We start from the raw sequence: 110,097 nt of genomic DNA, 5'->3' as shown, positions 1-110,097 counted from the left end.
TCTTCATGACGTCGATGTGCTTCAGACCGTTGATCGGGTCACCACCGATACCGACCGCGGAAGACTGGCCGAGGCCCAGCTCGGTCAATTGACCGACGGCTTCGTAGGTCAGCGTACCGGAACGGGAAACGACGCCGATACGACCCTTGCGGTGGATGTGACCCGGCATGATGCCGATCTTCACTTCGTCCGGGGTGATCAGGCCGGGGCAGTTCGGGCCGAGCAGCAGGGTCTTCTTGCCGCCCTTGGCTTCCTTTTCCTTCATCTTGTTGCGCACCATCAGCATGTCGCGGACGGGAATGCCTTCGGTGATGCAGATGGCCAGATCGAGGTCGGCTTCGACAGCTTCCCAGATCGCGGCAGCGGCACCGGCGGGCGGCACATAGATGACGGACACGGTGGCGCCGGTTTCAGCGGCGGCTTCCTTGACCGAAGCGTAGATGGGGATGTTGAAGATCGACTCGCCGGCCTTCTTCGGGTTCACGCCGGCAACGAAACATTCCTTGCCGTTTGCATACTCCTGGCACTTTTCCGTATGGAACTGACCGGTCTTGCCGGTGATGCCCTGGGTGATGATCTTGGTGTTCTTGTTGATCAGGATAGACATTCGGTGGCTCCTTACTTGACCGCGGCAACGATCTGGGTGGCGGCCTCGGCCATGGAATCGGCAGAGATGATGGGCAGGCCGGAATCCTTGAGGATCTTCTTGCCCAGGTCTTCGTTGGTGCCCTTCATGCGGACGACCAGCGGCACCGACAGATTGACTTCCTTGGCCGCAGCGACCACGCCGGTGGCGATGGTGTCGCACTTCATGATGCCGCCGAAGATGTTGACCAGGATGCCCTTGACCTTGGTGTTCTTGAGCATGATCTTGAAGGCTTCGGTGACCTTCTCGGTGGTGGCGCCGCCGCCGACGTCGAGGAAGTTGGCCGGCTCGGCGCCGAACAGCTTGATCGTGTCCATGGTGGCCATGGCCAGACCGGCACCGTTCACCAGGCAGCCGATGTTGCCGTCGAGCGAGATGTAGGCCAGGTCGAACTTGGAAGCTTCGATTTCGTCGGCGTCTTCTTCGTCCAGGTCACGCATGGCGACGATCTCTTCCTGACGGTAGAGGGCGTTGGAGTCGAAGTTGAACTTGGCGTCGAGCGCCTTGACCGTGCCGTCGGCTTCGTGGATCAGCGGGTTGATTTCGGCCAGCGAAGCGTCGGTTTCCATGTAGCAGGTGTACAGCTTCTTCAGCGTATCGACACACTGCGGGATCGAGGCTTCGTTCATGCCCATGCCCTTGGCCAGGGTCAGCGCCTGCTCATCGGTCAGACCGACCAGCGGGTTGACGAAGACCTTGACGATCTTTTCCGGGGTCTTGTGGGCGACTTCCTCGATGTCCATGCCGCCTTCGTAGGAGGCCATCATGGCCACCGATTGCGTGGCGCGGTCGGTCAGCGCGGCGACATAGTATTCGTGCTGGATGTCGGCACCTTCTTCGATCAGCAGGTGACGGACCTTCTGGCCTTCCGGGCCGGTCTGGTGCGTGATCAGCTGCATGCCGAGGATCTGGCTGGCGTATTCGCGCACTTTTTCCAGAGACGTCGCGACCTTGACGCCGCCGCCCTTGCCACGGCCACCAGCGTGAATCTGCGCCTTGACGACCCAGACCTTGCCGCCCAGGGTTTCGGCTGCCTTGACCGCGTCATCGACGGTCGTGCAGTGAATCCCGCGCGGAACCGTAACGCCGAATTTCTTCAGGATTTGCTTGCCCTGATATTCGTGAATTTTCATGCGCTTTCCTTGCGTTGAGTTGAGTTGCGAGCTGTGAACGGAGCCAAACTTCCCCCTGACCCCGCCCGGTTATACTTCTTCGAGCCGAAAATCTTACCACAGCCGCAACAAATTATTGCAGGCCAAAATTCATAATTACGGCGTACTTTCAAGGTCTTTCATGACCTTGCGCAGCAGTGGCAGCAAGGCTGCCGCGGCCGCCACCAGGGCGATCACCGAGGCCAGCCAGAAACCGCCGACGCCGAGCGGCGGCGACCAGCGGTAGCAGAGCCAGGCGCCACCGGCCAGGGCAATCCCCCAGAAGCAGACGGTCTGCACCAGCATCGGCACGAAAGTCACCCGATAGGCACGCAGGACATGCCCGGCGATCGTCTGCAGGGCATCGAAGAACTGGTAGACGGCGATGTAGCCGATCAGCGCCAGGGCGACGCCGCGCACCGCCGGATCGTCGGTATAAGCCGCGACCAGCGGCTCGGCGGCCAGCCAGAGCAGCAAACCGACCACCAGCGAGCTGACGGCGGCCAGCCCCATGCCGGCCCGGACCAGGCGGCTGGCCGCCGGCCAGTCGCGGGCACCGAGCGCCTGGCCGACCGCCGCCATCGTCGCGAAGGCGAGCGACAACGGCAACATGTAGGCCAGCGCCGAGAGATTGGCGACGATCCGGTGGCCGGCGACGACGGTCGCCCCCAGGCCGGCGACGAACAGCGCGACGAGCGTGAAGGCGGTGATTTCGACGAGGTTGGAAAAACCCATCGGCAGGCCGAGGCGCAGCAGTTCGCGCCAGGTCGCCGGATGCGGCCGCGCCCAGTTGGCAAACGGCCGGTAGCGCCGGCCGAGCGGCCCGCGGTGCAGCCACAGGGCGGCGCCGAGACAGGCCAGCCAGCCGATGACGATGTTCGACAAGGCACAACCGGCAACGCCCAGCGGCGCGCCCGCCCAGCCGGCCAGCGCCAGCCCCCAGGCGAGCAGCGCGTGCACCGCCAGCGCCGCCAGGCCGATGCCCATCAGCACGCGCGGCTGGCCGAGCGCATTGCAGAAGGCGTAGAAGGTGCGGTAGAACAACGCCGCCGGCAGACTCCAGGCAAGCAGCCCGAGATATTCGCGCACCTTGGCGTCGACCACCGCATCCATGCCGAAAGGCGCGAGCACGAAACCCGGGTGCAGCAGGAAGACGACCCCGGGCAGCGACAGCGTCAGCGCCAGCCAGAAGCCCTGCTGGAGCACCCCGGCCACCTCGTCGTCGCGGCGGGCGCCGTGCAGGTGGGCGACCACCGGCGCTACTGCCTGGACGACGCCGACCAGCGCGAAGACCAGCGCCACGTGAATGCCGCCGCCGATGGCCACGGCAGCCAGGTCTTGCGGACTGACGTGACCGAGCACGGCGGTATCGACGACCATCATGCCGATCGAGGCAAGCTGGGCAACCAGAATGGGAAAGGCGTGGGCGAGCAGCCCACGCAGCACGGTCAACACCGGAATTTGCCGAAAAATCAGACGATCCGGGCGCGCAGCTCGGGCAATCCGGCGACCTCGCCGAGCAGGCGGTCGCCGCGCTGCAGCGGGCCGACGCCGGCCGGCGTGCCGGTGTAGATCAGGTCGCCGGCCTGCAGGCGCACCAGCGTCGACAGATTGGCGATGATCTCGGCGACCTTCCAGCCCATCTGGGCGAGATCGCCATCCTGGCGCAACTGGTCGTTGACGCGCAGGCGGATGGCGCCCGTCGTCGGATGCCCGACTGCCGTCGCCGGCGCCAGCGGACCGCAAACCGCCGACTGGTCGAAGCCCTTGCCCATGTCCCAGGGATGTCCCTTTTCCTTGGCTTTTGCCTGCAGGTCGCGACGCGTCAGGTCGAGGCCGACGGCGTAGCCGAAAATCAGCCCCAGCGCCGCGTCGACCGTGACATTGGCACCACCGGCAGCGAGTCCGACGACCAGTTCGACTTCATGATGCAGGTTGGTGGTCTGCGGCGGATAGGCGACTGCCAGCTCGCCGGCACCGCCGACCAGCGCATCGCCGGGCTTGGTGAAGAAGAACGGCGGCTCGAGCCCGTCGGCCTGCGCCGTCGCGCCCATTTCGCGGGCGTGCTCGGCATAGTTGCGACCGACGCAGAAGATGCGGCGGACCGGAAAGCGGTGATCGGTACCGATCACCGGCAGGGAAGGCTGGGGCGGAGGGGGGAAGACGCAGGACATTCGATGACGATGGAATTTTTCGGGGAATATGCAATACTGCGCGCATCGCACCTCGCCATGTTAGCCCATTCGCCCGATGAAGCCCAGCCTGCCGCTCCTGCTCTGCCTGCTCCTGTCGCCGCTGCCTGCTCGCGCCGCAGGTCTCGGCGAGTTGAGCATGCTCTCGCGCATCGGCGAACCGCTGCGCGCCGAGATCACCCTCCTCGCCAGCGGCGATGAAAAGCTCGCCGCCCCCTGCTTCAGCCTGGAACGCATCGGCAACGCCGAACTGCCGGTGATCACCAAGGCCCGCATCCAGTTGCTGCGCCAGGGCAAGCGCCACTACCTCAGCCTGACCACAACGACGCCGCTGCACGAACCGCTGGCGACGCTGCGCCTGCGCGCCGGCTGCGGCGCCGAACTGGTCCGCGATTACGCCCTGATGCCGCTGCCACCGGACAGCCGCATCGAACACGCCGCGCTGGCGCCGAGCGACAGCCAGCCCTCGCGCGAGCCGCGCCCGACGACGCGACGCGAGTCGGTGCAGCCACAAAAACCGGCCAGCCAGCTCGCCCGCAGCCCGGCAAAAGCGCCGCCGGCCCGCGGCGACCGCCTGCTCCTGAGCACCTCGCTGAGCTTCGCCGAGCCGCTGCCACCGGCGCTCAGCGACGAAACCGAAGCCCGCCTGCTGCGCATGGAAACCAGCCTGGCCCGGCTCAACGAGAGCCTGCAGAAACTCGACGGGGCACTGGCCTTGCGGCAGGAGGCACAAACGCTGCGCCAGGAACTGCAGATTGCCCAGGCGATCCAGGAAGCGCCGGCGGCCGGACCGCTAGCCACGCGCGAAACGGCGATCTGGCGGCAATGGCTGGAACTGATCTTCGGCACGCTGCTCGGCGGCGTGCTCAGCGCCGTCGGCCTGCAGTGGCTGAGCCAGCGGGTCAGACCGGGTTATCGAGATCGATGAACTGGCAGTCGAGGCCATGGCGCGCCGCCAGGTGCGCGGCCAGCGCCCTGACGCCGTAGCGCTCGGTCGCATGGTGGCCAGCAGCCACGTAGGCGACGCCGCTCTCCTCGGCCAGATGCACGGTCTGCTCCGAGATCTCCCCGGAAACATAAAGATCGACGCCGAGCCCGATCGCCTGCTCGAAGTAGCCCTGGGCGCCGCCGCTGCACCAGGCGAGGCGCCGCACCGGCCGGGCCGGATCGCCGATCGCCAGCGGCGGCCGGGCCAGCGTCCGGGACAGCCCGGCGACCACTTCGCCGAACGTCGACGGCCCCGGCAGACGACCGTACCAGCCGATCTCCTGCTCGCCGAAACGGCCTTCCGGCAACCAGCCGCACAGCGCCGCCAGTTGGGCGTTGTTGCCCAGTTCGGGATGGGCGTCGAGCGGCAGATGGTAGGCGAGCAGGCTGATCCCGTTGCCGAGCAGGGTCGCCAGGCGCTTGCGGCGCATGCCGGTGACGCGGCCGTCCTCGCCTTTCCAGAAATAGCCGTGGTGCACGAGAATCGCGTCGGCCTGACGGTCGACCGCCAGATCGAGCAATTTCTGGCTGGCGGTGACGCCGGCGACGATCCGGCCGACCTCGCCGCGTCCTTCCACTTGCAGACCGTTTGGGCAATAATCCCGGAACTTGCCGGTCTGCAGCAGATCGTCGAGATACAGCGTCAATTCTTCCAGTTTCATCGTCACGGACACTCATGCACAGGTTGTGGCTGATTTTTGCACAAACGGTCACCGTTGCGTTGGCCGTCGTCTTCACGGTTTCCACGCTGAAGCCGGAATGGCTGCCGCGCGGCCAGCGCATCATCGCGCTGCAGGAGGCGCCGAGCGCCAGCGACGGCGAAGTCCGGCCACAAAGCTCCTACCGTGACGCGGCGCGCGCGGCCTTGCCGGCGGTGGTGCACATCTACACGACGCAGGAGGTCAAGCAGCAACGCCATCCGCTGTTCGACGACCCGATCTTCCGCCATTTCTTCGGCGAGCGCCCCGAAGGCCAGAACCGCCGCAACTCCGGGCTCGGCTCCGGGGTCATCGTCAGCGACAACGGCTACATCCTGACCAACTACCACGTCATCGAGGCCGCCGACGACATCCAGGTCTCGCTCAACGACGGCAAGACCTACAAGGCGCGCACCGTCGGCACCGACCCCGAATCCGACCTGGCGGTGCTGCGCATCGAGGCCGCCGGCCTGCCGGCGATCACCTTCGGCCAGATGGACAACCTGCGCGTCGGCGACGTCGTGCTCGCCATCGGCAACCCCTTCGGCGTCGGCCAGACGGTGACCATGGGCATCGTCTCGGCACTGGGCCGCTCGCACCTGGGCATCAACACCTTCGAGAACTTCATCCAGACCGACGCCGCGATCAACCCCGGCAATTCCGGCGGGGCGCTGGTCGATGCGGCCGGCAACCTGGTCGGGATCAACACCGCGATCTACTCGCGCACCGGGGGCAACCACGGCATCGGCTTCGCGATCCCGGTTTCGAGCGCCCGCAGCATCATGGAACAGATCATCGAATCGGGTTCGGTGACGCGCGGCTGGATCGGTGTCGAGGCCCAGGAAATCACCCCGGAACTGGCCGAGTCCTTCAGCCTGCCCGATACCGATGGCGCGCTGATCGCCGGCGTCGTGCGCGGCAGCCCGGCCGACAAGGCCGGCGTCCGTCCCGGCGACGTCCTCCTCGCGGTCAACGGCAAGGGCGTCACCGACCCGCAGGTGATGCTCGACCTGATCGCCGACCTCAAGCCCGAGGACAAAGCGGCCTTCCGCCTGCGCCGCGACCGCAGCATCCTCGAACTGCAGGTCCGCATCGGCAAGCGGCCGCCGCTGCGCGCCGAGGAGTAAGCCGCCATGTGCCAGCTGCTCGGCATGAACTGCAACGTGCCGACCGACATCTGTTTTTCGTTTTCCGGCTTCCAGGCCCGCGGCGGCGCCACCGACGTCCATTCCGACGGCTGGGGCATCGCCTTCTTCGAGGATCGCGGCTGCCGCGTCTTCCTCGACCCGCAGCCCTCGGCCAGCTCGCCGGTGGCGGAACTGGTCAGCCGCTATCCGATCCGCTCGATGAACGTCATCGCGCATATCCGCAAGGCGACCCAGGGCTCGGTCCGGCTCGAGAACACGCACCCGTTCATGCGCGAGCTGTGGGGCCGCTACTGGATCTTCGCCCACAACGGCAACCTGATCGACTTCGCCCCGGCGCTCGACGGCAGCTTCGTGCCGGTCGGCAACACCGACAGCGAACGCGCTTTCTGCTGGCTGCTGCAATCATTGCGCCAGCGCTTCGGCGACCGCCGGCCGGACGATGCCGAGCTGTTCGACGTCCTGCACGCACTGACCCTGTCGATTGCCGAGCACGGCGAATTCAATTTCCTGCTCTCGAACGGCGACTGCCTGTTCGCCCACGCCTCGACGCGGCTGAGCTACATCGTCCGCCAGGCGCCTTTCGCCGAGGCGCACCTGAAGGACCAGGACCTGACCGTCGATTTCCGCGAGGTGACGACCGAGAACGATCGCGTCGCCGTGATCGCGACGCTGCCGCTGACCGACAACGAGACCTGGACGACGATGCCGGCCGGCAGCCTGTGGCGCTTCGCCGACGGGGCCGCGCTCGCGCAGCGGCCGACTCGGCCGGGACCGGCGCGTCAGCCGGCCTGAGCCGGCCTCAGTTGCCGTCGAGCTTGCGGAATTCGGCCTCGGCGCGGTCCAGTTCGGCGTCCATCTCGGCGCCGGTTTTTGCCGTCTGGGCGGCGTCGACCGTGGCAGCGTCGACCTCGGCCCGCGTCGGGCTGCGCGTGACCAGGCTGGCAGCCAGGATGCCGAGCTCGTAGAGCAGGCACATCGGGATCGCCAGCGCCAGCTGCGAGACGACATCCGGCGGCGTGACCACGGCGGCGACGACGAAGGCGCCGACGATGAAATAGGAACGCCACTCGCGCAGCTTGGCGACCTGGACGACACCGAGCTTGACCATGACGACGAGCGCCACCGGCACCTCGAAGGACAGGCCGAAGGCCATGAACATCGTCATCACGAAGGACAGGTAAGCCTCGATGTCCGGCGCCGGGGTGATGCTCTTCGGCGCAAAACTGGCGATGAAATGAAAGACCTGGCCGAAGACGAAGAAGTAGCAGAAGGCCATCCCGAGCAGGAACAGCACCGTGCTCGAAATGATCAGCGGCACGCCCAGGCGGCGTTCATGCGCATACAGCCCGGGCGCGACGAACGCCCAGGCCTGGAAAAGCACATAAGGCAGGGCGAGCACGAAGGCGACCATGGCGGTCACCTTGAGCGGCACCATGAACGGCGTGATGACGCCGATCGCGACCATTTTCGTCCCTTCGGGCAAGGCGGCCGTCAACGGCGCCGCCAGGATGTCGTAGATCGCGCCGGGACCGGGATAGATGGCCAGCGCGCCGAAGACGACGGCAATCGCGATCAGGCTGCGCAAGACGCGATCGCGCAGCTCGACCAGATGGGAGATGAAGGAGTCTTCCTGCAGGGATTCGCTCATGCGTTGCTGACCGGCTTGTCGGGATGGGACGGCGCGGCGGTGTCGACGGCCGGCGGCGGGGCGGCGGCATCCTGCTCGAGCTGGCGGGCAGTCGCCTCGAGATCGGCGACGGCGGCCTGGACCGGCGTGGACACGCCGCTACGCACCGCGTCGTATTCCTTGCGCACCGAATCCTCGAGCGAACGGGCCGAGTCGCTGACCTGCGACTGCAGCTTGCGCAACTCGTCGAGCTGCATCTCGCGGTTGATGTCCGACTTGACGTCGTTCACATAGCGCTGGGCGCGCCCGAGCAGGTGGCCGAGCGTCCGCGCCACCTTGGGCAGGCGCTCGGGACCGATGACCAGCAGCGCGACGACGCCGATCACCATCAATTCGGAAAAGCCGATGTCGAACATGAAAATTACCGGGAACGGGCGGGCGGAAAACCCGCCCGGAAGGTCAGGACTTGGTCTTTTCCTTGACCTCGACGTCGATCGTCTCGCCGCTCACCTGCTGCGTCGGCTGGGCAGCGTCGGCCGGCTTGTCGGCGTTGGCTTCCTTCATGCCGTCCTTGAAGCCCTTGACCGCGCCGCCGAGGTCCTGGCCGACGTTGCGCAGCTTCTTGGTGCCGAAAACGAGCATGACGATGACCAGAACGATCAGCCAGTGCCAGATGGAAAAACTACCCATGATGATGTCTCCTAGATTCGCTTGAGCATCGGGCCGACCGGTTGCGGTCCGCCCACGATGTGCATGTGCAGATGGGGCACTTCCTGCTGCCCGATCTCGCCGGTGTTGATGATGACACGGAAGCCGCCGGGACTGCCTTCGGCGACCGCGATTTCGTTGGCCTTGACCAGCATCCGGCCGAGCACCCCGGCGTCGTCTGCCGCCGCCGTGGCCAGCGAGGTAATGTGCTTCTTCGGGATGACGAGAATATGAACCGGCCGCTGCGGATGAATGTCGCGGAAGGCGAGCACCAGCTCGTCCTCGTAGACCTTCTGCGCCGGAATCTGCCCGGCGACGATCTTGCAGAACAGGCAGTCGCTCACTTGCCGGCGCTCCGCGAGGCCTTCTCGTCGATGCCGGAAATGCCTTCGCGACGGCGCATTTCCTGGGACACGTCCTCGATCGACAGGCCGTAGAAGGCGAGCAGGACGAGGATGTGATAGACGACATCGGTCGATTCGCGGACGATGTTGAGGCGCTTGCCGTCCTTGCCGGCCATGATCAGCTCGGCGCATTCCTCGCCGATCTTCTTGAGGATCGAGTCCGGGCCTTCCGAGAACAGCTTGGCCGTGTAGGATTTCTCCGGATCGGCGTGGCGGCGCGAGGCCAGGGTATCGGACAGGCGGTGCAGGATGTCGTGCGTGCTCATTGGTAGATGTCCTTCGGGTCTTTCAGAACCGGATCGACGGGAACCCAGCGTTCCCCTTGCAACTCGTTGAAAAAACAGCTTTCGCGGCCGGTGTGGCAGGCAATGCCGCCGACCTGCTCGACCTCGAGCAGGAGCACGTCGCCGTCGCAGTCGGTGCGGATCGAGCGGATCCGCTGCCAGTGCCCGGACTCCTCGCCCTTGCGCCACAGGCGCCGGCGCGAACGCGACCAGTATACCGCGTTGCCGCAGCGCACCGTTTCCAGCAGCGATTCGCGGTTCATCCAGGCGAACATGACGATGCGCCCGGCTTCATCCTGGGCGATCGCCGGAATCATCCCGTCGGCGTCCCACTTGAGGGCGTCGAGCCAGGGCAGCGCGTTGTCGAGATCGGCCATTTTTCGCTTTTCCGGGCAGTCGACCGTCAGAGACGGACTTCGATGCCGCGTGCCGCCATGTATTCCTTGGCCTGGCGCACGGTGTATTCACCGAAGTGGAAGATGGAGGCGGCGAGCACCGCGTCGGCACGGCCTTCGCTGACCCCGTCGGCGAGATGCTGCAGGTTGCCGACGCCGCCCGAGGCGATCACCGGAATCTTCACCGCATCCGAGACGGCGCGGGTCAGCGCCAGGTCGAAACCGTTCTTGGTGCCGTCACGGTCCATGCTGGTCAGCAGGATCTCGCCGGCGCCGAGCATTTCCACCTTTTTCGCCCATTCAACCGCCGACATCCCGGTATCGTTGCGACCGCCGTGGGTGAACACATGCCACTGCCCCGGCGCGGTCTGCTTGGCGTCGATGGCGACGACGATGCACTGCGAGCCGACCTTGCTCGAGGCATCGAAGACCAGGTCCGGGTTCTGCACCGCGGCGGTATTCATCGACACCTTGTCGGCGCCAGCGTTGAGCAGGCGACGCACGTCTTCCACCTTGCGCACGCCACCGCCGACGGTCAGCGGGATGAAGACCTGCTCGGCGCAGGCTTCGACGATGTGCAGGATGATGTCGCGCTGGTCGCTGGAAGCGGTGATGTCGAGGAAGGTGACTTCGTCGGCGCCCTGCTCGTTGTAGCGGCGGGCGATCTCGATCGGGTCGCCGGCGTCGCGCAGGCCGACGAAGTTGGTGCCCTTGACGACGCGGCCAGCGGTGACGTCGAGGCAGGGAATGATGCGCTTGGCGAGCATCAGGCGCCCAGCTCGTCGGCGAGTTGCTGCGCCGCCTTGAAGTCGAGCGAACCGTCATAGACGGCGCGACCGGCGATGGTGCCGACGACGCCCTCGCCTTCGACCGCGCACAGATTGCGGATGTCGTCGAGGTTGGACAGGCCGCCCGAGGCGATCACCGGAATCGTCAGCGCCTGCGCCAGGCGCACGGTGGCTTCGATGTTGATGCCGGAGAGCATGCCGTCGCGGCCGATGTCGGTGTAGATGATCGACTCGACGCCGTAGTCCTCGTACTTCTTGCCGAGATCGACGACGTCGTGGCCGGTCAGCTTCGACCAGCCGTCGGTCGCCACCTTGCCGTCCTTGGCGTCGAGGCCGACGATGATGTGACCGGGGAAGGCGGTGCAGGCGTCGTGCAGGAAGCCGGGATTCTTGACCGCCGCGGTGCCGATGATCACGTAGGAAAGGCCGCCGTCGAGGCAGGCCTCGATGGTGTCGAGGTCGCGGATGCCGCCGCCGAGCTGGACCGGGATTTCACTGCCGACTTCGGCCAGGATCGCCTTGATCGCCGCGGCGTTCTTCGGCTTGCCGGCGAAGGCGCCGTTGAGGTCCACCAGATGCAGCCGGCGGGCGCCCTGATCAAGCCAGTGCCGCGCCTGTTCGGCAGGGCTCTCGGAGAAGACGGTGGCCTGTTCCATCAGGCCCTGTTTGAGGCGGACGCATTGTCCGTCCTTCAGGTCGATTGCGGGGATGATCAGCATGGGAATTCAACGGAGAGGGAAAATTCGGCCGGCGCGAATCACGGGCGCCATTCGACGAAATTCTTCAGGAGCTGCAGGCCGTCGCGGGCGCTTTTCTCGGGGTGGAACTGGACCGCGAAGATATTATCCCGCGCCACCGCACAGGTAAAGGGCAGGCCGTAGTCGGTGGTGCCGGCGGTCAGCGCCGGATCGATATCCTGCACGCAGTAGCTGTGCACGAAGTAGAAGCGGGCGCCATCGGCGATCCCCGCCCACAGCGCGTGCGGCCGCTGGCGGACCTCGTTCCAGCCCATGTGCGGCACCTTCAGGCGCAGGCCGTCGGCACCGACCATGCGGGCTTCCGGGAAACGCCGGACGACGCCGGGGAAAACGCCGAGGCCGGCGACATCGCCTTCTTCGCTGCGCTCGAACAACATCTGTTCGCCAACGCAGATACCGAGGAAGGGCTTCTCGCGGGCGGCCTGCAACACCGCCTCGCGCAGGCCGCGGGCATCGAGCTCGCGCATGCAGTCGGGCATCGCCCCCTGGCCGGGGAAGACGACACGCTCGGCGGCGGCAACCACTGCCGGATCGGCGGTGACGACGACGGTGGCGCCTGCGGCAACATGCTCGACCGCCTTGGCGGCCGAGCGCAGATTGCCCATGCCGTAGTCGATGACGGCGATCGTCCGGCCAGCCATCACAGCGTGCCCTTGGTCGACGGCATGCAGCCGGCCATCCGCGCATCCGGCGTCACCGCCATGCGCAGCGCCCGGCCGAAGGCCTTGAACACGGTCTCGGCCTGGTGGTGCGCGTTCTTGCCGCGCAGGTTGTCGATGTGCAGCGTCATGCCGGCGTGATTGACCAGACCGTGGAAGAATTCGGAGACCAGATCGACGTCGAACTGACCGATCGCGGCGCGCACGAAATCGACATTGAACTCGAGTCCGGGACGGCCGGACAGGTCGATGACGACGCGCGACAGCGCCTCGTCGAGCGGCACGTAGCTGTGGCCGTAGCGGGTCAGTCCCTTCTTGTCGCCCCAGGCCTTCGCCAGCGCCTGACCGAGCGTGATGCCGATGTCCTCGACGGTGTGATGCGCGTCGATGTGCAGGTCGCCCTTGGCGTCGATGTCGAGGTCGATCAGGCCGTGCCGGGCAATCTGGTCGAGCATGTGATCGAGGAAGGGAACGCCGGTGGCGAACTTGCCCTGGCCGCTGCCATCGAGGTTGAGCTTGACGGTGATCTGGGTTTCCAGGGTATTGCGAGTGACTTCGGCTTGCCGCATGGACTTGGCTAAAAATCGTTGGAACGGAGGGGCATGATACCATTTCGCCTCATTTTTACGCCTTCCGTGAATAGCCGATGAGCCGCTTCTGGAGCCAGGTCGCCCGCGACCTCACCCCCTACGTCCCGGGCGAACAGCCCAAGATCGCCAACCTGATCAAGCTCAATACCAACGAGCATCCCTGCCCGCCGTCGCCGCGGGTGGTCGAGGCGATCCGCGCCGAACTCGGCGACGACGGCGCCCGCCTGCGCCTCTACCCGGACCCCAACGCCGACCTGCTCAAGCAGGCGATCGCCGCGCGCCACGGCGTGACGACGCGCGAGGTCTTCGTCGGCAACGGTTCCGACGAGGTACTGGCGCACGCTTTCCAGGCGCTGCTCAAGCACGACGCACCGCTCCTCTTCCCGGACATCACCTACAGCTTCTACCCGGTGTACTGCGGACTCTACGGCGTCGACCACGTCGCCGTGCCGCTCGCCGCCGACTTCTCGATCAATCCGGCCGACTACTGCGGGGTCGCCAACGGCGGCATCCTGATCGCCAACCCGAACGCCCCGACCGGCCGCCTGCTGCCGCTCGCCGCGATCGAACGCATCGTCGCCGCCAACCCCGATTCGGTGGTGCTCGTCGACGAGGCCTACGTCGATTTCGGCGGCACCAGCGCGATCCCGCTGACCCAGCGCCACGACAACCTGCTGGTCGTGCACACGCTGTCCAAGTCGCGCTCGCTGGCCGGGCTGCGGGTCGGCTTCGCGGTCGGCCATCCGGACCTGATCGAGGCGCTGGAGCGGGTCAAGAACAGTTTCAACTCCTACCCGCTCGACCGCCTGGCGATCGTCGGGGCCGTCGCCGCGATCGAGGACGAAGCCTATTTCCAGCAGTGCTGCGCCGCGGTCGTCGCCACCCGCGAGGCGCTCAGCGCCGACCTGGGCGGCCTGGGTTTCGAGGTCCTGCCGTCCGCCGCCAACTTCATCTTCGCCCGCCACCCCGGGCACGACGCCGGCGAACTAGCCAGGGCGCTGCGCGAACGCAACATCATCGTCCGCCACTTCAAGCTGCCGCGCATCGACCAGTTCCTGCGCATCACCATCGGCAGCGACGCCGAATGCCGCGCCCTGAGCGAGGCGCTGCGGACGATCCTGGCCTGAATTGACGGTCGACCGCGAAAAACGGTCAAAAATCAGACCAGACCGAGGGCGCCGAGCAACGCTCCGGCGCCGATCAGCCACAGCGGATGCAGCTTCGTCTTCAGGCAGACGACAACGACCGTGGCGACCAGCGCCAGGCCGGACCAGCCCAGCCCGGCCGCCTGCGCGATCAGCGTCGCCCCGGAAAAGATCAGGCCGACCGCCAGCGGTGCCACGCCAAGGCTGACAGCCTGCTGCCAGCGACGGCCGGCAAAGCTCTCCCAGCGGTCGATCAGCAGGTAGATGAGGACGCTCATCGGCAGGCACATCGCCAGCGTCGTCGCCAGCGCCCCGGCCAGCCCGGCAACCTTCCAGCCGATCAGCGTCACCACCAGCACGTTCGGGCCGGGCGCCGCCTGCGCGATGGCGTAGAGATGGGTGAAGGTGGTGTCGTCCAGCCAGCCGTGCTCGACGACGACAACCCGGTGCATTTCCGGGAGCAGCGCGGTGGCACCGCCGAAGGCCACGAACGACAGCACGGCGAACTCGACGAACAGCGCAAGCACGATCATCGCCGCGGCCCCAGACGCCACCAGGCAAGCCCGCCGGAGAGGACGAGGCCGCCGAGCATGATCCACAGCATCGGCCAGCGCAGGCCGGCAATCCCGAGCACGACCAGCGCCGAGAACGGCAGGAACAGCGCCTTGTCGCGCAGTGCCGCGCCCATCCGCCAGGCCATTGCGAAGAGCAGGCCGGCACCGGCAGCGGCGACGCCACGCAGCATCGACTGGGCCAGCGGCAGTTCACCATAGCGGTCGTAAAGCAGCGCCAGCAGCAGGACGATGACCAGCGGCCCGGCAAGCAGCCCGAGCGGCGCGACGATGGCCCCGGCCAGCCCGGCCTGGCGCTTGCCGACGACCACCGCCAGGTTGACCACGTTCGGCCCGGGCAGGAACTGGCAGAGGCCGAGCTGGGCGTTGAATTCCTCGGCGCTCAGCCAGCGCCGCTGCTCGACCAGCATGCGCCGGGCGAAAGGCAGCACGCCGCCGAAGCCGGACAGGCCGACCGACGAGAAGGCGAAAAAAAGCGCCCGGAGATCCGGGCGCTGGGGATTTTGCGGGTAATCCACGGTCGACCGCAGAATTTGCCGAAAAATCAGTCGGCCAGCCGGAACTCGGCCGACTTGGCATGCGCCGGCAGGCCCTCGCCGTGCGCCAGCGTGGACGCGATGCGGCCCAGCGTCTGCGCGCCGGCCGGCGATACCTTGATCAGGCTGGTCCGCTTCTGGAAGTCGTAAACCCCGAGCGGCGACGAGAAACGCGCCGAGCCGGAGGTCGGCAGCACGTGGTTCGGCCCGGCACAGTAATCGCCGAGCGATTCCGAGGTGTAGTGGCCGATGAAGATGGCGCCGGCGTGGTGGATCTTTTCCACCCATGGGTCCGGGTTGTCGAGCGCCAGTTCGAGGTGTTCCGGCGCGACGCGGTTGGCGATGGCAATCGCCTCGTCCATGTCGCGCACCAGGATGAAAGCGCCGCGGTTGCTCAGCGAGGTACGGATCACTTCCTGACGCGGCATCGTCGGCAGCAGCTTCTCGATGCTCGCCTGGACGCGCTCGATGAAGGCGGCGTCGGTACAGATCAGGATCGATTGCGCCAGTTCGTCGTGCTCGGCCTGAGAGAACAGGTCCATCGCCACCCAGTCGGGGTTGCCGGTACCGTCCGAGACGACCAGGATTTCCGACGGGCCGGCGACCATGTCGATGCCGACGATGCCGAACACCCGGCGCTTGGCCGTCGCCACGTAGGCATTGCCCGGGCCGACGATCTTGTCCACCTGCGGTACGCTCTCGGTGCCATAGGCCAGCGCGCCGACCGCCTGCGCGCCGCCGATGGTGAACACGCGGTCGACGCCGGCCAGGCAGGCGGCCGCCAGCACCAGCTGGTTGTGCTCGCCACCCGGAGTCGGCACGACCATGATCAGTTCCTTGACACCGGCCACCTTGGCCGGGATCGCGTTCATCAACACCGACGACGGATACGCCGCCTTGCCGCCCGGCACGTAGAGGCCGACGCGGTCGAGCGGGGTGATCATCTGGCCGAGCAGGGTGCCGTCGGCCTCGGTGTAGGACCAGCCGTCGAGCCGCTGCATCTCGTGGTAGGCGCGCACGCGGCCGGCTGCCGCTTCGAGCGCGGCGCGGCGCTCGGCGGGCAGTCCGGCGAGCGCCTTTTCCAGTTCGTCGCGCGACAGTTCGAGATCGGCCATCGAGGCAGCGGAAAGGCGGTCGAAGCGGTTGCTGTAGTCGACCACGGCGGCATCGCCGCGCGTCTTGACGTCGGCCAGGATGGCGGCGACGGTGCGTTCGATGTTGTCGTCGGCGGCTGCCTCGAAGGCGAGCAGCGTCTTCAATTTTGCCGAAAAATCGGTGTCGACCGTGGACAAACGCTGGATGGCTATCGTCATTTACTTCTCCACCGCCTGCGCGAAGGCGTCGATGATCGGCTGCAGGATGTCGCGCTTGACCTTGAGCGCCGCCTGGTTGACCACCAGGCGCGAGGAAATGTCGAGGATGTGCTCGACGGCGACCAGCTTGTTGGCCTTGAGCGTGCCGCCGGTCGACACCAGATCGACGATGGCATCGGCCAGACCGGCCAGCGGCGCCAGTTCCATCGAGCCGTAGAGCTTGATCAGGTCGACGTGCACGCCCTTGGCGGCGAAGTGCTCGCGCGCCGTCTTGATGTATTTCGAGGCGACCTTGAGCCGGGCGCCCTGGCGCACCGCATTGGCGTAGTCGAAACCTTCGGGCACGGCGACCATCATCCGGCACTTGGCGATGTTCAGGTCGAGCGGCGCATAGAGGCCGTCGCCGCCGTGCTCGATCAGCACGTCCTTGCCGGCGACACCGATGTCGGCCGCGCCGTACTGGACGTAGGTCGGCACATCGGTGGCGCGAACGATGACGACGCGCACGTTCGGCTGGTTGGTCTCGATGATCAGCTTCCGGGAGGTCTCCGGATTCTCGGCCGGGACGATACCCGCCGCCGCCAGCAGCGGCAGGGTTTCGTCGAAGATGCGGCCCTTCGAGAGGGCGATGGTGATGGTCGTCACGGGGATTCAGCCTGAAGACAAAGAGCGCATTTTACCGCAAGCGCCCGCCGCCCCGGCCGCGACGCGCGCAATCGGGGCGATAAAGCGCGCCTACAGGTAACCGAGGTGACGCGGCAGCCACAGTGCCAGTTCCGGCACGAAGGTGACGAGCAGCACCGTCGATCCCATCGCCAGCACCATCCACAGCACCCAGCGTAGCGTGCTGTCCATGCCGATGCCGGCCATCCGGCAGGTGACCATCAGGTTGACGCCCATCGGCGGCGTGAACTGACCGAGCGCCAGGTTCATCGTGATGATCACGCCGAACCACACCAGATCCCACTGGAAGTGCATGGCGATCGGCACCAGCAGCGGCAGGAAGATGAAGTAGATCGAGATGGCGTCGAGGAACATGCCGGCGACCAGCAGCAGCCCCTGGATCATCAGCAGCATGCCGGTTTCGCTCAGCCCGGTGCCGAGCACCGTCTGCGCCAGCCGGTCGAAGGTGCTCAGCGTCGAACTGGCCCAGGCGAAGACACTGGCCAGGGCGATGATGATCATGATCACCGAGGAAATCTCGGCGGCTTCGACGAAGACTTTCCAGATGTCGTTCCAGCCGAGCTGGCGATTGATCACGGTGCCGACGAAGATGCCGTAGAAGACGGCGACGACGGCCGCTTCGGTCGGCGTGAACAGGCCGCTGCGCATGCCGCCGAGGATGATCACCGGCGCCGCCAGCCCCCACGCCGCTTCGCGCAGGCTCTGCCAGAACGGCGGCCGCGCCGCGCTGACGTCAGCCTCGAAGCCGTTGCGCACCGACAACCACCAGGCCATCAGGATCAGCGCGACGCCGACCAGGATGCCGGGAATGATGCCGGCCGCGAACAGCGCCGGCACCGACGCCGCCGGCACCAGCAGGCTGTAGATGATCAACGCGATCGACGGCGGGATCAGGATGCCGGTCGAACCGGCGGAGGCGATCACCGAAGCGGTGAAGGCGCGCGGGTAGCCGGCCTTGAGCATCGACGGCAGCATCACCGCCCCGACCGCCGCCGAATCGGCCGGCCCGGAACCGGATATGCCGCCCATGATCATCGCCACCAGGACGGCGACGATGGCCAGACTGCCGCGGCGCTGGCCGACGATGGCCGAAACGAAGCGGACGATGCCGGCGGCGACGCCGGCGCGCTCGAAGATCAGCCCGGCGATGACGAAGACCGGGATGGCCATCAGCGGATACTTGGCGACACCGGTATAGACGTTGGTCGGCAGCGACAGCATGCCGAAGTCGGCAACCGCAACGACGGCGACGCCGGCCAGGCCCATGGCGACGGCGATCGGCACGCCGGCCAGCATCAGCGTCAGGAACAGCCCGAAGAGCAGCCAGTCCATCATTTCTCACCCCGCAGCAGCAGGACCAGGACGCGCAGCGCGATCAGCAGCGAGAGCAGCGGCAGCCAGATCGTGTACCACCATTGCGGCACGCCGAGCGACGGCGAGGTGACTTCGAAGGTGTAGTCATCCCAGGCCATCCGCGCACCGTACCAGGCGAGCAGGCCGAACATCAGCAGGCTGCAGGCCATCGAAAAACGGTAGGCGGCCGCCTTCAGCCGCGGTCCGCGGGCGACCAGATAGTCGATGGCGATGTGATGGCCGGTCTTGAAGGCGTGCGAGGCACCGACCAGGGTCATGATCACCAGCAAGGCGACCGAAACCTCTTCGGTGAAGGCAAACGAATAATCGGTGAAGTACCGGACGACGACGTTGGCCATCGTCAGGCCGCAGAGCAGCGCCATCGAGGCGCCCATCAGGAAACGCTCGAGACGCGCGAGCGTCAGCTTGCCGCCGTCGGCGGCCGGATCGAAGTCAGACATGGAGGCTTTACAAACGAAAAGCCACGCCGACGCGGGCCGGCGTGGCGCAAGGGAGGAAAATCAGCGCTTGGCGATCGCGGCTTCGGCCTTCTTCACCAGATCGGCGCCTATCGTCTTCGCCCACTTGTCGTACACCGGGCGCGTCGCCTTGACGAAAGCTTCGCGCTGCTCGGGCGTCAGATGGGTGACGGTGACGCCGGAGGCCTCGATCTGCTTGAGTACCGCGTTGTCGCTGCCGGCGATGCCCTTGCGTGCCTTGTCGACGTTCTCGCGTCCGGCCTGCAGCGCCGCCTGGCGAACCGCCTCGCGGTCGGCCGGCGTCCAGCTGTTCCAGACCTGGCGGTTGACCACGAAGATCAGCGGATCGGCGACGTAGTGCCAAAGCGTCAGGTGCTTCTGGCCGACGTTGGTCAGCTTGGCGGCAACGAACACCGAGAGCGGGTTTTCCTGGCCGTCGACAGCGCCGGAAGCCAGCGCCGGCTGGGCATCGGCCCAACTCATCTGGGTCGGGTTGGCGCCGAGCGCGGTGAAGGTCTCGTTGTACAGCGGCGACCCGACGACGCGGAACTTCATGCCCTTCATGTCGGCTGGCGAAGTGATCGCCCGCTTCGAGTTCGACATCTCGCGGAAGCCGTTCTCACCCCAGGCCAGCGGCACGACGTCGCCGCGCTTGTCGAGGATGGTGAACAGGTCCTTGCCGACCTCGCCCTGGGTCAGCGCGTCCATCGCCTTGTAGTCAGGCATCAGGAAGGGCAGCGAGAAGAGGTTGAGTTCCTTGATCTGCGGCGACCAGTTGATCGTCGAGCCGATCGACATGTCGATGACGCCCTGGCGGATCGCGGTGAACTCGCGGGTCTGTTCGCCGCCGACCAGCGAATTGCCGGAATACAGCTTGATGTTGATGCGGCCCTGGGTTTTTTCGCGGACCAGTTCGATCCAGCGCTCGCCGGCCTGGCCCCAGGCAAAGGCCGGGCCGAGGGTCGTGGACAGACGGTATTCGGCACGGTAGGTCTGGGCCTGGGCGACACCGGCAGCAAGCAGGGCGGCGGTCATCGCGGCAGCGACAAAGGTTCTGCGCAGCATGAATCTCTCTCCTCTGGTTTTTTGGGTTGGGGCACCAATTATGGGCGCAGCCCATGCCAGGCGCAACCGCCCGTAGACGCAAAAAAGCCCGGCGAACCGGGCTTTCTCATACAGGCGCAAGCGCTGGCTTATTCGGCCGGGCGGATGTTGGCAGCCTGCTTGCCCTTCGGGCCATTGACGACGTCGAAGGTCACCTTCTGGTTTTCGGCCAGGGTCTTGAAACCGTTGCCTTGAATCGCGGAGAAGTGAGCGAAGAGGTCTTCACCACCTTCGGACGGGGAGATGAAACCAAAACCCTTGGAGTCGTTGAACCACTTGACGGTACCAGTTGCCATTTATAGCTTCCTTGGAAAAGATTGAAAAAAACCGAGAATCAAGACCGAGGAGCTGACAAACCGAAATCGGTGCAGGAACAACACACTGCCTGGAAATCCCGTGGCCGCAGTATGCGACAGACGACGAATAAAGCAAAGCATTTTTCCGGCTTTTTTACGGTCGACCGTAAAAAAGCCCGGAATTCATGCCTGAAACAACATCAGCGGACCCGCTCGACGCTGGCGCCGAGCGCCGCCAGTTTCTGCTCGATCCGCTCGTAGCCGCGATCGAGATGGTAGATGCGGTCGATCAGCGTCTCGCCCTGTGCAACCAGGCCGGCAATGATCAGCGAGGCCGAGGCGCGCAGGTCGGTAGCCATCACCGTCGCCCCCTGCAACTGACCGACGCCGCGAACGATCGCGTTGTTGCCCTCGATCTGGATGCTGGCCCCGAGGCGCATCAGCTCATTGACGTGCATGAAGCGGTTCTCGAAGATCGTCTCGCGGATCGTCGCAACGCCATCGGCAACGCAGTTCATGGCCATGAACTGCGCCTGCATGTCGGTCGGAAAAGCCGGGTACGGCGCCGTGCGCAGGCTGACCGACTTGAGTCTGGCCGGCGCCGTCAGACGGATCGCATCGCGCTCGACGACGACGTCGCAACCGGCATCCATCAGCTTGTCCACGACCGAATCGAGGTAGGCAGCGGAAGTCTTCGTCAGGCGGACATCGCCACCGGTCACGGCGGCTGCGCAGAGATAGGTGCCGGTTTCGATGCGGTCCGGCATGATCGCATGGCGGGCACCGTGCAACCTGTCCACACCCTGGATGCGGATGATGTCGGTGCCGGCACCGGAAATCCGGGCGCCCATGGCAATCAGGCAGTTGGCCAGATCGACGACCTCCGGTTCACGGGCGGCATTTTCGATGATCGTCTCGCCATCAGCCAGACAGGCCGCCATCATCAGGTTCTCGGTACCGGTGACGGTCACCATGTCGGTGCAGATGCGCGCGCCCTTGAGGCGGGTTGCGCGAGCATGGACATAGCCCTGCTCGACGGTGACTTCGGCGCCCATCGCCTGCAACCCCTTGATATGCTGGTCCACCGGACGGGCGCCGATGGCGCAACCGCCGGGCAGCGACACCCGGGCCTCGCCACAGCGGGCAACCAGCGGGCCGAGCACGAGGATGGATGCACGCATCGTCTTGACCATCTCGTAGGAAGCGACCGGGTTGTTCAGCCCGCTTCCATCGAGGGTCAGGCCATCCTCGCCGGCGCGGCGGACACCGATCCCCATGTCGCCAAGCAGGCGGAGCATCGTCGAGATGTCGTTGAGTTGCGGCACATTCACCAACTCGAGCGGGTCCGCGGAGAGCAGCGAGGCGCAGAGGATCGGCAGCGCCGCATTCTTGGCTCCGGACATGGCGACTTCGCCCTTGAGGACGCTACCGCCCCGGATCAACAGTTTATCCACGCTGGGCGCTCCATTCTTCGGGGGTCAGGGTCTTGAACGAGAGGGCGTGCAACTCGCCGGTCGCCAGCTTGTCCTTGAGCGTTGCGTAGACGCGCTGCTGGCGCTGGACGCGATTCTTGCCAGCGAATTCGGCGCTGACCACGACAGCCTCGAAATGCTGGCCGTCGCCATCGAGCTCGAGGTAATCGCAGGCCATGCCAGCGAGGATGAGTTGCTTTATCTGTTCGGGGTGCATGCTTTCAGTTTCTCAATTTCCAGCCCCGCTTGAGCAGCAGCAGGGTCAACACGCTGACTGCGGCGAGGCTGGCGGCGACGACCGCCAGGCTGAGCGCCGGCGCCACGTCGGAAACGCCGAAAAAGCCGTAACGGAAGCCGTCGATCATGTAAAAGACGGGATTGTAATGGGACAAGCGCTGCCAGAATGCAGGCAGTGTGTAAATCGAATAGAAGACACCGGAGAGCATCGTCAGCGGCATGATCAGAAAGTTCTGGAAGGCCGCCAACTGGTCGAATTTCTCGACCCAGATCCCGGCGACAACGCCCAGCGCACCGAACAGGGCCCCGCTGAGCACGGCAAAGGCGAGTATCCAGCCCGGCGCCACGACCTGCAGATCAACGAACCAGACAGTCACCAACAGCACGCCGACACCGACCATCAGGCCGCGCAGCAACGCCGCCAGCACATAGGCAGCAAAAAAGGCGCTGTACGGCAGCGGCGGCAACAGCACGAACACGATCGAGCCCGTGATTTTTGCCTGGATCAGGCTCGACGACGAATTGGCGAAAGCGTTCTGCAGGACCTGCATCATCACCAGCCCGGGAATCAGGAAGCTGGTGTAGCCGACTCCGTGCACCTGGACATGATCCTCGAGCACATGACCGAAAATGAGCAGGTAAAGCATCGCCGTCAGCACCGGGGCGGCAACCGTCTGGAAGGCAACCTTCCAGAATCGCAGCACTTCCTTGTAGAACAGCGTCCAGAAACCGATCATCGCCGCATCGTCCGCATGAACACTTCTTCCAGCGATGCACCGGGATGCGCCGCCATCAGGTTGGCCGTGCTATCGAGCGCCACCACTTGCCCCTGCTTCATCAACGCGATCCGGTGACAAAGCGCCTCGGCCTCTTCCAGGTAGTGCGTCGTCAGGATGATCGTATGCCCCTCGCCATTGAGACGGCGAATGAACTGCCACAAGCCTTGCCGCAATTCGACATCGACCCCGGCCGTCGGTTCGTCGAGGACGATCACCGGCGGCTTGTGCACCAGCGCCTGGGCAACCAGCACCCGACGCTTCATGCCCCCGGACAGGCCACGCATGTTGGCCTCGGCCTTCCCTGCAAGGTCGAGATGATGGAGGATTTCATCGATCCAGTCATCGTTGCGGCGAATACCGAAATAACCGGACTGGATGCGCAGCGTTTCACGAACACTGAAAAAGGGATCGAAGACCAGTTCCTGAGGAACCACACCGAGCAGGCGCCGGGCTTCGCGGAAATCGGCCTGGACATCATGCCCGAGCACCGCAACACGCCCGGCATCCGGGCGGGACAATCCTGCCAGACAGGAAATCAGCGTCGTCTTGCCTGCCCCATTCGGCCCCAGCAGACCGAAAAACTCCCCCTGGGCGATGTCGAGGGATACCCCGGCCAGCGCTTTCAGCGAGCCGAATGTCTTGACGACATCGACAATGGATACGGCAGGCGTCATCGGGCCAATCAGGCCTGCGGCAGCAGTTCGGCTGTGCCGTAGAGCTCGGCAAGTGAGAGGACGCCGGCGGGAATCCCGGCAAAACGGACTTGGGCACCGACTGTCGGCGCATGGCGGAGCCAGCCAAGCATCACGGCCACGGCAGACGAGTCGGCCTCATCGACCGCACTCAGGTCAAACACCTGCTCGCCGGCGACCATCAGGGCACAACCGCTCTCGAACAAGGCACGGGCGTTGTCGGTCACCATCGCAGAGTGCACGCTAAGCCGGCCAGCCGCCCTTTCGATCATTTGCGTGCGGTCTTGGCGGCAGCTGCCGCCTCGAGGGACTTGTTCTTCGTTGCTAGGCTGGCGATCAAGCCGTCGATGCCGCCGTCGCGGACCTCGCGGGCGAACTGCTCACGGTAATTGGTGACCAGGCTGATACCGGCAACGACCACATCGTAGACTTTCCACTTGCCATCGGCGAGCTCAAGCCAGTAATCGATCTGGACCGGCTGCGCCCCGGGCTGCACAACCTCGGAACGGACCAGCACCTCGCTCTCGCCATCCTTCATCCTGAACGGCTTGAAGACGATGCGCTGGTTGCTGTAACCAGTCAGGGCATTCGAATAGGTGCGCACCAGCAACATCTTGAATTCTTCGGCGAGACGGCTCTTCTGGGCCGGCGTCGCCGAACGCCAGTCGCGACCGACCGCAAGCGAGGTCATGCGCTGGAAATTGAAGTGCGGTAACACCTTGGCATCGACCAAGGCAACGATCTTCTGCATGTCACCATTGCGAATATCCTTGTCAGCGCGGACGATCTCGAGCACTTCGTCGGAAACCCTCTTGACCAGGGCATCTGGCGCCTCCGAGGCAAAGGCGGCGCAGGAAAGCAGGCAGAAGGAAACAAAAGCGAACAGTCTTTTCATCGGAACTTGATCCGTTAGTCGTCGAGACGCGGCGGCCGACCGTCGTGAATCAGATTGCGGCGACGCTGCAGGTAGGCGTCGCGGATATAAGCATACTTGTCGAGCGCAGCTTCCTCGACCACCTTGTCGGCCGGCAGCAGGCCGGCTCGGATATCGACGAAACGCAGCACAGCGGTACCGATGCGAACCGACTCCGGACGCACGAAGGTGACCGGGTCGGCCATCGTATCAACCGCCCACCCAGCCGTATCGCGGGCTGTACGGGGACCGATCACCGGGAAGAAGAAATAGGGACCATCGCCTACGCCCCAGACCGCCATGGTCTGGCCGAAATCCTCGTTATAGCGCTCGAGCCCCATTTCGCTGGCGACATCGAACAGGCCAAAAATACCGACGGTGGAATTGATCAGCAGGCGGGCGACACCGGTGCCAGCCTCGGCAGGCTTCCCCTGCATCGCATTGTTGGCGCCGACCCAGACCTCACCGACATTGCCGAAGAAATTGCCGAAACTGGCCTTGACCGGCAGCGGCACGGCAGCATCGTAAGCCTGGGCAACCGGACGCGCGGCATATTTATCGAGCGTCTCGTTCGCCGAGAACATTGCCCGGTTGAAGCCTTCGTAGGGATCACGCGGGTTTTCCCCGGCCGTCGCCTGACCGGCCAGCGCAACCGCACCGCCGACCACCAGCAGGCGAACGAGTCGCCGAATCGAGAATCCTGCCGTCACTGTCATTTGCTATCCTGTCCTTCAGCCGCCTTGTTGAAGAGGAATTGGCTAATCAGCTTTTCCAAGACCACGGCCGATTGGGTCATCTTCACGGTATCTCCCGGCTGCAGCATCTTTTCATCGCCGCCGACATCAAACCCGATGTACTGCTCGCCCAGCAAACCTGCCGTATAAATCGAAGCGAAAGTGTCGCGCGGGAACTTGTAGCGCCCATCGACGTTCATCGTCACCACCGCCTGGTAGCTCTCCGGATCGAACCGGATATCAGATATCCGACCTACCAGCACGCCGGCACTCTTCACCGGACCACGCACCTTCAGGCCGCCGATGTTATCAAACTTGGCTTGCAGGACATAGGTTTCGGACAGGTGCGCTGCGGAAAGATTGCCCACCTTGAGCGCCAAAAACAACACTGCGGCCAGACCCAGTGCAACAAAAAAGCCGACCCACAGGTCGAGAACGGTACGGTTCATGAGTTACCTCGGAACATGAACGAAGTGAGAATGAAATCCAGGGCAAGTATTGTCATTGCCGAGGTCACCACGGTGCGCGTGATGGCTCGCGACACGCCCTCTGCCGTCGGCACCGAATCGTAGCCCTCGAAAACAGCGATGAGCGAGACTGCGAACCCGAAGACGACGCTCTTGATGATCCCATTGAGGATGTCATAGCGAAAATCCACGCTCGACTGCATCTGTGACCAGAAAGCACCGTCGTCCACGCCAATGAAGACGACGCCGATCAGCCAGCCACCAAAGACCCCCATCGCCGAGAACATCGCAGCCAGCAAGGGCATCGAGATGACGCCGCCCCAGAAACGCGGCGCCACGACGCGGGCAATCGGATTGACCGCCATCATATCCATCGCCTTCAACTGCTCGGTTGTCTTCATCAGGCCGATTTCTGCAGTGATCGACGAACCGGCGCGCGAAGCGAAGAGCAGACCGGCGACGACAGGACCGAGTTCACGAACCAGCGACAGCGCGACGAGAATACCCAGCGCCTCCGTTGAACCATAACGCGCGAGCGTTTCATAGCCCTGAAGACCAAGCACCAAGCCGACAAACAAGCCCGAAACCAGAATGATCAGCAGCGACAGCACCCCGCTGAAATAGATTTCGCGCAAAGTCAGCGGCAAACGACGGAATGCGGTCCCGGAGTGGGCCAGAATGGCAAAGAAGAATCGGGTGGCAAATCCGAGGCGCCAGATCTTGTCCACCACTCCATGCCCCAGACTGCGCACCAACTCAAGCGGTCCCGGCATGACGACCTCCCCGCAGAAAATCCTCGCTCACCGGCGGTGCCGGATAATCAAAATGCACGGGACCATCGGGCTCTGCATGCACGAACTGATGAACGAAAGGATCACGGGACGCACGAATCTCGTCCGGGGTTCCCTCCGCCACAACCCGGCCACCATTCAGGAAATAAATGTAATCGACGATCAGCAGCGACTCCTGGATATCATGGGTAACCATGATCGAGGTTGCCCCGAGCGCGTCGTTGAGCGTCCGGATGAGGCGCCCGATGACCCCCAGTGCAATCGGGTCCAGGCCGGTAAACGGCTCGTCGTACATGATCAGCATCGGATCCAGGGCAATCGCCCGGGCCAGTGCGACGCGACGAGCCATGCCACCGGACAGCGAGGCCGGCATCAGTGCATGCGCACCACGCAAGCCGACGGCCTCCAGCTTCATCAGCACCAGGTCACGAATCATCTCTTCGGGAATGTCCGTGTGTTCGCGCAAAGGGAAGGCCACGTTTTCGAACACGCTGAGATCCGTAAACAAGGCACCGAACTGGAACAGCATGCCCATGCGTCGACGCAAGCGATAGAGATCGGCTTCGGACATCGCGCTGACAACGCTTTCACCCAAGCGGACGTGGCCACCAGTTGGCCTTAGCTGCCCGCCGATGCAACGGAGCAGTGTGGTTTTGCCACATCCGGAGCCGCCCATGATCGCGACGACCTTGCCACGGGGAATCCTCATGTTGATTCCCTGCAGCACCGGCCGCCCGTCGTAGTTGAAGTGTAGGTCTTGAATATCGACCAGGATGTCGTCCGACAACGCCTGCTTCCCAGAAAAAGACAGCCGCATTCTAACAGAAGCGTCCGCACTCCTCTCCGGAACAGAGTCACATCGCAAGCAAAAAGAAAAGATGACAAATAGGTTAAATGCTAATAGCATCACAATGTCGCGCACCATGGATACGAGATGCCTCGATATATGCTGCTCCTGCTGACACTGACATTCGCCCTCCTGGCCTGCGGCACCCCCACCCCGCGCCCACCAGCGCGCGGCCATCTGCAAGGCAGCGGAGCGGCCATCATCCCGCCCATCGTCACCGAACTGGCGAGCGCGGACACAGGTACGACAACGCCAGGAAAAAGCGAAGCACGGTACAGCGTCAACGTAGACCGCATCCCAGTACGCGACTTGTTATTCGCTCTGGCCCGTGATGCTGCACTTGAAATCGACATTGCACCGGGAGTGAGCGGCACCGTCACCCTGAACGCCAAACAGCAAACCCTTCCCGCCCTGCTCGAGAGAATCTCCAGGCAGGCCCCGCTACGTTTCGAATTTGCCAACGGCTACCTGCAGATATTGCCCGACACGCCCTATCTCAGGCATTACGCGGTTGACTACCCGAACCTCGGACGAACCGTCAGCGCCTCGGTTGCCAACAACATGCAGATCGGCGCCGCCGGCACCGGCAACGCCGCATCTGGCAGCCTGTCGAGCACCCGCATCGACAACACCAGCCAGCACAGGTTCTGGGAAAGCCTGGAGAAAAACCTGAAGACACTTCTGGCAGGAAGCACCTTGGCTGACGACGCCAAAAAGGACGAGCACTCGACCGAAAACCCCGGAAAAAATCTGATCGTCAATGCCGAAGCCGGACTGGTCTCGGCTTTTGCCAGCGACCGCGAGCACCGGCGTATCCGTGCGTTCCTCGACCGCCTCAGCAATGCCGTACGCAGGCAGGTTCTAATCGAAGCGACAATCATCGAGGTCGCCTTGAGCGAAGGCCATGAACAGGGCATCGACTGGAGTTCGATGATCGGCGGCGGCCTTTTCGAACTTGCCGGCAATCCGCTGAAGAACAGCGTGAATCTGCGCTACAACCGCGGCGACAATCCGCGGGCGCTGATCAACCTGCTGCAGCGCTTCGGCACCAGCAAGGTACTTTCCAGCCCTCGACTCTCGGTCCTCAACAACCAGTCGGCGATTCTCAAGGTTGTCGAGAACTACGTCTATTTCAGCGTCAAAGCCGACACGACAACCACCGCCAACGTTGGCACGACCGTCACTTACACGACAACACCGCAAACGGTTTCCGTCGGACTGGTGCTTGGCGTCACGCCGCAAATCGCCGCAGATGACTCAGTCGTCCTCAACATCCGGCCAACCATCACCAGCATCGGCAGGGAAGTGCCTGACCCCAACCCCGATCTGCGACGTAACGGCATCGAGAACCTCGTGCCAATGATCCGCACCCGCGAAATCGAATCGGTGATGCGCGTTGCCAATGGCCAGATTGCGGTTCTCGGCGGCCTGATGGAAGACCGCATCGACTACCAGACCGCCCGTGTGCCATTGCTCGGCGAATTGCCGATCGCTGGCGAAGCCTTCAACAACCGCAACAACCGGGCCCAGAAAACCGAACTCGTCATCTTCCTGCGCCCTCTGGTCATCAAGGAGGCCAGCCTGCAGGGGGATTACGCCGGATTTGCAGAGCATCTGCCGGATGCCGGCTTTTTCGTGCCACCCAGACATGCGCTGCCGTTCCCCTCGCTGCAAACCGAGCCCTGACATGACACGGCAAACACTGACCCGCCTCCTGCTGGCCATCCTCTCAGCGCCGACAACGGCAGTCGCCGCCGAGCCGACCCAAGCCTTCGTCGACCTGGCAATCAAGCAATCGATGTCCAGCGAGGACCGGGAAAGCCAACTGCGCCAACTGGCTGACGAGCACCCCGGCGACGCTCGCCCGCATTTCGAACTGGGCAACCTGCTGGCCCAGCAGCGACGCTGGCCGGAAGCACGCGCCGCTTACACCAGGGCGCTGGCAGCGGGCGGCCAGCGCCACCCGGAGATCCACTACAACCTTGGCGTTGCCTTCGACCATCTTGAACAACGCCCGACAGCGCTGCTGAGCTACCAGGCCGCCCTGCAGGCAGCAACAAACGTCAGCCGCCATCTGCTGCCTCTTGCCGAGTTGCGCAGACGGATCGCCGAACTGGAGCATGCCGGACCATGACGCGCCAACTACTCGGCCGCTCCCTGATCGACGCCGGCATGATCAACGAAGATCAACTACGGATCGCACTCGTCGAACAACAGAAACGCCGGCAACCCCTCGGCATCCTGCTTCACACGCTGGGCTTCGCCGGCGAAAAAGGGATCAGCGACGTCCTTGCCGACCAACTTGGCTACACGCGCTTCGACCCGCTGCGCCACCCGGTGGACGCGGCTGCCGTTCGCCTGATCCCTGCCCAGATCGCAAGGCGTCACCGTTTGCTCCCGGTATCACTCGATCCGCAGGGCCGCCGCTGGCAACTGGCCATGGCTGCCCCCGGAGACGGCCAGGCCCTCGACAACGTGCGGGCACACACGCCGGCAGGGCTGAAAACCGAAATCCTGCTGGCCAGCCAGGCCGAAATCGAACAAGCCATCGACCTCCACTACGGTTACGAACTGGCGATCGACGGGATCATCGACGAATTCGAGGGCAAGAGCCCAAGCGCCCCCCACGGTGGCGATTCGCCGGCGGTCCGGCTGGTCGATGCGCTACTCGCCGACGCCGTCCGACGCCAGGCCTCCGACATCCACTTCGAACCGGAAAACGCCGGCCTGCGCATTCGCTACCGCGTCGACGGCATCCTCGAAACCGTCCGCATCCTGCACAAATCGACCTGGCCTGGACTGGCCGGCCGGATCAAGATCCTCGCCGGCATGAACATCGCCGAAACCCGCTCGCCTCAAGATGGCCACCTGAGCCAGCAAGTCGCTGGCCGGCACATCGATTTCCGGGCCGCCAGCCAGCCGACCATTCACGGCGAAAACATCGTCCTGCGGATACTCGATCGCCAGAAGGGCATCGTTCCTCTCGCGAGCCTGGGCCTCGAGCCAGCCCAGCAGACACTGCTCGAGCGCATGAGCGATCGTCCGGAAGGACTGCTCCTGGTCACCGGACCAACCGGCAGCGGCAAGACCACGACCTTGTACTCGCTGCTCAACCGGCTCAATCACGACGGCGTGCACATCATGACGCTGGAAGACCCGGTCGAATACCCGCTGCCCCTGCTCAGGCAGACTTCGCTCTCGGAAAGCGTCAAGCTTGATTTCGCCAGCGGCGTCCGCTCGATGTTGAGGCAGGATCCGGACATCATCCTGATCGGCGAAATCCGCGACGCCGAAACTGCCGCAATGGCGCTCAGGGCGGCGCTGACCGGGCACCGGGTCTTCGCCACGCTGCACGCGGGCAGTGCGTTGGCAGCGATTTCCCGCCTGCGCGAACTGGGCATCGAAACGCAAAGACTGCATGGCAACCTGACCGGGATCGTCGCCCAGCGCCTGGTCCGCCGCCTTTGCCGCGACTGCCGGAGCAGCCGACCGGCCACCGCGGCCGAATCGACGCTGCTCGGCGACGAGCGGGTCGCCGTCGCGGTCGGCTGTCCGCACTGCCGGGGCCATGGCTACCGCGGCCGGCTCGCCTTGCTCGAGACGCTGAGCATCGACCCCGAACTCGATCTCCTGCTTGCCGGCGGCGCCACACCACCCACCTTGCACGCCGCAGCCGTCGCCCGGGGATTCAACAGTCTGCGCGACAACGCGCTGCAGCGGGTACGCAACGGCGACACCACGCTCGACGAAGCGGCGCGCGCCGTCGACATCGGAAACTGGCACTGATGCTGTACCGATTCAAAGCCATCAACGCAGACCTGGAGGTTGTTTCCGGGCAATCCGAAGCGACCGGTCTCGACGACCTCGAGCGCAGCCTGCAGCGCAGCGGTCTAGAGTTGCTCCGGGCCAGCCCCCGGAAGCAGCGCATGCAACCACCGTCGCGCCGCGAGCTGATCGATTTCTGCTTTCATGTCGAACAACTGCTGACTGCCGGCATTCCCCTGATCGAAGCCATCGAGGATCTCGCCGAGAATGGCGAAGGACGCCACTGGCGGGCGCGCTGCCGGCGCATCGCCACGGCGCTGGCCGCCGGGCAGCCCCTATCGGACGCGCTGCAGACCGAAGCTGCCGGCATCGACCCGGTCTTCACCGGCGTCATCCGCGCCGGTGAACTCAGCGGACAACTACCGGAGACCCTGAAACGACTGGGCACGACGCTGCGCCAGGAGGAAACCCTCGCCGCCGGCACGCGCAAACTGCTGCTCTATCCGGCGGTTGCCGGGACCCTGGTGCTCGGCACGGCCGCCTTCCTGATGTTCTTCCTCGTCCCGCAGATCCGTACCTTTCTGGGCGAAACCGGCCTGCCATTGCCACCCCACACCCGCCTGTTGTTCGCCACCGCCGACCTGCTTGCCGGATACTGGCCCTGGCTGCTCGCACTCCCGGCCCTGTTGTTGCCGGCGCTGCACCTGGCCATTCGCCACAGCCCGGACCTGGCCCGCCTGCGCGACAGCTGGCTGCTCAAGCTGCCGCTGACCGGCGGCATCTATCGCAAGCTGCTGGTCACCCGCCAGGCCGAACTGCTGGCCTTGCTCTACACGACCGGCATTCCCTTGCTCGAGGCACTGGCCGCATTGCAGCCGACGACGCGCAACCGGATCGTCGGCGCCGCGCTGGCCGACATCCACCGCTCGGTCGAACAGGGCAGCACGCTCGCCGACGCCTTCGCCCGCCACGCCATCTATCCCCCCCTGCTCGTGCGCATGCTGCAGATCGGCGAGCGGACCGGCCGGCTCGACCAGACCCTGAACAACATCGCCCGCCGTTACGAGGGCGAAGCCGCAGACGCCCTGGCTGCAGTACAAACACTGATCGAACCGGCCCTGACCCTGATCATTGGCCTGCTGCTTGGCTGGATCATGCTGGCGACCATGCAGCCGATCTACGGCATCATCGGCCAGGCCGGCAAATGAGCGCGACCTGTCGCCTCCAGCTCGAACCGGGGCAACTGACAGCCTGGCTGTGGCGACGCGGCCAGCTCGAAGCCTGCGGCAGCTTCCCGGAAACGCCGGCCGGATTTGCTGATTTTTCGCGTTTTCTGGCCGTCGACCGTCAAAGGCGCCATCTGCTGCTGGTCAACCGCGAAGAAGAGACTTATCACACCGAAAAACTGCCCCGGCTGCCGCATCGCGAGCTACGCCAGCTACTGGCCGCACGCAGCCGCCGGCTCTTTCCCGATACGCCATGGCACTGCGCCGTGCCTGGCCCACATGACAGCAAGGGCACGCACAGCGCCAGCCTGATGGCCCTGCACGACGACCAAGCACTAAGACACTGGCTGACCTGCATCGAGCAGGCGTCGGCCAGCCTCGCCGGCCTCTACAGCCTGCCCCAGTTGCTGCCCGCGCTGCTCCACAGGCACCAGCACCGGGCAAGCCAGGCCCTGGTCATCAGCCAGCACCGACAAGCCACGCGCATCACGCTGCTCGAAGGCCGCCGAGTCGCCGCCTCGCGCCTCTACCGCCTCCCGCTCGAACCGGTTGGCGAGGAATTCTGCCGCGACTTCCTGGCCCTCGGCAGCCGCGATCCATCAGGCCGACAGCTACCGCCGCTCTATCTGATCGGCGCCGACACCTGGATCGCCGATCAGCCCCTGCGCGCATTCGCCACCTGCCTGACGACGAGCGACGACAGCGCCCGGGCGCTGCTCGCCCTGCCCGACCGCCACTGGCCACAGCACCAGTTTTCCGCCGCCGCAGCCCGCCAGGCCCGGCAGTTGCGCTGGCTACACCGGGCCACCGCCGCAGTCGCGCTGACCGCGCTGGCACTGAGCGCCGGCCAGTGGTCGACCATCGTCCCGACGCAGCAGGCCATCGAGCGCGAGCGAGGACGACTGTCGACCGCCGAGGCCGCACTGGAGAAACTGCACCGTGAAGACGGCGCATCCGCCCCGAGTGCCGCCCAACTGGCCACCGTTGCCGGGCAGCTGCTTCGGCGTCGCGATGCCTTCGCCGACGCTCTCGGGCACTTGGCCAGCGCCCTCGAGGCGCTACCGGAAATCCGGCTTGAGGGCATTGAATGGCAAGCGCCTGCCGAGCCCTCCGGGACACCGACGCTCGCCGTCATCGGCCATGGCATCGACGACGAGGTGGCGACGCACCTGCGCAAACGCCTGAACGAACCCGGACCGCAAGCCACGGGCAACGGCAGCCCGCCGCCGGCCGAATTCCTGTTCAAGCAAGCTGGCGCAGGACAGCGATGAAACCGATCGCCCCCCTTGCACCGGCCCTGCGCCGGCCATTGATCAACGCCCTGGCAATCTCGCTGGCCTGCCTGCTGACCTTGGCCGGCACCGCCCTCCACCAGTCCCGGCTACAAGCCGAGCTTGCCAGGCTGCAGCTGGCCGTCCAGCAACTCGAGCAAGCCAGGAGCGCAGCCACCAAAGCCGCCGACGAGACCCGCCAGCACCTTGCCAGCCTTGGCAACGCCGGGCCCATGGCAATCCCCGTCGGGATCCTGCCGGCCGGGGCCGGGGGCGGCGTTCTCGAGCCATGCGGTGACAGCGCAAGTCCCTGGGAAAGACGCTGCGCCCGAATCCAGCTGACAACCCGGCATGAACTGCCCTTGCTGGAAGCACTGGCCCGCTGGCACGCCCTCTCGCCCGGACAGCACCAGCTGGAAGCCTGCCGCATCGTACGCGGCGACGACGGCCTGGACAGCGACTGCCGCCTCGTCCATCTGCGCCTGCGCGATCGGTGATGAGAATCCTGGCACTGCTCCCCCTGCTGTTCGGCCCGCACTGCCTGGCCGAAGCCCTGAGCGGGCGCCTCTTCTTCACACCGGAAGAACGTCGCCTGATCGACCAAAAGGCGCAAGCCGACCGACCGCCGGGCCGTCTCGACGGACTGGTCAGCGGCCCGGACGGTCAGCAGACGACATGGATCGATGGCAAGGTGCGTGGCGGCCAGGCGGCGCGACTTGCCGTCGGCGACAGCCCACGGCAACCGCTGCTGCCGCCAGGCAGCCTGCACATCGAAGCAGGCCCGGGGCGCCGATGACCCCGCGGCCAACTCGCTACCGGCGCGGCATTGCACTTCCCGTGCTGCTTTTCGTCATCCTGCTCGGCGGCGGCCTGGCACTGGGCCTCGGCAGTGCCGGCACGCCCATCCGGGCAGATCGGTCGCAACAGACCAGCAAGACACTCGCCGCCGCCCGCGCGGCGCTGATCGGTCGCGCCGTCAATGACGACAACCGTCCCGGCAGCCTGCCCTGCCCGGACCTGGTGACCGACAACGCCGGCCTGTCCAACCTGCCCGGCGACGGCAAGGCTGACCTGCTCACCCGCAACCGGTGCCCCAGCCAGCTCGGACGCCTGCCCTGGATCACCCTGGCCACACCCAGGGCAGTCGACATGGCGAACGAGGTCCTCTGGTACGTCGTCGCCCCGGGTTTGCGCGACGACGACAGCGCCATACCGGTCAACAGCGACACCCCGACCGGCCTCAGCCTGAACGGGGAGCCGGAAATCGCAGCCCTGCTGATCACCGCTGCCGCGCCGCGGCCGGGCCAGTCCAGGCCGTCGCAAAACGCTGGCGATTACCTTGAAGGCCGGCTCAATGGCACCGCCCCCTACGACTATCAAACCACGACAGATACCGGCGAAACGATCAGTGCCATCACCCGCAACCAGCTTTTCGCTGCCGTCGAACAGCGCGTCGCCCACAGCATCCGTCACTGCCTTGGCGCCCATGCCCGCCAGAGCGGGACTTTTCCCTGGCCAGCGCCGCTCGCCGCCAGCGATCGCCAGGGCAGGGAAGGCGCGCGCTTCGGCCGGATCCCGCTGACCCAGCCGAGCGCCGGTATCGCCCGCCGCATCGTCGCAACGGCCGCGGCCATCACCACGCAGGCCGACCATCTGCGTGCAGCCAGCCCGACCGAACAAGCGGCTGCGCTCGCCGACCTGGCCGACGGAGCAAGCTGGGCCGCCAACCTCCTTGACCAACTCGGCCGCATCAGTGCCGAGACACAGGCGCTGGCAGATAGCGCGAGCGGCCTGTTGAACAAGCTGCAAAGCCTCGTTGAAGCCGCCGCGGCCAATGATCGCATCGCTCGCAGCGAAGGCGAGAGCATCCGAGCCGGCGCGGACTCGGCACTGCTGACGGTCGACCGCCTTGCCGAGGCATTTTTGCGCTATGGCCTGGACTTCCACCAGGACGGCACGGGCACCCGGCAATCGCTGCTTGCCGCGCAGACCTCACTGCAGCAGCAGGCGGAGGTCTTCGCCCGGCTCGACACCGCCAACCCGCGCCCGGTTCAACGCGACCTCGTTGCCCCGGCCCGGGCCGTTGGCGCCGCCAGCGCCGACTGCAACCGGCTGACCCACGAGATCAGCCAGCTGGCCGGCGAGCTGACCACCCAGACCAAGGAGCGCCTGCTGCTTGCCCAGGGGCTGCAGACCACCATCGACGGGCGCGACGGCGCGATCGCCGCACTTGATGAATGGCAGCGCAAACCCAGCCCGGAAAACCGTTTGCGGGCCGACCAGGCGATTGCTGCCAGCCTCGACGGCAGCAATCGCCTGGCCACCGGGCTCGACACACTGGCCACGCTTCCCGGCGACGAAGCCGGTACCGCCTGGCCCATGGTCTGGGCATCCAGACACTGCGCTTTCATCAGCGACGAAACCGGCTGGTGGCAAGTCAACCGCTGGGCCGAGCTGATTTTCTACCAGGCATCGGACCCGCTCGATCCGTCGCGAAAAACCCTGCAAATCGGCGGTCGACCGTCACAGTCACTGATCGTCGTCAGCGCCGGCGGCAAATTGGCCCATCAGCAGCGCCCCGGCGGCCGTATTGCCGATTACCTGGAAGCCGGCAACGCCGATCCGTCACGCGACGGCGAAGCCCGCAACCCGATCGCCCGATTCGACTATCCGGCAGGTGCAGGCAATGACCAGCTGGCTTACTGAATACCGCGGCCAGGCCGGTTTCTCCTTGCTCGAACTGAGCATCACCCTGATCGTCTTCGCCCTGCTGGCCGGCTCGCTGCTCGGCCAGCTGCCCGCCCAGCGCCAAATCGCCGACGAACAACGAGCCCGCAGGCAACTCGACGAAGCCCTGGAAGCCCTCTACGGCTTCGCGATCACCCACGGTCGCCTGCCCTGCCCGGCCACCCCCGAACTCGCCAGCGACGCTGCCGAAGCCGGCCACGAGGCCTGCCCGCGCGAACACGGCACGCTACCGTGGCGGACGCTGGCATTGCCGGAACTCGACCCCTGGGGCCAGCGTTTCAGCTATCACGCAAAAAACAGCTTCACCGCGGTTCTGTCCGGTGGCGCCCGCGCCAGTTTCACGCTGGAAAGCGTGGGCACTGCCAATGTCAGGCCTGCCGCTACCGTCGGCAACCGGCTTGCCGATGCGCTGCCGGCGGTCGTCGTCTGTCACGGCCGCAACGGCGCCGGCGGCTACCGCAGCAGCGGCAGCCAGGTGCCAGCCGGCAATCCGGACGAAGCCGAAAACGCCGACGCCGACCTGATTTTCGTCGACCGCCTGCCCGATCCCGGCTACGACGACCTGCTCGCCTGGATCGTTCCCGGCCTGCTCAACGCCCGGATGCTGGCGGCCGGCCGCCTGCCCTGATTTTTCAACCACCCGAGGAGCAAATCATGCAGCAAGGACAACGTGGCTTCACCCTGATCGAAATCGCCATCGTGCTGGTCGTCATCGGCCTGCTGCTGGGCGGCATCCTGAAAGGCCAGGAGCTGATCACCCAGGGCAAGATCCGCGGCATCGAGAAGGAACTCGACGGCGTTTCGGTGGCCATGCTCGCCTACCAGGACCGCTACAAGGCGCTGCCAGGCGATGACCTGAACGCCAAGGCCCGCTGGACCGATGCCGAGAACGGCGATGGCGACGGTGAAATCGACGGGGCATTCAACTCGGCAACGGCAACCGATGAAAGTCGCCGGCTCTGGCACCACCTGCGGCGCGCCGGCCTGATCGGCGGCGACACTGCCAGCCCCGAACAACCGGTCAACCCGGTCGGCGGCCGCACCGGCATCCAGGCCAGGCTGAGCGACGGCACCAACACCCTGATCGAAGGCCCGGTCGCCTGCACCACCAACCTGCCAGCCAAGATCGCCAACGCCATCGACGCCCAGCAGGACGATGCCAAGCCGGATGCCGGCAACGTCCGTGGCTTTGGCCAGAGCGCCGCCAACACCCCGGACTTCACCACCGCAGTGACGGCTTACGCCGACGACGGCAGCAAGCTATACACGCTGTGCAAGCGTGTCTGACTAGCGTTTCAGCAAGCGCTCCTCGGCCGCCGCCACCGCACCGGGCGTGCCGAGGACGACCACGACGTCGCCTTCATCAAGACGGGTTTCCGGTGCCGGCTCAAGGGCACGGATACCACGCCGGCGGATCGCACTGACTTCGCAGCCGAGAAGTTCAAGGCCGAGCTCGCCAAGCGAATGACCGATCGCCGCGGCCCCCGGGGTCAGCCAGACCGAATGCAGGCGCGGCTGGCTCCCCTCGTCCTCGTCGCGATCGCTCAGCCCCCGATAGAAGCCGCGGAGCAAGCGGTAACGCTGCGAACGCGTCTGCCGGATACGCTTGAGCACCCGGTTGATCGGCACGCCGACCAGGACCAGCGCATGCGAGGCCAGCATCAGGCTGGCCTCGAGCGTCTCGGGAACGACTTCGGCCGCCCCGGCCTTGGCCAGCCGGCTCATGTCCTTCTCATCGGCGGTACGGACAACCACCGGCAGGTCGGGACGCATTTCCTGAACGTGATGCAACACCTTTTCCGCCAGCGGCGTGTCGCTCATCGTCACGATGACCACGCTGGCGCGCATCAGGCCAGCGGCCATCAGCGCCTCCTTGCGTCCGGCATCACCGAAGACCACGCTCTCGCCACCGCCAGCCGCCTCGCGCACACGGTCCGGATCGAGGTCGAGGGCAATGCTGGGAATGCCTTCCTGGGCCAGGAAGCGCGCCAGGTACTGACCATTGCGACCGAAACCGCAGAGGATCGCGTGCTTCTCCGAAGCCATCGACTGCGCGGCGATCTGAGTCACCTGCATCGAGCGCAGCAGCCACTCGCTGGCGACGAAACGCATCACCAGGCGCTCGCTGTACTGAACGATGAAGGGCGCCAGCAACATCGACAAGACCAGCGCCGTCAGCGCCACCTGCTCGACAGCCCGCGGCATGTTGGTGATGACGCCGAGCAGCACGAAACCGAATTCGCCACCGGCACAAAGCCATAAGGCCGAGCGGATCGAATTGCCGGGCGTCCCGCCGAGCTTCCACGAAAGAACGCCGACAATCGCCGCCTTGATTGCCAGCAAGGCAGTCAACAGCAACAGCACCTGCCACCACAGGCCGACAAGTATCTGTAAATCCAGCTTGACGCCGATGGTGACGAAGAACAATCCCATCAGTACGTCGCGGAAAGGCTTGATGTCTTCCTCGACCTGCATCCTGAACTCGGTTTCCGAGATCAGCATGCCGGCGACGAACGCCCCCAGCGCCAGCGACAGCCCCGCATGTTCGGTGATCGTCGCAAGTCCCAGCGTGATCAGCAGCACATTGAGCACGAACACTTCGGCCGACTTGGCCCGGGCGACGAAATGGAACCACTTGCGCATCAGCTTCTGGCCGAAAACCAGGATCAGTACCAGCACGGCCACCGCCTTCAGCATCGCGATGCCCATCAGCACCGCGAGCTTTTCCGGCGGCTGGGTCAGCGACGGCAGGAGCACGAGCAAAGGCACCACCGCCAGATCCTGCAGCAGCAATACACCGATGACCTGGCGGCCATGCGCGGAATCGAGTTCCATCCGTTCGGCCAGCAATTTGGTCAGCACTGCCGTCGAAGACATCGCAAAAACGGCGCCAAGTGCGATTCCCAGTTGCCAGCCGAAACCGAAGCCGATCACCAGCAAACTGACCACCAGCATGGTCAGCAAGACCTGCAGCAAACCCAGCCCGAAAACGATGCGTTTCATCGCATGCAGCTTGGGCAAGGAGAACTCCAGGCCGATCGAGAACATCAGGAAGACGACGCCGAATTCGGCAAGGTACTCGACCCGATGGATGTCGGCCATCAGGTTCAGGGCATGCGGTCCGATGATGCTGCCGACTGCAAGATAACCGAGCACCGGCGGCAAGTTGAAACGACGAAAGAGAACCACGGCGAGGACCGAGGCGCCGAGCAGGACAAGAACGAGGGAGAGTGCGCTCAAAGCGGGCAACTTGAAGTCGGGTATACTTCGGCCATCATAACCGCAGCCAGCCCATGAACCCAAATTCGCCACCCGCCCTCTTTTCGCCGGAACGCGCACTGGCCCTGGGTCGCCAGACCCTGGCCATCGAGGCTGCCGCGGTCGACGCACTGAAATCGCGGATCAACGGCGAGTTCTCGGCTGCCGTCGAGCTGATTCTGAACAGCCCGGGCCGGGTCATCGTCAGCGGCATGGGAAAATCCGGCCATGTCGCGCGCAAGATTGCGGCAACCATGGCCAGCACCGGCACGCCGGCCTATTTCGTGCACCCGGGAGAAGCCAGTCATGGCGACCTGGGCATGATCACCCGCCACGACATCCTGCTGGCGCTGTCGAATTCTGGCGAATCGGAAGAACTGTTGCGCATCGTTCCGGCAGTCAAGCGCCAGGGCGCCCGGCTGATCTCGATGACCGGCGCACCGGCCTCGACGCTCGCCCGTGAAGCCGACATCCACCTTGACGCCGGTGTCGCCCAGGAAGCCTGCCCGCTCAACCTGGCCCCGACCGCCAGCACGACCGCCGCACTGGCACTCGGCGATGCACTGGCGGTGGCCCTGCTCGACGCTCGCGGCTTCAGCCCGGAAGACTTCGCCCGCTCACACCCGGGCGGCTCCCTCGGTCGCCGCCTGCTGACCCACGTCCGCGATGTGATGCGCCCGGGCGAACGGGTCCCTGCCGTCGCACCGGTGACGGCAATCGGCGACGCCATTGTCGCGATGTCGCGCGGCGGTCTCGGCCTGGTCGCCGTTACCGATGACACCGGCCGTGCCATCGGCATTTTCACTGACGGCGACCTGCGGCGTGCCTTCGAGAACCGGCTCGACCTGCAGCAGGGCTGCATCGCCGACGTGATGCGGCCGGCCCCGCACACCATCGCACCAGACCGCCTGGCGGTCGAAGCTGTCGAGATGATGGAGCGCCTGCGCATCAATGGTTTGCTCGTTTGCCAGGAAAACGGCCAACTGGTCGGCGCCTTGAACATGCACGACCTGTTTACCGCGAAGGTCATCTGATGCCTGGCCACGCACACTCGATCCGGCGGTATCAGCAATGAAAAACTGGACCGGCCAGCTTTTCCCGATCACGCTGCTCGGCCTGATCGCCGCCCTCACCTTCTGGCTCGACGCAACGCTGACGCCTGGCGGGAATGCGGGCGAAAAACGGCTGACCCACGATCCTGACGCGATTGCCGAGGACTTCGAAATTCGCCGCCTGGACGAATCCGGCCGCGTCAAGTACCGACTCAACGCCCCCTACATGCAGCATTTCCCGGACGACGACAGTTCCGAAATCCGCGCCCCCAGACTCGTCGCCTATCGCCAGGACGCGGCGCCGGTAACGATGACCGCTGAACAGGCCCTGGTAACCGCACGCGGCGAACAGGTGACGCTCAATCGGCAGGTCGAGATCATTCGCGCCGCATCCGCCGACAAAGCGGAGTTGCTGGCCCGAACGCCTGCACTGACCGTACTGCCGGATGCCGGAACTGCCCACACCGAGCAGCCGGTGGAAATCAGCCAGGGTGCCTCGCAAGTCACCGGTATCGGCGCCCGCATCGACAACAATGCATCGACCTTCGAACTGCTGTCGCAGGTTCGCGGCCGATATGTCGCCTCGAAAGCCCAACCATGATCCTCCGCATCGCCACGCTCGCCCTCGCCATTGTCGCCAGCCAGCCAGCCATTGCCGAAAAGGCCGACCGCGACAAGCCGATGCTGCTCGAAGCCGCACGCATGTCGATCGACGACGCCAAAAAAGTCCAGATTCTGGAAGGCGACGTCGTCATCACCAAGGGCACGCTGATCCTGCGTGCCGAGCGCATCATCATCAGCGAAGACCAGTACGGCTTCCAGAAAGGCATCGCCTTTGCCGCACCGGGCGCCAAGGCCACCTTCCGGCAGAAACGCGAAGGCCGCGACGACTATGTCGAAGGCGAAGCCGAACGCATCGAGTACAACAGCAACAGCGAAATCGCCGAGCTTTTCCACCGCGCCCGCATTCGCAGCGGCGACGACGAAGTCCGTGGCGATTACGTCTGGTACGACGCAGTCAGCGAAAAATTCCTGGCCAGCGCCAGCGAAACCCGCGACCCACGGTCGGCACCGGCACGCGTCCGCGCAGTCATTCAACCGCGCAACAAAGGCAGCGAAGCCGCCCGACCGGAAACTCGCGGCGAGCGACTCGAATTGCGTGGCGCCAGCGGCATCGAACTGCCCGCTCAATAAGCAACCGGGAAACAATCTGTTGATCCAAAAGGATTTTTTGAATTGTGCACTGCACAATAAATTGTTGACAAGCTGACAAGCTGATCTATAATCCCGAGCATGGTGCGGTGCAACATCGCCTGGACGAGTTGGCACTGCGACAGTTTTCACTGTTTGGCACGACCTTTTCATCTAGGAGATACCCATGTTCAAGACCCCCGAGCAATTTGCAGCCGCCAACAAGGCGACCGTCGACTCCCTGCTGTCCCTGGCCAACACCGCGCTGGCCTCGGCCGAGCGCATCGCCGCCCTGAACCTGAATACCGCCCGTTCGCTGATGGAAGACTCGGTCTCCGGCGCCAAGGCCCTGATGGGCGCCAAGGATGTCCAGGAAGCGATCTCGATCCAGGCCTCGCTGGCCCAGCCGAATGTTGAAAAGGCCGTTGCCTATTCGCGCAGCGTCTATGAAATTTCCGCTCAGACCCAGGAAGAGCTGTCGAAGATGGTTGAAGCCCAGTTCGGCGACTTCCAGAAGACCGTTGCCGGTCTGCTCGACCAGGCCGCCAAGTCCGCCCCGGCCGGCTCCGACGTTGCCGTCGCCGCGGTCAAGAGCGCCATCGCCGCCGCCAACTCGGCCTTCGACAACATGAACAAGGCGGCCAAGCAGGTTGCCGAGATCGCCGAAGCCAACGTTGCCGCGGCCACCAACGCGACCGTCAAGGCCGTCGGCGCCACCGCTGCCGCATCCAAGAAGAAGTAAGTTGTTGCATTCCGGCCTCCGCCTTCGGGCGGAGGTTTCGTTTCATCCGTAGCGCCCAAAACATACTGGAGATGATGATGAGCAACCCGAACCTCGAGCAACTGACCGCAGCACAAAAAGCCAACGCCGAAGTCATGACGGCGCTGATGCGCACCGCCTTCAACGGCCTGGAGCGCCTGACCGCACTCAACATGGCGGCTTCCCGCGAGTTCTTCAACGCGACGGTTGCCAACACCCAGCAATTGCTGGCTGCCAAGGATGCCAACGCCGTTGCCAAGCTGAACAGCGAACTGGCCCAGCCGAACGTCGAGAAGCTGATGGAATACTCGCGCAGCGTGTACGACCTGGTTTCCGAGATGCAGAAGGAAGTCACCTCGGTCATGGAAAGCCAGTACAGCAGCTTCCAGAAGAACGCTGCCAGCGCCGTCGAAAAGGCCAAGGCTTCGGCACCGGTCGGTGGTGACGTCTTCGCGGCCACCATGCAGTCGATGCTCGGCGCCTCGACCAAGGCCTTCGACCAGATGACCTCGATGGCCAAGCAGCTGTCGGACATCGCCGAAGCCAACATGCAGGTTGCCACCAAGGCTGCCGCACCGGCCAAGAGCAGCGCCACCGCTGCGGCCCGCAAGAGCGCCGCCAAGTAAGCCACCGGCGCCCCGATCAGCCCGCGCCCGACGCGGGCTTTTTTGTTGACCGCCGGTCAGTCCTGGCGAATATCCTGCCAATCGCTTCCGGTCAGCGCCTGCAACTCGGACGGCGTCAGCGGAAACACCGAATACGGTGTCCCCCCGGCCGCCCAGATCCGCGCAAACCTCTGCAGATCGCGGTCGAGCAGCAGACGGACCGGCTGCGCATGCCCCAGCGGCGCGACACCGCCGATGGTGTAACCGGTCGCCGCACGGACGAAATCGGCATCGGCGCGGCCCAGCTTTTCGCCGACCAGCGCCGCCACCTTGCGCTCGCAGACGCGATTGTCGCCGCTGGCGACTACCAGTACCGCCTGCCCGCTTGCCTTGCCGCGAAAGACGATGGACTTGGCGATCTCGGCAACCGAGCAGCCGATCGCTGTCGCCGCTTCGGCACTGGTCCGGGTCGGCTGCTCGAATTCGACCACCGCACCGGCCAGCCCGGCCGCCGCCAGCAGTTGCTGGGTGCGTTGCGCGGTGGGATGCCCGGCCGGCTTCATGCGTCGCGCCAGCGCCAGGTGATGCCGCGTTGCTCGACCTCGACGCGGATCTCCTCCATCGCCCGGTCGACCAGGGCCGGCGCCCCTTCGACGCCAAGTTCGAGGTGGCGACGCTCCTGACCGACCAGCGAGGGCAGCGAGAACAGTCGCAGCGCCGGGTAGGCGGCCACGATCCGCTCCATCAGGTCGAGCAATGCGCTCTCGTAGGCATTCGCTCCGGTTAGCAGGAAAGCCTTTTCAATCCTGTCACCGACTGCCTTGAATTCGTCCCGGTAGAAGGTATCGAGCGCCCATTCGATCATCGGATGTGCCATCTGCGGGAAACCCGGGACGAAATAGTGATCGTTGGCCATGAAACCGGGAATCCGGTTGAACGGGTTGGGCACGATGCGCACGCCACGCGGAAAGGTGACCAGCAGCTTGCGCGTGTCGGTGATTTCCTCATCGGCAAAACGCACCTTCAGTTCCTCGAAGCCCTCCGGGTGCAGTTCAAGATCAACGCCGAGCGCCGCCGCAACCGCCTGCCGGGTATGGTCGTCCGGCGTGTTGCCGATGCCGCCGCAGGAAAAGACGACATCGCCGGCGGCCATCGTGCGCTTGAAGGTGTCGGTCAGGCGCTGGCGGTCATCGCCGAGATATTCGACCCACGACAACTGCAGCCCGCGTGCACCGAGCATTTCCGCGATCCTGGCGAAGTGCTTGTCCTGGCGCTTGCCGGACAGGATTTCGTCGCCAATGATGACGGCGCCAAAAATACGACTCATGAATGCTCTCCCTGAATGCTGACGATCGCACCGCCGCGCAGGCGACGCAGGGCTTCCAGCCCGAAGTGGACGAATGATAGCGCGGCCAGCGCCGGCACCAGCAGACCAACGACCGGCAGATGCGCAAGCAGAGCCATGACCAGCCCGAGCATCAACAAGGGCCAGCGGTATTGCGCCCGCAGGCAGGCCCATTCGGCGTCGGTCGCGTGCAGCGACAGGGCGTCGTAGGCGAAGGTCCGGCGGTTCAGCCAGGCCATCAGCAGCAGCGGGATGAGCAGCGACATCCCGGGAATCAGCCACAGCGGAATCGTCGCCAGCCAGGCGACGACGAACAAAATTGCCGCCCCCAGGCTGTTGACCGTGGCAGCAACGAAACTGTCACGCCCCATCGCCGCCAGGTCACGGTATTCGCTGTCGGCGAGATGCTTGAGCAGCAAGGGCATGATGACGACGGCGGCGATCAGCAGGGCACACAGGTAAGCCAGCGCGAACAGCGCCATCCAGCCGCCAAGCCAGGCCAGCAGATGCGCCAGCCAGACCAGCCCCCAGGCCGCCAGCCAGGTCATTGGCGGCACGTCGAGCAACTGGCCGACCAGCCAGCCGAGCGCCGAGAAGCCAAGCACCACCGCCAGCACCAGGGCGGCCAGCGCCGGCAGCAACAGATAGAGCCAGACCCGACCAACGCGCAGGTCGGCCAGCGAGCGGCCCAGGGCCAGAACCACGAGATCCATCACACTACCTTCGGGAAAAAGGACGCAGGGCGCATTTTAAAGTTTTTGCCGGCACCGCCGTAGAACAAGCATTGCCGCCGCCCCATCCGAACCCGATGAAACTGCAGCCTCTGACCGCCACAACCCAGACCGCCCAAGCCTCGACCAGCGCCCGCGAGGTCTGGGAAAAGCGCCAGGAAAAGCAATGGCAGAACATGCAGGAAGGCCTGCAACGCCTGCGTGCCATGCCCAGCCCGAAGGAAGCCGCGAAGGCGCGTGCCGAAGCCCGCGTCGAACAACTGAAGGAACGGATCAAGCAGTTGCGGGCAATGCTGATCGGCCTGCCGCCGGAGCAGGCCAAGGCCATACTTCGCCAGATCTCGGCGATCGCCAAGGAGCTTGCCAGCCTGGCCAAGGCGGCCGGCGGCGACAGTGGCGGGAACGGCAGCGCCGTCTCGGTCCAGGTTCAGCAGGGCAGCACCGCCACGGCTGGCGACAGCACCGCCGGCAGTTCGGCGGCCGCCGCCGGGACGACGGCAAGCACCGCCGCAGACAGCGGCGAGCTTGCCGCCACCGATGGCGAGACAAGCAGCGACAGCGACGGCCAGGACAGCGCGCAGGCAGGCTCGGCGACAGCGCCGGCGGGAAAGAACACCGGCAACGCCAAGTCGCTACGCGACAAGCTTCAGGAAGCGGCGAAACAGCTCAAGGCCCTGCTCGAACTGGTCAAGGCCAAGATGCGCGAAGCCCGCCAGCAGGAACAGGACGAAGTCAGGCAGGCAGAAAGCGCCCTGCGCCAGGTAGACGCCGCGCTCAGCGGCGGCGGCGAGCTCTACAGCGGGCTGGCCAGCGCCGCCGGGATCACGCCGACGCTGGCCAGCGTCGGCAGCGCCTCCGGCATCGCCGGCGTCGGCAACATCAGCGTCCAGGCCTGAGTCAGCGGGCCATCCCTTCCCACTGTTTCTGCAGCCGCTTGACCGAGACCGGCACCGGCGTGCGCAGTTCCTGCGCGTACAGCCCGACACGCAGTTCTTCGAGCAGCCAGCGGAATTGCTCGATTTGCGGGTCGACCGTGCCCATCTTCGCCAGCTGGATCGCCCGCCGCTCGTAGTTGGTCCACAGCGGCGCATACTCGGCCATCGACTGGGCGTCACGCGCCGGATTGGCCTTGAGCTTGTCGAGGCGCACGCCGATCGCTTTCAGGTAGCGCGGGTAGTGCTGCAGGCGCTCGAAGGGTGTGTCGACAACGAAGTTCCTGCCGATCAGCCGCTTCAACTGCGCCTCGATGTCGGCGACGGCCGCCGCGTGCGCCTTGAACGCCGGCAGCTTCTTGACCGCCGCTTGCCATTCGGTGAGCACGGTGCCGACCAGGCGGCAGACTTCCTGCATGATCAGCCCGAGCCGCGCCTTGGCCTCGGCGCAGCGCGCCTTGAAAGCCTCCGGTGTGGTCGGCAGCGGCTCGGTCAGGCAGGCGCGTTCGAACGTCAATTCGACGATCTGCCGCTTCAGGTCGTCGCTGCTGCCCAGCGCCATGAACTGCATCGCCATCTGGGTCAGGCCGGGGACGTTCTTGTCGAAGTACTTCACCTGCTCCCTGAACTGCAGCATGAACAGCCGCGACAGGCCCTTGCGGTGCGCATCGGCGGCTTCCTCGGGGGAATCGAAGACCTTCAGGCTGACCGTTTCGCCGTCGTCGATCAGCGCCGGGTAGCCGATCACCGTCTGCTTGCCGACCGGGACTTCCATCAGTTCCGGGAGCTCGCCGAAGGTCCAGTCTGTCAGTTTCGTGTATTCGGACGGCGTTTCGTGCAGCTCGGCGAATTCCTCCTTGGCTTCCTTGCCCCATTCGCCGCGCAGCGCGACCAGACTGCGGTTCATGTCGAGTTGGCGGCCGTGCTCGTCGATCAGCTTGTAGTTCATCGAGAAGTGCGGCGGCAGCGCGTCGGGGCGGAAGACGTCGGGCGTCACCGCCCAGCCGCGCGCGTTGAGGCCGCGCGCTTCGAGGATGAATTCGATCAGCGGCGTGACGATGCCCTGGTTGAGCTTGCGGTCGTTGCCCTCTACGGTCGACAGGAATTCTTCGACAAATTCCGGCACCGGCACCAGCTTGGCGCGGATTTTCTGCGGCAGCGTCTTGATCAACTGCACCAGTTTTTCCTTGATCAGGCCCGGCACCAGCCATTCCATGCGCGCTGCCGGAATCTGGTTGAGCTGCGCCAGCGGCAGCGTCAGCGTCACGCCATCCCTCGGCGATCCGGGCTCGAAGTGATAAGTGAGCGCGTACTCCACACCGCCGGCCTTGAGCTTGTGCGGGAAGGCCTCGGTGGTGACACCGGCCGCCGAGTGGCGCATCAGGTCGTCCTTGGCCAGGAAGAGCAGCTTGGGGTTTTCCTGCTCGGCGCTCTTGCGCCAGTGGTCGAAGGTCGCGCCGTTGTGGATGTCTTCCGGAATGATGTGATCGTAGAAGGCGAAGATCAGTTCGTCGTCGACCAGCACGTCCTGGCGGCGCTGCTTGTGCTCGATCTTCTCGATCTCGCGAATCTGCTTCTGGTTGTGCTGAAAGAAGGGCCAGCGCTTGGCAAAGCTTTCCTCGATCTCCTCGCCGACCAGCCCCTGGCGGATGAAAATCTCGCGCGCCTCGGCCGGCGCCAGCGGGCCGTAGTGGATGCGCCGCTTCGGGTTGATGACGATCCCGTAGAGCGTCGTCCGTTCCCAGCCGGCGACCTGCATCGCCTTTTTTTCCCAGTGCGGATCGAAGTACTGGCGCTTGATCAGGTGAGCGCCCACTTTCTCGATCCAGGCATCCTCGATGCGCGCCACGCAACGACCGAACAGGCGCGTCGTCTCGGTGATCTCGGCGGCCATGATCCACTTGCCGGCCTTCTTCTGCAGCGGCGACGACGGGTGGATCAGGAAGCGGATGCCGCGCGCGCCGAGGTAGTAGCCGGACTCGTCCGACTTGCAGCCAATGTTGCCGAGCAGGCCGGAAAGCAAGGCCATATGGATGGCATCGTAAGTGCCGGGGAGGTCGTTTTCCTTCCAGCCCAGCTCGGCGACCATCGCGTGCAACTGGCCATGTACCTCGCGCCATTCGCGCAGGCGCAGGTAGGAGAGGAAGTTCGCGTGGCAGGTATCGACCAGCGACTTGTTCGATTTCTTGTGCTCGACCGCGTTCTGGAACCACTGCCAGAGTTTGACCCAACTCAGGAATTCCGATTTCTCGTCGGCGAACAGCTTGTGCTTCTCGTCCGCCGCCTGCTGACGCTCCTGCGGCCGTTCGCGCGGGTCCTGCGTGGACAGCCCGGCAGCGATCACCAGCACTTCCTTCAGGCAGCCGAGGTCGCGGGCAGCGACCAGCATGCGGCCGATGCGCGGATCGAGCGGCAGTTTCGCCAGCGCCTCGCCGACCTTGGTCAGGCGGTTTTCATCGTCGAGCGCGCCGAGTTCCTGCAACAGCGCGTAGCCGTCGCTGATCGCCTTGGCCGGCGGCGGCTCGATGAAGGGGAAGCTCTCGACATCGGTCAGGCGCAGCGACTTCATGCGCAGGATGACGCCGGCCAGCGAGGAGCGCAGGATTTCCGGATCGGTAAACGGCGGCCGCGCGTTGAAATCGGCCTCATCGTACAAACGGATGCAGACGCCGGCGGCGACGCGGCCGCAGCGGCCGGCGCGCTGCCGCGCCGCCGCCTGCGAAATCTTCTCGACCTGCAACTGCTCGACCTTGTTGCGGTACGAGTAGCGCTTGACCCGCGCCAGACCGGTGTCGATGACGTAGCGGATGCCCGGCACGGTGAGCGAGGTTTCGGCGACGTTGGTGGCCAGCACGATGCGCCGCTGGCCGCCCGAGGGCTTGAAGATGCGGTCCTGCTCGCCGGCCGACAGGCGCGAGAACAGCGGCAGGATTTCCGGCGCATGCGCGCTGGACAGGCCGGGCCGCGCCAGCGCGTGCTTGCGCAGCGCCTCCGCCGCCTCGCGGATTTCGCGCTCGCCGGGCAGGAAGACCAGGATGTCGCCGGAACCCTGCCGGGCCAGCTCGTCGGCGGCATCGACGATGGCATCGTAGAGGTCGCGCTCGTCGTCCTTCTTGTCGATGTCCTCGACCGGGCGATGGCGTACTTCGACCGGATACAGGCGGCCGGACACCTCGATCACCGGAGCAGGTTTCCCATTCGCGTTGAAATGCTGCGAGAAGCGCTCGGCATCGATGGTCGCCGAGGTAATGATGAGCTTGAGGTCCGGCCGGCGCGGCAGCAACTGCTTCAGGTAGCCGAGCAGGAAGTCGATGTTCAGGCTACGCTCGTGCGCCTCGTCGATGATGATCGCCTCGTAGGCGTTCAGGTAGGGATCGCTTTGCGACTCGGCGAGCAGGATGCCGTCGGTCATCAACTTGACCCAGCTGTCCACGGTCGACTTGTCGTGGAAGCGAATTTTCACGCCGACGCCGGCGCCGACCTGGGTCTTCAGTTCCTGCGCCAGCCGCGTCGCCACCGACCGCGCGGCCAGCCGGCGCGGCTGCGTATGGCCGATCAGGCCACGGGCGCCGATGCCGAGATCGAGGCAGATCTTTGGCAACTGTGTGGTCTTGCCCGAGCCGGTTTCGCCGCAGACGATGACCACCTGGTTGTCGGCAATCAGCCTGGCGATTTCGTCGCGCCGCTCGTTGACCGGCAGGTCGGGCTGGAATTCCGGCTTGGGCAGCTTGCTGCGCCGTTCGGCGACGGCGGCCTGCGAGGCGGCGAGCAGCCTTTCCAGGTCGGCCTGCAGTTTTTGCCGTTTTTCGCCGGTCGACCGTGGCAGGTCGCGCTGCAGCGCGCGCAGGCGGCGGGCATCGGCGGTCAGGGAGGTCAGGGCGACGTCGTCGCGCGACGCGGGCTTGCGGGTATGGGCGGACATGGGGCCGGATTATATTCGTCCGCCAACGCAAACGCCGCCCGCAGGCGGCGCTGGCACCGGGATGCGGCGACCGTGCTTAGTGGCCGGCACCCATCCACTGGGCGCTCTTGCCGTCGCTGGTTGCCTTGCAGCTGACGGCAACGCCGGAGATCGTCGCCTTGGTGCCGACCGCCTGGAAGGCACCGAGATCGCCGTTCCAGCACTGCGGCGCCTTGGCGGCGGCCGGCGCAGCAGCCGGTGCGGCAGCCGGCTTGGCCGGCGGCGTGGATTGGCTGGCACAGGCAGACAGGACGAAGACGACGGCCGAGGCAAGAAGCAATTGACGCATGGTTTTTCTCCGGGAAGGGTTTGATGGAAACCCGCGCATTGTCTTACCCGCAGATTGCAATTTCGTTGCAACGCAAATTCGCATGGACAGCGCCGCAGGACTGTCATACTCTGCGGGTAAAAAGAACAAAGTTATCCAAAACACCAAATTCCTCGGAGAAATACCATGGGCATTTTCAACTTTGCCAGCATGAAGGGGCGCCTGACCCTGTCGGTCCTGGTCGCCCTGCTCGGCCTGATCCTGCTCGGCACCTTCCAGGTCCTGCACCTGCGCACGCAGTTGCTCGAGGACCGCAAGGCGACGCTGAACGCCGCCATCGACATCGCGATGACCACGGTCAAGGCCTTCCACGACCAGGAAACCAAGGGCGAACTCAGCCGCGAAGAGGCCCAGAAACACGCGCTGGCGGCGCTGCGCGGCATGCGCTACCTTGGCCCGGAATATTTCTACGCCTACGACAGCAAGGGCATCGGCGTGATGCACCCGATCCGCCCCGAATACGTCGGCAAGAGCCACTGGGACCGCCAGGACAAACAGGGCAACTACACCGTCCGCGACCTGGTCAAGACCGCCATCGACAAGACCGGTTTCACCGAGACGCAAACCGCCCGGCCAGGCAGCGAGGCGCTGGTGCCCAAGCTCCAGCGCGTCGAACACTACGCCCCCTGGGACTGGGTGATCGGCACCGGGCTGTACATCGACGACCTCGACACGCTGTTCTACCAGCAACTGCGCAACGCCGGCATCGTCATCGCGCTGATCCTCGTGCTGGTCGGCGGCATCACCTGGTGGGTGGCGCGCTCGCTGCTCGCCCAGATCGGCGGCGAACCGGCGCTGGCAGTGGCGACGATGAGCAAGGTCGCAGCCGGCGACCTGACCGTCTCGATCGAGCGCACCGTGCCCGGCAGCCTGCTCGGCGAACTCAACCAACTGGTCGGTGCGCTGCGCCGGATGATGGCCAACATCACCCAGAACGCCGCCCAGGTCGCCAGCGCCGCCCAGGAAATCTCCGACACCTCGGCCCGCGTCGCCGACGCCGCCTCGGCGCAGACCGACGCGACGCAGACGATGGCGGCGGCGATGGAGGAGCTGACCGTCTCGATCACCCACGTTTCGAGCAACGCCGGCGAAACCGAGGAACACGCCAGCAGCGCCGCCGAACTCGCCGTCCAGGGCGAGCGCAGCGTCGAAACCGTTGCCGCCAACATCGCGACGATGGCCGGCACCGTCGGCGAAGCCGCCGAGAAGGTGCGCACGCTGTCAGCCAACGCCCAGGAAGTCGCGCGCATCGCCTCGGTGATCAAGGACATCGCCGGCCAGACCAACCTGCTCGCCCTCAACGCCGCCATCGAAGCCGCCCGCGCCGGCGAACAGGGCCGCGGCTTCGCGGTCGTCGCCGACGAGGTGCGTGTCCTCGCCGAACGCACCGAGAAGGCCACGCTGGAAATCTCCGGTGTCGTCGACCGGATCCAGAGCGAAACGCTCAACGCCGCCCGGGTCATGGACGCCGCCCTGCCGGAAGCCGAGCAGGCACGGACCACCGCCGGCGAGACGACCGAGCTGCTGCACCGCATCGCCGAAGGCTCGCGCGCCGCCCAGGGACTGGTCCGCGACGTCGCCGCCTCGACCCGCGAACAGAGCGAGGCCAGCACCTCGCTGGCGCAGCAGGTCGAACGCATCGCCAACCAGGTCGAAGACACCGGTTCGAGCATGCGCACCACCGCGCTGGCCGCCCAATCGCTGCTCGACACCGCACGCAACCTGAGCGCCGAAACTGCCCGCTTCCGGGTCTGACGAGCAGCCCGTCGGCATTATTCGCCCGTTATAATCCGCGGACTCAAACCCGCGGATTTTTTTCATGGCCATCATCCGGTGCAACAAATGCGCACTGCTCGCCGAGCACCCTGACGACTTTGTCGGCAAGAACGTCGCCTGCCCGAAGTGCGGCACACCGACCCCGGTCTACCCGGCGCTGTTCTTCATCGAAAAGCTGCTCGACAAGTACTTTGCCGCACAACGTGAAGTGATCCGCCTGACCCCGGCAACCGCCACCGCCGCTCCAGCGCCGGCCAGCGAAATTGCCGGCATCGATCTCGGCAACACCGACAGCCTGGCCAACGAACTGCAGCACGGACCGATCTACGACTGGTTCCACAAGAAGCAGATCAAGGTCCAGGCCAACATGCGCGGCGTTGACACCAGCGGCTTCTTCGACGAAATCGCCGAAGCCATCGGTGCCAACCTGCCGGTGCTCAAGGAGGTGCTCGAAAGAATCCGCTGGTCGCAACAGAAGGAGCACGCCAGCGCCACGATCAGCCTCGAGCGCAAATCACCCGAGGACGCCAAGGCAATCTCGACCTTCTGCCAGCAGCTCTACGATTTTTCCTTCGTCGCCAAGTGCTTTCACAACAAGCAGGAAAACAACGTCCGCCTGATCCTGCAGAGCGCACCGACAATCCGCAATTTCTTCAACGGTGAATGGCTGGAATGGCATGCGCTGATGACCAGCCTGCGTCATGCCAAGGAACGCGGTCGCCGCTTTTCCTGCGCCCGCGGTCTCAACCTGACGCTGGCCAATGGCGACCCCTACGAAATCGACGTCTTCATGTTGATCGACGGCAGCATCCCGGTATGCATCGAGTGCAAGAGCGGCGAGTTCCGCCAGAACATCGACCGTTACCTGGCGCTGAAAAAACGCCTCGGACTGGAAGGCCGGCAGTTCGTGATGTGCATCGCCGGGCTCGGCGACGACAACGCCAAGGCATTTTCAGCGATGTACGACCTCAGCTTCGCCAATGAACGCACGCTGGCGGACAAGCTGAACCGGCTGTTCTGAAGCACGCCCCCCGGCGCCACGGAACTTCCGCGCGGCGACGGTGCCCATGACGGCAAGCCCGTGACCAGTCACGGGCACAGCCCTTGCTCGCCGTCGTGAAAACCGCCGAAAGACCTTGCCCGTGTCGGATACCGAACAAAGCCCGCTGCCCCTTTACCACGCCCGCACCAAGCATCGCTTCGACGCTTACGCCGCCGGCCCCGGCCAGCTCGACTGGGACGCCCAGCCCGCGCCGTTCCGCCACTACCTGGGTGCCCCGCGGTGCGAACTGCCGCTGGCCGCCGAGCGTTACGAACGCGCTTACGGTCGACTCGGCGAAATGCCCGAAAATCCGGTGCCGGCAACGCTGGCCAGCCTGGGCGCGCTGTTCGAACTGGCATTCGCCATCTCGGCCTGGAAAAGCTGGGGAGCGAACCGCTGGGCGCTGCGCTGCAACCCGTCGTCCGGCAACCTCCACCCGGTCGAGGCCTGGGCACTGTGCGGCGGCCTGGCCGGGGTGCCGGACGGCCTGCATCACTACGATCCGGAAGCGCACGCGCTGGAACATCGCGTCCTCGTTCCGCCCGCCGACGCCGCCCCCTGGCTGGCCATCGCGCTGTCGTCGGCGATGTGGCGCGAAGCCTGGAAGTACGGCGAACGCGCCTTCCGCTACTGCCAGCTCGATGTCGGCCACGCCCTCGGCAGCCTCGCCTACGCCGCCGAACTGCTCGGCTGGCGGCTGCGCCCGCAGGCCATCGGCAGCGACACCCTCGGCGGCCTGCTCGGGCTCGACCGCGCGGCCGATTTCCCGGCCGGCCGCGCCGCCAGCAGCGAGCGCGAGGAAGCGGAAATCCTCGTCGCCATCGACGCCCCCGGCCTGTCCACGCCGCCCGACGCGGCGCTGCTGCGCGTCCGCCACGACGCCGCCGGCTGGCTCGGCAAGCCGAGCCGGATCGACCCGGCGCCCGGCTACCGCTGGCCGCTGATCGACCAGGCAGCAGTCGCCAGCCGGAGCGCGGAAATTGCCCCGATTTCACGGTCGACCGTCGAATTCGACGAATTTCCGCCGCTGCCGGCGCACCCGACCACCGCCGGTGCCGCACAACTGATCCGCCAGCGCCGCAGCGGCCAGCGCTTCGACCCGCGCCAGACACTGCCGCGCGCCGCCTTCCTGCGCCTGCTCGACGCCACGCTGCCGCGCCGGCGCGCCCCGTTCACCGGGCAGACGGCACCGGCGCAGGTCCATCTGCTGCTCTTCGTGCTGCGCGTGGACGGCCTCGACAGCGGCCTCTACCTGCTGCCGCGCGGCGCTGCCGGCGCCCAGCTGGCGGCGACGCTGACTGCCCGCTTCCCGGATGCCGCGCCGGTCGAAGACTGTCCGCCGCACCTCGGCCTGCGCCGCCTGACCCGGGCCGGCCTGCTGGAACTGCAGCGCCTGGCGCGCGCCCTCAACTGCCATCAGGACATCGCCGCGACCAGCGCCTTCTCGCTCGGCATGCTCGCCGATTTCAGCGCCGCCGACGGCGCCGGCTATCGGGAACTGCTGCGCGAAGCCGGCCGCATCGGCCAGGCGCTCTACCTCGAAGCCGAGGCCGCCGGCGTGCGCGGCACCGGCATCGGCTGCTTCTTCGACGACCCGGTGCACGACGTTGCCGGGCTGAGCGACGGACGCTGGCAGAGCGTCTATCACTTCACCGTCGGCACGCCCATCGTCGATCAGCGCATCGAAACCGCACCGCCCTACCCGCAACGGACACAGGAAGGATCATGAGCCCGGACCTCGCCCAATTCCTCGACCAGCATGGCTTTCCCCGCGACCGGCTGTCGGCGCCGCAGGACGACGGCCGCTTCACGCCGCTGATGCGCGCCTGCAAGGAAGGCCGCCTCGACATCGTCGACGAACTGCTGACGCTCGGCGTCGATCTCGCCGTCACCAACATCGACGGCTGCAACGCGCTCTGGCTCGCCTGCTACCACGGCAATCCCGCGCTGCTCCAGCGCCTGATCGACGCCGGCATCGAGATCGACCGCCAGAACGGCAACGGCGCCACCTGCCTGATGTATGTATCGTCGAACGGCAAGGCCGAGCTGGTCAGGCTGCTGCTGGCCAACGGCGCCGACCCGGCGCTGCGCAATCTCGACGATTTCAGCGCGCTCGACCTGGCGTCCACGGTCGACTGCCTGCGCCTGCTGAAAATGGCCGCCTGATCAGCCCCAGATCCGCGTCGCGCCGACGCTGAGCAGGCCGAGCCAGGTCGCCGTCAGCGAACCGCCCAGGTGGATCGCGGCGAGGCCGATGGCCAGCGCCGGCTGGCCGGCGAGCAGGCGCTCGACGACTTCGGCGGAAAAGGTCGAGAAAGTGGTCAGGCCGCCGAGGAAACCGGTGATCACGAACAGCTTGAGCGCCGGCGACAGGCCCGAGTTGAGATGGAAGACACCGACGGCGACGCCGACCAGGTAGCCGCCGATCAGGTTGGCAGCGAGCGTGCCCAGCGGCAGCGCGACGAACAGCGGGTTGAGCGCCAGGCCGAGCAGCCAGCGCGTCCAGGCGCCGAAAGCGGCACCCAGTCCAACTGCAGCAAATCCGATTGCGTTCATGCGTCCTCCGTCGGCGGCCATTCTAGCGCGTAACCCAAGGCAAACGTTCGATGTCACAATAGCGCCCTTTGTCAGACCCCGCGTCGCCGAAACCATCCGGCGAGGCCAGCAACAGCACACGACACCCGCCCTAGCGGCTGGAGAAACAGCATGGAATTCAAGGACTTCAACGACATCGAAAAAGCCACCAAGCGCGGCCGCCGGGAATTTGCCCGACTCGGCATGGGCCTGCTCTTCGTCGTCTGCATCATGATCTACACCGCGCTCGGCGTCGGTGTCACCGGCACCCAGGGCATCATGCTGGTGGTCGCCGCGATGATCGGCGGCTACATGGCGATGAACATCGGCGCCAACGACGTCGCCAACAACGTCGGGCCGGCCGTCGGCTCGCACGCGATCACGATGACCGGCGCCATCGTCATCGCCGCCATCTTCGAAGTGATGGGCGCCCTGATCGCCGGCGGCGACGTGGTGTCGACGATCCGCGGCGGCATCATCAACCCGGAAGCGATCGCCGACAACAACCGCTTCATCTGGCTGATGACCTCGGCCCTGCTCGCCGGTGCGATCTGGCTGAATTTCGCCACCGCCGTCGGCGCCCCGGTGTCCACCACCCACTCGATCGTCGGCGCCGTCCTCGGGGCCGGCGTCGCGGCCGGCGGCATCGACGCCGCCAACTGGAACACGATGGGCGGCATCGCCGCCAGCTGGGTGATCTCGCCGGTGCTCGGCGGCCTCGTCGCCGCCGGCTTCCTGTTCTGGATCAAGCGCGCGATCACCTACCAGGCCGACATGGTCGCCGCCGCACAGAAGACCGTGCCGCTGCTGATCGCGCTGATGGCCTTCGCCTTCTCGACCTACCTGATCCTCAAGGGCCTGAACAAGGTCTGGAAGGTCGACTTCTGGACCGCCTGCGCGATCGGTGCCGCGATCGGCGCCGCCACCTGGCAGCTGACCGCCGCCTCGATCCGGCGCCGGGCCGGCCAGCTCGGCAACGACAAGGCGAGCATCAACTCGCTGTTCACCGTTCCGCTGATCTTCGCCGCTGCCCTGCTCAGCTTCGCGCACGGCGCCAACGACGTCGCCAACGCGATCGGGCCGCTGGCGGCGATCGCCGATACCGTGATGCACGGCGCCGTCTCCGAGAAAGCCACGATCCCGCTCTGGATCATGCTCGTCGGCGCCCTCGGCCTGGCCCTCGGCCTCGGCCTCTACGGCCCCAAGCTGATCCGCACGGTGGGCAGCGAAATCACCGAGCTCGACCAGATGCGAGCGTTCTGCATCGCGATGTCGGCCGCCGTCACCGTCATTGTCGCGTCGCAGATGGGCCTGCCGGTGAGCTCGACGCACATCGCGCTGGGCGGCGTCTTCGGGGTCGGTTTCCTGCGCGAATTCATCAAGAGCAACTACTCGAAGATGGTCGAGGAAATCCGCGAACACCACCTGGGAGAGGACCGCGAAGTCGTCGACGCCTTCCTCAAGCGCTTCACCCAGGCCAGCATCCAGGAAAAGCGCGAGATGCTCGACCAGCTCAAGACCCGCACCGCGCAGGCCGACCTCTCGAAGTACGAGCGCAAGCAGATGCGCCGCGTCTATCGCCACGAACTGGTCAAGCGCTCGGCGGTCTTCCGCATCGCCGCTGCCTGGATCATCACCGTCCCGGCCTCGGCGCTGATGGCGGCGATGATCTACTACATGATCTTCGGCATCGTGCACGCCTGAGCGACAAACGGGAAATATCGCAGCGAATTGATCCAGCGCAACCCGCCCCCGGGGCGGGTGCTAAAATGACGTTTTGTCACAAAACGAAAACAAAACTGTCATGTTCGGTGCCTTGATGCCCAAAGAGGGCAAGTATTTCGACTATTTCAACGCCCACGGCGAACTCGTCGCCCAGGGCGGCAGCGCCCTGCTGAAGCTGATCGACGCGCTCGCCAGCGGCGTCGACGAAGCCGGTGCGCAACAACTGGCCGACGAGATCGACCGTCTCGAGAGCGAGGCCGACACGATCACCCACGAGGTGCTTGCCCACCTGCACAGCGCCTTCATCACGCCGTTCGATCGCGACGAGATCCACGAACTGATCAACGGCATGGACAACATCCTCGACATGATGCAGGACGTCGCCGAGGCCATGTCGCTCTACGACATCCACCGCATCCCGGCCGAGGCCAAGGCGATGGCCGAGATCACCGAACGCTCCTGCCGCCGCGTCACCGACCTGGTCAAGCTGCTGCACAACATGGACAACGGCCCGCAGATCCTGAAAATCTGCAAGGAGATCGGCGAACTCGAGTCGGATGTCGACCGCCTGCTGCGCACCGCGATGTCGAAGACCTTCCGCGAAGAACCGGATGTCCGCGAAGTGATCAAGCTCAAGGAGATCTACCAGCTGCTCGAGTCGGTCACCGATCGCTGCAAGGACGTTGCCGGCACGGTCGAGGCGATCGTTCTCGAGAATTCCTGAGCGCCATCGATGGAAACCCTCAACATCAGCCTCGGGGTGGTCGTCACCCTGGTGGTGGTGGCGTTGCTGTTCGACTTCATGAACGGCTTCCACGATGCGGCCAATTCGATCGCGACGATCGTCTCGACCCGCGTCCTCAAGCCGCAGCACGCCGTGCTCTGGGCCGCCTCGTTCAATTTCCTGGCCTACTTCCTGTTCCATCTCAAGGTGGCCGCCACGATCGGCAAGGGCACCATCGATCCGAGCATCGTCGATCACTACGTGATCTTCGGCGCGCTGATCGGCGCCATCGCCTGGAACATCATCACCTGGTACTACGGCATCCCCTCGTCGTCGTCGCACGCACTGGTCGGCGGACTGGTCGGCGCCGCGGTGGCCAAGGCCGGCTTCGGCAGCCTGATCGCCTCGGGCGTGCTCAAGATCATCGCTTTCATCTTCGTCGCCCCGCTGCTCGGCTTCTTCATCGGCGGTCTGCTGATGGTCGCCGTCTCGTGGATCTGCCGCAACATGGCGCCACGCAAGGTGGACAAGCATTTCCGGCGCTTCCAGCTGATCTCTGCAGCCGCCTACAGCCTCGGTCACGGCGGCAATGACGCCCAGAAGACGGTCGGCATCATCTGGATGATCCTGATTGCCGCCGGCCTGTCGACCACGGAATCGGAAATCCCCGGCTGGGTCGTCCTCGCCTGCTACACGGCGATGGGTCTGGGGACGATGTTCGGTGGCTGGCGCATCGTCAAGACGATGGGCAACCGGATCACCAAACTGAACCAGGCGCGCGGCTTCTGCGCCAACAGCGGCGGCGCGGTCACGCTGTTCCTCGCCTCGGCCTTCGGCATCCCGGTGTCAACCACGCACACGATCAGCGGCGCCATCGCCGGCGTCGGCACGACGCGCGGCGCCCGGCACGTGCGCTGGGGCGTTGCCGGCGGCATCGTCTGGGCATGGATCCTGACCATCCCGTGCAGTGCGCTGATGGCCGCTGCGGCCTGGTACGTCGGCCGCCTGGTCCTGTAAACCGGGAAATCCCGCCCACCGGACCGGCCGGACGCCGGTCCGGTGCGTTTGCCGGGCCGGTGCGCTGGTAGAATGTCGCTTTACCGAATCGCCCCAACCGGCCCCATGTCCAACGAAAACAAGACTCCCGCGCCCGCCGCCAATTTCATCAAGAACATCGTCGAGGCCGACCTCGCCGCCGGCAAGCACGCCCAGCGCCGCTGGGCCGGCCAGCCCGGACTGGCCGCGACGCACGCGGCAGCACCGCTCGACGCGGCAAAAATCCGCACCCGTTTTCCGCCCGAACCGAACGGCTACCTGCACTTCGGTCACGCCAAATCGATCCTGCTCAACTTCGGCCTCGCCCGCGAATTCGGCGGCCGCTGCCACATGCGCTTCGACGACACCAACCCGGAAAAGGAAGAGCAGGAATACGTCGATTCGATCCTCGACGCCGTCCGGTGGCTCGGCTGCTCGTGGGAGAGCGAAGGCGAGAACAACCTCTACTACGCTTCCAACTACTTCGACTGGATGGTCCAGTTCGCCGAGCACCTGATCGCCACCGGCCACGCCTACGTGGACAGCCAGTCGGCCGAGGAAATGCGCGCCAACCGCGGCACGCTGACGCAGCCGGGCAAGGATTCGCCGTTCCGCAACCGTTCCGTCGCCGAGAACATGGACCTGTTCAAGCGCATGCAGGCCGGCGAGTTCGCTGACGGTCAACACATCCTGCGCGCCAAAATCGACATGGCCGCCGCCAATATCAACCTGCGCGACCCGGCCATCTACCGCATCCGCCACGCCACCCACCACAACACCGGCGACAAGTGGTGCGTCTATCCGATGTACACCTTCGCCCACCCGATCGAGGACGCGCTCGAGTGCATCACCCACTCGATCTGCACGCTCGAGTTCGAGGACCAGCGCCCGTTCTACGACTGGCTGCTCGAGCGCCTGGCCGAAGGCGGCCTGCTGCAACGGCCGCTGCCGCAGCAGATCGAATTCTCGCGCCTCAACCTGACCTACGTCGTCCTCTCCAAGCGCAAGCTGATCCAGCTGGTCGACGAAAAGCACGTCGACGGCTGGGACGATCCGCGCCTGCCGACCCTCGTCGGCGCCCGCCGCCGCGGCTACTCGCCCGAGGGCTTCCGCCTCTTTGCCGAACGCATCGGCGTCTCCAAGCATGACTCGCTGATCGACTACGTCGTCTTCGAGGACGCCATGCGCGAGGTCATGAACGAGGCCGACGAACGCCGCGTTGCCGTGCTCGATCCGCTCAAGCTGATCATCGACAACTATCCCGAAGGCCAGTTCGAGGACTGCCACGCGCCCAACCATCCGCTCAAGCCGGAACTCGGCCAGCGCACCATGCCTTTCGGTCGCGAGTTGTGGATCGAGGGCGAGGACTTCCAGGAAGTCCCGGAAAAGGGCTTCCGCCGCCTCTTCCCGGGCAACAAGGCGCGCCTCAAGTATGGCTACATCGTCGAATGCACCGGCTGCGACAAGGACGAGAACGGCAAGGTGATCGCCGTGCATTGCACCTACCTGCCCGACACCAAGTCGGGCACGCCGGGCGCCGACAGCGTCAAGGTCAAGGGCAACCTGCACTGGGTTTCGGCGGCGCATGCCTGCCCGGCCGAAATCCGCCTCTACGACCGACTCTTCTCGGTCGCCGCCCCCGGCGGCCGGCGCGAGGGCGACGCCCCCGAACTCGAGCGCAACTTCCTCGACGACATCAATCCGGATTCGCGCAAGGTGATCACCGCCATGCTCGAACCCTCGCTCAAGGATGTCCAGCCCGAGCAGCGCTTCCAGTTCGAGCGCCACGGCTACTTCGTCGCCGACCGCGTGGACTCGCGCCCGGGCGCACCGGTTTTCAACCGTGCCGTGACGCTCAAGGATTCGTGGGGCAAGGGTAGCTGAGATGGCCGGCAGCTGGGGTTGTCCGCACGAGGTCGCTGACCGCTGCACGAAGATCAACGATCTGCCGTGCAACCCCGGCATGAAGGGCTGCGAGCTGGCCGGCCGCTACCGCTTCGCCGACGCGAGCAAGAACGAGCGCTACTGGGAAAAGAAGGCGCGCGAGCAGGCCGCCGCCCAACGGACGACCGGCAGCGACTGATGCCGCTCGACGTCGAACGCCTCGGCCAGGTCTTCACCCCGCCCAGCGTGGTCGAGTTCATGCTCGGCCTGTGCCGCAATCACGGCCGCGTGCTCGAGCCGTCGGCCGGCGACGGCGCCTTCTACAACGCCCTGCGCCGGCAGGGCCGCGAACTCACCGGTGTCGAAATCGACCGCCGCGTCGCGCCGGCCGGCGCCCGCGTCATGGATTTCTTCGCCCTGCCCGAGAGCGAGCGCTTCGCCACCATCGTCGGCAACCCGCCCTACGTGCGCTATCAGGATATTGCGGTCAACACCCGGAAACGGCTGAAATCCCCGCGCTTCGACAAGCGCAGCAACCTCTTCCTGTTCTTCATCGAGAAGTGCATCCGCCACCTCGAACCGGGCGGCGAACTGGTCTTCATCGTGCCGCGCGAGTTCATCAAGCTGACCTCGGCCCGGAAACTCAACGCCTGGCTGTTCACCCAGGGCAGCATCACGCATTTCTTCGAGACCGGCGACGTCCGCGTCTTCGCCGGGGCGACGCCGAACTGCTGCATCTTCCGCTTCGAGAAGGGGCGTTTCGACCGGCGCATGGACGACGGGCGGACCTTCACCGAAGTTGACGGTCAACTGATGTTTCTGCGCGAAAATCACAGCGTGCGCCTGGCCGACCTGTTCGAGGTGCGCGTCGGCGGCGTTTCCGGCGCCGACCCGGTATTCCGCCACCCCGAGGGCAACCTCGATTTCGTCTGCTCGAAGACCGCCGACACCGGCGAGACGCGGCGCATGATCTACGGCATCGAGCACCCGGCGCTGCTGCCGCACAAGCAACGCCTGCTCGCCCGCCGCGTGCGCAAGTTCGACGAGGACAACTGGTGGCACTGGGGCCGCCATTTCCCGGTCAACGACGACCCGCGCATCTACGTGAACGGCCGCACGCGCAAGCCCGAGCCCTTCTTCCTGCACGACTGCCCGAACTTCGACGGCGCCATCCTGGCGCTGTTTCCGAAGAACCGCCGGATGCGCCGGCGCGACCTGATCGAGTGCACGATGATGCTCAACCACGAAGTCGACTGGCAGCAACTCGGCTTCGTCTGCGACGGCCGCTTCCTGTTCACCCAGCGCAGCCTGCAGACCTGCCTGCTGCCCGACAAGTTTTCCCGCTATCTGCCGAAGGACGAAACATGACCTTTACCGACCAACTCGCCGCCGCCTGGCAGGACAACGACTCGCTGCTCTGCGTCGGCCTCGATCCCGACCCGGCGAAATTCCCGGCGCACCTCAAGGGTCGCGATGACGCGATCTTCGAATTCTGCACGGCCATTGTCGACGCCACCGCCGACCTCGCCTGTTCGTTCAAGCCGCAGATCGCCTACTTCGCCGCCCGCCGCGCCGAAGACCAGCTGGAAGCGCTGATCGCCCACATCCACGAAAAGCACCCGGGCATCCCGGTGATTCTCGACGCCAAGCGCGGCGACATCGGCTCGACCGCCGAGCAATACGCCGTCGAGGCCTTCGAGCGTTTCCGCGCCGACGCGGTCACGGTCAACCCCTACATGGGCCGCGATTCCGTCGAGCCCTACCTGGCCTTCCCCGACAAGGGCGTGATCCTGCTCTGCCGGACCTCGAACGCCGGCGGTTCCGACCTGCAGTTCCTCGACGTCGGCGGCGAAAAGCTCTACCAGCGCGTCGCCCGCCTGGCCGCCGAACAATGGAACACGAGCGGCCAGATCGGCCTCGTCGTCGGCGCCACCTTCCCGGCCGAAATCGCCCGCGTGCGCCAGATCGTCGGCGACATGCCGCTGCTGGTACCGGGGATCGGCGCCCAGGGCGGCGACGTCGAAGCCACGGTCAACGCCGGAAAAACGGCAAAAACCACCGGCCTGATGATCAACTCCTCGCGCGCCATCCTCTACGCCGGCCAGGACGAGAACTACGCCGCAGCCGCCCGCCGCGCCGCCCAGGAAACCCGCGACGCGATCAACCGTTACCGCTGAGGACACCGCCATGCGCATGGACGACCACCGCGAAAGCGACAACGTCGAGGACCGCCGCGGCAGTTCGGGCGGTGGCGGCCTGCGCCTGGGCGGCGGCAGGCTGGGCCTGGGAACCATCGCCATCGCGCTGGTCGCCAGCTATTTCCTCGGTCTCAACCCGTTGACCGTGCTCAACATGCTCGCCGGCGGCGGCCTGCCGGCGGTCGAACAGCAGGCGCCGGCCAGCCGGCCGCCGGCCGACGACGCGACGGCGATCTTCGTCTCGCGCGTGCTCGCCTCGACCGAGGACACCTGGAACGCCGCCTTCCGCGAGATGGGCCGGCCCTACCGCGAACCGAAGCTGGTGCTGTTCACCGGCGTCACGCCGACCGCCTGCGGCACCGGCCAGTCGGCGATGGGCCCCTTCTACTGCCCGGGCGACGAAAAGGTGTACATCGACCTCGCCTTCTTCGACGAACTCAAGCAGCGCTTCAAGGCGCCCGGCGAGTTCGCCCAGGCCTACGTCGTCGCCCACGAAGTCGGCCACCACGTCCAGCACCTGCTCGGCATCTCCGGGCAGGTCCAGCGCGCCCGCCAGCAGGTCGGCGAAGCCGAGGCCAACGCCCTGTCGGTCCGCCTCGAACTGCAGGCCGACTGCCTGGCCGGGGTCTGGGGCAAGCGCACCGACACGATGAAGAACGTTCTCGAACCCGGCGATCTGGAGGCGGCGCTGACCGCGGCTTCGGCGATCGGCGACGATCGCCTGCAGCAGCAGGTGCAGGGCCGCATCGTCCCGGAAAGCTTCACCCACGGCAGCTCGGCGCAACGCGTGCGCTGGTTCCGGCGCGGCTTCGACAGCGGCGATTTCAACCAGTGCAACAGCTTCGAGACGAAGCAGCTGTAAGGCCATGAGCAACAACCCGAAGCCCCCGCGCTGGCGTCGCTGGGGCCTGGAAATCGCCATCTTCGTCGGCGCCCTGCTCGCCTTCCAGGCCTGGCAGTTGCGCGATAGCGCACGCGGCCCGGCGCCGGCATTCCACGGTCAACTGGCCGACGGCGGCAATTTCGACCTCGCCGCCTGGCGCGCGGCGCATCCGGGTCGCGCCGGGCTGATCTACTTCTGGGCCGAGTGGTGCCCGATCTGCAAGACCACCGCCGGCAGCGTCACGAACATCGCCGCCGACCACCCGGTCGTCACGATTGCCACGCAAAGCGGTGACAGCGCCGCCGTCGCCCGCCTGCTCGCGGAAAAAGGCTACCGCTGGCCGACCCTCGCCGATCCGCGCGGCGCGATCATGCAGCAGTACGGCCTGCCCGGCACGCCGGGTTTCGCCATCGTCGCGCCGGACGGCAACATCCGTTTCACCGCCGTCGGCTACACCAGCGAAATCGGGCTGCGCCTGCGCCTGTGGTGGGCAAGCCGATGAAGCGCGGCGCCCTGGCCCTGCTGCTCGCCCTCGGCACCCAGCTGGCGTGGGCCCTGCCGACCCACGCGCCGGTACCGGGCGGCGTCGCCGTCGTCGACCTCGGGCCGGCTTCGACGCCACGCCCGCAAGCCGCCTGGGACGACCGCCGGCTGGCCGTGGTCAGTGACGGCGGGCGCTGGTTTGCACTGCTCGGCATCCCGCTCGACGCGCTGCCGGTACCGCTGGAAATCCGCGTACGCGCAGGGTCGACCGTGCGCAGCATCGAAGTCCCGGTGGGCACCCGCCACTATCCGGAACAGCGCCTGACGATCCGCGAGAAGCGCAAGGTCGAGCCGGCGCCCGAGGACCTGGCCCGGATCGAGCGCGAGCAGGCGCACACCGCCGACCTCAAGCGCCGCTTCTCGGCGGCCGAGCCGGACCCCGATTTCGCCCGCCCGGCCGACGGCCGGCTGTCGTCGCGCTTCGGCCTGCGCCGCTTCTTCAACGGCCTGCCGCGCAACCCGCACAACGGTCTCGACTTCGCCGCTCCCACCGGCGCCCCGGTGCGCGCACCGGCGGCCGGCACGGTGATCGACACCGGCAATTACTTCTTCAACGGCAACAGCGTCTTCATCGACCACGGCCAGGGGCTGATCAGCATCTACATGCACCTGTCGCGCATCGACGTCGGCAACGGCCAGCGCGTCGCCCGTGGCGAACGGATCGGCGCGGTCGGCGCGACCGGCCGCTCGACCGGGCCGCACCTGCATTGGACGGTGCTGCTCAACGATGTCGCGGTCGACCCCGAATTTTTCCTGAAAACGCGCTGAGCCGGCTCACATGCCGAGCGACTTGAGCAGGTCGTCGTGCTCGCTGCTGGCGGCCGGCGCAGCCGGTGCCGACGGGGCGACGGCGGCCTGGGCGATCAGCTCGTCGGGGTCGGCCAGCGTTTCGGCCTCGAAGTCGTAGAGCTTGATGAACTCGGTGCGGTCGATCGCCAGTTCGAGGTAGAAGATGTTGTTGCTCGCGGTGTAGAAGGTGACGCGGCGGGCTTCCGGCTTGTCGAGGTTGGTGTCGACGCTGAGCATCACCTGCTTGTTGAGAACCAGCATCTTCGGCTGGTTCTGGGTGATGTGCGTCTGCAGTTCGCGCCCGACCTTGCCGGTGAAGTTGCCGACGATCTGGTTCATCAGCTCACCCATGACGTTGCTGACTTCGTCGGCGGTGTGGCTGGTCGCCAGCTCGTCGCGGGCCATGCCCATGCTCAGCAGGTAGCGCTCGTAGAGCTCCATCGCCGCCGGTGCCGAGAAATTGATCACGACCAGGCCGGTGAAACCGCCGTCGAACAGCACGAAGCAACCGATGTCCGGCTTCAGGCAGGTCTTGGTGATGCGCTGGACCATGCCGGAATAGCGCACCTGGCTCTGGGTGGCGACGTTGAGGACGTCGGTGACCGAATTGCAGAGGCTGACCAGGATGTCTTCGGTGCCGTAGACGACGGCGTTTTCTTTGTGGCTATGGCTCATGATCGGGCGTTTTTCAGAAAAATGACAATACCCGCATATATAACACAGTCTGCACCGAGGCAGCGGCCTTGCCGCGCCACACCCGGCTGCCGCATCATGCGGCATGCGCAAAACCGTCGTCGAAATTCACCCCGCAGCGCCGCCGAAACCGCTTGCCGGCCAGCCCTGCAACGGCTGCGGCGTGTGTTGCGCGCTCGAGACCTGCCCGCTCGGGCGACTGCGCTTCCGGCAACGCCATGGCCCCTGTCCGGCACTGACCTGGGCGGCCGACGAACAGCGCTACCACTGCGGCCTGCTCAGCGATCCGCGACGGCATTTCGGCTGGCTGCCAACGGCGGCCACCGGTCTCGCCGCCCGCCTCTGCGCCCGCTGGATCGCGGCCGGCAGCGGCTGCGATTGCGACGCCGAGGTTCAGGACTGAACGACGGCGGCGGTCAACGCGATTTCGACGCGATATTCCGGCTTCGCCAGGCGGGCCTGCACGCAGGCGCGCGCCGGCGCGCAGCCGGCCGGCAGCCAGTCGTCCCAGACCGCGTTCATCGCGTCGTAATCGGCCATGTCGGCCAGGTAGAGGGTGGCCATCAGCAGATGGCGGCGGTCGCTGCCGGCCTGCGCCAGCAGACGGTCGACGCTGGCCAGCATGGCTGCGGTCTGGCCGCCGGCGTCGAGCCCGGTATCGGGCGCAACCTCGACCAGGTAAACGGTGCCCTGGTGCACCACGCTGTCGGAATAGCGGCGGGTCGTGCCGTGACGTTGAATCGACATGTCGTCTCCTGAAAAGCGAGAAGCCCATGCGCGACTGGCATGGGCTTCGGTTTGCTGCAACCCCGGCACACCCGGCCGGGGCATTCGGCGTTACGCCGTAAGGGGAGTACTACACGGTAATCTCAAGAAATGCTTCCTTCGACAACGGCCATAGAGTCTCCTGCGACGCAGCATCGACTGCCACTGCATGCCGGGCTTGCTGCACCCCCGACACGATTTCAGCTTACCACTTCAGGCAGAAAAAACCAGCCCTATCGTTCTTCCGCCGAACGCTTGTTGGCGTACATCGCGAAGTCGGCCACCGACAGCAGTTGCGAGGCACTGGCGCCGTCGGCCGGATAGAGCGAAAGACCGATGCTGGCGCCGACGCGGGTGCTGGTGTCATCGTCGAGCATGACCGGCTCGACCAGCACCTGGCGCAGCTTCTCGGCCAGCTTGCGGTACTGGTCGCGCTCGGCGCGACCTTCGAGGACGACGACGAACTCGTCGCCACCGAGCCGGGCAACCGTGTCGCTGGCGCGCACCGAATGCTCGAGACGGTCGGCGAGGACGACCAGCAAGGCATCACCGGCCTGGTGACCGTAGGTATCGTTGACCGCCTTGAAACCGTCGAGGTCGATGACCACCAGCGCGAAGCCGCCATCGCTGCGCTGGGCACGCAGGATCGCCTGCTCGACCCGGTCGAACAGCAGCGTCCGGTTGGCCAGGCCGGTCAGCGCATCGTGGTGCGCCATGTCGTGCAGGCGCTGCTGGCTGGTCTGCAAGCGGCGATTGGTTTCGGCCAGTTCGCGGGTGCGTTCGTCGACGCGGCTCTCGAGCAGGCGCTCCGACTCCTCGAGCAACTGCACGCGCGCACGTTCGCTTTCGAGCGCGCGCGCAGTGGCCGATTCCTTTTCCAGACGCAGCAACGAGATGCGTTCGGCCAGCGCAAACGAAAGCAGCAGCATCTCGAGCGCCGAGCCGAACTGGATGCCGTTGGCGGTGACGAAATTGGTCGGCACCAGCGCCAGGTTGCGCAAGGCCATCAGGGCGACGCCGAAGAGCAGCACCAGCCAGGCGATCAGGAAGAAACGGGCGGCCGGATTGCCCTGGCGCAGGCTGGAAACGCCGCAAAAGACGGCGAGTACCGAGAACAGCAGGCCGATCACCGAGGTCGCCTGGGCCGCCCACTGGTAGGGCAAAACCAGCGGCATCAAGGCGACCAGGGCAAAGGCGGCGACACTGAGGCGCAGCCAGCGGTCGAGCTGCGGCTGGCGTCTCGCGGTGTCGAGGAAGAGCCGGGTGAACCAGGCGCCGAACAAGCCGGTCGCGGCGAATCCAGAACTCAGCGAGATGGCCTGCCAGCCGCGCCATTCGGGCCAGACGAACTGGTAGCCGAAACCGCTCAGGGCGAGCTGGCCGACGGCCATCGCTGCGACGAAGGCGACATAGGCGAGATAGACGTTCTCGCGCAGGCGCGCCCAGATCAGCAGGTTGTACAGCCCGAGCCCGATCAGCATGCCGTAGTACAGCGCATGCGCGGCGTAGCCGGTCTGGTCGGCGCGGGCGAAGTCATCAGCCTGCCAGAGGCGCAGCGGGATCGTCAGGGTGCCCTGCGACTGGACCCGCAGATAGAGGCGGGTGCCACCATCCGGTGAGAGTTCGAGCGGAAAGACGAAATGCCGGTGCGCCAGCGGCCGCTCGGCGAAGGGCAGCTGGTCGCCGCTGCGGTATTCGCGGCGCCCACCGGGCGCAAGCCGGTAGAGGCGAACGTCGTCGAGCGTCGGGAAAGCCACCTCGAGCAGCCAGCGGCGGCTTTCCGCCGGCAATTCGGGCAGGTCGATGCGCAACCACCAGGCTGAATGACTGTAACCGAAGTTGGGAACACCGCTGCCGCGATAAGGCTGGAAACCACCGCTGCGATCGAGTTCGATCACTTCGTCGAGGCTCGCCCGGCCGCCCGGGTCTTCTAGGATCGCCAGCCGTGACGACAGGTCGAGTGCGCCCGCGGCAGCCAGGGCCGGGCCGCCGGCCAGCAACAGGCAGGCGACGATCAGCCAGGATCGCAGCAGATGAAGGGGAAAGACGGGCAAGATGGAGGCGCCGGTGAAAAGTGGTGACAGTCTATACATCCCGACGCAACTTTTCAGCATTGCCTGTTTGGTCAATCGCCGATGATCGGTGAGAATACCGGGATCGATCACCCGGGCGGCCCCATGGACAACCTGATCAAGGATACTGCAACGCTCGAGCTGTTCTGCTGGCTCGACCCCGGCGCCGACCTGCCGGGCTGGGACATCCTGCGCGGCAGCCCGTTCGGCGCCACGCTGGCGGCACCGCAAGGCGGCGCACCGGCTGCCGGCGACCAGTTGCTGTCGGTACAGAACTACTTCGCCGAATACCACCTCGAGTATTTCCGCCAGCGCCGCTACAACCATTTCCCGAGCCGCCTGCACGCACTGCTGCAGTTCGCCACGCGCACCGACGCGATGACCTTCCGCTTCAAGCATCCCGACCGCGTCTTCGGCAAGAACCTGTCCTGCTCACGCACCCAGGGCGCCTACATCTGCTCCTTCCACGATGCCAGCTGGCTCGACTACCTGCGCCTGCCGCACAGCCTGTCGCTCGAGGCGCTCGACGAAGTCGCTGACTACTACTGGTCGGGCAAGACCGTCGAGGAAGTCGGCCTGACCTTCATGGACGAGCCCTGGCGCGAACCGCCGGTGATCGAGGCGCTCTACCAGGGCAGCCTGGAGCCGGTCTGGGGCCACCAGCAGTCCGGCTGGCTGCCCGGCTTCCGCTGACATCGGCATGCCGCCGCCGACATGCTAGAGTTCCGCTTCCAATTTCAATAACCCCTCAGGAGCACAGCCATGGCCTATTACATCGACCAGCTCGAACCCGGCATGTCCGCGAGCACGTCCAAGACCGTCACCGAAGCCGACATCATCCTCTTCGCCGGCATCTCGACCGACGTCAATCCCGCCCACCTCGACGAGGAATACTGCAAGGGCACGATGTTCGGCACACGCATCGCGCACGGCATGCTCTCCGCCGGTTTCATCTCGGCGACGCTGGCCAACAAGCTGCCCGGGCCCGGCACCATCTACCTGTCGCAGACCCTGAAGTTCAAGGCCCCGGTCAAGCCGGGCGACACCGTCACCGCCACCGTCACCGTGCGCGAAGTCAACGCCGCCAAGAACCGCGTCATTCTCGACACCGTGTGCACGGTCGCCGGCAAGACCGTGATCGAAGGCGAATGCCTGATGATGCCGCCGGTCCGCCCGGCCGCCTGATTTCCGGCTGCCCATGAAAAACGCCGGCGGGGCAACCCGGCCGGCGTTTTTTGCCATTTACGACGGTCGACCGTCAAATCCGGCCGAAAACTCAGAACGCCTCGTCGGCGCGCAGGAAACGCCACTGCCCCATGGGCAGGTCGCCGAGGCGGATGCGCCCGATGCGCACGCGCTTGAGGCCGATCACCTTGAGCCCGACCAGCTCGCACATGCGGCGGATCTGGCGCTTCTTGCCTTCCTTGAGGATGAAATGCAGCTGGTCTTCGTTCAGTTGCTTGACCCAGGCCGGCTTCAGCGCCTTGCCGTCGAGTTCGAGGCCGTGACGCAGCAGCTCGAGGCCGCCGTCGATCATCTGCCCGGAAACGCGCACCAGGTATTCCTTTTCCGCGTCGCTGTCCTCGCCGATCAGGCGCTTGGCAACCCGGCCGTCGCTGGTCAGCACCAGCAGACCGGTCGAATCGACGTCGAGGCGCCCGGCCGGCGCCAGGCCGCGCAGCATCCACGGCTTGAACTCGGGATCGCCCGACTGCACCAGTTGCGCTTCCGCGGTGATCAGCGTCACCGCCGGCGTGCACCCTGGCTCCGGCTGCCCGGAGACGTAGCCGACCGGCTTGTGCAGCAGGATCGTCACCACCTTGGCCTGGTCCTTCTTGGCCTCGGTGGACACCTCGATGCGGGCGTCGGGCTCGATTCGCGAGCCAAGCTCGCTGACCTGGACGCCATCAACAAACACCCAGCCGCGCTCGATCCACAGATCGGCCTCGCGGCGCGAGCAGAGACCGCGCTCGGACATCACCTTGGACAGGCGGACACCGCTCGGCGCCGGACCGGCAGCCACGGCCACCGGCGGTTTTGCCGGCGGGCGCGGACGCTCGCTGCGTTCGCCAACCGACGGCCGCCGCGTCTCGCCACGCGGGCGATCGCCACTGGCCTGGCGCCACGGATTGGCGGCATCGGCCGGACGCGGCGAACGCTCGGGACGCGCCAGGCGCGCAGGACGCTCGCCGGTTTTTGCGCTTTTCCGGGTGTCGACCGTGGACGGCGGCAGCACCTTCGGCTCGCGCGGCTTGCGCGTCAGGGCGCCGCCACGGACCGGGCGCTTGCGCGACGGCGTCGCGCCGTCGGCCGGCTTGATCACGCCGAGCGTGCCTTCCGGCTTGAGCGGCGCGGCATCGCCGGCCGCAGCCTTGGCCGACGGCGCGGGCTCGGCCTTGGCGGCCGGCGCCGCCGCCGGCTCAGCCGGCTGGCGCCACTTGGCCCAGGGATCGTCGGACTGGGTCATTGCAGGTCGAGGAGTTCGACCTCGAAGACCAGCGTCGCGTTCGGCGGAATGACGCCGCCGGCGCCGCGGGCGCCGTAGCCGAGTTCGGCCGGGATGGTCAGCTTGCGGGTGCCGCCGATCTTCATGCCCTGGACGCCTTCGTCCCAGCCCTTGATGACATGGCCGCGACCGAGCGGGAACTGGAAGGGATCGTTGCGATCCTTGCTCGAATCGAACTTGCTGCCGTTGGTCAGCCAGCCGGTGTAGTGCACGGTGACGAAAGCGCCGGCAGTGGCTTCGGCGCCGCTGCCCTCGACGACGTCTTCGTAGATCAGGCCGGAGGCCGTGGTGATTTCAGCCATGTGATGCTCCTTTGCGAAAGGCGGCAATTCTAGCACAACCCCTTGAAAGCCTTTGACTTTCACAAAGTTCTCCGTATAATGCGCGGTTCTTTGTAGCACCCTTTCGATTTATTTTCGGAGTCCAACCCATGTATGCGGTCATAAAAACCGGCGGCAAGCAGTATCGCGTTTCCGCTGGCCAAAAACTCAAAGTAGAACAGATACCGGCAGACGTTGGCGCAGAAGTTACCCTTGACCAGATCCTCATGGTAGGCGAAGGCGAGTCGGTAAAGATCGGCGCCCCCTTCCTTGCTGGCGCCACCGTCAAGTGCACCGTGGTTTCCCACGGCCGCCACGACAAGGTCAAGATCTTCAAGATGCGCCGTCGCAAGCACTACCAGAAGCGTCAGGGCCATCGTCAGAACTACACCGAACTGCGCATCGACACGATCGCTGCCTGAGTTCAGAGAAGGAGCTAGCAAATGGCACACAAAAAGGCAGGCGGCAGTTCGCGTAACGGCCGCGACTCACAGGCACAACGACTCGGCGTCAAGCGCTACGGCGGTCAATTCGTTCTCGCCGGCAACATCATCGTTCGCCAGCGCGGTACCGAATTCCACCCGGGCGAAAACGTCGGCATGGGCAAGGATCACACCCTGTTCGCGCTGAAGGATGGCACCATCCAGTTCGCCATCAAGGGCGAAAAGAAGCGCCGCACGGTCACCATCGTTCCGGCTGCCGAATAATTCGGACCGGCGGAACCCAGAAGCCCTATCCGCCGGATAGGGCTTTTTAATTTTCAGAGGCGGAAAGCATGAAGTTCATCGACGAAGCGAAGATCTACGTCAAGGCCGGCGACGGCGGCAACGGCATCGCCACTTTCCGCCGCGAAAAATACATCCCGATGGGCGGCCCCAACGGTGGCGACGGCGGCCGCGGCGGCAGCGTCTACGTGATCGCCGACCGCAACATCAACACCCTGGTCGATTACCGCTACACCCGCAAGTTCCTCGGCCAGCGCGGCGAGAACGGCGGCAGCGCCGACTGCTACGGCAAGGGCGGCGACGACATCTTCCTGCGCATGCCGGTCGGTACCGTGGTCACCGACCTCAACACCGGCGAAATCCTCGCCGACCTCGACGTGCACGACAAGAAGGTCCTGCTCGCCAAGGGCGGCAAGGGCGGCCTCGGCAACACCCATTTCAAGTCCTCGACCAACCGCGCCCCGCGCCAATGCACCAAGGGCGATCCCGGCGAGGAATTCGAGGTCAGCCTCGAACTGCGCGTGCTCGCCGACGTCGGCCTACTCGGCCTGCCCAATGCCGGCAAGAGCACACTGATCCGCGCCGTCTCCTCGGCCCGGCCGAAGGTCGCCGACTACCCGTTCACGACGCTGCACCCGAACCTCGGCGTGGTCCGCGTCGGCGCCGAGAAGAGCTTCGTCATGGCCGACGTACCCGGACTGATCGAAGGCGCCGCCGACGGCGCCGGCCTCGGCATCCGCTTCCTCAAGCACCTGCAGCGCACGCGCATCCTGCTGCACCTGGTGGACATCGCCCCGATCGATCCGGATGCCGATCCGGTGCGCGACGCCAAGGCGATCGTCGGCGAACTGGTCAAGCACGACCCGGCGCTGGCCGACAAGCCGCGCTGGCTGGTCCTCAACAAGCTCGACCTGATTCCCGAGGAAGAACGCGAAAAAGCGGTCAAGGACTTCCTCAAGGCCTACAAGAAGGCGACCAAGTACGACGGCCCGGTCTTCCCGATCACTGCCATCACCGGCGACGGCACCAAGCCGCTGATCTACGCAATCCAGGAAGCGCTCGAGCAGATGGACAAACCCGAGATCGACGACGACGAGGACGCCGCCGACCAGCCCGCTGCCGCAGAATGAGCCGCGACCGCCTCGCCTCCGCCAAACGCCTGGTCGTCAAGGTCGGCTCGGCGCTCGTCACCAACAACGGCAACGGCCTCGACCTCGCCGCCATCGACAGCTGGGCGCGGCAGATCGCCACCCTGCGCCAGCAATCGCGCGAGGTCATCCTCGTCTCCTCGGGCGCCGTCGCCTGCGGCGTCCAGCGCCTCGGCTGGGGCCGGCGACCGAAGAACGTGCACGAGAAGCAGGCCGCCGCCGCCGTCGGCCAGGCCGGCCTGGTCGAGGTCTATGAGGCGGCGTTCAGCAAGCACGGCCTGCACACGGCGCAGATCCTGCTCACCCACGACGATCTCGCCGACCGCAAACGCTACCTGAACGCCCGCTCGACGCTGAACACCCTGCTCGGCCTCGGCGTCATCCCGATCATCAACGAGAACGACACCGTCGTCACCGACGAGATCAAGTTCGGCGACAACGACACGCTCGGCGCCCTCGTCGCCAACCTGCTCGAAGCCGACGCCCTGATCATCCTCACCGACCAGAAGGGCCTGTATACCGCCGATCCGCGCAAGGACCCGGCGGCCACGCTGATCGACCAGGCCGCCGCCGGCGACCCGGCCCTCGAAGCCATGGCCGGCGGTGCCGGCAGCCGCGTCGGCACCGGCGGCATGATCACCAAGGTGATCGCCGCCAAGCGCGCCGCACGCAGCGGCGCCGACACCGCCATCGCCAGCGGCCACGAAAACAACCCGATCCTGCGCCTGGCCGCCGGCGAAGCCGTCGGCACGCTGCTCGTCTCGCAGACGCCGCCGCTCGCTGCACGCAAGCAATGGCTGGCCGACCACCTGCAACTTGCCGGCCGCCTGCATCTCGATGCAGGCGCGGTCAACGCCCTGAATTCGGGAAAAAGCCTGCTGCCGGTCGGTGTCAGCAGCGTCGAGGGCGAGTTCGAACGGGGCGCCGCCGTCGCCTGCATCGCCCCCGACGGCAGCGAAATCGCCCGCGGCCTGTGCAACTACGGCAGCGGCGAAGCCCGCCTGATCGCCCGCAAGGCAACCGCCGACATCGAAGGCATCCTCGGTTACATCGAGGAGCCGGAGATGATCCACCGCGACAACCTGATCTTCGTCAAATAAAAAAAGCGGCCCGATGGCCGCTTTTTTATTGCCTGCAATTTCAGTCAATCAACGCAAAATTGACCGGCAAGAAAAACGGCCACTCCGAAGAGTGGCCGTCTCAGTTTTTAACTCAGCAGGGCTGAATTAGAACTGGTGACGCAGACCGAAGTTCAGGCCGGTCGTGTAGTTGCCAGACAGAGCACCGCCGGTACCAGCAACCGAGAACTCGCCTTCGGCGCTGTCGTTGGTGCTCAGCTTGGCGTAGGCAGCGTACAGGTTGGTACGCTTGGACAGGGCATAGGTCGAACCCAGAGCCCACTTGCTGGCCTTGTCGCCGTCGATGCTAGCAACATCGCCATTCGACTTCAGACGCGAGTAGGAAGCCATGACCGTGAACTTGCCGATCGGGGCGGAAGCACCGACCATCCACTTCTTGTCCTTGTTGCTAACATCCAGAGCACCAACGGAGTCCTTGGCCTGACCGTACAGGGCGTGCAGCTTGGCAACACCGAAGTCATAGGTAGCACCCAGATCCCAAACCTTGGAGGTTGCGTCGAGATCATCGCGCTTCACACGGTGGTAGTTGGCACCGACGAACAGGTTGCCGTAGGTGAAGTTCGGGTTGATCGCCCAGACAGTGTGGTCAGCATTCTTGGCACCCTTGACCGTGCGCTCTTCGTCAGCGATACCTTCCTTGGTGTAGGCGGCGATGACGTTGAAACCACCGAAGGTCGGGGTGACGTAGGCGACGACGTTATCCAGACGGATTTCGCCAGCGGTATTGGTACCGTCAAGCTTGCCCGCAGCAGACTCATTCTGCTGAACCAGTGCGTGACCAATCAGGCGGCCGGTAGCCATGGTGTAGACACCACGACCGAAGGACACGTCACCAACGGTGCCGGTGCCGAACGGGTCAACCTTGGTGACCAGACCGAATTGCGGGGTGTAGACGCGACCGGCGAGGACGGTACCAAAACCACCGGTCAGACCGACAAAAGCCTGACGACCAAAGGTCTTGGAACCTTGACCCGAGGTACCTTGGTCAACGTTCAGACCCATTTCGTACGTGAACAGGGCGCTCAGGCCGTTGCCCAGATCTTCCGTGCCCTTGAAACCGAGGCGCGAACCGGACTGCAGGCCGGAATCGACACCCGAACGCGACTTCAGCTTGGCAGCGCCGACGCCGGTCGCATTGCCAGCAGCCTTGGCTTCCGAACCGCTGGAGTAGTTGTAGCCCATGTCGGCGATACCGTAGACGGTAACGTTGGATTGGGCGAAAGCAGCGCCAGAGGCCATAGCGGCGACGGCCAGAGCGATAATCTTCTTTTGCATCAGAAAATCTCCTTAGTGGTTAGTTTTTGGCCGGTTACTGGAACCGGCCAAGCTTTACCTCTCGGATCGAGAAGTTGAAGGGCATTGTGCTAGCGCCCTTTCCAGCGGGCAAGGCTTAATCGGGACAGTCTCTACACAATGTGAATATCTGTTGCATCGATGCAACAGGGTCAGGCGAAAAGCCTGGCCAGCTCTTGCCCCGGCTCGTCGGCACGCATGAAGGCCTCGCCGACGAGGAAGGCGTTGACCGCCCGGGCACGCATCAGCGCGACATCATCCGGCGTCAGGATGCCGCTTTCGGTGACCACGATACGCCCCGGCGGAATCCGCGCCAGCAGGCCGAGCGTGGTCTCGAGGCTGACCTCGAAGCTGCGCAGGTTGCGGTTGTTGATGCCGAGCAAGGAGGTCTGCAACTGCAGCGCGGCATCGAGTTCCTCGCCGTTGTGCACTTCGACCAGCACGGCCATGCCGTAATCCATGGCCTGGCGCTCCAGTGCCTGCATTTCTGCCAGGGTCAGCGCGGCGGCGATGAGCAGGATGGCGTCGGCGCCCATGGCGCGGGCTTCGGCGACCTGGTAGGCATCGACGATGAAGTCCTTGCGCAGCACCGGCAGGCTGCAGGCAGCGCGGGCGGCCTGCAGGTATTCCGGGGCACCCTGGAAATACTGGCGATCAGTCAGCACCGACAGGCAGGCGGCGCCGTGTGCGGCGTAGCTGCGGGCGATCTCGGCCGGGCGGAAATCGGCGCGGATGACGCCTTTGGACGGGCTGGCCTTCTTGATTTCGGCGATGACGGCAGGTTGACCGTCAGCGAGCCTGGCACGGATGGCACCGACGAAGTCGCGCGCAGCAGCTTGTTGCGCCGCTTCCGCCTCGAGCACGGCCAGCGGCCTGACGGCCAGGCCGGCGGCGATTTCCTCGCGCTTGGTGGCGATGATCTTGTTCAGGATGTCGCTCATGCGGCCCCCAGGCGTTGCGTGGATTCGACGAACTGCGCCAGCTTCGCCCGGGCGGCGCCGCTGGCGATGGCTTCGCGCGCCTTGGCGATGCCGTCGCCGATGCTGGCGGCCGCGTTGGCGACGTAGAGCGCGGCGCCGGCGTTGAGGCAGACGATCTCGCGGGCGGCACCCGGCTGGTTGTCGAGGGCGGACAACATCATCGCCTTCGACTCGTCGGCACTGCCGACGCGCAGGTTTCTCAGCGACATCATCTGCAGGCCGAAGTCTTCCGGATGCACTTCGTACTCGCGGACTTCGCCGTCCTTCAACTCACCGATCAATGTCGTCGCGCCGAGCGAGATTTCGTCGAGGTTGTCCTTGCCGTGCACCACCAGCACGCGCTCGGCGCCAAGGCGCTGCATGACGCGCACCTGGATGCCGACCAGGTCGGGGTGGAAGACGCCCATCAGCGTGTTCGGCGCCGCCGCCGGGTTGGTCAACGGACCGAGGATGTTGAAGATGGTACGCACCCCCATCTCGCGGCGCACCGGCGCGACGTGCTTCATCGCACTGTGGTGGTTGGGCGCGAACATGAAGCCGATGCCGCACTGCTCGATGCACTCGGCGACCTTTTCCGGCGACAGGTTGATGTTGGCACCGAGCGCTTCGAGCACGTCGGCGCTGCCCGAGCTCGACGAGACGCTGCGCCCGCCGTGCTTGGCCACCTTGGCACCGGCCGCCGCAGCAACGAAGATCGAGGTGGTGGAAATATTGAAGCTGTGGGCAGCGTCGCCTCCAGTCCCGACGATATCGACGAAGTGCCTGTCGTAAGGCACCCTGACCGGCGTCGCCAGCTCGCGCATGACGCTGGCGGCGGCGGCGATCTCGCCGATGGTTTCCTTCTTGACGCGCAGTCCGGTGACGATGGCGGCGATCATCACCGGCGAGACTTCGCCGCTCATGATCTGGCGCATCAGCGAGACCATTTCGTCGTGGAAGATTTCGCGATGCTCGATGACGCGCTGGAGGGCGGCTTGCGGGGTCATGGCTGGTGCTCCTCGAGGAAGTTGTTGAGCAGGTCGTGACCGCGCTCGGTCAGGATCGATTCCGGGTGGAACTGGACGCCTTCGACGGCCAGCGTCTTGTGGCGCACGCCCATGATCTCGCCGTCCTCGGTCCACGCCGTGATCTCGAGACAATCGGGCAGGCTGGCGCGCTCGATGGCCAGCGAGTGGTAGCGGGTGCAGGTCAGCGGATTGGGCAGGTTGCGGAAGACGCCTTCGTTCTTGTGGTGAACCGGCGACACCTTGCCGTGCATCAGCGTCTTGGCGTGCACGATGCGCCCGCCGAAGGCTTCGCCGATCGACTGGTGGCCGAGGCAGACGCCGAGCAGCGGGATCTTGCCGGCGAATTCCTTGATTGCCGCCAGCGACACACCGGCCTGCGCCGGCGCACAGGGGCCGGGCGAGATGACCAGGTAGTCCGGCTTGAGACGGGCGATCTCGGCCAGCGTGATGGCGTCGTTGCGGAAGACTTTCACCTCCTGGCCGAGTTCGCCGAAGTACTGGACCAGGTTGTAGGTGAAGCTGTCGTAGTTGTCGATCATCAATAACATGGCGCGCCCCTCAATCCATCCGCGTGTTCAGGCCCTGCTCGGCCAGTTCGGCGGCGCGCAGCACGGCGCGCGCCTTGTTCTGGGTTTCCTGCCATTCGGAGTCGGGATTCGAATCGGCAACGATGCCGGCGCCGGCCTGCACGTGCAGCTTGCCGTCCTTGACCACGGCGGTGCGGATGGCGATGGCCAGGTCCATGTCGCCGTTGAAGCCGAGGTAGCCGACCGAACCGGCGTAGATGCCGCGCTTGACCGGCTCCAGCTCGTCAATGATTTCCATCGCCCGGACCTTCGGCGCGCCGGAGACGGTACCGGCGGGAAAGGTCGCCCGGAGCACGTCGACCGCATCGAAACTCTTTTCCAGCCGGCCTTCGACGTTGGAGACGATGTGCATCACGTGCGAGTAGCGTTCGATGACCATGCGCTCGGTCAGCTTGACGCTGCCGATCTTCGCGACGCGACCGCAATCGTTGCGGCCGAGGTCGAGCAACTGGGTATGCTCGGCCAGCTCCTTGGCATCCGACAGCAGGTCGGCGGCCAGTGCCGCATCCTCTTCCGGCGAGGCGCCGCGCTTGCGCGTGCCGGCGATCGGGCGCACGGTGACGCGGTCGCCTTCCAGCCGGACCAGGATTTCCGGCGAGGCGCCGACGACGTGGTAGTCCTCGAAGTCGAAATAGAACATGTAGGGCGACGGGTTGAGGCTGCGCAGCGTCCGGTACAGCGCCAGCGGGCTGGCGTGGAAGGGCTTGGTCATGCGCTGCGAGAGCACCACCTGCATGACGTCGCCCTCGGTGATGTAGTCCTTGGCCTTCTTCACCGCCTGCTTGAAGGCGGCTTCGCCGAACACCGACACCGCCGGCTCCGAACGCGCCGGCGCCTCGCCGGGGATATCCACCGGCTGGCGCAGCTTGACCAGCAATTCCTTGAGCCGGGCGCGCGCCTTCTGGTAAGCGCCGGGAAAACCGGGTTCGGCATAGACGATCAGCGTCAGCTTGCCGGACAGGTTGTCGACGACGGCGATTTCCTCGGACAGCAGCAACTGGATGTCGGGCGTGCCGATTTCGTCCGGACGCTGGGTCCGGGTCAGCTTGGTCTCGATGTAGCGGATCGTGTCGTAGCCGAAGCAGCCGACCAGGCCGCCGAGGAAGCGCGGCAGGCCGGTCGCCTCGGGCGCCCGGAAACGCTTCATGTAGCTGTCGATGAAATCGAGCGGGTTGGCATCGTGCTCGCGCTCGGCGATGCGGTTGCCGGTGAGCACCAGCACTTCGTGGCCATGCACGACGATGCGCGTCGGCGAGGCCAGGCCGATGATCGAATAGCGGCCGAAGCGTTCGCCGCCCTGCACCGATTCGAGCAGGTAGGTGAACGGCCCGTTGGCCAGCTTGAGGTAGATCGACAGCGGCGTGTCGAGATCGGCAAACGTTTCCAGCGTGACGGGAATACGGTTGTAGCCTTGCGCGGCGAGCGCGTTGAATTCGGTTTCGGTCATGGAATACCTCGGGTACGACAACGATGACGGGGTGCTGCAACTGGGTGCGCCGACAGACTCGGCGCCAGACGGGCGAGAGATTATGGACGCCAGGGGCGCCAACGAAGCTCGATGATCCAGTTGCGGGAAGCGGTCATTTGTCGTGAGGTGTAGAGAAGGCCCGGCCGGAGGCGACGGGTGGAACGCAGTCTAGCGCATGCGCTTTGCCGCTGTCCACCCGGCGCCGCCTCAAACCTTGGCCAGTTCGCCACGCAGGGCGGCGATGATCGAGTCGTAGCGGTGCGCATCGCTGTCCTTGCCGGCGCCGTAGACGGCCGAACCGGCGACGAAGGCATCGACGCCGGCGCGGGCGATCTCGGCGATGTTGCCGGTATTGACCCCGCCGTCGATCTCGAGGCGGATGCGCCGGCCGCTGTCGCGCTGGTAGGCGTCGAGCCTGGCCCGGGCCTGGCGGGCCTTGGCCAGCGTGCCGGGAATGAACTTCTGGCCGCCGAAGCCGGGATTGACGCTCATCAGCAGGACAACGTCGAGCTTGTCCATGACGTAGTCCATGTAATCGAGCGGCGTCGCCGGGTTGAAGACCAGGCCGGCCTGGCAACCGGCATCGCGGATCAGCGACAGGGTGCGGTCGATGTGCTCGGAGGCTTCCGGGTGGAAGGTGATGATGTTGGCGCCGGCCTTGGCGAAATCGGGAACGATGCGATCAACCGGCTTGACCATCAGGTGCACGTCGATCGGCGCGTCGGTACAGGGGCGGATCGCCTCGCAGACGAGTGGTCCGATGGTCAGGTTGGGAACATAATGGTTGTCCATCACGTCGAAGTGGATCCAGTCGGCGCCGGCGGCGATGACGTTGGCCACTTCCTCGCCCAGTTTGGCGAAATTGGCGGACAGAATGCTCGGTGCGATGACGAAATCACTGGCTGACATGATGCTTCCCTGAAAACAAGAGACCAAATTATCCCATGAGCGCCCCCGACAAGTACCGCATCGAAATCATCCCCACCCCGCAATTCATTCCCGAGCAGTCCGACCCCGACGACAACCGCTACGTCTTCGCCTACACCATCGCCATCCGCAACGTCGGCAGCGTGCCGGCGCAGCTGGTGTCGCGCCACTGGATCATCACCGACGCCAACAACCAGGTGCAGGAAGTGCGCGGCCTCGGCGTCGTCGGCAAGCAGCCGCTGCTGCAGCCGGGCGAGCGCTTCGAGTACACCAGCGGTTCGTCGCTGACGACGCCGGTCGGCACGATGAAGGGCAGCTACCAGATGGTGGCCGAGGACGGCACGCATTTCGATGCCGAAATCCCCGAGTTCGTCCTGGCGATTCCGCGCGCACTGCACTGAATGGGGCTGCAGCACAGCTACCGCCTGATCGCGCCCTTCTACGACCTGGCCGTCGACCGGGCCACCCGCGGCATGCGCCGGGCCAGCCTGGCGCGACTGCCGCCGACCGCGGGCACGATCCTGCTCGCCGGCGTCGGCACCGGTCTCGACCTGCCCCACCTGCCGGCCCGGCATCGCTACATCGGGCTCGACCTGACCGGCGCCATGCTCAGGCGCAGCCTGCCGCGCGCCGGCCACCTGACGTTCACCGCGGTGCAGGGCGACATGCACCGCCTGCCGTTCGCCGACGCCAGTTTCGACGGCGTCGTCGCCCACCTGATCCTGGCCGTGGTACCGCAGCCGGCGCTCTGTCTGGCGGAGATTTCGCGGGTGCTGAAACCCGGCGGCGAGGCGCTGATCCTCGACAAGTTCCTGCGCCGCGATCAGAAGGCACCGCTGCGGCGCCTGCTCAACCCGCTAGCGCGGCGTGTCGCCACCCGCCTCGACGTGGTTTTCGAGGACTTGCTCGAGAGCAGCCCCGGCCTCATCCTGCGCGACGACAGCCCGGCCCTCGCCGGCGGCTGGTTCCGGCGCATCCGCCTGATCCGTCGCTGAGTCGTCGCCGAGGGCGTCGGCAATCCACGCCTGGAGCAGCGTCCAGGTGACGGCGAGGACCACCGGCCCGACGAAGATGCCGACCAGGCCGAAGCCGAGCATGCCACCGATGACACCGGCGAAGATCAGCAGCAGCGGCAGGTCGGCGCCACGGCGAATCAGCGCCGGGCGCAGGAAGTTGTCGAGGCTGCCGACGATCACGCTCCACACCACCAGGAACACCGCCCAGCCGCTATCGCCCATCCAGAACAACCAGCCAGCGGCCGGCAGCAGCACCGGCAGGGGGCCGACCTGGGCGATGCAGAGCATCAGCATCAGCGCCGACAGCAGCGCCGCCAGCGGCACGCCGGCGAGCGCCAGGCCAAGGCCGCCGAGTACCGTCTGCACCAGCGCAGTGACGCCGACGCCCAAAGCCACGCCACGGATCGCCTGGGCGGCCAGGATCACCGAATTCTCGCCGCGCGCGCCGGCCAGGCGACGGCCGAAGCGGCGCACCAGGCGCGCCGCGTCCTCGCCGCCGGCATACATGATCGCGGCCAGGGTAACGACGAGGAAGAACTGCACGAGCATGCCGCCCAGGCCGCCGACCTGGGCCAGCACCCACTTGCCGGTATCGGCGGCGTAGGGCGACACCTGGGCGACCAGACCGTCGGCGCCGCCACTGGCGAGCTGCTGCCAGAGCCCGGCAAGACGCTCGCCGACCAGCGGCAAGCCGGCCAGCCAGGCCGGCAGCGGCGGCAGGCCGTTGCTCGCCAGTTGATTGACGATCACGGTCAACTGCCCGGCGTGGGCAAAAATGGTATCGATCGCCAGCCACAGCGGCAGCACCAGCAGGAGCAGCATGGCCAGCGTCATCAGCGCGATCGCCGGCGCCCGCCGGCCGCCGAGCCGGGCTTCGAGGGCGACGAACGGCGGCCAGGTGGCAACGACGATCATCGCTGCCCACACACCGGCCGCCAGGAAAGGCCGCAACACCCACAGCGACAGCGCCGCCAGGCCGGCGACGAAAACGATCGCCAGCGTGTTGCGGGTCAGGTCGCGGCGGATGTCGCGCATGGCTTACGAGCGGTAGTCGGCGTTGATCTTGACGTAGTCGTACGAGAAGTCGCAGGTGTAGACCTTGGCCGCCGCGTCGCCGCGACCGAGCGCGACACGCACGGTGATCTCGGCCTGCGCCATCACCCGGGCGCCGTCGGCTTCCTGGTAGGCGGCGGCACGACCACCGTTTTCGGCAACCAGCACGTCGTCCAGCCAGACCTTGACGGCATCGACATCGAGGTCGGCGATGCCGGCATAGCCGACGGCGGCGAGGATGCGGCCGAGGTTGGGGTCGGAGGCGAAGAAGGCGGTCTTGACCAGCGGCGAATGACCGATGGCGTAGCCGACCTGGCGGCATTCCTCGATCGTTTTGCCGCCCTCGACGGCGACGGTGATGAACTTGGTGGCGCCTTCGCCGTCGCGGACGATGGCCTGCGCCAGCTCGACCGACACGGCAACGATCGCCGCCTTGACCTCGGCCCAGCCGGCGTCGCTTGCTGCGGCGAAGCTGGCGCCCGACTGGCCGGTGGCGATCATCACGTAGGAATCGTTGGTCGAGGTGTCGCCATCGACGGTGATGCAGTTGAACGAAGCGTCGGCCGCTTCCTTGACCAGCTGGTCGAGCAGCGGCTGGGCGATGCCGGCGTCGGTGGCGAGGAAGCCGAGCATGGTCGCCATGTTCGGCCGGATCATGCCGGCGCCCTTGGAAATGCCGGAAATCGTGATTTTCCTGCCGTTGACCGTGAGCGTCCGCGAGGCCGCCTTGGCCACCGTGTCGGTAGTCATGATGCCGTGCGCGGCAGCGTGCCAGTTGTCCGCCTTGAGATCGGCGAAGACCGCCGGCAGGCCGGCCTTGATCCGTTCGACCGGCAGCGGTTCGAGAATGACGCCGGTGGAGAACGGCAGCACCTGTTCCGCCGCCACGCCGAGCAGTTCGCCGACCGCCTCGCAGGTCTGGCGGGCGGTCTGGCGGCCGGGCTCGCCGGTGCCGGCGTTGGCGATGCCGGTGTTGATCACCAGGGCGCGGATTTCCTGGCCGCTCGCCAGATGCTGGCGGCACAGCTGGACCGGCGCGGCGCAGAAGCGGTTCTGGGTGAACACGCCGGCCACCGTGCAACCGGCGTCGAGGGCGACCAGCGTCAGGTCGCGGCGGTTCTTCTTGCGGATTTCGGCTTCGGCGACGCCGAGACGGACGCCGGCCACGGCGAACAGTTGATCGGCGGTCGGGGTGGCGTAATTGACGGGCATGGCAGGGGCTCCAACAGCATCAAGGCACCGCGAAGGGTGCCTTGGGGGTTATTCGATGTTCAGGACAGTTTACCGTGACAGTGCTTGTATTTCTTGCCGGAACCGCAGGGGCAGGGATCGTTGCGCCCGACCTTGGGCCCGTTCTCGACCGGCTGGTTGGCCTCGCCGCTCTCGTCGGCCAGCGCTTCGTCGTAATCGGCATGCTGGTACTTGACGTTGCTGACGTCGGCGTGCGGCGCGGTTTCCTCGACGTCTTCCGGCGAGCGGATCTGCACGGTGAAGACGACGCGGGTGACCTCGCGGCGGACCTGGTCGAGCATCGTCTCGAACAGCTCGAAGGACTCGCGCTTGTATTCCTGCTTCGGGTTCTTCTGCGCGTAACCGCGCAGGTGGATGCCCTGGCGCAGGTGGTCGAGCGCGGCCAGGTGCTCGCGCCAGTGGGTGTCGAGACTCTGCAGCATGACGTTGCGCTCGAACTGGCGGAAGGTGGTTTCACCGACCAGCGCGACCTTGTCCTGGTAGGCCTGATCGGCGCCTTCATTGATGCGGGCGAGGATTTCCTCGTCGGTCAGCGTCGGCTCGGCCTTGACCCAGTCGGCAACCGGCGGCGCGATCAGCAGGTCGCCGGCGAGGGCACGCTGCAGGCCGTCGAGGTCCCACTGCTCCTCGACCGACTCGGCCGGCACATGCAGGCGGAAGATCTCGGCGATCACGCTCTGGCGCATCGCGCTGATCGTCTCGCCGATGTCCTCGGTCTCGAGCAGTTCGTTGCGCTGCTGGTAGATGACCTTGCGCTGGTCGTTGGCGACGTCGTCGTATTCGAGCAGTTGCTTGCGGATGTCGAAGTTGCGGGCCTCGACCTTGCGCTGCGCCGATTCCAGCGAGCGGGTCACGAGCGGGTGCTCGATGGCCTCGCCTTCCGGCATTTTCAGCTTGTCCATGATGGCGCGCAGGCGCTCGCCGGCGAAGATGCGCAGCAGCGGATCGTCGAGGCAGAGGTAGAAGCGCGACGAACCGGCGTCGCCCTGGCGACCGGCGCGGCCACGCAGCTGGTTGTCGATGCGGCGCGACTCGTGGCGCTCGGAACCGATGATGTGCAGACCGCCGGCGGCGAGCACGGCTTCGTGCACCGTCTGCCATTCGGCCTTCATCTCGGCGACCTTGGCGTCGCGGGCTTCCGCTGACAGCGTTTCGTCGGCGCGGACGGCGTCGAGCAGCTTCTCGATGTTGCCGCCGAGGACGATGTCGGTACCGCGGCCGGCCATGTTGGTGGCGATCGTGATCATCCCCGGCCGGCCGGCCTGGGCGACGATCTCGGCTTCGCGGGCGTGCTGCTTGGCGTTGAGCACCTGGTGCGGCAGCTTTTCCTTGTCGAGCAGCGCCGACAGCAATTCAGACGATTCGATCGAGGTGGTGCCGACCAGTACCGGCTGGCCGCGCTGCGCGCAGTCCTTGATATCGGCGATGATCGCCGCGTGCTTCTCTTCGGCCGTCTTGTAGACCAGGTCGTTCATGTCCTTGCGCGACATCGGCCGGTTGGTGGGGATGACGACGGTTTCCAGGCCGTAGATCTGCTGGAATTCGTAGGCTTCGGTGTCGGCGGTGCCGGTCATGCCGGCGAGCTTGCCGTACATGCGGAAGTAGTTCTGGAAGGTGATCGAGGCCAGGGTCTGGTTTTCCGCCTGGATCTTGACGCCTTCCTTGGCCTCGACCGCCTGGTGCAGGCCGTCGGACCAGCGGCGGCCGGCCATCAGGCGACCGGTGAATTCGTCGACGATGACCACTTCGCCGTTCTGGACGACGTAGTGCTGATCCTTGTTGAACAGCGTCAACGCACGCAGCGCCGCGTTCAGGTGGTGCATCAGCGTGATGTTGGCGGCGTCGTAGAGGCTGCTGCCCTCGGCCAGCAGACCGGCCTCGGCGAGCAGGGTCTCGGCGCGCTCGTAGCCGGCTTCGGAGAGGTGCACCTGGTGGCCCTTCTCGTCGACCCAGTAGTCGCCCTCGCCGTTCTCTTCCTGGGCGCGGACCAGTTGCGGAACGACGTCCTTCATCCGCAGGTAGAGATCGGTGTGGTCGTCGGCCTGGCCGGAAATGATCAGCGGCGTGCGCGCCTCGTCGATCAGGATCGAGTCGACTTCGTCGACGATGGCGTAGTTCAGGCTGCGCTGGACGCGCTGGTCGGCGGCGTAGACCATGTTGTCGCGCAGGTAGTCGAAGCCGAATTCGTTGTTGGTGCCGTAGGTGATGTCAGCGGCGTAGGCTGCCTGCTTGGCCTCGTGATCCATCTGCGACAGGTTGACGCCGACGGTCAACCCGAGAAAACGGTGCAATTTGCCCATCCAGGCCGCATCGCGGCTGGCCAGGTAATCGTTCACGGTGATCACGTGCACGCCCTTGCCGGAAATCGCGTTGAGGTAGGACGGCAGCGTCGCCACCAGCGTCTTGCCTTCACCGGTACGCATTTCGGCGATCTTGCCGTAGTGCAGGACCATGCCGCCGATCATCTGGACATCGAAATGGCGCATCCCGAGCGCCCGCTTGCCGGCTTCGCGGACCACGGCAAAGGCTTCCGGCAACAGGTCGTCGAGCGACTCGCCGGCAGCATGGCGCTGGCGGAATTCGTCGGTCTTGGCCCGCAGCTGCTCGTCGGTCAGCGCCGAAATCTGCGGCTCGAGCGCATTGATGCGCTTGACGTTCTGGGAGTACTGCTTGATCAGCCGGTCATTGCGGCTGCCGAAAATCTTTTTGAGGAGGCCGGATATCATCGCGATGAAGTAAGGACTTGCGCAGGCGCGGCAAGGAAGCGGCGATTCTAGCACGGCCGCCCGGGACGGCGGCGGCGGCTCGCCGCCGGAAAGGAGTCGGCCTCAGCGGCGCGGCAGGGCGGCGTGGCCGTCGCCACGCTTGAGGAAGGTAACCGGATTCTGCGGCACGCCCAGCATGCGCACCTCGAAGTGCAGGTGCGGACCGGACGAGCGCCCGGTACTGCCGACCGCGCCGATGCGCTCGCCGCGACGGACGATCTGCGACTCGGCGACATCCATCTTCGACAGGTGAGCATAGCGCGAGAGCAGGCCGTCGCCGTGGTCGACGTCGATCATGTTGCCGAATTCGGGATGATAGGCGGCGGTCACGACCACACCGTCGGCCGCGGCGACCACCGGCGTTCCGCTCGGCGCCGAGAAATCGAGGCCGTCGTGCCGCGAGCGCAGGCCGGCGAACGGATCGTTGCGATAGCCGAAGCCGGAGCCGATGACCGCATTGCGCACCGGCAGCGTCGTCGGCATCAGGCGCTCCTCGATCCGCTTTTCCAGCAGGTGGAATTCCATGAAGGCCAGCTCCTCGGCGCGCTGCTCGACGGCCGACGCCAGGCGCTCGATTTCCTGCTGCAACTCGCTCGCCGACATCGGCGCCGGCAGGAAGGGGCCACCCTGCCCCGGCTTCGCCTCGCCCTCGGCGGGCAGCTTGCGCTTGATCCCGGCCAGGTCGGAAACACGGTTGCCGAGCGTATCGAGCTGCAGCAGGCGACCCTGCAATTCACCCAGCCGGGTCGCCATCAGGTTCAGGTTGTTGGTGATGTAGTCGCGGGTCTGGCGGGTTTCCTGCTGCTGGATCGAGACCAGGATGCTGTCCACGATCGGCAGGCGGAAATGCAGCGACATCATCGAGAACAGCGCCGAGACCAGGAACACCAGGGCGAAGAAGACGGCCACCGCCCCGATCACGTGGCGAGGCATAATGGTGATCGTGCGCGCCGAGCTCAGATGGCGCGAAACAATGATGATCTGCACGGAACCTCCTATGTACAAAGCGCCCCAGCAATACCTCGACGCCGATGCCGCAACCGGCCGGGTCATGGCCCATGCGCGGCAACTGATGAAGCTGGCCAGCCGTTTCGACGCTGTTGCCCCCGGCGCCTTGCGCCATGCAGCGCATGTCGCGAACTACAAGTCGGGGAAAGTGGTTATCCACGCCGACAACGGCGCGGTCGCTGCCAAGCTACGCCAGATGAACCGGCGACTTTGTGGCGAATTATCGATTGAGGGGATGGAGTGTAACGACATCGAGGTCAAAGTTCAACCTCGACAAACACCTGTGCGATCAACGACTTCCACACTCAAGCCGATCTCCGGCAAAACTGCCGGATTATTGCGGTCGACCGTCAACATGCTGCCCCAGGGCGCCTTGCGCACGGCGCTCGACACATTGTTGCAGCGCGCCGCTATACGGGAATGACCGCCAGTCGCTCGACGAACATCAGGGCAAAGACCAGCAGCGCGAAAACGATGCCATAACGGAACAAGCGGCCGCTGAAGGCGAGGTATTCGCGGCGGCCGGTAAATGCGTAGAGGAGCAGGCCGGCGCCGACGGCAATGACGAGAATGGCCGCCAGCAGGCGCAGCAGCCACATGGCGGATCAGGCTGCCTGGGCCAGCCAGCGGGTGACGCCCTGCGGCGCCCGCTCGGCCTCGCCGAAGCTGACCAGTTCCCAGGCGTCCTGCTGCACCAGCAGCGCCCGCGCCAACTGGTTGTTCAGGGCGTGGCCGCCCTTGTGCGAGGAGTAAGCGGCCAGCAAGGGATGGCCGATCAGGTAGAGGTCGCCAACGGCATCGAGGATCTTGTGCTTGACGAACTCGTCGCCGTAGCGCAGCCCGTCCTGGTTGAGGACGCGGAACTCGTCGAGGACGATCGCGTTCTCCAGTCCGCCGCCGAGCGCCAGGCCGTTCTCGCGCAGGTATTCGACTTCCTGCATGAAACCGAAGGTGCGCGCCCGCGACACTTCGCGGACGTAGGACTGCTCTGCGAAATCGATTTCCGCCTGCTGTGCCGACTTGTCGATCGCCGGGTGGTTGAAGACGATCGAAAAAGCCAGCTTGTAGCCCTCGTAGGGCTCGAAGCGCGCCCATTTGTCGCCGTCACGGACTTCGATCGGGCGGGTGACGCGGATGAACTTCTTGGCCGCATTCTGTTCTTCGATGCCGGCCGACTGGATCAGGAAGACGAAAGGCGCAGCCGAGCCGTCGAGAATCGGGACTTCCGGCGCGTCGATGTCGATCCAGGCATTGTCGATGCCGAGGCCACAGAGCGCCGACATCAGGTGTTCGATGGTACCGACCTTGACCCCGTCGCGCTCCAGGCAGGAACACATGCGGGTGTCGCCGATCAGGACCGCTTGCGCGGGAATGTCGACCGGTTCGGGCAGATCAACGCGACGGAAGACGATACCGTTATCCGGTGCGGCCGGGCGCAAGGTCAGGTTGACCTTGACACCGCCATGCAGACCGACGCCCGAGGCGTGGATCACGGTCTTCAGCGTGCGTTGCTTCAGCATTGTTGTTTTAAGTCTTTGAATGATTGGGGAAGGCGGCGCATTTTAACACAATGCGCCGCCACCCTTTTTCAGAGAGAGCTTTTGTTACAGGTCAGTCGGCCTGCTTTCTCAGGAAGGCCGGGATGTCGTAGCGATCGACACCGCTGTTGGCCAGCGCCTCGACGGTGACGTTGCGCTTGCGGACCACGGCCGGGACGTCGGCGATCTGGTTGTAGTCGATGGCCGGCGAACTGCTGAAGGCGACCGCATCATGCGTGCCGGTAGCGACGGCTTCGACGATCGGGGTGTTGATCACCTCGAAGGTCTGACGCTTGGCGGCAGCCTGGCCGAGGCCGGTGGCGACGACGGTGACGCGCAGCGCATCGCCCATCAGTTCGTCGTACACGGCGCCGAAGATGATGTGCGCGTCGTCGGCAGCAAAGGCCTTGACGGTGTTCATCACTTCGTTGACTTCCTTCATCTTCAGGTTGCCCTTGGCGGCGGTGATGTTGACCAGCACGCCGCGTGCGCCGGACAGGTTCACACCCTCGAGCAGCGGCGAGGCAACAGCCTGCTCGGCAGCGATGCGCGCCCGGTCGACGCCGGCAGCGGCGGCCGAACCCATCATCGCGCGGCCCATCTCGCCCATCACCGTGCGCACGTCTTCGAAGTCGACGTTGACCAAGCCCGGGTAGGTAATGATTTCGGCGATGCCGCCGACCGCGTTCTTGAGCACGTCGTCGGCCGCCTTGAAGCAATCGTCGACATCCGCGTCGTCGCCCATGACTTCCATCAGCTTGTCATTGAGGATGACGATCAGCGAATCGACATGCTTGGAGAATTCGGCGATGCCGGCTTCCGCCGACTTCATCCGCTTGCCGCCCTCGAAACTGAACGGCTTGGTCACCACGCCGACGGTCAGGATGCCCATTTCACGGGCAATCTCGGCGACCACCGGGGCGGCACCGGTACCCGTGCCGCCGCCCATGCCGGCGGTGATGAAGGCCATGTGCGAACCTTCCAGCGCGGCGCGAATTTCGTCGCGGTGCGCGTCGGCCGCCATCTTGCCGGCTTCCGGCTTGGCGCCGGCCCCCAGGCCGCTCTTGCCGAGCGACAGCTTGGACGATGCGGCATTGCGGGCAAGTGCCTGCGCATCGGTATTGGCGGCAATGAACTCGACCCCGTTCACGCCCTCGCGAATCATGTGCTCGATGGCATTGCCACCGGCGCCCCCGACCCCGAACACCTTGATGATGGTGCCGAGTTCTTCTTCCTTCTCGATGATTTCAAACATGACGACCTCCTCTGAAAAAACCGTTCAAAAACAAATCAAAAATTCTTGGAAAACCATTGCTTCATGCTGGAGAAGACATCGCGGATGCCCTGCTTCTCCTGAATCTTCTGTCCCCGCTTGCGCTGCGCCTGGGCCTCGAGCAGCAGGCCGAAGGCGGTCGAGAAGCGCGGGTTCTGGACGACGTCGGACAGGCTGCCGTCGTACTTCGGATTGCCCAGGCGAACCGGCATGTGGAAGATTTCCTCGCCGAGCTCGACCATGCCGGGCATGACGCTGGCGCCACCGGTGAGGACGATGCCGGACGACAGGACTTCCTCGAAACCGGCGCGGCGCAGTTCGTTCTGGATCAGCTCGTAGAGTTCCTCGACGCGCGGCTGGATCACGTCGGCCAGCGCGCGGCGGCTCAATTTCCGGCTCGGACGGTCGTCGACCCCTGCCACATCGAGGTTTTCCGAAATGTCGGCAAGTTGCGCCAGGGCACAACCGTACTTGCACTTGATGTCTTCGGCCTCGCGGGTCGGCGTGCGCAAGGCCATCGCGATGTCGTTGGTGATCTGGTCACCGGCGATGGGAATCACCGAGGTATGGCGGATCGCGCCCTGCGTCCACACGGCGATGTCGGTGGTGCCGCCGCCGATGTCGATCAGGCAGACGCCGAGATCCTTCTCGTCCTCGGAGAGCACCGCGTAGCTCGACGCCAGCGGCTGCAGCACCAGGTCGTTCACTTCCAGGCCGCAGCGGCGCACGCACTTGACGATGTTCTGCGCCGCCGAGACGGCGCCGGTGACGATGTGCGTCTTCACTTCGAGGCGCATGCCGCTCATGCCGATCGGCTCGCGGATGCCGTCCTGGCCGTCGATGACGAATTCCTGGGTGAGGATGTGCAGGATTTCCTGCTCGGCCGGGATCGGCATCGCCCGCGCCGTCTCGATGACACGATCGACATCGGCCGAGGTGACTTCCTTGTCCTTGATCGCGACCATGCCGTTCGAGTTGAAGCTCTTGATGTGGCTGCCGGCGATCCCGGTATACACGTGGCTGACCTTGCAGTCGGCCATCAGTTCGACTTCCTGGATGACGCGGCTGATCGTGTGCACCGTTTCCTCGATGTTGACCACGACCCCCTTCTTCAGCCCGCGCGAATCCTGCGAGCCCATGCCGATCACGCTCAGCCGTCCTTCGTGGTCGAGATCGGCGACCAGCGCGACGATCTTCGACGTTCCGATATCCAGGCCAACCACCAGATCCTTGTTGTCCCTGCTCATAGTCTTACTTTCCCTTCCCCTCGCCCGCGACCTTCATCGCGAAACCGTTCGGATATCTCAAATCCACGACCGCCGGGGTTACCGGCAAATTCGCCACCATCGACGGATAGACGTCGACAAAACGCTGCAAGCGCGCGCCCACCGGCGACTTCGGATGCTCCCGCCCGATCTCGATACGCATCCCGTTGTCCAGCTTCACCCGCCAGGCCAGACGCGGCGACAACGCCAGCTGCACCGGCCGCTGCTTGACCGCGGCAAAGGCGGCGGTGAACTCCGCATAGCGCGCCAGCACTTCCCGCGCCGTCCCCGGCGGCCCGGCCAGCAACGGCAACCCGGCCATCTCCGCCTCGGGCAGCAAGGCCGCGAAGACCTCGCCGTGGCTGTTGACCATCTCGGCATAACCTTCGCCCCAGCGTGCCAGCGGCCGATGCTCCTCGACCGCGATTTCCAGCGTCGCCGGCCAGACCCGCCGCACCTGCACCTTGCGCACCCAGGGCAGCTGCTCGAGCGCCACCCGCACCGCTTCCAGATCGAGACTGAAGAAGTTCCCGCGCAAGGCCGACGGCAGCACCTGCTCGATCTCGCCGCGGCGCGTGTGGGCCAGCGGCTCGGTAAACACCACCTGCTTGACCGGCAGCGACGGCACCCGCACCAGCCAGACGGCGCCCGCCGCCAGCAAGGCAGCCGCGGCGACCAGCATGAGCAGGTCGGCAAGCGCAGTCAGCAGTTGCGGTTTGTGCCACATTCATCGCCTCAGTCGTTGGCCGCCAGTTCGAGGACGCGACGCACCAGCGCCGGGTAGTCCATGCCCGCCGCCCGCGCGCCCATCGGCACCAGCGAGTGGTCGGTCATGCCCGGTGCGGTGTTCACTTCCAGGAAATAGTGGTTGCCCGCGTCGTCCATCAGGAAATCGACCCGCCCCCAGCCGCGCCCGTCGAGCATGCGGAAAGCCTCCAGTGCCTGGGCGCGGATCTGCATCTCCCGGGCTTCCGGCAGGCCGCAGGGGCACAGGTAGCGGGTGTCGTCGCGGTTGTACTTGGCTTCGTAGTCGTACCATTCGGTCGCCGGCTCGATCTTGATGATCGGCAGGACCTGGTCGCCGACGATGCCGACCGTGTATTCGCCGCCCATCACGCCCTTTTCGGCGATCACCAGCGGGTCGTGGCGGGCCGCCTCGAGATAGGCAGCCTTCAGCTCGCCCGGCGCCTTGACCTTGGTCACCCCGATCGACGAACCTTCGCGCGCCGGCTTGACGAACAGCGGCAGGCCGAGTTCTTCCTCGATATCGGCAAAATCCGAAGCGGCGCTGAGCAGCGCATATTCGGGGATCGGCAAGCCGGCCGCCTGCCACATCAGCTTGGTGCGGAACTTGTCCATGGCCAGCGCCGAGGCGAGCACGCCGGAGCCGGTGTAGGGAATGTGCATGACTTCAAGCGCGCCCTGGATCGTCCCGTCCTCGCCATGGCGCCCGTGCAGGGCGATGAAGGCGCGGTCATAGCCCTTCAGCGCGTCGAGCGGCTGCTCGGCCGGATCGAAGGCGTGGGCGTCGATGCCCTGGCCCAGCAGGGCGGCCAGCACGCGCGCACCGCTGTTCAGGGAAACCTCGCGCTCGGCGGAAGTTCCGCCGAAGAGGACTGCGACCTTGCCGAAACCGCTCATTTGCCTTCCACCAGTTTGCCGGGCACCGCACCGATCGAACCGGCGCCCATGGTCAGTACCACGTCGCCATCGCGGGCGACATCCATGATCGTTTGCGGCATCGCCGCGATATCTTCGACGAACACCGGCTCGACCTTGCCGCCGACGCGCAACGCGCGCGCCAGCGAACGGCCGTCGGCGGCGACGATCGGCGCCTCGCCGGCGGCATAGATTTCTGCCAGACAAAGCGCGTCGACCGTGGACAACACCTTGACGAAGTCCTCGAAGCAGTCGCGGGTGCGCGTGTAGCGATGCGGCTGGAAAGCCAGCAGCAGGCGCCGACCGGGGAAGGCGCCGCGGGCCGCGGCCAGCGTCGCTGCCATTTCCACCGGGTGATGGCCGTAGTCGTCGACCAGCGTGAAGCTGCCGCCGGCTGGCAGCGCAACTTCACCGTAGCGCTGGAAACGGCGGCCGACGCCCTTGAACTCGGCCAGCGCCTTGACGATCGCCGCGTCGGCGACACCGACCTCGGTGGCGACGGCGATCGCCGCCAGCGCATTGAGCACGTTGTGCAGGCCCGGCGTGTTCAGGGTGATCGCCAGGCGCGAGGTGGTGCCATTGACGCGGACGCAGGTGAACCGCATGCGGGCGCCGTCGGCGACGATGTCCTCGGCGTAGAAGTTCGATTCCGGGCTCAGCCCGTAAGTGACGATCTGCTTGCTCACCTGCGGCATGATCGCGCGCACGTTGGCGTCGTCGCTGCAGAGCACGGCAACGCCGTAGAACGGCAGGCGGTTGAGGAAATCGACGAAGGCCCCCTTGAGCCGCTCGAAATCGTGGCCGTAGGTTTCCATGTGGTCGGCGTCGATGTTGGTGACCACCGAAATCACCGGCGACAGGAAGAGGAAGGAAGCGTCCGACTCGTCGGCCTCGGCCACCAGGAAATCGCCGCCGCCCAGCCGCGCGTTGGCGCCGGCGGCATTGAGACGGCCGCCGATGACGAAGGTCGGATCGATGCCGCCTTCGGCCAGGATGCTGGTGACCAGACTGGTCGTCGTCGTCTTGCCGTGGGTACCGGCGATGGCGATGCCGCGCTTGAGGCGCATCAGTTCGGCCAGCATCTGCGCCCGCGGCACCACCGGGATGCGCTTTTCGCGGGCGGCGACGACTTCCGGATTGTCTTCCTTGACCGCCGTCGACACCACCACCGCATCGGCACCGGCAATGTTGCCGGCGGCGTGGCCGATGGTGACCCGCACGCCCTCGCCTTCGAGCCGGCGCGTCGTGGCGCTGGCGGCGAGGTCGGAGCCGCTGACCGTGTAGTCGAGGTGGGCGAGGACTTCGGCGATGCCGCTCATGCCCGAGCCGCCGACGCCGACGAAGTGGATGTGTTTGACCTTGTGCTTCATTTGGCAATTTCCATGCAGAGCCGGGCCACGTCGGCGGTGGCCTCGGGCTTGGCCAGGCTGCGGGCCTTTTCGGCCATTTCCAGCAGTTGACCGCGAGAGTAGTTGCGCACCAGCGCCACCGCTTCCGGCGTCAGTTCGCTTTGCGGCAGCAGGAAGGCGCCGCCGACATTGACCAGGAAGCGGGCGTTGCCGGTCTGGTGATCGTCCACCGCATGCGGGAAGGGCACCAGGATGCTGGCCACGCCGACCGCCGCCAGTTCGGCCACGGTCAACGCGCCGGAACGGCAAATAACCAGATCGGCCCATTCGTAGGCGCCGGCCATGTCCTCGATGAACGGCACGCAGTGGGCCTGGACGCCAACCGCGGCATAGGCGGCCTTGAGTGCCTCGATGTGTTTTTCGCCGGCCTGATGGACGATCTGCGGCAACTGGTCGGCGGCGAGCAGCGACATGCCCTTGGGCACCGCCTCGTTGAGCGCCTGGGCGCCCAGACTGCCGCCGATCACCAGCACGCGCAGGGCGCCGTCGCGACCGGCAAAGCGCTCGGCCGGCGGCGCCAGCGCGGCGATTTCCGGACGCACCGGATTCCCCAGCCACAAGCCCTTCTTGAGCACCTCGGGAAAACCGCTGGCAATGCGGTCGGCGACACCGGCGAGCACGCGGTTGGCCAGGCCGGCGACCGAATTCTGCTCGTGCAGCACCAGCGGGATGCCGCTCAGTGCCGCCATCATGCCGCCCGGGAAGGTGATGTAGCCGCCCATGCCGAGGACCACGTCCGGCCGCACCTGACGGATCGCCTTGAGCCCCTGCCAGAAACCGCGCAGCAGGTTGACCGGCAGCAGCAGCTTGCGCAGCAGCCCCTTGCCGCGCAATGCCGAGAATTTCACCCAGACCATCTCGAAGCCGTGTTGCGGCACCAGGCGGGCTTCCATGCCTTCCGGGTTGCCGAGCCAGACGACGCGCCAGCCGGCATCGCGCATCCGGTGCGCGACGGCAAGCGCCGGGAAAATGTGGCCGCCAGTCCCGCCGGCCATGATCATGATGGTTTTGCTCATAATTTGCCTCCGCGACCTAACTGGCGGTTTTGGCTACGGCCGGGCTGCGCCCTTAACTTGCTGCGCAAGTTAGCCTGCGCCGAAACAGGCAACGCGAACGTGGTCATAGTTTTCCACCTCGCATGAGTTGCCTGTTTTCCCAATCCACCCGCAGGAGAATGGCCAGCGCCACGCAGTTGGCGAGGATGCCCGAACCGCCGAAGCTCATCAGCGGCAGGGTCAGGCCCTTGGTCGGCAGCAGGCCGACGTTGACGCCCATGTTGATGAAGGACTGCACGCCCATCCAGATACCGATGCCCATCGCCACCAGCGCCGGGTAAAGGCGGTCGAGCTGGACGCACTGGCGGCCGATGGCGAAGGCTCGCTGGACGAGGACGGCGAACAGCAGGATCACGGTCAACACGCCAACGAAGCCCAATTCCTCGCCGATCACCGCAAGCAGGAAATCGGTATGGGCTTCCGGCAGGTAGAACAGCTTTTCGACGCTGGCGCCGAGCCCGACGCCGAACAGTTCGCCGCGCCCGAAGGCGATCAGCGAATGCGACAGCTGATAGCCGCGGCCGAAGGCGTCGGCCCACGGATCCATGAAGCCGAAGATGCGGTCGCGCCGGTACGGCGAGACGATGATCATGATCGCGAAGGCGATCAGCAGGCCGATGATCAGCAGCGCGAACATCCGCGCCTTGAGGCCGCCGAGGAAGAGGATGCCCATGGCGATCGAGATGATCACGACGAAGGCGCCGAAGTCCGGCTCCTTGAGCAACAGGATGCCGACCAGCGCCATCGCCCCGAACATCGGCAGGAAAGCCTGCTTCAGGTCGTGCATGACGTTGATCTTGCGGATCGTGTAATCGGCGGCATAGAGCACCGCGAACAACTTCATCAGTTCGGACGGCTGCAGGTTGGCGAAGCCGAGCGGCAGCCAGCGGCGGGCACCATTGACGTCGCGGCCGATGCCGGGAATGAGGACGATCGCGAGCAGGACGACACCGACCATGAACAGGATCGGCGCATATTTCTGCCAGGTGGTCAGTGGCAGCTGGAAGGCGACGGCGCCGGCGACCAGGCCGATGCACAGGAAGATCGCGTGGCGGATCAGGTAGTAGCCGGGCTGGTGGTTGGTGAAACGGCCGGCCTCGGCAATCGCGATCGACGCCGAATAGACCATCACCAGGCCGCCGAGCAGCAGCACCAGGGCCGACCAGAGCAGGGCATGGTCGATCTCGGCGACCTGGCGGCGCGGCATGTCGAGAGCCGAGAGCATCATTGCGGCAACCCTCCGACAGCATCGATGAAGGCCTGCGCGCGGTGCGCGTAGTTACGGTACATGTCGAGGCTGGCACAGGCCGGCGACAGCAGCACGCAGTCGCCCGGCTCGGCGCGGGCGGCCAGCCAGCGGACGGCGGCATCCATGTCGGCGACGATGGCCGTCGGCACGCCGCAGCCCTCGATGGCCATGCCGATCGCCGCCGCGTCGCGGCCGATCAGCGCCACCGCACGACCGTGCACGGTCAACGCCGCCTTCAGCGGCAAAAAGTCCTGACCCTTGCCGTCGCCACCGAGGACGATGGCGACCTTGCGCCCCATGCCCTCGATCGCCGCCAGCGTGGCACCGACGTTGGTGCCCTTGGAATCGTCGACATAAAGCACACCACCGATCTCGGCCACGGTCTCGACCCGGTGCGGCAGACCGCGGAAGCTTTTCAGCGGCTCGACCAGGCGCTGCGGCGCGACGCCGACGGCCTCGCACAGCGCCAGCGCGGCCATCGCGTTGGCGGCATTGTGCAGCCCGCTCAACTGCAGATCGGCCAGCGCGACCAGGGCCTCGCCGCCGCGCACGATGGCGCCGCCGACCAGTCCGTAATCGGTCGCACGCGGCGCCGGGTTGAGGCCGAAGGTGAGCATCTTGCGGCCACAGCGGCCGTTGGCCATCGACCAGTCGTCGTCGCGGTTGAGGATCAGCGTCCCCTTGCCCTGGAAGACACGCGACTTGGCGGCGGCGTACTCGGCCAGGCTGCCGTTGTAGCGGTCGAGGTGATCTTCCGAGAGATTGAGCACGGTCGCCGCCGCGGCGTTCAGGTGATGCGTCGTTTCCAGCTGGAAGCTCGACAGTTCGAGCACCCAGACGGCCGGCAGCTGGCCGGCGTCCTGGGCGTCCATCAGCGCGTCGAGTGCCGACGGCGAGATGTTGCCACAGGCAATCGCCGGGACGCCGGCACCGTTGAGCAGGTGGGCGGTCAGCGCGGTGGTGGTGGTCTTGCCGTTGCTGCCGGTGATGGCGACGATCTGCGAGTCGGGCACCTGCGCGCGCACACCGGCGGCGAACAGTTCGATTTCCGAGATCAGCGGCAGGCCGCAGGCGGCAATCGGCGGCGTCGCCTTGGCCACACCCGGCGACAGGGCGACCACCTCGCAAGCGGCGAAGGTGGCGGGCGCAAATTCGCCGACGAGCAGTTCGGCGCCCGGGGCGACGGCCTGCAAGGCCTCGACGTTGGGCGGGTTGCTACGCGAGTCGGCGACCCGCACAAACGCACCCTGGCGATGCAGCCACTTGGCCATCGCCAGTCCGGACTCGCCGAGTCCGATCACCAGAACGCGTTTGCCCTTGAGTTCCATCAGCGCAGCTTCAAGGTTGCCAGCCCGATCAGGACCAGCATGATGGTGATGATCCAGAAGCGGACGACAACCTGCGTCTCCTTCCAGCCCGTTTGTTCGAAGTGGTGATGCAGCGGCGCCATGCGCAGGATGCGCCGACCCTCGCCGTATTTCTTTTTGGTGTACTTGAACCACGACACCTGCAGCATCACCGACAGCGTCTCGACGACGAAAACGCCGCCCATGATGAAGAGGACGATTTCCTGACGGACGATCACGGCGACCGTGCCCAGCGCGGCACCGAGCGCCAGCGCGCCGACGTCGCCCATGAAGACTTCGGCCGGATAGGCGTTGAACCACAGGAAGCCGAGCCCGGCGCCGGCAATCGCCCCGAGCAGGATGCACAATTCGCCGGCGCCCGGGACATAGGGAATCAGCAGGTACTTGGCATACACCGCGTTGCCGGTGACGTAGGCGAAGATGGCGAAGGCCGAGGCGATCATCACCGTCGGCATGATCGCCAGGCCGTCGAGGCCGTCGGTCAGGTTCACCGCATTGCTGGTGCCGACGATGACGAAATAGGTCAGCACGATGAAGCCGACGATGCCGAGCGGATAGGCGACGCTCTTGAAGAAGGGCACGATCAGCTCGGTCTGCGCCGTCGATGTCGCCGAGAAGGCGAGGAAGAGCGCGGCGCCGGCGCCGAGCACCGACTGCCAGAAGAACTTCCAGCGGCTGGCCAGCCCGTTCGGGTCGCGATAGACGACCTTCTTCCAGTCGTCGTACCAGCCGATGATGCCGAAGCCGAGCGTGACGACGAGCACGGTCCACACGTATTTGTTGGACAAATCGCCCCACAGCAGCGTCGTGATGCCGATCGCGATCAGGATCAGCACGCCGCCCATGGTCGGCGTTCCCGACTTGACCAGGTGCGTCTGCGGCCCGTCGGTACGCACCGCCTGGCCGATCTTCTTGGCCGCCAGCCAGCGGATCACGCGCGGACCGGCGGCGAAGGAAATGAGCAGCGCGGTCATCGCCGCGAGCACGGTGCGCAGCGTGATGTAGTTAAAGACATTGAAGAAGCGAATGTCCTGCGCGAGCCATTGGGCAAGGGCCAAAAGCATCAGTGATTCTCCCCGGACGCGGCGGCCAGCGCATCGGCCACCCGTTCCATTTTCATGAAGCGCGAACCCTTCACCAGGACGGTGGTTTCCGGGCCCAATTCCTTGTCGACCGCGACAATCAACTTGTCGACATTGCAAAAGTGACGGGCGCCCTCGCCGAAGTTGCGCACCGCCTGCTGGCTGGCGTCGCCGAGCGCGAACAGGCGGTCGATGCCCTGGCTCTTGGCGTAACCGCCGATCTCGTCGTGATACTGGCCGCTGGCCTCGCCGATCTCGCCCATGTCGCCGAGAACCAGGACCTTGCGGCCGACGGTGGCGGCAAGCACGTCGATGCCGGCGCGCACCGAATCCGGGTTGGCGTTGTAGGTGTCGTCGAGGATCTGCGCGCCGTTGCGTCCACTACGCCGCTGCAGCCGCCCCTTGACGCCGGAGAAGGCTGCCAGGCCGGCAGCCACCGCGCTCAGCGGCAAGCCGGCGGCAAGACAGGCGGCTGCCGCGGCAAGCGCGTTGCGGGCGTTGTGCCGACCGGGAATGGCCAGCGTGAATTCGATCTCGCCTTCCGCCGCCTGCAGTACCAGCGCGCTTTCCAGGCCGTGCTGACGCAACGTCGCCCGGACGTCGGCCGGTTGGTCGATGCCGAAACTGCGCACCGGCTGGCTACCGACCTGTTCGCGCCAGAAACCGGCGTAGGCGTCGTCGGCGTTGATCACGGCGATGCCGTCGGCGGGCAGGCCGGCGAAGATCGTGCCCTTTTCGCGGGCGACTTCGTCGAGGTCGCCCATGCCTTCGAGATGCGCACGCTGGGCATTGGTCACCAGGGCCACGGTCGGCGCACCGATGCGGGTCAGATAGCCGATCTCGCCGGGATGGTTCATGCCCATCTCGATCACCGCGGCACGATGCGTCGCGTCAAGGCCGAGCAGCGTCAGCGGCAGGCCGATGTCGTTGTTGAAGTTGCCGCGCGTCGCCAGCACCGCATCGCCAAAAGCGGCCTTGAGGATGGCGGCGATCATTTCCTTGGTCGTCGTCTTGCCGTTCGAGCCGGTGACCGCGATCACCGGCAACGAAAACTGACGGCGCCAGGCGGCGGCCAAGCGACCGAGCGCCAGCCGCGTGTCGTCGACGACCACGGCAGAGGCGCCGGCGGGAACACGGCCGGCGTCGGCAACCAGCAGCGCGGCAGCGCCGGCGGCCAGCGCCGGCTCGAGGAAGTCGTGGGCGTCGAAGCGCTCACCGCGCAAGGCGATGAACAACTGGCCGGAGGCCACCGCCCGGGTATCGGTGGACACCCCGGCGATCCGGCAGTCGCTGCCGAGCAGTTGGCCGCCGACGGCAGCGGCGACTTGCGACAATTGCCAGGCGATCATGCAGCCACTCCCGTGCGTTCGCGGCGCAGGCTCAGGGCCGCCTGCGCTTCGGCCAGGTCGGAGAACGGCAGGCGCTGACCGCCGATCTCCTGGTAATCCTCGTGCCCCTTGCCGGCGAGCAGGATCACGTCGTGGTCGGCGGCTTCGGCAACCGCCCGGCGGATGGCCAGCGCCCGGTCGGGCTCGACCTCGGCATGCACCAGGCCACCCAGGATCGCCTCGATGATGGCCGCCGGCGACTCGCTGCGGGGGTTGTCGCTGGTCACCATGACACGGTCGGCGCCGGCTTCGGCAACGCCGCCCATCTGCGGCCGCTTGCCCTTGTCGCGATCGCCGCCGCAACCGAACACCACCGCCAGCTTGCCGCCGCGAGCACCGGCCAGCGGTCGCAGAGCGGCGAGCGCGTTGGCCAGCGCGTCCGGGGTATGCGCATAATCGACGACGATCAGCGGTTCGCCGCTGCCACCAAGCCGCTCCATCCGTCCGGGCGGCGGCGTCAGCTCGGAAAGGCGGCGTCCGATCTCGGCCGGCATGACGCCGGCGTCGTGCAGGACGGCAGCACAGGCGAGCAGGTTGGCAACGTTGTAGCGGCCGACCAGCGCCGTATCGACCATCGCCCGGCCGTTCGGCAGGACGATCTCGAAACGCTGGCCGAAAGGTGTATCGACCAGGTTCTCGGCACGCACCAGCGCGGGAAAATCGCGGCGCAAGGGCTGCATCGAATAGCCGATCACCCGCATCGCCTCGGTTTCCCGCATCAGGTGCAGGCCGAACTCGTCGTCGATGTTGATCACCGCGGTACGCAGGCGCGGCCAGCGGAACAGCTTTTCCTTGGCGGCGGCATAGGCTTCCATGCTGCCGTGGTAGTCGAGATGGTCGCGGGTCAGGTTGGTGAATACCGCGACATCGACGCGCAGGCCGTTCATTCGCCCTTCCTCGATGCCGATCGAGCTCGCTTCGAGGGCGCAGGCGGCGGCCTTGCGGCTGCGGAAATCGGCCAGGTAGCGCATCAGCGTGGTCGCTTCCGGCGTCGTGAAGCCAGTCGGCGACAGTTCGTCGGCGAAGCCGGCGCCGAGCGTGCCGACCACCGCGCAGGGGCGCGGATAGGCACGACCAAGGCATTGACTGACCGTGGTCTTGCCGTTGGTCCCGGTGATCGCGATCAGCGACATGCCCTCGCTGGGATGCCCGTAGATCGCGTGCGCCAGCGGCCCGGCCAGCGGGCGCAGGGCGTCGACGCTGAAGTGGGTCACGGTCCACGCCGGATTCCAGGCAAAATCGCCCCCCGGCTGCCAGACCACCGCCCGCGCCCCGCGTGCCAGCGCGTCGGCGATATAGGCGCGGCCATCGGCAAGATCGCCGGGGTAGGCAAGGAAGAGATCGCCCGGGCGGACCTGGCGGCTGTCGTCGGCAACGCCGCTCGGCTCGACGCCAAGACTTTCGAGACGATCGAGGATTTCACGCGGCGTCATCACATCCGCCCCTTTCCATCATTCATGGCCGCCACCTGGACCGGCGCATCGGGCGCGATGCCGAGCGTGCGCAGCGCGCCGCCCATCACGTTGGCGAACACCGGACCGGCGATCTGGCCGCCGTAGTACTGGCCACCGCTCGGCTCGTCGATCATCACGGCGACAACCAGGCGGGGATTCGAAATCGGGGCGATGCCGACGAAGGAGGCGATGTACTTGTTGGCGTAGACGCCGCCTTCGAGCTTGTGCGCGGTACCGGTCTTGCCGCCGACGCGGTAGCCGGGCACCGCTGCCTTGGGCGCAGTGCCACCGGGGCCGACGACCATCTCGAGCATCGCCCGCATCTCGCGCGCGGTCTGCGCCGAAAAGACCTCGGCGCCACGCACCACCGGCTGGTCGACGCGCAGCAAGGACACCGGCGCCAGATCGCCGTCGCGCGCGAAGACGGTATAGGAACGGGCGAGCTGGATCAGGCTGACCGAAATGCCGTGACCGTAGGACATCGTCGCCTGCTCGATCGGACGCCAGCTCTTCCAGGGCCGCAGGCGACCGCCGACCTCGCCGGGGAAACCGAGTTGCGGCGCCTTGCCGAACCCGAGCCGGTCGAACATGTCCCACATCGACTCGGCCGGCATGCTCAGCGCCATCTTGGTGGTACCGACGTTCGACGACTTCTGGACGACCTGGGCGACCGTCAGCTCCCCATGCGGATGCGAATCGCTGATCACCGCGCGACCGATGGTGATGCGCCCGGGCGCGCAATCGATCACCGTGTCGTAGCGGTACTTGCCCTTCTCCAGACCGAGGGCGACGGTAAACGGCTTGAGCGTCGAACCCGGCTCGAAGGTATCGGTGACGGCGCGGTTGCGCAACTGCTCGCCGGACAGCTTGGCGCGGTTGTTCGGGTTGTAGGTCGGCCAGTTGGCAAGCGCCAGCACTTCGCCGGTACGGGTATCGAGAACGACGATGCCGCCGCCGCGGGCATTGTGCTCGGCGACGGCGTTCTTCAGGTGGCTGTAGGCGAGATACTGGATCTTGGCATCGATGGCCAGGGCGATGTCGCTGCCATCGCGCGGCGGCCGCGTCGCGCCGACATCCTCGATGATGTTGCCGCGCCGGTCGCGGATCACCGTCCGCGCCCCGGGGCGGCCAAGCAGGCTTTGCTGGAAGGCCAGTTCGACGCCCTCCAAGCCTTTGTCGTCGACGCCGGTGAAACCGACCAGGTGGGCGGTCATGTCGCCCGCCGGGTAATAGCGGCGATATTCCTTTTCCTGATGGATGCCGGGCAACTTGAGCGCGGCGATCTGCTCGGCGGTCTGCGGCGGCACCTGACGCTTGATGAAGACGAAGGTCTTTTCGGAAGCCAGGCGGGCATCGAGTTCGCGCGGCTTGAGCTCGACCAGTTGCGCCAGCAGGCGCTTCTGCTCGGCACTCATCGTCCGCGCATCGCCGGGAATCGCCCAGATCGAGCGCATCGGCGTCGACACCGCAAGCATGTCGCCATGGCGGTCGGTGACCTTGCCGCGCGAGGCCGAGATTTCGATGTCGCGCAGGTAGCGCGAGTCGCCCTTTTCCTGGAGGAAGTCGTTATTGATCACCTGCAGGTAGAAGGCCCGCAGCAGCAGCGCGAAAAAGGCCGCCATCAACAGCAGGCCAACCATGCGCGAACGCCAGCCCTGCAGGGCCAGTTGCAGGACCGGGCTCTCGGCGTAGCGGTGGCCGCGTTGCGGGCGACGACGGACGACCATCAGCGCGCCCCCTGCCCGGCGACAGCCGCCGGCGACAGCGGCGGCGGTGCCACCATGCGCAGACGCTCACGGGCGATCTTCTCGACCCGCGGATGTGTCGCCCAGGTAGACATCTCGATCTGCAGCTGACCGTACTCGACCTCGAGCTGACGCACTTTTTCCTGCTCCGCCTCGAGCGCCTGGAAGAGCTTGCGACCGCGATGCTGGGCAGTGACCACGGCGAGCGCGCAGAGCACGACGATCATCAGGAGGACGAGATTGAGGCGGAACATCAGACTTTCTCCGCCACCCGCATCACCGCACTGCGCGCACGCGGATTGGCGGCGACCTCGGCGGCGCTCGCCTTGACCGGCTTGCCGATCAGGCGCAGCTTCGGCTGCGGCAACTGGTCGGCGCGCAAGGGCAGCCCCTTGGGCAGGGCATCCGCGGTCGACTGCGCGCGCATGAAGTTTTTCACGATGCGGTCTTCGAGCGAATGAAAGGAAATCACCACCAACCGGCCACCGGGCTTGAGCAACTCAAGCGCCTGCGGCAAGGCTACCTCCAGCTGGCGGAGCTCTTGATTGATATGAATCCGTAGAGCTTGAAAGCTGCGCGTCGCCGGGTCCTGCCCTGGCTCACGGGTGCGCACGGCCTCGCGTACGAGGGCCGCGAACTGAGCTGTTGTGACAATTGGTTGTTCGACCCGAGCAGCCACAACCTTCTTTGCAATCTGGAAAGCAAACCGTTCTTCGCCATAATTTCTGATGACCTCCGTAATTTCCCTCAAATCGGCCTGCGCCAGCCACTCGGCCGCCGTCTCGCCCTGCGTCGTATCCATCCGCATGTCGAGCGGCGCGTCATAGCGAAAGCTGAAACCGCGCTCCCCGTCGTCGATCTGCGGCGACGACACCCCTACGTCAAACAAAACCCCGTCAACCGCCGCCACCCCGGCCTCGGCCGCGGCTTCGGCCAGCTCACCGAATGCCCGATGTACCAACTGAAAGCGCCGATCGCCAATGGCCTCGCCGGCGAGAATCGCCTGTGGATCACGGTCGACCGCAACCAGGCGGCCGTTTTCACCCAGCCCGGCGAGAATGCGACGACTGTGGCCGCCACGACCAAAGGTCGCGTCCACGTAAACGCCGTCTTTCTTGATTGCCAGGGAATCGACCGCCTCTTCGAGCAGCACCGTGACATGGGCGCCGCCGGAACTCACAGCACGAGATCTCCAAGTCCGGCCGGCAGATCGCCGGTCAGGGCCTCGGCGGCCAGGTCGTTCTGCTCCTGCCAGCCCGCCTCGCTCCAGATTTCGAAGTGGCTGCCCATGCCGACCAGGTAAACGGTCTTTTCAAACTTGGCATAGGCCCGCAACTCGGGGGCAACGAGCAGCCGACCGGCTGAATCCGGCGCCTCGGTACGGGCATTGCCGACCATCACGCGCTTGATCGCCGCCGCCTTCGGATCGAGGCTCGACGCCTTCAGGATCTGGTCGCGGATCGGCTGCCAGGCCGGCGCCGGATAGAGCAGCAGGCAGCGGTGCGGATGCGCAGTCAGGACCAGCGAGCCCTCACCGGCAGCGAGCAGGACGTCACGGTGCCTGGCCGGAATGGCCAACCGTCCCTTCGCATCCAGGTTGAGTGCCGCAGCGCCCTCGAACATCCCCGTTTACCCACTTTTCAACACGTTTACCCACTTTAGAGGAAGGCATCCTTGACGTCAATAGCAAAAACGGGAATTTTTTCTTACGCAACAATGACTTATCGAGCTTTTCAGAGACAAAATTGCGATAATTTTTTCGTTTAAAATCAACGCCGACGAAACACACACTTAAAGTGAAACATCAGGAGTTTTCCCGAGCCAAAAAGCGACCCGGATGACATGAGCGGCGTGGGTTTTTGTGGCGAAAAAAAAAACGGCACGGACCTCCCGCAGGAGATCAACGTGCCGCTACCGGGCGAGCCGAACCGGCCCGCGCCGGAGGCTTTTATTTAGGCTGCGCCAGCTTCTGCTCGAGGACGTTCAGCGGCACCGCGCCAGGCACCCGCTCGCCGTCGGCGAAAACGATGGTCGGCGTGCCGGTGATATTGAGGCGGCGACCGAACTCGAGGTTGCGCGTGATCGCCGAGGTGTCGCAGTTGTCGCGACCGCCCGGCGTCTTGCCGTCGATGATCCAGTCGTTCCAGGCCTTGGCCCGGTCAGCCGAACACCAGATCTGGCGGGACTTCTTCAGCGAATCCTCGGAGAGGATCGGATAGAGGAAGGTATACACGGTGACGTTGTCGAGCTTCTGGATATCCTTGGCCAGGCGCTTGCAGTAGCCGCAATTCGGATCCTCGAACGTGGCCAGCACGCGCTTGCCGTCGCCGCGCACCTGCTTGACCGCGCGCTCCAGCGGCAGGTCGGAGAACTTGATCGCGGTCAGCTTGCGCAGGCGTTCCTCAGTGACATTGCGGTTGCTTTTCAGGTCGATCAGGTTGAGCGCCTGCTGGGAACGGATCATGTCGCCACCGATCAGCAAGGCGCTGACCTTGTCGTCGGTATAGAACAGGTGGCCGTCGGCGTAGATTTCGTACAGGCCGAAATAACCCGACTTCGTGACGCTTTCGACCTTGACGCCAAGGCGCGCCTCGACCGTCTTCTGGATGTCGGCCTCGTTGGCCGAGCAGGCAAGGGCAAACAGTGACAACGACAAGGCGGACAGGGTTTTGACGAACATTCGATTCTCCTAGATGGCCCCAAGGGCATAGCGCACCAGCAGGCTCTTGGCCATCGGCAGGCGGTTGGTCAGGTCGAGGCCGGCATTGCGCAAGGGGCGCAACAGCGACCAGCGCTGGGCAAAAAGGCGGCGCAGGCCGTCGGTAGTCGCCTGCATCAGGGCGATCTCCTCGCGCCGCGCCCGCTGATAGCCCTGCAGGAAACGCAAAGCCCCCGGATCCTCCCAGGGCTGTAGCGCCAGCAGGCGTTCGGCGAGTTCGCGCGCGTCGCGGAAACCGAGATTGATGCCATGCCCGGACAGCGGATGAATGCCATGTCCGGCATCGCCAACCAGCGCCAGACGGGGGCTGACGATCTCCGGCACGCGCATCAGTCGCAGGGGAAAGGCCGCCGCCGGCGTGATCAACTCGAGCTCGCCAAGGACATTGCCTCCCGCCGCACCGACCCGCTCGGCGAGCGCAGCAGGCGACAGTCCGCACAGGGCATCCGCATTCGCATCCGGCGTAGACCAGACGATCGAGATGCGGTTCCCCGGCAGCGGCAGCCAGGCCAGGACGCCATCGTCGCGGAACCATTGCCAGGCGACGTTGCGATGCGGCCTGGCAACGGTGAAATTGGCAACCACGCCTTTTTCGCCGTAATGCCGGTTGACCGCGCGCACTCCGCCGGCTTCGCGCACCCAGGAATCGCGGCCATCGGCACCGACCAGCAGCGGCGCCGACAGCACCTGGCCGTCGCCGAGGCGCAGGATCGTCGCTTCGGTGCGAAACTCGAGCGCCGCCGGATGCTGCGGACAAAACAACTGCAGATTGGCCTGGCGCTTGAGGTTTTCCCAAAGCTCGCAGGCCATCGCCGAAGACTCCAGGATGCAGCCGAGATCGGGCACATCGCTCTGAAAGGCCGAAAACTCGAGCTGCCCGCCGGCATCACCGAACACGCGCATGGCGTCGATCCGGGCGATGCGTTCGGGGTCGAGATGCTTCCAGACGCCGATCCGGCGCAGGAAATCGACATTGGCCGGACTCACCGCATAAATGCGCGCATCCCAGCCCTCGGAACGGCGCGGCACCTGCGCTTCGACCAGCGCGATGCGCAGGCGGCTGTCGCGCAAGGCGACGGCGAGACTGGCGCCGGCCAGGCCGCCACCGACAATGATCAGGTCAAAATGCTGCATGCCGGAACCGGCCGGAAAACAGTCGTCCGATCAAGCCGCTTCGCCGCCGGGCTTGCCGCCCTGGCGCGGACGACGATTATTCTTGGTCCGCGGACGATGCTTCTTCTGCTGCGCGTTGCCGGCACCGGCACCGGCGCCGGCATTCTGGTGATTGCCGCCACCCTGCTTGCCATGGCGCTGCTGGTTGTTGTGCCGCGGCTGCCCTGCGGGCGCCTCGTTGCCGGCGATGCGGTTGCCGGGCGCGAGCTGGATTTCCAGCTCGATGATTTCGTCCCACTGCTCGTCGCTACGATCCCGTTCGGGCACCGAGAGCAACTCGCGCAGGCGGCGACGCAGGTCGAGCGGCTGGAACTCCGGCGGCGGCGGTTCTGCCGGCGTGGTGTCGGGCGACTGGACTTCAGCCGGGACTTCTTCGATCTGGGTTTCGCTATTCGGATTGTTCATTGCAAAGTAAAAAGCGGAGTCCGTCAGAGACGGGCCCCGCATTCGATGGAACTTCGATTATTTCTTCTTGGCAGCGCTTTTCTTGGGCGCGACGGCAGCCTTGAAGGCGGTACCGGCCGTGAATTTCGGCACGGTCGTGGCCGGAATCTTCAACGTGGCGCCCGTCTTCGGATTCTTGCCGGTGCGCGCGGCGCGCTGGGCGGATTTGAAAGTACCGAAACCAACGAGCGTTACCGACTCGCCCTTGGCCACGGTCTTAACAACCGCGCCGATGATGGCCGACAGCGCCTTGTCTGCGGCGGCCTTGGTAATACCAGCTTCTTGTGCAGCAACTTCGACCAGCTCGGATTTATTCATCTAAGTGCCTCCTAGTTACCCAATCAAGTTAAGAAAACTGGCCGTTGGAACGGCAGCGAGGTAAAAGTAGCACACCTTTTCCCATTAGTGTTGGCCCGAAATGGCCTTATCAGCGCATTTCGCCGGTTTTTTTGCATTTCGCACAATGCCGCTGACAAGCCCCGGCAAGACGCCCGCGATTGACAAAAATAGCCCCGAACTATGTACCATATTTAAGCAATCAATTGGATCAATAATCCAGGCAGTTCTAAGATGTTCCTGTCGTAATTCCCAACCCCTCGAGGAGAAACCCACATGGCAATCATCAATACCAAGCTCAAGCCCTTCACCACCCAGGCCTACCACAACGGCAAGTTCGTCACCGTCTCGGATGCCGACCTCAAGGGCAAGTGGTCGGTGTTCTTCTTCTACCCGGCCGACTTCACCTTCGTCTGCCCGACC

At 65.6% G+C, this 110,097-nt stretch carries 119 protein-coding genes and 2 pseudogenes (1 of these 121 only partly in view); 45 read left to right on the top strand and 76 right to left on the bottom strand.

All coding sequences use genetic code 11. The features are described 5' to 3' along the window. The 4 genes from sucD to DFR40_RS14305 form a co-directional block, all read right to left on the bottom strand. Positions 1-607 carry the 5' portion of a succinate--CoA ligase subunit alpha gene (gene sucD / locus DFR40_RS14320; RefSeq protein ID WP_028994454.1) on the bottom strand. The gene continues 287 nt to the left of window position 1, outside the view, so only the first 607 of its 894 coding nucleotides appear in the window; it begins with the start codon at positions 605-607; its stop codon lies beyond the left edge, outside the window. A gap of 11 nt (positions 608-618) precedes the next feature. Beyond that, positions 619-1,779, bottom strand: a complete 1,161-nt coding sequence (sucC, locus tag DFR40_RS14315; RefSeq protein ID WP_121459179.1) for an ADP-forming succinate--CoA ligase subunit beta — start codon at positions 1,777-1,779, stop codon at positions 619-621. 135 nt (positions 1,780-1,914) lie between these two features. Further along, a complete protein-coding gene (locus tag DFR40_RS14310; RefSeq protein WP_245985692.1) occupies positions 1,915-3,252 on the bottom strand; it encodes an MATE family efflux transporter in 1,338 nt (445 codons plus the stop codon). Positions 3,253-3,269: 17 nt separating this feature from the next. Further along, on the bottom strand, positions 3,270-3,929 hold the full coding sequence (locus DFR40_RS14305; protein WP_342767621.1) for a fumarylacetoacetate hydrolase family protein: 660 nt from the start codon (positions 3,927-3,929) through the stop codon (positions 3,270-3,272). Between the two features lie 118 nt (positions 3,930-4,047). Here DFR40_RS14305 and DFR40_RS14300 point away from each other — a divergent pair, with 118 nt between their 5' ends. Beyond that, a complete protein-coding gene (locus DFR40_RS14300) occupies positions 4,048-4,917 on the top strand; it encodes a type IV pilus assembly protein FimV (protein WP_121459177.1) in 870 nt (289 codons plus the stop codon). Here the strand turns inward: DFR40_RS14300 and DFR40_RS14295 are convergent. Next, positions 4,892-5,638 (bottom strand): Nif3-like dinuclear metal center hexameric protein, encoded by a 747-nt coding sequence (locus DFR40_RS14295; RefSeq protein WP_121459176.1) that lies wholly within the window; start codon positions 5,636-5,638, stop codon positions 4,892-4,894. The genes DFR40_RS14300 and DFR40_RS14295 overlap by 26 nt on opposite strands. A gap of 14 nt (positions 5,639-5,652) precedes the next feature. Between DFR40_RS14295 and DFR40_RS14290 the strand changes: the two genes are divergently transcribed. Together DFR40_RS14290 and DFR40_RS14285 are read left to right on the top strand one after the other, a co-directional pair. Further along, positions 5,653-6,801: a Do family serine endopeptidase gene (locus DFR40_RS14290; protein ID WP_121459175.1), complete on the top strand. Its 1,149-nt coding sequence runs from the start codon at positions 5,653-5,655 to the stop codon at positions 6,799-6,801. 6 nt (positions 6,802-6,807) lie between these two features. Then, positions 6,808-7,614, top strand: a complete 807-nt coding sequence (locus tag DFR40_RS14285; RefSeq protein WP_121459174.1) for a class II glutamine amidotransferase — start codon at positions 6,808-6,810, stop codon at positions 7,612-7,614. A 7-nt stretch (positions 7,615-7,621) separates the two neighbouring features. Here DFR40_RS14285 and tatC read toward each other — a convergent pair whose 3' ends face one another. From tatC to hisB, 10 genes are read right to left on the bottom strand one after another with little or no spacing between them, the layout of a single operon-like run. After that, positions 7,622-8,470: a twin-arginine translocase subunit TatC gene (tatC, locus tag DFR40_RS14280; RefSeq protein WP_121459173.1), complete on the bottom strand. Its 849-nt coding sequence runs from the start codon at positions 8,468-8,470 to the stop codon at positions 7,622-7,624. Beyond that, positions 8,467-8,865 (bottom strand): Sec-independent protein translocase protein TatB, encoded by a 399-nt coding sequence (gene tatB / locus DFR40_RS14275; RefSeq protein ID WP_121459172.1) that lies wholly within the window; start codon positions 8,863-8,865, stop codon positions 8,467-8,469. Before tatB ends, tatC begins: the two co-directional genes overlap by 4 nt. 43 nt (positions 8,866-8,908) lie before the next feature. Continuing rightward, positions 8,909-9,139, bottom strand: coding sequence for a Sec-independent protein translocase subunit TatA (tatA, locus tag DFR40_RS14270; protein ID WP_121459171.1), 231 nt, complete (start codon positions 9,137-9,139; stop codon positions 8,909-8,911). 11 nt (positions 9,140-9,150) lie between these two features. Then, positions 9,151-9,501, bottom strand: a complete 351-nt coding sequence (locus DFR40_RS14265; protein ID WP_121459170.1) for a histidine triad nucleotide-binding protein — start codon at positions 9,499-9,501, stop codon at positions 9,151-9,153. Further along, complete coding sequence (locus DFR40_RS14260) at positions 9,498-9,827, bottom strand: phosphoribosyl-ATP diphosphatase (protein ID WP_121459169.1); 330 nt, start codon at positions 9,825-9,827, stop codon at positions 9,498-9,500. The genes DFR40_RS14265 and DFR40_RS14260 overlap by 4 nt, the downstream gene beginning before the upstream one ends. Next, positions 9,824-10,222 carry a phosphoribosyl-AMP cyclohydrolase gene (gene hisI / locus DFR40_RS14255; RefSeq protein WP_121459168.1) on the bottom strand — a complete coding sequence of 133 codons (399 nt, stop codon included), beginning with the start codon at positions 10,220-10,222 and terminating at the stop codon, positions 9,824-9,826. Before hisI ends, DFR40_RS14260 begins: the two co-directional genes overlap by 4 nt. A gap of 26 nt (positions 10,223-10,248) precedes the next feature. After that, positions 10,249-11,007 (bottom strand): imidazole glycerol phosphate synthase subunit HisF, encoded by a 759-nt coding sequence (hisF, locus tag DFR40_RS14250; protein ID WP_121459167.1) that lies wholly within the window; start codon positions 11,005-11,007, stop codon positions 10,249-10,251. Next, on the bottom strand, positions 11,007-11,747 hold the full coding sequence (hisA, locus tag DFR40_RS14245) for a 1-(5-phosphoribosyl)-5-[(5-phosphoribosylamino)methylideneamino]imidazole-4-carboxamide isomerase (RefSeq protein ID WP_121459166.1): 741 nt from the start codon (positions 11,745-11,747) through the stop codon (positions 11,007-11,009). The genes hisF and hisA overlap by 1 nt, the downstream gene beginning before the upstream one ends. Positions 11,748-11,785: 38 nt before the next feature. Continuing rightward, positions 11,786-12,427, bottom strand: coding sequence for an imidazole glycerol phosphate synthase subunit HisH (hisH, locus tag DFR40_RS14240; protein ID WP_121459165.1), 642 nt, complete (start codon positions 12,425-12,427; stop codon positions 11,786-11,788). Then, entirely contained in the window at positions 12,427-13,014 is a 588-nt protein-coding gene (hisB, locus tag DFR40_RS14235) for an imidazoleglycerol-phosphate dehydratase HisB (RefSeq protein ID WP_121459164.1), read from the bottom strand. The genes hisH and hisB overlap by 1 nt, the downstream gene beginning before the upstream one ends. Positions 13,015-13,091: 77 nt before the next feature. On the opposite strand from hisB, the gene hisC reads away from it, so the two are divergent. Next, positions 13,092-14,162: a histidinol-phosphate transaminase gene (gene hisC, locus DFR40_RS14230; RefSeq protein ID WP_121459163.1), complete on the top strand. Its 1,071-nt coding sequence runs from the start codon at positions 13,092-13,094 to the stop codon at positions 14,160-14,162. Positions 14,163-14,194: 32 nt separating this feature from the next. Here hisC and DFR40_RS14225 read toward each other — a convergent pair whose 3' ends face one another. The 18 genes and pseudogenes from DFR40_RS14225 to DFR40_RS14140 form a co-directional block, all read right to left on the bottom strand. After that, entirely contained in the window at positions 14,195-14,713 is a 519-nt protein-coding gene (locus tag DFR40_RS14225) for a chromate transporter (RefSeq protein ID WP_121459162.1), read from the bottom strand. Then, on the bottom strand, positions 14,710-15,270 hold the full coding sequence (locus DFR40_RS14220; protein WP_121459161.1) for a chromate transporter: 561 nt from the start codon (positions 15,268-15,270) through the stop codon (positions 14,710-14,712). The genes DFR40_RS14225 and DFR40_RS14220 overlap by 4 nt, the downstream gene beginning before the upstream one ends. Before the next feature lie 26 nt (positions 15,271-15,296). Further along, positions 15,297-16,601, bottom strand: a complete 1,305-nt coding sequence (gene hisD / locus DFR40_RS14215; protein WP_211329810.1) for a histidinol dehydrogenase — start codon at positions 16,599-16,601, stop codon at positions 15,297-15,299. Then, a complete protein-coding gene (gene hisG, locus DFR40_RS14210) occupies positions 16,602-17,246 on the bottom strand; it encodes an ATP phosphoribosyltransferase (RefSeq protein WP_121459160.1) in 645 nt (214 codons plus the stop codon). Positions 17,247-17,336: 90 nt separating this feature from the next. Then, positions 17,337-18,620, bottom strand: coding sequence for a TRAP transporter large permease (locus DFR40_RS14205; RefSeq protein ID WP_170160236.1), 1,284 nt, complete (start codon positions 18,618-18,620; stop codon positions 17,337-17,339). Next, positions 18,617-19,099 (bottom strand): TRAP transporter small permease, encoded by a 483-nt coding sequence (locus DFR40_RS14200; RefSeq protein WP_121459158.1) that lies wholly within the window; start codon positions 19,097-19,099, stop codon positions 18,617-18,619. The genes DFR40_RS14205 and DFR40_RS14200 overlap by 4 nt, the downstream gene beginning before the upstream one ends. Positions 19,100-19,159: 60 nt before the next feature. Then, complete coding sequence (locus DFR40_RS14195; protein ID WP_121459157.1) at positions 19,160-20,182, bottom strand: DctP family TRAP transporter solute-binding subunit; 1,023 nt, start codon at positions 20,180-20,182, stop codon at positions 19,160-19,162. A gap of 128 nt (positions 20,183-20,310) precedes the next feature. Next, complete coding sequence (locus tag DFR40_RS14190) at positions 20,311-20,517, bottom strand: cold-shock protein (protein WP_028994432.1); 207 nt, start codon at positions 20,515-20,517, stop codon at positions 20,311-20,313. A gap of 200 nt (positions 20,518-20,717) precedes the next feature. Continuing rightward, on the bottom strand, positions 20,718-21,971 hold the full coding sequence (gene murA, locus DFR40_RS14185) for a UDP-N-acetylglucosamine 1-carboxyvinyltransferase (RefSeq protein ID WP_121459156.1): 1,254 nt from the start codon (positions 21,969-21,971) through the stop codon (positions 20,718-20,720). Continuing rightward, positions 21,964-22,206, bottom strand: coding sequence for a BolA family protein (locus tag DFR40_RS14180; RefSeq protein WP_121459155.1), 243 nt, complete (start codon positions 22,204-22,206; stop codon positions 21,964-21,966). The genes murA and DFR40_RS14180 overlap by 8 nt, the downstream gene beginning before the upstream one ends. A gap of 4 nt (positions 22,207-22,210) precedes the next feature. Further along, the gene (locus tag DFR40_RS14175; RefSeq protein WP_121459154.1) at positions 22,211-22,963 is read right to left on the bottom strand and encodes an ABC transporter permease; all 753 of its coding nucleotides are present in this window, start codon (positions 22,961-22,963) and stop codon (positions 22,211-22,213) included. A gap of 29 nt (positions 22,964-22,992) precedes the next feature. Beyond that, positions 22,993-23,679 (bottom strand): annotated as a pseudogene (locus DFR40_RS14170) (ABC transporter ATP-binding protein); the annotation flags it as partial. An 8-nt stretch (positions 23,680-23,687) separates the two neighbouring features. Beyond that, positions 23,688-23,969 carry an STAS domain-containing protein gene (locus tag DFR40_RS14165; protein WP_121459152.1) on the bottom strand — a complete coding sequence of 94 codons (282 nt, stop codon included), beginning with the start codon at positions 23,967-23,969 and terminating at the stop codon, positions 23,688-23,690. Further along, positions 23,966-24,592 carry an MlaC/ttg2D family ABC transporter substrate-binding protein gene (locus DFR40_RS14160; protein WP_121459151.1) on the bottom strand — a complete coding sequence of 209 codons (627 nt, stop codon included), beginning with the start codon at positions 24,590-24,592 and terminating at the stop codon, positions 23,966-23,968. Before DFR40_RS14160 ends, DFR40_RS14165 begins: the two co-directional genes overlap by 4 nt. Positions 24,593-24,606: 14 nt before the next feature. Next, a complete protein-coding gene (locus DFR40_RS14155; RefSeq protein ID WP_121459150.1) occupies positions 24,607-25,326 on the bottom strand; it encodes an MlaA family lipoprotein in 720 nt (239 codons plus the stop codon). Beyond that, positions 25,323-25,793, bottom strand: coding sequence for an outer membrane lipid asymmetry maintenance protein MlaD (gene mlaD / locus DFR40_RS14150; RefSeq protein WP_121459149.1), 471 nt, complete (start codon positions 25,791-25,793; stop codon positions 25,323-25,325). The genes DFR40_RS14155 and mlaD overlap by 4 nt, the downstream gene beginning before the upstream one ends. Further along, on the bottom strand, positions 25,790-26,584 hold the full coding sequence (gene mlaE / locus DFR40_RS14145) for a lipid asymmetry maintenance ABC transporter permease subunit MlaE (protein WP_121459148.1): 795 nt from the start codon (positions 26,582-26,584) through the stop codon (positions 25,790-25,792). Before mlaE ends, mlaD begins: the two co-directional genes overlap by 4 nt. Further along, positions 26,568-27,419, bottom strand: a complete 852-nt coding sequence (locus DFR40_RS14140; protein WP_121459287.1) for an ABC transporter ATP-binding protein — start codon at positions 27,417-27,419, stop codon at positions 26,568-26,570. Before DFR40_RS14140 ends, mlaE begins: the two co-directional genes overlap by 17 nt. Positions 27,420-27,548: 129 nt before the next feature. Here DFR40_RS14140 and DFR40_RS14135 point away from each other — a divergent pair, with 129 nt between their 5' ends. Genes DFR40_RS14135 through DFR40_RS14090 form a run of 10 tightly spaced genes read left to right on the top strand, consistent with a single transcriptional unit; the run spans position 27,549 to position 37,746 of the window. Continuing rightward, on the top strand, positions 27,549-29,135 hold the full coding sequence (locus DFR40_RS14135) for a pilus (MSHA type) biogenesis protein MshL (protein ID WP_121459147.1): 1,587 nt from the start codon (positions 27,549-27,551) through the stop codon (positions 29,133-29,135). Between the two features lies 1 nt (position 29,136). Continuing rightward, positions 29,137-29,583, top strand: a complete 447-nt coding sequence (locus tag DFR40_RS14130; RefSeq protein WP_170160234.1) for a tetratricopeptide repeat protein — start codon at positions 29,137-29,139, stop codon at positions 29,581-29,583. Beyond that, positions 29,580-31,235: a GspE/PulE family protein gene (locus DFR40_RS14125; RefSeq protein ID WP_121459145.1), complete on the top strand. Its 1,656-nt coding sequence runs from the start codon at positions 29,580-29,582 to the stop codon at positions 31,233-31,235. The genes DFR40_RS14130 and DFR40_RS14125 overlap by 4 nt, the downstream gene beginning before the upstream one ends. Further along, positions 31,235-32,422 carry a type II secretion system F family protein gene (locus tag DFR40_RS14120; RefSeq protein ID WP_121459144.1) on the top strand — a complete coding sequence of 396 codons (1,188 nt, stop codon included), beginning with the start codon at positions 31,235-31,237 and terminating at the stop codon, positions 32,420-32,422. Before DFR40_RS14125 ends, DFR40_RS14120 begins: the two co-directional genes overlap by 1 nt. Then, entirely contained in the window at positions 32,419-33,711 is a 1,293-nt protein-coding gene (locus DFR40_RS14115) for a hypothetical protein (RefSeq protein WP_121459143.1), read from the top strand. The genes DFR40_RS14120 and DFR40_RS14115 overlap by 4 nt, the downstream gene beginning before the upstream one ends. Further along, entirely contained in the window at positions 33,708-34,208 is a 501-nt protein-coding gene (locus DFR40_RS14110) for a hypothetical protein (RefSeq protein ID WP_121459142.1), read from the top strand. Before DFR40_RS14115 ends, DFR40_RS14110 begins: the two co-directional genes overlap by 4 nt. Then, positions 34,208-34,507: a hypothetical protein gene (locus DFR40_RS14105; RefSeq protein ID WP_121459141.1), complete on the top strand. Its 300-nt coding sequence runs from the start codon at positions 34,208-34,210 to the stop codon at positions 34,505-34,507. Before DFR40_RS14110 ends, DFR40_RS14105 begins: the two co-directional genes overlap by 1 nt. Continuing rightward, positions 34,504-36,417 carry a hypothetical protein gene (locus DFR40_RS14100; protein WP_147431342.1) on the top strand — a complete coding sequence of 638 codons (1,914 nt, stop codon included), beginning with the start codon at positions 34,504-34,506 and terminating at the stop codon, positions 36,415-36,417. The genes DFR40_RS14105 and DFR40_RS14100 overlap by 4 nt, the downstream gene beginning before the upstream one ends. Beyond that, on the top strand, positions 36,398-37,087 hold the full coding sequence (locus DFR40_RS14095; protein WP_121459139.1) for a type II secretion system protein: 690 nt from the start codon (positions 36,398-36,400) through the stop codon (positions 37,085-37,087). Before DFR40_RS14100 ends, DFR40_RS14095 begins: the two co-directional genes overlap by 20 nt. Positions 37,088-37,113: 26 nt before the next feature. Beyond that, positions 37,114-37,746, top strand: a complete 633-nt coding sequence (locus tag DFR40_RS14090) for a prepilin-type N-terminal cleavage/methylation domain-containing protein (RefSeq protein ID WP_121459138.1) — start codon at positions 37,114-37,116, stop codon at positions 37,744-37,746. On the opposite strand, the gene DFR40_RS14085 is transcribed toward DFR40_RS14090, so the two are convergent. Next, entirely contained in the window at positions 37,747-39,699 is a 1,953-nt protein-coding gene (locus DFR40_RS14085; RefSeq protein ID WP_121459137.1) for a monovalent cation:proton antiporter family protein, read from the bottom strand. 53 nt (positions 39,700-39,752) lie between these two features. On the opposite strand from DFR40_RS14085, the gene DFR40_RS14080 reads away from it, so the two are divergent. The 5 genes from DFR40_RS14080 (at position 39,753) to DFR40_RS14060 (ending at position 43,346) form a co-directional block, all read left to right on the top strand. Beyond that, positions 39,753-40,751 carry a KpsF/GutQ family sugar-phosphate isomerase gene (locus tag DFR40_RS14080; RefSeq protein WP_121459136.1) on the top strand — a complete coding sequence of 333 codons (999 nt, stop codon included), beginning with the start codon at positions 39,753-39,755 and terminating at the stop codon, positions 40,749-40,751. A 37-nt stretch (positions 40,752-40,788) separates the two neighbouring features. Continuing rightward, positions 40,789-41,370, top strand: a complete 582-nt coding sequence (lptC, locus tag DFR40_RS14075; protein WP_121459135.1) for an LPS export ABC transporter periplasmic protein LptC — start codon at positions 40,789-40,791, stop codon at positions 41,368-41,370. Next, positions 41,367-41,963, top strand: a complete 597-nt coding sequence (lptA, locus tag DFR40_RS14070) for a lipopolysaccharide transport periplasmic protein LptA (protein WP_121459134.1) — start codon at positions 41,367-41,369, stop codon at positions 41,961-41,963. The genes lptC and lptA overlap by 4 nt, the downstream gene beginning before the upstream one ends. A gap of 184 nt (positions 41,964-42,147) precedes the next feature. After that, positions 42,148-42,702 (top strand): phasin family protein, encoded by a 555-nt coding sequence (locus DFR40_RS14065; RefSeq protein WP_121459133.1) that lies wholly within the window; start codon positions 42,148-42,150, stop codon positions 42,700-42,702. 77 nt (positions 42,703-42,779) lie between these two features. After that, positions 42,780-43,346 (top strand): phasin family protein, encoded by a 567-nt coding sequence (locus tag DFR40_RS14060; protein ID WP_121459286.1) that lies wholly within the window; start codon positions 42,780-42,782, stop codon positions 43,344-43,346. A gap of 56 nt (positions 43,347-43,402) precedes the next feature. Here the strand turns inward: DFR40_RS14060 and DFR40_RS14055 are convergent, their stop codons facing one another. Genes DFR40_RS14055 through DFR40_RS14045 form a run of 3 tightly spaced genes read right to left on the bottom strand, consistent with a single transcriptional unit; the run spans position 43,403 to position 45,383 of the window. After that, positions 43,403-43,888, bottom strand: a complete 486-nt coding sequence (locus DFR40_RS14055) for a YbaK/EbsC family protein (protein ID WP_121459132.1) — start codon at positions 43,886-43,888, stop codon at positions 43,403-43,405. Next, a complete protein-coding gene (locus DFR40_RS14050; RefSeq protein ID WP_121459131.1) occupies positions 43,885-44,652 on the bottom strand; it encodes a competence/damage-inducible protein A in 768 nt (255 codons plus the stop codon). The genes DFR40_RS14055 and DFR40_RS14050 overlap by 4 nt, the downstream gene beginning before the upstream one ends. Next, entirely contained in the window at positions 44,649-45,383 is a 735-nt protein-coding gene (locus DFR40_RS14045) for an EI24 domain-containing protein (protein WP_121459130.1), read from the bottom strand. The genes DFR40_RS14050 and DFR40_RS14045 overlap by 4 nt, the downstream gene beginning before the upstream one ends. A 95-nt stretch (positions 45,384-45,478) precedes the next feature. On the opposite strand from DFR40_RS14045, the gene DFR40_RS14040 reads away from it, so the two are divergent. Further along, on the top strand, positions 45,479-46,297 hold the full coding sequence (locus tag DFR40_RS14040; protein WP_121459129.1) for a hypothetical protein: 819 nt from the start codon (positions 45,479-45,481) through the stop codon (positions 46,295-46,297). Position 46,298: 1 nt separating this feature from the next. Here DFR40_RS14040 and hrpA read toward each other — a convergent pair whose 3' ends face one another. After that, complete coding sequence (gene hrpA, locus DFR40_RS14035) at positions 46,299-50,255, bottom strand: ATP-dependent RNA helicase HrpA (RefSeq protein WP_121459128.1); 3,957 nt, start codon at positions 50,253-50,255, stop codon at positions 46,299-46,301. A gap of 76 nt (positions 50,256-50,331) precedes the next feature. After that, on the bottom strand, positions 50,332-50,583 hold the full coding sequence (locus DFR40_RS14030) for a hypothetical protein (RefSeq protein ID WP_121459127.1): 252 nt from the start codon (positions 50,581-50,583) through the stop codon (positions 50,332-50,334). Between the two features lie 165 nt (positions 50,584-50,748). On the opposite strand from DFR40_RS14030, the gene DFR40_RS14025 reads away from it, so the two are divergent. From DFR40_RS14025 to DFR40_RS14010, 4 genes are all read left to right on the top strand, one after another. Beyond that, positions 50,749-52,377: a methyl-accepting chemotaxis protein gene (locus tag DFR40_RS14025; protein ID WP_121459126.1), complete on the top strand. Its 1,629-nt coding sequence runs from the start codon at positions 50,749-50,751 to the stop codon at positions 52,375-52,377. A gap of 64 nt (positions 52,378-52,441) precedes the next feature. Beyond that, positions 52,442-53,419: a hypothetical protein gene (locus DFR40_RS14020; protein WP_121459125.1), complete on the top strand. Its 978-nt coding sequence runs from the start codon at positions 52,442-52,444 to the stop codon at positions 53,417-53,419. A 121-nt stretch (positions 53,420-53,540) separates the two neighbouring features. Continuing rightward, positions 53,541-55,169, top strand: a complete 1,629-nt coding sequence (locus tag DFR40_RS14015; protein WP_121459124.1) for a SagB/ThcOx family dehydrogenase — start codon at positions 53,541-53,543, stop codon at positions 55,167-55,169. Further along, positions 55,166-55,606, top strand: coding sequence for an ankyrin repeat domain-containing protein (locus tag DFR40_RS14010; protein WP_121459123.1), 441 nt, complete (start codon positions 55,166-55,168; stop codon positions 55,604-55,606). The genes DFR40_RS14015 and DFR40_RS14010 overlap by 4 nt, the downstream gene beginning before the upstream one ends. Here the strand turns inward: DFR40_RS14010 and crcB are convergent, their stop codons facing one another. Continuing rightward, on the bottom strand, positions 55,607-55,996 hold the full coding sequence (gene crcB / locus DFR40_RS14005) for a fluoride efflux transporter CrcB (RefSeq protein WP_121459285.1): 390 nt from the start codon (positions 55,994-55,996) through the stop codon (positions 55,607-55,609). It lies immediately after the preceding gene. 150 nt (positions 55,997-56,146) lie between these two features. Here crcB and DFR40_RS14000 point away from each other — a divergent pair, with 150 nt between their 5' ends. From DFR40_RS14000 to DFR40_RS13955, 10 genes are all read left to right on the top strand, one after another. After that, positions 56,147-57,718 (top strand): inorganic phosphate transporter, encoded by a 1,572-nt coding sequence (locus DFR40_RS14000; RefSeq protein WP_121459122.1) that lies wholly within the window; start codon positions 56,147-56,149, stop codon positions 57,716-57,718. A gap of 100 nt (positions 57,719-57,818) precedes the next feature. Then, positions 57,819-58,463 carry a DUF47 domain-containing protein gene (locus DFR40_RS13995; protein WP_121459121.1) on the top strand — a complete coding sequence of 215 codons (645 nt, stop codon included), beginning with the start codon at positions 57,819-57,821 and terminating at the stop codon, positions 58,461-58,463. Between the two features lie 9 nt (positions 58,464-58,472). After that, a complete protein-coding gene (locus DFR40_RS13990) occupies positions 58,473-59,480 on the top strand; it encodes an inorganic phosphate transporter (protein ID WP_121459120.1) in 1,008 nt (335 codons plus the stop codon). Positions 59,481-59,585: 105 nt separating this feature from the next. Further along, positions 59,586-61,382: a glutamine--tRNA ligase/YqeY domain fusion protein gene (locus DFR40_RS13985; RefSeq protein ID WP_121459119.1), complete on the top strand. Its 1,797-nt coding sequence runs from the start codon at positions 59,586-59,588 to the stop codon at positions 61,380-61,382. A 1-nt stretch (position 61,383) separates the two neighbouring features. Then, positions 61,384-61,581, top strand: a complete 198-nt coding sequence (locus DFR40_RS13980; protein WP_121459118.1) for a hypothetical protein — start codon at positions 61,384-61,386, stop codon at positions 61,579-61,581. Next, on the top strand, positions 61,581-62,750 hold the full coding sequence (locus DFR40_RS13975) for an Eco57I restriction-modification methylase domain-containing protein (protein WP_121459117.1): 1,170 nt from the start codon (positions 61,581-61,583) through the stop codon (positions 62,748-62,750). The genes DFR40_RS13980 and DFR40_RS13975 overlap by 1 nt, the downstream gene beginning before the upstream one ends. Further along, positions 62,747-63,559, top strand: coding sequence for an orotidine-5'-phosphate decarboxylase (pyrF, locus tag DFR40_RS13970; protein WP_121459116.1), 813 nt, complete (start codon positions 62,747-62,749; stop codon positions 63,557-63,559). Before DFR40_RS13975 ends, pyrF begins: the two co-directional genes overlap by 4 nt. Positions 63,560-63,569: 10 nt before the next feature. After that, positions 63,570-64,442, top strand: a complete 873-nt coding sequence (ypfJ, locus tag DFR40_RS13965) for a KPN_02809 family neutral zinc metallopeptidase (RefSeq protein WP_121459115.1) — start codon at positions 63,570-63,572, stop codon at positions 64,440-64,442. Between the two features lie 4 nt (positions 64,443-64,446). Then, entirely contained in the window at positions 64,447-64,965 is a 519-nt protein-coding gene (locus DFR40_RS13960; protein ID WP_121459114.1) for a protein disulfide oxidoreductase, read from the top strand. After that, positions 64,962-65,774: a peptidoglycan DD-metalloendopeptidase family protein gene (locus DFR40_RS13955; RefSeq protein WP_121459284.1), complete on the top strand. Its 813-nt coding sequence runs from the start codon at positions 64,962-64,964 to the stop codon at positions 65,772-65,774. The genes DFR40_RS13960 and DFR40_RS13955 overlap by 4 nt, the downstream gene beginning before the upstream one ends. A 6-nt stretch (positions 65,775-65,780) precedes the next feature. Here DFR40_RS13955 and DFR40_RS13950 read toward each other — a convergent pair whose 3' ends face one another. Further along, positions 65,781-66,470: a DUF3334 family protein gene (locus DFR40_RS13950; RefSeq protein ID WP_121459113.1), complete on the bottom strand. Its 690-nt coding sequence runs from the start codon at positions 66,468-66,470 to the stop codon at positions 65,781-65,783. A 103-nt stretch (positions 66,471-66,573) separates the two neighbouring features. On the opposite strand from DFR40_RS13950, the gene DFR40_RS13945 reads away from it, so the two are divergent. Then, on the top strand, positions 66,574-66,891 hold the full coding sequence (locus DFR40_RS13945) for a hypothetical protein (RefSeq protein WP_121459112.1): 318 nt from the start codon (positions 66,574-66,576) through the stop codon (positions 66,889-66,891). On the opposite strand, the gene DFR40_RS13940 is transcribed toward DFR40_RS13945, so the two are convergent. Together DFR40_RS13940 and DFR40_RS13935 are read right to left on the bottom strand one after the other, a co-directional pair. After that, complete coding sequence (locus tag DFR40_RS13940) at positions 66,882-67,235, bottom strand: RidA family protein (protein WP_121459111.1); 354 nt, start codon at positions 67,233-67,235, stop codon at positions 66,882-66,884. The genes DFR40_RS13945 and DFR40_RS13940 overlap by 10 nt on opposite strands. Before the next feature lie 251 nt (positions 67,236-67,486). Then, positions 67,487-69,307, bottom strand: coding sequence for a diguanylate cyclase (locus DFR40_RS13935; protein ID WP_170160233.1), 1,821 nt, complete (start codon positions 69,305-69,307; stop codon positions 67,487-67,489). Between the two features lie 123 nt (positions 69,308-69,430). Between DFR40_RS13935 and DFR40_RS13930 the strand changes: the two genes are divergently transcribed. After that, the gene (locus DFR40_RS13930; RefSeq protein ID WP_121459283.1) at positions 69,431-70,018 is read left to right on the top strand and encodes a hypothetical protein; all 588 of its coding nucleotides are present in this window, start codon (positions 69,431-69,433) and stop codon (positions 70,016-70,018) included. A 69-nt stretch (positions 70,019-70,087) separates the two neighbouring features. Continuing rightward, positions 70,088-70,510, top strand: a complete 423-nt coding sequence (locus DFR40_RS13925; RefSeq protein ID WP_121459109.1) for a MaoC family dehydratase — start codon at positions 70,088-70,090, stop codon at positions 70,508-70,510. Positions 70,511-70,601: 91 nt separating this feature from the next. Here DFR40_RS13925 and DFR40_RS13920 read toward each other — a convergent pair whose 3' ends face one another. Together DFR40_RS13920 and DFR40_RS13915 are read right to left on the bottom strand one after the other, a co-directional pair. Beyond that, entirely contained in the window at positions 70,602-71,792 is a 1,191-nt protein-coding gene (locus DFR40_RS13920; protein ID WP_121459108.1) for a pseudouridine synthase, read from the bottom strand. Continuing rightward, a complete protein-coding gene (locus tag DFR40_RS13915) occupies positions 71,789-72,133 on the bottom strand; it encodes an FKBP-type peptidyl-prolyl cis-trans isomerase (RefSeq protein ID WP_121459107.1) in 345 nt (114 codons plus the stop codon). The genes DFR40_RS13920 and DFR40_RS13915 overlap by 4 nt, the downstream gene beginning before the upstream one ends. 128 nt (positions 72,134-72,261) lie before the next feature. Between DFR40_RS13915 and rplU the strand changes: the two genes are divergently transcribed. From rplU to proB, 4 genes are all read left to right on the top strand, one after another. Next, entirely contained in the window at positions 72,262-72,573 is a 312-nt protein-coding gene (rplU, locus tag DFR40_RS13910; RefSeq protein WP_011289195.1) for a 50S ribosomal protein L21, read from the top strand. Between the two features lie 21 nt (positions 72,574-72,594). Next, positions 72,595-72,858: a 50S ribosomal protein L27 gene (gene rpmA / locus DFR40_RS13905; RefSeq protein ID WP_028994362.1), complete on the top strand. Its 264-nt coding sequence runs from the start codon at positions 72,595-72,597 to the stop codon at positions 72,856-72,858. A gap of 68 nt (positions 72,859-72,926) precedes the next feature. Next, entirely contained in the window at positions 72,927-74,006 is a 1,080-nt protein-coding gene (gene cgtA, locus DFR40_RS13900) for an Obg family GTPase CgtA (protein WP_121459106.1), read from the top strand. Continuing rightward, positions 74,003-75,124, top strand: a complete 1,122-nt coding sequence (proB, locus tag DFR40_RS13895; protein WP_121459105.1) for a glutamate 5-kinase — start codon at positions 74,003-74,005, stop codon at positions 75,122-75,124. The genes cgtA and proB overlap by 4 nt, the downstream gene beginning before the upstream one ends. Before the next feature lie 126 nt (positions 75,125-75,250). Here the strand turns inward: proB and DFR40_RS13890 are convergent, their stop codons facing one another. The 6 genes from DFR40_RS13890 to rpe form a co-directional block, all read right to left on the bottom strand. Continuing rightward, entirely contained in the window at positions 75,251-76,438 is a 1,188-nt protein-coding gene (locus DFR40_RS13890; protein ID WP_121459104.1) for a porin, read from the bottom strand. Positions 76,439-76,608: 170 nt separating this feature from the next. Beyond that, the gene (gene trpC, locus DFR40_RS13885) at positions 76,609-77,397 is read right to left on the bottom strand and encodes an indole-3-glycerol phosphate synthase TrpC (protein WP_121459103.1); all 789 of its coding nucleotides are present in this window, start codon (positions 77,395-77,397) and stop codon (positions 76,609-76,611) included. Further along, complete coding sequence (gene trpD, locus DFR40_RS13880) at positions 77,394-78,422, bottom strand: anthranilate phosphoribosyltransferase (protein ID WP_121459102.1); 1,029 nt, start codon at positions 78,420-78,422, stop codon at positions 77,394-77,396. Before trpD ends, trpC begins: the two co-directional genes overlap by 4 nt. After that, a complete protein-coding gene (locus tag DFR40_RS13875) occupies positions 78,419-78,991 on the bottom strand; it encodes an aminodeoxychorismate/anthranilate synthase component II (protein ID WP_121459101.1) in 573 nt (190 codons plus the stop codon). Before DFR40_RS13875 ends, trpD begins: the two co-directional genes overlap by 4 nt. A 10-nt stretch (positions 78,992-79,001) precedes the next feature. After that, entirely contained in the window at positions 79,002-80,477 is a 1,476-nt protein-coding gene (trpE, locus tag DFR40_RS13870) for an anthranilate synthase component I (protein WP_121459100.1), read from the bottom strand. A 228-nt stretch (positions 80,478-80,705) separates the two neighbouring features. Beyond that, on the bottom strand, positions 80,706-81,407 hold the full coding sequence (gene rpe / locus DFR40_RS13865; protein WP_121459099.1) for a ribulose-phosphate 3-epimerase: 702 nt from the start codon (positions 81,405-81,407) through the stop codon (positions 80,706-80,708). Positions 81,408-81,442: 35 nt separating this feature from the next. Between rpe and apaG the strand changes: the two genes are divergently transcribed. Together apaG and DFR40_RS13855 are read left to right on the top strand one after the other, a co-directional pair. After that, positions 81,443-81,826: a Co2+/Mg2+ efflux protein ApaG gene (gene apaG / locus DFR40_RS13860; RefSeq protein WP_121459098.1), complete on the top strand. Its 384-nt coding sequence runs from the start codon at positions 81,443-81,445 to the stop codon at positions 81,824-81,826. Next, the gene (locus DFR40_RS13855; protein WP_121459097.1) at positions 81,827-82,420 is read left to right on the top strand and encodes a class I SAM-dependent methyltransferase; all 594 of its coding nucleotides are present in this window, start codon (positions 81,827-81,829) and stop codon (positions 82,418-82,420) included. A gap of 21 nt (positions 82,421-82,441) precedes the next feature. On the opposite strand, the pseudogene ydiK reads toward DFR40_RS13855, so the two are convergent. The 4 genes and pseudogenes from ydiK to DFR40_RS13835 all read right to left on the bottom strand — a co-directional run. Then, positions 82,442-83,476, bottom strand: a pseudogene (gene ydiK / locus DFR40_RS13850) (AI-2E family transporter YdiK); the annotation flags it as partial. Between the two features lie 3 nt (positions 83,477-83,479). Continuing rightward, positions 83,480-84,706, bottom strand: coding sequence for a bifunctional glutamate N-acetyltransferase/amino-acid acetyltransferase ArgJ (gene argJ, locus DFR40_RS13845; RefSeq protein ID WP_121459096.1), 1,227 nt, complete (start codon positions 84,704-84,706; stop codon positions 83,480-83,482). 59 nt (positions 84,707-84,765) lie between these two features. Continuing rightward, entirely contained in the window at positions 84,766-87,471 is a 2,706-nt protein-coding gene (secA, locus tag DFR40_RS13840; RefSeq protein WP_121459095.1) for a preprotein translocase subunit SecA, read from the bottom strand. A gap of 102 nt (positions 87,472-87,573) precedes the next feature. Continuing rightward, entirely contained in the window at positions 87,574-88,497 is a 924-nt protein-coding gene (locus tag DFR40_RS13835) for a M23 family metallopeptidase (protein ID WP_245985691.1), read from the bottom strand. A gap of 10 nt (positions 88,498-88,507) precedes the next feature. On the opposite strand from DFR40_RS13835, the gene DFR40_RS13830 reads away from it, so the two are divergent. After that, a complete protein-coding gene (locus tag DFR40_RS13830) occupies positions 88,508-88,942 on the top strand; it encodes a DciA family protein (RefSeq protein WP_170160232.1) in 435 nt (144 codons plus the stop codon). Here the strand turns inward: DFR40_RS13830 and DFR40_RS13825 are convergent. The 21 genes from DFR40_RS13825 to DFR40_RS13725 form a co-directional block, all read right to left on the bottom strand. Further along, on the bottom strand, positions 88,929-89,117 hold the full coding sequence (locus DFR40_RS13825) for a hypothetical protein (RefSeq protein ID WP_121459092.1): 189 nt from the start codon (positions 89,115-89,117) through the stop codon (positions 88,929-88,931). The two genes, DFR40_RS13830 and DFR40_RS13825, sit on opposite strands and share 14 nt — an antisense overlap. A gap of 6 nt (positions 89,118-89,123) precedes the next feature. After that, positions 89,124-90,038 carry a UDP-3-O-acyl-N-acetylglucosamine deacetylase gene (lpxC, locus tag DFR40_RS13820; RefSeq protein WP_121459091.1) on the bottom strand — a complete coding sequence of 305 codons (915 nt, stop codon included), beginning with the start codon at positions 90,036-90,038 and terminating at the stop codon, positions 89,124-89,126. Between the two features lie 91 nt (positions 90,039-90,129). Then, positions 90,130-91,311 carry a cell division protein FtsZ gene (ftsZ, locus tag DFR40_RS13815; protein ID WP_121459090.1) on the bottom strand — a complete coding sequence of 394 codons (1,182 nt, stop codon included), beginning with the start codon at positions 91,309-91,311 and terminating at the stop codon, positions 90,130-90,132. Between the two features lie 35 nt (positions 91,312-91,346). Next, positions 91,347-92,576 carry a cell division protein FtsA gene (ftsA, locus tag DFR40_RS13810; protein ID WP_121459089.1) on the bottom strand — a complete coding sequence of 410 codons (1,230 nt, stop codon included), beginning with the start codon at positions 92,574-92,576 and terminating at the stop codon, positions 91,347-91,349. 4 nt (positions 92,577-92,580) lie between these two features. Continuing rightward, positions 92,581-93,321 carry a cell division protein FtsQ/DivIB gene (locus tag DFR40_RS13805; RefSeq protein WP_121459088.1) on the bottom strand — a complete coding sequence of 247 codons (741 nt, stop codon included), beginning with the start codon at positions 93,319-93,321 and terminating at the stop codon, positions 92,581-92,583. Positions 93,322-93,329: 8 nt separating this feature from the next. Then, entirely contained in the window at positions 93,330-94,235 is a 906-nt protein-coding gene (locus tag DFR40_RS13800) for a D-alanine--D-alanine ligase (protein ID WP_121459087.1), read from the bottom strand. Further along, a complete protein-coding gene (gene murC, locus DFR40_RS13795) occupies positions 94,232-95,623 on the bottom strand; it encodes a UDP-N-acetylmuramate--L-alanine ligase (protein WP_121459086.1) in 1,392 nt (463 codons plus the stop codon). Before murC ends, DFR40_RS13800 begins: the two co-directional genes overlap by 4 nt. Beyond that, complete coding sequence (murG, locus tag DFR40_RS13790) at positions 95,620-96,678, bottom strand: undecaprenyldiphospho-muramoylpentapeptide beta-N-acetylglucosaminyltransferase (RefSeq protein WP_121459085.1); 1,059 nt, start codon at positions 96,676-96,678, stop codon at positions 95,620-95,622. The genes murC and murG overlap by 4 nt, the downstream gene beginning before the upstream one ends. A gap of 103 nt (positions 96,679-96,781) precedes the next feature. Further along, the gene (ftsW, locus tag DFR40_RS13785; protein WP_121459084.1) at positions 96,782-97,945 is read right to left on the bottom strand and encodes a putative lipid II flippase FtsW; all 1,164 of its coding nucleotides are present in this window, start codon (positions 97,943-97,945) and stop codon (positions 96,782-96,784) included. Further along, complete coding sequence (murD, locus tag DFR40_RS13780) at positions 97,942-99,294, bottom strand: UDP-N-acetylmuramoyl-L-alanine--D-glutamate ligase (protein ID WP_121459083.1); 1,353 nt, start codon at positions 99,292-99,294, stop codon at positions 97,942-97,944. The genes ftsW and murD overlap by 4 nt, the downstream gene beginning before the upstream one ends. Further along, positions 99,294-100,397: a phospho-N-acetylmuramoyl-pentapeptide-transferase gene (mraY, locus tag DFR40_RS13775; RefSeq protein WP_121459082.1), complete on the bottom strand. Its 1,104-nt coding sequence runs from the start codon at positions 100,395-100,397 to the stop codon at positions 99,294-99,296. Before mraY ends, murD begins: the two co-directional genes overlap by 1 nt. Continuing rightward, positions 100,397-101,764: a UDP-N-acetylmuramoyl-tripeptide--D-alanyl-D-alanine ligase gene (locus DFR40_RS13770; RefSeq protein ID WP_121459081.1), complete on the bottom strand. Its 1,368-nt coding sequence runs from the start codon at positions 101,762-101,764 to the stop codon at positions 100,397-100,399. The genes mraY and DFR40_RS13770 overlap by 1 nt, the downstream gene beginning before the upstream one ends. Beyond that, positions 101,761-103,236, bottom strand: a complete 1,476-nt coding sequence (locus tag DFR40_RS13765; protein ID WP_121459080.1) for a UDP-N-acetylmuramoyl-L-alanyl-D-glutamate--2,6-diaminopimelate ligase — start codon at positions 103,234-103,236, stop codon at positions 101,761-101,763. Before DFR40_RS13765 ends, DFR40_RS13770 begins: the two co-directional genes overlap by 4 nt. Then, positions 103,236-104,984: a peptidoglycan D,D-transpeptidase FtsI family protein gene (locus DFR40_RS13760; RefSeq protein ID WP_121459079.1), complete on the bottom strand. Its 1,749-nt coding sequence runs from the start codon at positions 104,982-104,984 to the stop codon at positions 103,236-103,238. Before DFR40_RS13760 ends, DFR40_RS13765 begins: the two co-directional genes overlap by 1 nt. After that, on the bottom strand, positions 104,984-105,256 hold the full coding sequence (ftsL, locus tag DFR40_RS13755) for a cell division protein FtsL (protein ID WP_121459078.1): 273 nt from the start codon (positions 105,254-105,256) through the stop codon (positions 104,984-104,986). The genes DFR40_RS13760 and ftsL overlap by 1 nt, the downstream gene beginning before the upstream one ends. Then, entirely contained in the window at positions 105,256-106,182 is a 927-nt protein-coding gene (gene rsmH, locus DFR40_RS13750) for a 16S rRNA (cytosine(1402)-N(4))-methyltransferase RsmH (protein WP_121459077.1), read from the bottom strand. The genes ftsL and rsmH overlap by 1 nt, the downstream gene beginning before the upstream one ends. Beyond that, positions 106,179-106,625 (bottom strand): division/cell wall cluster transcriptional repressor MraZ, encoded by a 447-nt coding sequence (gene mraZ, locus DFR40_RS13745; protein ID WP_121459076.1) that lies wholly within the window; start codon positions 106,623-106,625, stop codon positions 106,179-106,181. Before mraZ ends, rsmH begins: the two co-directional genes overlap by 4 nt. A 325-nt stretch (positions 106,626-106,950) precedes the next feature. Then, positions 106,951-107,682: a DsbC family protein gene (locus tag DFR40_RS13740; protein WP_121459075.1), complete on the bottom strand. Its 732-nt coding sequence runs from the start codon at positions 107,680-107,682 to the stop codon at positions 106,951-106,953. Between the two features lie 9 nt (positions 107,683-107,691). Continuing rightward, positions 107,692-108,855: a UbiH/UbiF family hydroxylase gene (locus DFR40_RS13735; protein ID WP_121459074.1), complete on the bottom strand. Its 1,164-nt coding sequence runs from the start codon at positions 108,853-108,855 to the stop codon at positions 107,692-107,694. 30 nt (positions 108,856-108,885) lie between these two features. Continuing rightward, a complete protein-coding gene (locus DFR40_RS13730; protein ID WP_121459073.1) occupies positions 108,886-109,299 on the bottom strand; it encodes a hypothetical protein in 414 nt (137 codons plus the stop codon). A 57-nt stretch (positions 109,300-109,356) separates the two neighbouring features. Continuing rightward, complete coding sequence (locus DFR40_RS13725) at positions 109,357-109,656, bottom strand: HU family DNA-binding protein (protein WP_076091975.1); 300 nt, start codon at positions 109,654-109,656, stop codon at positions 109,357-109,359. 294 nt (positions 109,657-109,950) lie between these two features. Between DFR40_RS13725 and DFR40_RS13720 the strand changes: the two genes are divergently transcribed. Next, on the top strand, positions 109,951-110,097 hold a 147-nt coding region (locus DFR40_RS13720; RefSeq protein WP_147431341.1), incomplete at its 3' end, for a redoxin domain-containing protein.

It is taken from the genome of Azonexus fungiphilus, assembly GCF_003634965.1.
Taxonomy (GTDB): domain Bacteria; phylum Pseudomonadota; class Gammaproteobacteria; order Burkholderiales; family Rhodocyclaceae; genus Azonexus; species Azonexus fungiphilus.
Note: the sequence above shows the minus strand (reverse complement) of the source record. Positions and strands in the feature narration are given on the sequence as shown.

Bases quoted from the DNA above. Each gene is read 5' to 3' on its own strand.
- DFR40_RS14020 (WP_121459125.1), top strand. From the start codon at position 52,442: ATGGCCATCATCCGGTGCAACAAATGCGCACTGCTCGCCGAGCACCCT.
- DFR40_RS13740 (WP_121459075.1), bottom strand. From the start codon at position 107,682: ATGTTCGTCAAAACCCTGTCCGCCTTGTCGTTGTCACTGTTTGCCCTT.
- DFR40_RS14110 (WP_121459142.1), top strand. From the start codon at position 33,708: ATGAAACCGATCGCCCCCCTTGCACCGGCCCTGCGCCGGCCATTGATC.
- DFR40_RS13735 (WP_121459074.1), bottom strand. From the start codon at position 108,855: ATGCAGCATTTTGACCTGATCATTGTCGGTGGCGGCCTGGCCGGCGCC.
- ftsL (WP_121459078.1), bottom strand. From the start codon at position 105,256: ATGTTCCGCCTCAATCTCGTCCTCCTGATGATCGTCGTGCTCTGCGCG.
- DFR40_RS14300 (WP_121459177.1), top strand. From the start codon at position 4,048: ATGAAGCCCAGCCTGCCGCTCCTGCTCTGCCTGCTCCTGTCGCCGCTG.
- DFR40_RS13875 (WP_121459101.1), bottom strand. From the start codon at position 78,991: ATGTTATTGATGATCGACAACTACGACAGCTTCACCTACAACCTGGTC.
- DFR40_RS14200 (WP_121459158.1), bottom strand. From the start codon at position 19,099: ATGTCTGACTTCGATCCGGCCGCCGACGGCGGCAAGCTGACGCTCGCG.
- sucC (WP_121459179.1), bottom strand. From the start codon at position 1,779: ATGAAAATTCACGAATATCAGGGCAAGCAAATCCTGAAGAAATTCGGC.
- hisD (WP_211329810.1), bottom strand. From the start codon at position 16,601: ATGACGATAGCCATCCAGCGTTTGTCCACGGTCGACACCGATTTTTCG.
- DFR40_RS13855 (WP_121459097.1), top strand. From the start codon at position 81,827: ATGGGGCTGCAGCACAGCTACCGCCTGATCGCGCCCTTCTACGACCTG.
- lpxC (WP_121459091.1), bottom strand. From the start codon at position 90,038: ATGCTGAAGCAACGCACGCTGAAGACCGTGATCCACGCCTCGGGCGTC.
- DFR40_RS14260 (WP_121459169.1), bottom strand. From the start codon at position 9,827: ATGAGCACGCACGACATCCTGCACCGCCTGTCCGATACCCTGGCCTCG.
- ftsW (WP_121459084.1), bottom strand. From the start codon at position 97,945: ATGATGCTCTCGGCTCTCGACATGCCGCGCCGCCAGGTCGCCGAGATC.
- tatA (WP_121459171.1), bottom strand. From the start codon at position 9,139: ATGGGTAGTTTTTCCATCTGGCACTGGCTGATCGTTCTGGTCATCGTC.
- mlaE (WP_121459148.1), bottom strand. From the start codon at position 26,584: ATGCCGGGACCGCTTGAGTTGGTGCGCAGTCTGGGGCATGGAGTGGTG.
- hisC (WP_121459163.1), top strand. From the start codon at position 13,092: ATGAGCCGCTTCTGGAGCCAGGTCGCCCGCGACCTCACCCCCTACGTC.
- DFR40_RS13725 (WP_076091975.1), bottom strand. From the start codon at position 109,656: ATGAATAAATCCGAGCTGGTCGAAGTTGCTGCACAAGAAGCTGGTATT.
- DFR40_RS14130 (WP_170160234.1), top strand. From the start codon at position 29,137: ATGACACGGCAAACACTGACCCGCCTCCTGCTGGCCATCCTCTCAGCG.
- DFR40_RS14140 (WP_121459287.1), bottom strand. From the start codon at position 27,419: ATGCGGCTGTCTTTTTCTGGGAAGCAGGCGTTGTCGGACGACATCCTG.
- DFR40_RS14195 (WP_121459157.1), bottom strand. From the start codon at position 20,182: ATGCTGCGCAGAACCTTTGTCGCTGCCGCGATGACCGCCGCCCTGCTT.
- rpe (WP_121459099.1), bottom strand. From the start codon at position 81,407: ATGTCAGCCAGTGATTTCGTCATCGCACCGAGCATTCTGTCCGCCAAT.
- DFR40_RS13980 (WP_121459118.1), top strand. From the start codon at position 61,384: ATGGCCGGCAGCTGGGGTTGTCCGCACGAGGTCGCTGACCGCTGCACG.
- hisB (WP_121459164.1), bottom strand. From the start codon at position 13,014: ATGCGGCAAGCCGAAGTCACTCGCAATACCCTGGAAACCCAGATCACC.
- DFR40_RS14190 (WP_028994432.1), bottom strand. From the start codon at position 20,517: ATGGCAACTGGTACCGTCAAGTGGTTCAACGACTCCAAGGGTTTTGGT.
- murD (WP_121459083.1), bottom strand. From the start codon at position 99,294: ATGGAACTCAAGGGCAAACGCGTTCTGGTGATCGGACTCGGCGAGTCC.
- DFR40_RS14080 (WP_121459136.1), top strand. From the start codon at position 39,753: ATGAACCCAAATTCGCCACCCGCCCTCTTTTCGCCGGAACGCGCACTG.
- DFR40_RS13830 (WP_170160232.1), top strand. From the start codon at position 88,508: ATGTACAAAGCGCCCCAGCAATACCTCGACGCCGATGCCGCAACCGGC.
- hisF (WP_121459167.1), bottom strand. From the start codon at position 11,007: ATGCTCGCCAAGCGCATCATTCCCTGCCTCGACGTCACCGCTGGCCGC.
- ftsZ (WP_121459090.1), bottom strand. From the start codon at position 91,311: ATGTTTGAAATCATCGAGAAGGAAGAAGAACTCGGCACCATCATCAAG.
- DFR40_RS14285 (WP_121459174.1), top strand. From the start codon at position 6,808: ATGTGCCAGCTGCTCGGCATGAACTGCAACGTGCCGACCGACATCTGT.
- DFR40_RS13890 (WP_121459104.1), bottom strand. From the start codon at position 76,438: ATGCAAAAGAAGATTATCGCTCTGGCCGTCGCCGCTATGGCCTCTGGC.
- hrpA (WP_121459128.1), bottom strand. From the start codon at position 50,255: ATGTCCGCCCATACCCGCAAGCCCGCGTCGCGCGACGACGTCGCCCTG.
- DFR40_RS14060 (WP_121459286.1), top strand. From the start codon at position 42,780: ATGAGCAACCCGAACCTCGAGCAACTGACCGCAGCACAAAAAGCCAAC.
- DFR40_RS13915 (WP_121459107.1), bottom strand. From the start codon at position 72,133: ATGGCTGAAATCACCACGGCCTCCGGCCTGATCTACGAAGACGTCGTC.
- crcB (WP_121459285.1), bottom strand. From the start codon at position 55,996: ATGAACGCAATCGGATTTGCTGCAGTTGGACTGGGTGCCGCTTTCGGC.
- proB (WP_121459105.1), top strand. From the start codon at position 74,003: ATGAGCCGCGACCGCCTCGCCTCCGCCAAACGCCTGGTCGTCAAGGTC.
- DFR40_RS14055 (WP_121459132.1), bottom strand. From the start codon at position 43,888: ATGAAGCCGGCCGGGCATCCCACCGCGCAACGCACCCAGCAACTGCTG.
- DFR40_RS14120 (WP_121459144.1), top strand. From the start codon at position 31,235: ATGCTGTACCGATTCAAAGCCATCAACGCAGACCTGGAGGTTGTTTCC.
- lptC (WP_121459135.1), top strand. From the start codon at position 40,789: ATGAAAAACTGGACCGGCCAGCTTTTCCCGATCACGCTGCTCGGCCTG.
- DFR40_RS13960 (WP_121459114.1), top strand. From the start codon at position 64,447: ATGAGCAACAACCCGAAGCCCCCGCGCTGGCGTCGCTGGGGCCTGGAA.
- DFR40_RS14090 (WP_121459138.1), top strand. From the start codon at position 37,114: ATGCAGCAAGGACAACGTGGCTTCACCCTGATCGAAATCGCCATCGTG.
- DFR40_RS13930 (WP_121459283.1), top strand. From the start codon at position 69,431: ATGGACAACCTGATCAAGGATACTGCAACGCTCGAGCTGTTCTGCTGG.
- DFR40_RS13770 (WP_121459081.1), bottom strand. From the start codon at position 101,764: ATGATCGCCTGGCAATTGTCGCAAGTCGCCGCTGCCGTCGGCGGCCAA.
- DFR40_RS14135 (WP_121459147.1), top strand. From the start codon at position 27,549: ATGCTGCTCCTGCTGACACTGACATTCGCCCTCCTGGCCTGCGGCACC.
- DFR40_RS14040 (WP_121459129.1), top strand. From the start codon at position 45,479: ATGAAACTGCAGCCTCTGACCGCCACAACCCAGACCGCCCAAGCCTCG.
- DFR40_RS14165 (WP_121459152.1), bottom strand. From the start codon at position 23,969: ATGATCGAAAGGGCGGCTGGCCGGCTTAGCGTGCACTCTGCGATGGTG.
- DFR40_RS13805 (WP_121459088.1), bottom strand. From the start codon at position 93,321: ATGTGGCACAAACCGCAACTGCTGACTGCGCTTGCCGACCTGCTCATG.
- DFR40_RS14050 (WP_121459131.1), bottom strand. From the start codon at position 44,652: ATGAGTCGTATTTTTGGCGCCGTCATCATTGGCGACGAAATCCTGTCC.
- trpD (WP_121459102.1), bottom strand. From the start codon at position 78,422: ATGACCCCGCAAGCCGCCCTCCAGCGCGTCATCGAGCATCGCGAAATC.
- mraZ (WP_121459076.1), bottom strand. From the start codon at position 106,625: ATGTTCGAGGGCGCTGCGGCACTCAACCTGGATGCGAAGGGACGGTTG.
- DFR40_RS13945 (WP_121459112.1), top strand. From the start codon at position 66,574: ATGCGCAAAACCGTCGTCGAAATTCACCCCGCAGCGCCGCCGAAACCG.
- mraY (WP_121459082.1), bottom strand. From the start codon at position 100,397: ATGCTTTTGGCCCTTGCCCAATGGCTCGCGCAGGACATTCGCTTCTTC.
- trpC (WP_121459103.1), bottom strand. From the start codon at position 77,397: ATGAGCGACATCCTGAACAAGATCATCGCCACCAAGCGCGAGGAAATC.
- DFR40_RS14000 (WP_121459122.1), top strand. From the start codon at position 56,147: ATGGAATTCAAGGACTTCAACGACATCGAAAAAGCCACCAAGCGCGGC.
- hisA (WP_121459166.1), bottom strand. From the start codon at position 11,747: ATGCTGATCATCCCCGCAATCGACCTGAAGGACGGACAATGCGTCCGC.
- lptA (WP_121459134.1), top strand. From the start codon at position 41,367: ATGATCCTCCGCATCGCCACGCTCGCCCTCGCCATTGTCGCCAGCCAG.
- DFR40_RS14030 (WP_121459127.1), bottom strand. From the start codon at position 50,583: ATGCGTCAATTGCTTCTTGCCTCGGCCGTCGTCTTCGTCCTGTCTGCC.
- DFR40_RS14095 (WP_121459139.1), top strand. From the start codon at position 36,398: ATGACCAGCTGGCTTACTGAATACCGCGGCCAGGCCGGTTTCTCCTTG.
- tatB (WP_121459172.1), bottom strand. From the start codon at position 8,865: ATGTTCGACATCGGCTTTTCCGAATTGATGGTGATCGGCGTCGTCGCG.
- DFR40_RS14160 (WP_121459151.1), bottom strand. From the start codon at position 24,592: ATGAAAAGACTGTTCGCTTTTGTTTCCTTCTGCCTGCTTTCCTGCGCC.
- DFR40_RS13940 (WP_121459111.1), bottom strand. From the start codon at position 67,235: ATGTCGATTCAACGTCACGGCACGACCCGCCGCTATTCCGACAGCGTG.
- trpE (WP_121459100.1), bottom strand. From the start codon at position 80,477: ATGACCGAAACCGAATTCAACGCGCTCGCCGCGCAAGGCTACAACCGT.
- DFR40_RS14290 (WP_121459175.1), top strand. From the start codon at position 5,653: ATGCACAGGTTGTGGCTGATTTTTGCACAAACGGTCACCGTTGCGTTG.
- DFR40_RS13765 (WP_121459080.1), bottom strand. From the start codon at position 103,236: ATGACGCCGCGTGAAATCCTCGATCGTCTCGAAAGTCTTGGCGTCGAG.
- DFR40_RS13730 (WP_121459073.1), bottom strand. From the start codon at position 109,299: ATGAACAATCCGAATAGCGAAACCCAGATCGAAGAAGTCCCGGCTGAA.
- DFR40_RS14010 (WP_121459123.1), top strand. From the start codon at position 55,166: ATGAGCCCGGACCTCGCCCAATTCCTCGACCAGCATGGCTTTCCCCGC.
- pyrF (WP_121459116.1), top strand. From the start codon at position 62,747: ATGACCTTTACCGACCAACTCGCCGCCGCCTGGCAGGACAACGACTCG.
- DFR40_RS13920 (WP_121459108.1), bottom strand. From the start codon at position 71,792: ATGACCCAGTCCGACGATCCCTGGGCCAAGTGGCGCCAGCCGGCTGAG.
- rplU (WP_011289195.1), top strand. From the start codon at position 72,262: ATGTATGCGGTCATAAAAACCGGCGGCAAGCAGTATCGCGTTTCCGCT.
- DFR40_RS14225 (WP_121459162.1), bottom strand. From the start codon at position 14,713: ATGATCGTGCTTGCGCTGTTCGTCGAGTTCGCCGTGCTGTCGTTCGTG.
- DFR40_RS14025 (WP_121459126.1), top strand. From the start codon at position 50,749: ATGGGCATTTTCAACTTTGCCAGCATGAAGGGGCGCCTGACCCTGTCG.
- murC (WP_121459086.1), bottom strand. From the start codon at position 95,623: ATGAAGCACAAGGTCAAACACATCCACTTCGTCGGCGTCGGCGGCTCG.
- DFR40_RS14180 (WP_121459155.1), bottom strand. From the start codon at position 22,206: ATGCACCCCGAACAGATAAAGCAACTCATCCTCGCTGGCATGGCCTGC.
- DFR40_RS14155 (WP_121459150.1), bottom strand. From the start codon at position 25,326: ATGACAGTGACGGCAGGATTCTCGATTCGGCGACTCGTTCGCCTGCTG.
- DFR40_RS14105 (WP_121459141.1), top strand. From the start codon at position 34,208: ATGAGAATCCTGGCACTGCTCCCCCTGCTGTTCGGCCCGCACTGCCTG.
- DFR40_RS13760 (WP_121459079.1), bottom strand. From the start codon at position 104,984: ATGGTCGTCCGTCGTCGCCCGCAACGCGGCCACCGCTACGCCGAGAGC.
- tatC (WP_121459173.1), bottom strand. From the start codon at position 8,470: ATGAGCGAATCCCTGCAGGAAGACTCCTTCATCTCCCATCTGGTCGAG.
- hisI (WP_121459168.1), bottom strand. From the start codon at position 10,222: ATGGCCGATCTCGACAACGCGCTGCCCTGGCTCGACGCCCTCAAGTGG.
- DFR40_RS13975 (WP_121459117.1), top strand. From the start codon at position 61,581: ATGCCGCTCGACGTCGAACGCCTCGGCCAGGTCTTCACCCCGCCCAGC.
- secA (WP_121459095.1), bottom strand. From the start codon at position 87,471: ATGATATCCGGCCTCCTCAAAAAGATTTTCGGCAGCCGCAATGACCGG.
- cgtA (WP_121459106.1), top strand. From the start codon at position 72,927: ATGAAGTTCATCGACGAAGCGAAGATCTACGTCAAGGCCGGCGACGGC.
- ftsA (WP_121459089.1), bottom strand. From the start codon at position 92,576: ATGAGCAGGGACAACAAGGATCTGGTGGTTGGCCTGGATATCGGAACG.
- DFR40_RS13950 (WP_121459113.1), bottom strand. From the start codon at position 66,470: ATGAGCCATAGCCACAAAGAAAACGCCGTCGTCTACGGCACCGAAGAC.
- DFR40_RS14100 (WP_147431342.1), top strand. From the start codon at position 34,504: ATGACCCCGCGGCCAACTCGCTACCGGCGCGGCATTGCACTTCCCGTG.
- DFR40_RS14115 (WP_121459143.1), top strand. From the start codon at position 32,419: ATGAGCGCGACCTGTCGCCTCCAGCTCGAACCGGGGCAACTGACAGCC.
- apaG (WP_121459098.1), top strand. From the start codon at position 81,443: ATGAGCGCCCCCGACAAGTACCGCATCGAAATCATCCCCACCCCGCAA.
- DFR40_RS14205 (WP_170160236.1), bottom strand. From the start codon at position 18,620: ATGATGGACTGGCTGCTCTTCGGGCTGTTCCTGACGCTGATGCTGGCC.
- DFR40_RS13955 (WP_121459284.1), top strand. From the start codon at position 64,962: ATGAAGCGCGGCGCCCTGGCCCTGCTGCTCGCCCTCGGCACCCAGCTG.
- DFR40_RS14045 (WP_121459130.1), bottom strand. From the start codon at position 45,383: ATGGATCTCGTGGTTCTGGCCCTGGGCCGCTCGCTGGCCGACCTGCGC.
- DFR40_RS13990 (WP_121459120.1), top strand. From the start codon at position 58,473: ATGGAAACCCTCAACATCAGCCTCGGGGTGGTCGTCACCCTGGTGGTG.
- ypfJ (WP_121459115.1), top strand. From the start codon at position 63,570: ATGCGCATGGACGACCACCGCGAAAGCGACAACGTCGAGGACCGCCGC.
- mlaD (WP_121459149.1), bottom strand. From the start codon at position 25,793: ATGAACCGTACCGTTCTCGACCTGTGGGTCGGCTTTTTTGTTGCACTG.
- murG (WP_121459085.1), bottom strand. From the start codon at position 96,678: ATGAGCAAAACCATCATGATCATGGCCGGCGGGACTGGCGGCCACATT.
- hisH (WP_121459165.1), bottom strand. From the start codon at position 12,427: ATGGCTGGCCGGACGATCGCCGTCATCGACTACGGCATGGGCAATCTG.
- DFR40_RS14065 (WP_121459133.1), top strand. From the start codon at position 42,148: ATGTTCAAGACCCCCGAGCAATTTGCAGCCGCCAACAAGGCGACCGTC.
- DFR40_RS14125 (WP_121459145.1), top strand. From the start codon at position 29,580: ATGACGCGCCAACTACTCGGCCGCTCCCTGATCGACGCCGGCATGATC.
- DFR40_RS13985 (WP_121459119.1), top strand. From the start codon at position 59,586: ATGTCCAACGAAAACAAGACTCCCGCGCCCGCCGCCAATTTCATCAAG.
- DFR40_RS13800 (WP_121459087.1), bottom strand. From the start codon at position 94,235: ATGAGCGGTTTCGGCAAGGTCGCAGTCCTCTTCGGCGGAACTTCCGCC.
- argJ (WP_121459096.1), bottom strand. From the start codon at position 84,706: ATGCCCGTCAATTACGCCACCCCGACCGCCGATCAACTGTTCGCCGTG.
- DFR40_RS13825 (WP_121459092.1), bottom strand. From the start codon at position 89,117: ATGTGGCTGCTGCGCCTGCTGGCGGCCATTCTCGTCATTGCCGTCGGC.
- DFR40_RS14295 (WP_121459176.1), bottom strand. From the start codon at position 5,638: ATGAAACTGGAAGAATTGACGCTGTATCTCGACGATCTGCTGCAGACC.
- DFR40_RS14175 (WP_121459154.1), bottom strand. From the start codon at position 22,963: ATGATCGGTTTCTGGACGCTGTTCTACAAGGAAGTGCTGCGATTCTGG.
- DFR40_RS13995 (WP_121459121.1), top strand. From the start codon at position 57,819: ATGTTCGGTGCCTTGATGCCCAAAGAGGGCAAGTATTTCGACTATTTC.
- DFR40_RS13925 (WP_121459109.1), top strand. From the start codon at position 70,088: ATGGCCTATTACATCGACCAGCTCGAACCCGGCATGTCCGCGAGCACG.
- rpmA (WP_028994362.1), top strand. From the start codon at position 72,595: ATGGCACACAAAAAGGCAGGCGGCAGTTCGCGTAACGGCCGCGACTCA.